108 protein-coding genes, 2 tRNA genes and 9 pseudogenes (2 of these 119 only partly in view) are annotated in these 111126 nt (G+C 69.9%); 48 read left to right on the forward strand and 71 right to left on the reverse strand.

The window, feature by feature from the left end; genetic code table 11:
- Both ACFPIH_RS03955 and ACFPIH_RS03960 read left to right on the forward strand, forming a co-directional pair.
- Positions 1–219, forward strand: the 3' portion of a protein-coding gene (locus ACFPIH_RS03955; protein ID WP_381168196.1) for an ABC transporter ATP-binding protein. Its footprint begins 591 nt before the window's first position; only the last 219 of its 810 coding nucleotides appear in the window; its start codon lies beyond the left edge, outside the window; it ends in the stop codon at positions 217–219.
- Positions 213–2654, forward strand: a complete 2442-nt coding sequence (locus ACFPIH_RS03960) for an FtsX-like permease family protein (protein ID WP_381168198.1) — start codon at positions 213–215, stop codon at positions 2652–2654. Before ACFPIH_RS03955 ends, ACFPIH_RS03960 begins: the two co-directional genes overlap by 7 nt.
- Before the next feature lie 40 nt (positions 2655–2694).
- Here the strand turns inward: ACFPIH_RS03960 and ACFPIH_RS03965 are convergent.
- The 7 genes from ACFPIH_RS03965 to galU form a co-directional block, all read right to left on the reverse strand.
- Positions 2695–2768 (reverse strand) — tRNA-Ala (locus ACFPIH_RS03965).
- A gap of 81 nt (positions 2769–2849) precedes the next feature.
- Positions 2850–4088 carry a divisome protein SepX/GlpR gene (gene sepX / locus ACFPIH_RS03970; RefSeq protein ID WP_381168200.1) on the reverse strand — a complete coding sequence of 413 codons (1239 nt, stop codon included), beginning with the start codon at positions 4086–4088 and terminating at the stop codon, positions 2850–2852.
- A gap of 130 nt (positions 4089–4218) precedes the next feature.
- The gene (locus tag ACFPIH_RS03975) at positions 4219–4890 is read right to left on the reverse strand and encodes a GNAT family N-acetyltransferase (protein WP_381168492.1); all 672 of its coding nucleotides are present in this window, start codon (positions 4888–4890) and stop codon (positions 4219–4221) included.
- Positions 4887–5486: a MogA/MoaB family molybdenum cofactor biosynthesis protein gene (locus tag ACFPIH_RS03980; protein ID WP_381168202.1), complete on the reverse strand. Its 600-nt coding sequence runs from the start codon at positions 5484–5486 to the stop codon at positions 4887–4889. The genes ACFPIH_RS03975 and ACFPIH_RS03980 overlap by 4 nt, the downstream gene beginning before the upstream one ends.
- The gene (moaC, locus tag ACFPIH_RS03985; RefSeq protein WP_381168204.1) at positions 5483–5962 is read right to left on the reverse strand and encodes a cyclic pyranopterin monophosphate synthase MoaC; all 480 of its coding nucleotides are present in this window, start codon (positions 5960–5962) and stop codon (positions 5483–5485) included. Before moaC ends, ACFPIH_RS03980 begins: the two co-directional genes overlap by 4 nt.
- Positions 5963–6024: 62 nt before the next feature.
- On the reverse strand, positions 6025–7350 hold the full coding sequence (gene glp / locus ACFPIH_RS03990) for a molybdotransferase-like divisome protein Glp (protein WP_381168206.1): 1326 nt from the start codon (positions 7348–7350) through the stop codon (positions 6025–6027).
- Positions 7347–8258 (reverse strand): UTP--glucose-1-phosphate uridylyltransferase GalU, encoded by a 912-nt coding sequence (gene galU / locus ACFPIH_RS03995; RefSeq protein ID WP_381168208.1) that lies wholly within the window; start codon positions 8256–8258, stop codon positions 7347–7349. Before galU ends, glp begins: the two co-directional genes overlap by 4 nt.
- 126 nt (positions 8259–8384) lie before the next feature.
- Between galU and ACFPIH_RS04000 the strand changes: the two genes are divergently transcribed.
- Entirely contained in the window at positions 8385–8960 is a 576-nt protein-coding gene (locus ACFPIH_RS04000) for a 5-formyltetrahydrofolate cyclo-ligase (protein WP_381168210.1), read from the forward strand.
- 65 nt (positions 8961–9025) lie between these two features.
- Here the strand turns inward: ACFPIH_RS04000 and ACFPIH_RS04005 are convergent, their stop codons facing one another.
- Complete coding sequence (locus tag ACFPIH_RS04005; protein WP_381168212.1) at positions 9026–11824, reverse strand: penicillin acylase family protein; 2799 nt, start codon at positions 11822–11824, stop codon at positions 9026–9028.
- 199 nt (positions 11825–12023) lie between these two features.
- Here ACFPIH_RS04005 and ACFPIH_RS04010 point away from each other — a divergent pair, with 199 nt between their 5' ends.
- From ACFPIH_RS04010 to mscL, 6 genes are all read left to right on the forward strand, one after another.
- Entirely contained in the window at positions 12024–13589 is a 1566-nt protein-coding gene (locus tag ACFPIH_RS04010; protein ID WP_381168214.1) for a potassium/proton antiporter, read from the forward strand.
- Between the two features lie 233 nt (positions 13590–13822).
- Positions 13823–15085: an MFS transporter gene (locus ACFPIH_RS04015; protein ID WP_381168216.1), complete on the forward strand. Its 1263-nt coding sequence runs from the start codon at positions 13823–13825 to the stop codon at positions 15083–15085.
- A gap of 67 nt (positions 15086–15152) precedes the next feature.
- Positions 15153–15500, forward strand: coding sequence for an FmdB family zinc ribbon protein (locus tag ACFPIH_RS04020; protein WP_381168218.1), 348 nt, complete (start codon positions 15153–15155; stop codon positions 15498–15500).
- A 70-nt stretch (positions 15501–15570) separates the two neighbouring features.
- On the forward strand, positions 15571–16416 hold the full coding sequence (locus ACFPIH_RS04025; protein ID WP_381168219.1) for an S-methyl-5'-thioadenosine phosphorylase: 846 nt from the start codon (positions 15571–15573) through the stop codon (positions 16414–16416).
- Positions 16417–16603: 187 nt separating this feature from the next.
- Positions 16604–17122, forward strand: coding sequence for an RcpC/CpaB family pilus assembly protein (locus tag ACFPIH_RS04030; RefSeq protein WP_381168221.1), 519 nt, complete (start codon positions 16604–16606; stop codon positions 17120–17122).
- A 114-nt stretch (positions 17123–17236) separates the two neighbouring features.
- Positions 17237–17707, forward strand: a complete 471-nt coding sequence (gene mscL / locus ACFPIH_RS04035) for a large conductance mechanosensitive channel protein MscL (protein ID WP_381168223.1) — start codon at positions 17237–17239, stop codon at positions 17705–17707.
- A 49-nt stretch (positions 17708–17756) separates the two neighbouring features.
- Here mscL and ACFPIH_RS04040 read toward each other — a convergent pair whose 3' ends face one another.
- Together ACFPIH_RS04040 and ACFPIH_RS04045 are read right to left on the reverse strand one after the other, a co-directional pair.
- The gene (locus ACFPIH_RS04040) at positions 17757–17939 is read right to left on the reverse strand and encodes a hypothetical protein (RefSeq protein ID WP_381168225.1); all 183 of its coding nucleotides are present in this window, start codon (positions 17937–17939) and stop codon (positions 17757–17759) included.
- A gap of 4 nt (positions 17940–17943) precedes the next feature.
- Entirely contained in the window at positions 17944–18534 is a 591-nt protein-coding gene (locus tag ACFPIH_RS04045; protein ID WP_381168227.1) for a GNAT family N-acetyltransferase, read from the reverse strand.
- A gap of 55 nt (positions 18535–18589) precedes the next feature.
- On the opposite strand from ACFPIH_RS04045, the gene ACFPIH_RS04050 reads away from it, so the two are divergent.
- The 4 genes from ACFPIH_RS04050 to ACFPIH_RS04065 all read left to right on the forward strand — a co-directional run bounded on the left by ACFPIH_RS04050 (position 18590) and on the right by ACFPIH_RS04065 (position 23229).
- Complete coding sequence (locus ACFPIH_RS04050; protein ID WP_381168229.1) at positions 18590–19783, forward strand: low temperature requirement protein A; 1194 nt, start codon at positions 18590–18592, stop codon at positions 19781–19783.
- Positions 19784–19833: 50 nt separating this feature from the next.
- Positions 19834–20922 (forward strand): P1 family peptidase, encoded by a 1089-nt coding sequence (locus ACFPIH_RS04055; RefSeq protein ID WP_381168495.1) that lies wholly within the window; start codon positions 19834–19836, stop codon positions 20920–20922.
- Positions 20923–21080: 158 nt separating this feature from the next.
- The gene (locus tag ACFPIH_RS04060) at positions 21081–22304 is read left to right on the forward strand and encodes a L,D-transpeptidase (protein WP_381168231.1); all 1224 of its coding nucleotides are present in this window, start codon (positions 21081–21083) and stop codon (positions 22302–22304) included.
- Between the two features lie 178 nt (positions 22305–22482).
- Positions 22483–23229, forward strand: a complete 747-nt coding sequence (locus ACFPIH_RS04065; RefSeq protein WP_381168233.1) for a DUF6227 family protein — start codon at positions 22483–22485, stop codon at positions 23227–23229.
- A 75-nt stretch (positions 23230–23304) separates the two neighbouring features.
- On the opposite strand, the gene ACFPIH_RS04070 is transcribed toward ACFPIH_RS04065, so the two are convergent.
- From ACFPIH_RS04070 to ACFPIH_RS04095, 6 genes are all read right to left on the reverse strand, one after another.
- The gene (locus ACFPIH_RS04070; RefSeq protein ID WP_381168235.1) at positions 23305–23541 is read right to left on the reverse strand and encodes a hypothetical protein; all 237 of its coding nucleotides are present in this window, start codon (positions 23539–23541) and stop codon (positions 23305–23307) included.
- Between the two features lie 133 nt (positions 23542–23674).
- Positions 23675–25729, reverse strand: coding sequence for a PTS fructose transporter subunit IIABC (locus tag ACFPIH_RS04075; RefSeq protein WP_381168237.1), 2055 nt, complete (start codon positions 25727–25729; stop codon positions 23675–23677).
- Positions 25726–25851 (reverse strand): hypothetical protein, encoded by a 126-nt coding sequence (locus ACFPIH_RS04080; protein WP_381168239.1) that lies wholly within the window; start codon positions 25849–25851, stop codon positions 25726–25728. Before ACFPIH_RS04080 ends, ACFPIH_RS04075 begins: the two co-directional genes overlap by 4 nt.
- Complete coding sequence (gene pfkB, locus ACFPIH_RS04085; RefSeq protein ID WP_381168497.1) at positions 25848–26798, reverse strand: 1-phosphofructokinase; 951 nt, start codon at positions 26796–26798, stop codon at positions 25848–25850. Before pfkB ends, ACFPIH_RS04080 begins: the two co-directional genes overlap by 4 nt.
- A gap of 101 nt (positions 26799–26899) precedes the next feature.
- A complete protein-coding gene (locus ACFPIH_RS04090) occupies positions 26900–27661 on the reverse strand; it encodes a DeoR/GlpR family DNA-binding transcription regulator (RefSeq protein WP_381168240.1) in 762 nt (253 codons plus the stop codon).
- A gap of 155 nt (positions 27662–27816) precedes the next feature.
- The gene (locus ACFPIH_RS04095) at positions 27817–29340 is read right to left on the reverse strand and encodes an MFS transporter (protein WP_381168242.1); all 1524 of its coding nucleotides are present in this window, start codon (positions 29338–29340) and stop codon (positions 27817–27819) included.
- A gap of 62 nt (positions 29341–29402) precedes the next feature.
- On the opposite strand from ACFPIH_RS04095, the gene ACFPIH_RS04100 reads away from it, so the two are divergent.
- Complete coding sequence (locus ACFPIH_RS04100; RefSeq protein ID WP_381168244.1) at positions 29403–30374, forward strand: helix-turn-helix transcriptional regulator; 972 nt, start codon at positions 29403–29405, stop codon at positions 30372–30374.
- 228 nt (positions 30375–30602) lie between these two features.
- On the opposite strand, the gene ACFPIH_RS04105 is transcribed toward ACFPIH_RS04100, so the two are convergent.
- On the reverse strand, positions 30603–31190 hold the full coding sequence (locus ACFPIH_RS04105) for a TetR family transcriptional regulator (RefSeq protein ID WP_381168499.1): 588 nt from the start codon (positions 31188–31190) through the stop codon (positions 30603–30605).
- A 529-nt stretch (positions 31191–31719) separates the two neighbouring features.
- Positions 31720–32718, reverse strand: coding sequence for a sigma-70 family RNA polymerase sigma factor (locus ACFPIH_RS04110; protein WP_381168246.1), 999 nt, complete (start codon positions 32716–32718; stop codon positions 31720–31722).
- Between the two features lie 214 nt (positions 32719–32932).
- On the opposite strand from ACFPIH_RS04110, the gene ACFPIH_RS04115 reads away from it, so the two are divergent.
- On the forward strand, positions 32933–33451 hold the full coding sequence (locus ACFPIH_RS04115; protein WP_381168501.1) for a GNAT family N-acetyltransferase: 519 nt from the start codon (positions 32933–32935) through the stop codon (positions 33449–33451).
- Between the two features lie 94 nt (positions 33452–33545).
- Here the strand turns inward: ACFPIH_RS04115 and ACFPIH_RS04120 are convergent, their stop codons facing one another.
- Positions 33546–34349 carry a dioxygenase family protein gene (locus tag ACFPIH_RS04120; RefSeq protein WP_381168248.1) on the reverse strand — a complete coding sequence of 268 codons (804 nt, stop codon included), beginning with the start codon at positions 34347–34349 and terminating at the stop codon, positions 33546–33548.
- 120 nt (positions 34350–34469) lie between these two features.
- On the opposite strand from ACFPIH_RS04120, the gene ACFPIH_RS04125 reads away from it, so the two are divergent.
- Positions 34470–34964, forward strand: coding sequence for a MarR family winged helix-turn-helix transcriptional regulator (locus ACFPIH_RS04125; RefSeq protein ID WP_381168250.1), 495 nt, complete (start codon positions 34470–34472; stop codon positions 34962–34964).
- Between the two features lie 19 nt (positions 34965–34983).
- On the opposite strand, the gene ACFPIH_RS04130 is transcribed toward ACFPIH_RS04125, so the two are convergent.
- Both ACFPIH_RS04130 and ACFPIH_RS04135 read right to left on the reverse strand, forming a co-directional pair.
- Positions 34984–36501, reverse strand: a complete 1518-nt coding sequence (locus tag ACFPIH_RS04130; RefSeq protein ID WP_381168252.1) for an MFS transporter — start codon at positions 36499–36501, stop codon at positions 34984–34986.
- An 85-nt stretch (positions 36502–36586) separates the two neighbouring features.
- Positions 36587–37237 (reverse strand): TetR/AcrR family transcriptional regulator, encoded by a 651-nt coding sequence (locus ACFPIH_RS04135; RefSeq protein WP_381168254.1) that lies wholly within the window; start codon positions 37235–37237, stop codon positions 36587–36589.
- Positions 37238–37530: 293 nt separating this feature from the next.
- Between ACFPIH_RS04135 and ACFPIH_RS04140 the strand changes: the two genes are divergently transcribed.
- Together ACFPIH_RS04140 and ACFPIH_RS04145 are read left to right on the forward strand one after the other, a co-directional pair.
- On the forward strand, positions 37531–38856 hold the full coding sequence (locus tag ACFPIH_RS04140) for a M6 family metalloprotease domain-containing protein (protein ID WP_381168256.1): 1326 nt from the start codon (positions 37531–37533) through the stop codon (positions 38854–38856).
- A gap of 60 nt (positions 38857–38916) precedes the next feature.
- Entirely contained in the window at positions 38917–40497 is a 1581-nt protein-coding gene (locus ACFPIH_RS04145; RefSeq protein WP_381168258.1) for an IclR family transcriptional regulator domain-containing protein, read from the forward strand.
- Positions 40498–40537: 40 nt separating this feature from the next.
- On the opposite strand, the gene ACFPIH_RS04150 is transcribed toward ACFPIH_RS04145, so the two are convergent.
- Both ACFPIH_RS04150 and ACFPIH_RS04155 read right to left on the reverse strand, forming a co-directional pair.
- Complete coding sequence (locus tag ACFPIH_RS04150; RefSeq protein WP_381168260.1) at positions 40538–43936, reverse strand: S8 family serine peptidase; 3399 nt, start codon at positions 43934–43936, stop codon at positions 40538–40540.
- 49 nt (positions 43937–43985) lie between these two features.
- The gene (locus ACFPIH_RS04155; RefSeq protein WP_381168262.1) at positions 43986–44972 is read right to left on the reverse strand and encodes a DUF3152 domain-containing protein; all 987 of its coding nucleotides are present in this window, start codon (positions 44970–44972) and stop codon (positions 43986–43988) included.
- A gap of 86 nt (positions 44973–45058) precedes the next feature.
- Between ACFPIH_RS04155 and ACFPIH_RS04160 the strand changes: the two genes are divergently transcribed.
- From ACFPIH_RS04160 to ACFPIH_RS04170, 3 genes are all read left to right on the forward strand, one after another.
- Positions 45059–45751: a response regulator gene (locus tag ACFPIH_RS04160; protein WP_381168264.1), complete on the forward strand. Its 693-nt coding sequence runs from the start codon at positions 45059–45061 to the stop codon at positions 45749–45751.
- A gap of 497 nt (positions 45752–46248) precedes the next feature.
- Positions 46249–47799, forward strand: a complete 1551-nt coding sequence (locus ACFPIH_RS04165) for a sensor histidine kinase (RefSeq protein ID WP_381168503.1) — start codon at positions 46249–46251, stop codon at positions 47797–47799.
- Positions 47796–48434 carry a hypothetical protein gene (locus ACFPIH_RS04170; protein ID WP_381168266.1) on the forward strand — a complete coding sequence of 213 codons (639 nt, stop codon included), beginning with the start codon at positions 47796–47798 and terminating at the stop codon, positions 48432–48434. The genes ACFPIH_RS04165 and ACFPIH_RS04170 overlap by 4 nt, the downstream gene beginning before the upstream one ends.
- A gap of 15 nt (positions 48435–48449) precedes the next feature.
- Here the strand turns inward: ACFPIH_RS04170 and bla are convergent, their stop codons facing one another.
- The 4 genes from bla to ACFPIH_RS04190 form a co-directional block, all read right to left on the reverse strand.
- On the reverse strand, positions 48450–49406 hold the full coding sequence (bla, locus tag ACFPIH_RS04175) for a class A beta-lactamase (RefSeq protein ID WP_381168268.1): 957 nt from the start codon (positions 49404–49406) through the stop codon (positions 48450–48452).
- 146 nt (positions 49407–49552) lie between these two features.
- On the reverse strand, positions 49553–50767 hold the full coding sequence (locus ACFPIH_RS04180; RefSeq protein WP_381168270.1) for a CU044_5270 family protein: 1215 nt from the start codon (positions 50765–50767) through the stop codon (positions 49553–49555).
- The gene (locus ACFPIH_RS04185) at positions 50764–51405 is read right to left on the reverse strand and encodes an RNA polymerase sigma factor (protein ID WP_381168272.1); all 642 of its coding nucleotides are present in this window, start codon (positions 51403–51405) and stop codon (positions 50764–50766) included. Before ACFPIH_RS04185 ends, ACFPIH_RS04180 begins: the two co-directional genes overlap by 4 nt.
- A gap of 147 nt (positions 51406–51552) precedes the next feature.
- Positions 51553–52170, reverse strand: a complete 618-nt coding sequence (locus ACFPIH_RS04190) for a TetR/AcrR family transcriptional regulator (protein WP_381168274.1) — start codon at positions 52168–52170, stop codon at positions 51553–51555.
- A 148-nt stretch (positions 52171–52318) separates the two neighbouring features.
- On the opposite strand from ACFPIH_RS04190, the gene ACFPIH_RS04195 reads away from it, so the two are divergent.
- Entirely contained in the window at positions 52319–53245 is a 927-nt protein-coding gene (locus tag ACFPIH_RS04195; protein ID WP_381168505.1) for an NAD(P)-dependent oxidoreductase, read from the forward strand.
- Positions 53246–53316: 71 nt separating this feature from the next.
- The gene (locus ACFPIH_RS04200; protein WP_381168276.1) at positions 53317–53799 is read left to right on the forward strand and encodes a hypothetical protein; all 483 of its coding nucleotides are present in this window, start codon (positions 53317–53319) and stop codon (positions 53797–53799) included.
- A gap of 28 nt (positions 53800–53827) precedes the next feature.
- Here the strand turns inward: ACFPIH_RS04200 and ACFPIH_RS04205 are convergent, their stop codons facing one another.
- The 3 genes and pseudogenes from ACFPIH_RS04205 to ACFPIH_RS04215 form a co-directional block, all read right to left on the reverse strand.
- Positions 53828–54976: a N(5)-(carboxyethyl)ornithine synthase gene (locus ACFPIH_RS04205; RefSeq protein ID WP_381168278.1), complete on the reverse strand. Its 1149-nt coding sequence runs from the start codon at positions 54974–54976 to the stop codon at positions 53828–53830.
- Positions 54977–55202: 226 nt separating this feature from the next.
- Complete coding sequence (locus ACFPIH_RS04210) at positions 55203–55424, reverse strand: hypothetical protein (protein ID WP_381168280.1); 222 nt, start codon at positions 55422–55424, stop codon at positions 55203–55205.
- A gap of 73 nt (positions 55425–55497) precedes the next feature.
- Positions 55498–55926: pseudogene (locus ACFPIH_RS04215) on the reverse strand (SDR family NAD(P)-dependent oxidoreductase); the annotation flags it as partial.
- A 94-nt stretch (positions 55927–56020) separates the two neighbouring features.
- On the opposite strand from ACFPIH_RS04215, the gene ACFPIH_RS04220 reads away from it, so the two are divergent.
- Positions 56021–56096: transfer RNA gene (locus tag ACFPIH_RS04220), tRNA-Arg, on the forward strand.
- Between the two features lie 68 nt (positions 56097–56164).
- Here ACFPIH_RS04220 and ACFPIH_RS04225 read toward each other — a convergent pair.
- The 12 genes and pseudogenes from ACFPIH_RS04225 to ACFPIH_RS04280 all read right to left on the reverse strand — a co-directional run bounded on the left by ACFPIH_RS04225 (position 56165) and on the right by ACFPIH_RS04280 (position 63488).
- A complete protein-coding gene (locus tag ACFPIH_RS04225) occupies positions 56165–57325 on the reverse strand; it encodes a site-specific integrase (protein ID WP_381168282.1) in 1161 nt (386 codons plus the stop codon).
- A complete protein-coding gene (locus tag ACFPIH_RS04230) occupies positions 57325–57513 on the reverse strand; it encodes a helix-turn-helix domain-containing protein (RefSeq protein ID WP_351739109.1) in 189 nt (62 codons plus the stop codon). The genes ACFPIH_RS04225 and ACFPIH_RS04230 overlap by 1 nt, the downstream gene beginning before the upstream one ends.
- Before the next feature lie 7 nt (positions 57514–57520).
- Positions 57521–58927 (reverse strand): annotated as a pseudogene (gene repSA, locus ACFPIH_RS04235) (replication initiator protein RepSA); the annotation flags it as partial.
- 91 nt (positions 58928–59018) lie between these two features.
- Complete coding sequence (locus ACFPIH_RS04240) at positions 59019–59336, reverse strand: SpdD-like protein (protein ID WP_381168285.1); 318 nt, start codon at positions 59334–59336, stop codon at positions 59019–59021.
- 11 nt (positions 59337–59347) lie between these two features.
- Positions 59348–59503 (reverse strand): hypothetical protein, encoded by a 156-nt coding sequence (locus tag ACFPIH_RS04245; protein ID WP_189264482.1) that lies wholly within the window; start codon positions 59501–59503, stop codon positions 59348–59350.
- An 11-nt stretch (positions 59504–59514) separates the two neighbouring features.
- Positions 59515–59706 (reverse strand): mobile element transfer protein, encoded by a 192-nt coding sequence (locus ACFPIH_RS04250; RefSeq protein ID WP_350820184.1) that lies wholly within the window; start codon positions 59704–59706, stop codon positions 59515–59517.
- Between the two features lie 6 nt (positions 59707–59712).
- Positions 59713–59898: a hypothetical protein gene (locus ACFPIH_RS04255; protein WP_381168288.1), complete on the reverse strand. Its 186-nt coding sequence runs from the start codon at positions 59896–59898 to the stop codon at positions 59713–59715.
- Between the two features lie 18 nt (positions 59899–59916).
- Positions 59917–60573 carry a DUF2637 domain-containing protein gene (locus ACFPIH_RS04260; RefSeq protein WP_381168290.1) on the reverse strand — a complete coding sequence of 219 codons (657 nt, stop codon included), beginning with the start codon at positions 60571–60573 and terminating at the stop codon, positions 59917–59919.
- Complete coding sequence (locus tag ACFPIH_RS04265) at positions 60573–60773, reverse strand: hypothetical protein (protein WP_381168292.1); 201 nt, start codon at positions 60771–60773, stop codon at positions 60573–60575. Before ACFPIH_RS04265 ends, ACFPIH_RS04260 begins: the two co-directional genes overlap by 1 nt.
- A gap of 83 nt (positions 60774–60856) precedes the next feature.
- Complete coding sequence (locus ACFPIH_RS04270; RefSeq protein WP_381168294.1) at positions 60857–62212, reverse strand: FtsK/SpoIIIE domain-containing protein; 1356 nt, start codon at positions 62210–62212, stop codon at positions 60857–60859.
- A gap of 1 nt (position 62213) precedes the next feature.
- Positions 62214–62570 carry an SCO3933 family regulatory protein gene (locus tag ACFPIH_RS04275; protein ID WP_381168296.1) on the reverse strand — a complete coding sequence of 119 codons (357 nt, stop codon included), beginning with the start codon at positions 62568–62570 and terminating at the stop codon, positions 62214–62216.
- 138 nt (positions 62571–62708) lie between these two features.
- Positions 62709–63488, reverse strand: a complete 780-nt coding sequence (locus tag ACFPIH_RS04280; RefSeq protein ID WP_381168298.1) for a GntR family transcriptional regulator — start codon at positions 63486–63488, stop codon at positions 62709–62711.
- 18 nt (positions 63489–63506) lie between these two features.
- Between ACFPIH_RS04280 and ACFPIH_RS04285 the strand changes: the two genes are divergently transcribed.
- The 4 genes from ACFPIH_RS04285 (at position 63507) to ACFPIH_RS04300 (ending at position 68557) form a co-directional block, all read left to right on the forward strand.
- On the forward strand, positions 63507–63971 hold the full coding sequence (locus ACFPIH_RS04285; RefSeq protein ID WP_381168300.1) for an NUDIX hydrolase: 465 nt from the start codon (positions 63507–63509) through the stop codon (positions 63969–63971).
- A gap of 330 nt (positions 63972–64301) precedes the next feature.
- Positions 64302–64724 carry a hypothetical protein gene (locus ACFPIH_RS04290; RefSeq protein WP_381168302.1) on the forward strand — a complete coding sequence of 141 codons (423 nt, stop codon included), beginning with the start codon at positions 64302–64304 and terminating at the stop codon, positions 64722–64724.
- 775 nt (positions 64725–65499) lie between these two features.
- Entirely contained in the window at positions 65500–67359 is a 1860-nt protein-coding gene (locus ACFPIH_RS04295) for a tetratricopeptide repeat protein (RefSeq protein WP_381168304.1), read from the forward strand.
- A 712-nt stretch (positions 67360–68071) separates the two neighbouring features.
- Positions 68072–68557 carry a DUF4265 domain-containing protein gene (locus ACFPIH_RS04300; RefSeq protein ID WP_381168306.1) on the forward strand — a complete coding sequence of 162 codons (486 nt, stop codon included), beginning with the start codon at positions 68072–68074 and terminating at the stop codon, positions 68555–68557.
- A 204-nt stretch (positions 68558–68761) separates the two neighbouring features.
- On the opposite strand, the gene ACFPIH_RS04305 is transcribed toward ACFPIH_RS04300, so the two are convergent.
- The 6 genes from ACFPIH_RS04305 to ACFPIH_RS04330 form a co-directional block, all read right to left on the reverse strand.
- Entirely contained in the window at positions 68762–69367 is a 606-nt protein-coding gene (locus ACFPIH_RS04305; RefSeq protein WP_381168308.1) for a hypothetical protein, read from the reverse strand.
- A 438-nt stretch (positions 69368–69805) separates the two neighbouring features.
- Positions 69806–70108, reverse strand: coding sequence for a hypothetical protein (locus ACFPIH_RS04310; protein WP_381168310.1), 303 nt, complete (start codon positions 70106–70108; stop codon positions 69806–69808).
- Positions 70105–70848: a GntR family transcriptional regulator gene (locus ACFPIH_RS04315; protein ID WP_381168312.1), complete on the reverse strand. Its 744-nt coding sequence runs from the start codon at positions 70846–70848 to the stop codon at positions 70105–70107. The genes ACFPIH_RS04310 and ACFPIH_RS04315 overlap by 4 nt, the downstream gene beginning before the upstream one ends.
- The gene (locus tag ACFPIH_RS04320; RefSeq protein WP_381168314.1) at positions 70845–71069 is read right to left on the reverse strand and encodes a hypothetical protein; all 225 of its coding nucleotides are present in this window, start codon (positions 71067–71069) and stop codon (positions 70845–70847) included. Before ACFPIH_RS04320 ends, ACFPIH_RS04315 begins: the two co-directional genes overlap by 4 nt.
- A 184-nt stretch (positions 71070–71253) precedes the next feature.
- Positions 71254–71562: a hypothetical protein gene (locus ACFPIH_RS04325; RefSeq protein WP_381168316.1), complete on the reverse strand. Its 309-nt coding sequence runs from the start codon at positions 71560–71562 to the stop codon at positions 71254–71256.
- 12 nt (positions 71563–71574) lie between these two features.
- Positions 71575–71853 (reverse strand): hypothetical protein, encoded by a 279-nt coding sequence (locus tag ACFPIH_RS04330; RefSeq protein WP_381168318.1) that lies wholly within the window; start codon positions 71851–71853, stop codon positions 71575–71577.
- A 78-nt stretch (positions 71854–71931) separates the two neighbouring features.
- Here ACFPIH_RS04330 and ACFPIH_RS04335 point away from each other — a divergent pair, with 78 nt between their 5' ends.
- Complete coding sequence (locus ACFPIH_RS04335; protein ID WP_381168321.1) at positions 71932–72687, forward strand: GntR family transcriptional regulator; 756 nt, start codon at positions 71932–71934, stop codon at positions 72685–72687.
- 1158 nt (positions 72688–73845) lie between these two features.
- Entirely contained in the window at positions 73846–74700 is an 855-nt protein-coding gene (locus ACFPIH_RS04340) for a zinc-binding alcohol dehydrogenase family protein (RefSeq protein ID WP_381168323.1), read from the forward strand.
- 10 nt (positions 74701–74710) lie between these two features.
- Here the strand turns inward: ACFPIH_RS04340 and ACFPIH_RS04345 are convergent, their stop codons facing one another.
- Both ACFPIH_RS04345 and ACFPIH_RS04350 read right to left on the reverse strand, forming a co-directional pair.
- Entirely contained in the window at positions 74711–76519 is a 1809-nt protein-coding gene (locus ACFPIH_RS04345; protein ID WP_381168325.1) for a sensor histidine kinase, read from the reverse strand.
- A complete protein-coding gene (locus ACFPIH_RS04350) occupies positions 76509–77246 on the reverse strand; it encodes a response regulator transcription factor (protein ID WP_381168327.1) in 738 nt (245 codons plus the stop codon). The genes ACFPIH_RS04345 and ACFPIH_RS04350 overlap by 11 nt, the downstream gene beginning before the upstream one ends.
- Before the next feature lie 341 nt (positions 77247–77587).
- On the opposite strand from ACFPIH_RS04350, the gene ACFPIH_RS04355 reads away from it, so the two are divergent.
- The 4 genes from ACFPIH_RS04355 to ACFPIH_RS04370 are packed head-to-tail and all read left to right on the forward strand — an operon-like array spanning position 77588 to position 81270.
- Positions 77588–78121 carry a hypothetical protein gene (locus tag ACFPIH_RS04355; protein ID WP_381168329.1) on the forward strand — a complete coding sequence of 178 codons (534 nt, stop codon included), beginning with the start codon at positions 77588–77590 and terminating at the stop codon, positions 78119–78121.
- On the forward strand, positions 78108–79364 hold the full coding sequence (locus ACFPIH_RS04360) for an efflux RND transporter periplasmic adaptor subunit (protein ID WP_381168331.1): 1257 nt from the start codon (positions 78108–78110) through the stop codon (positions 79362–79364). Before ACFPIH_RS04355 ends, ACFPIH_RS04360 begins: the two co-directional genes overlap by 14 nt.
- Positions 79361–80053 (forward strand): ABC transporter ATP-binding protein, encoded by a 693-nt coding sequence (locus tag ACFPIH_RS04365; protein WP_262059327.1) that lies wholly within the window; start codon positions 79361–79363, stop codon positions 80051–80053. The genes ACFPIH_RS04360 and ACFPIH_RS04365 overlap by 4 nt, the downstream gene beginning before the upstream one ends.
- Positions 80050–81270, forward strand: coding sequence for an ABC transporter permease (locus ACFPIH_RS04370; protein ID WP_381168334.1), 1221 nt, complete (start codon positions 80050–80052; stop codon positions 81268–81270). Before ACFPIH_RS04365 ends, ACFPIH_RS04370 begins: the two co-directional genes overlap by 4 nt.
- Before the next feature lie 75 nt (positions 81271–81345).
- Here the strand turns inward: ACFPIH_RS04370 and ACFPIH_RS04375 are convergent, their stop codons facing one another.
- Entirely contained in the window at positions 81346–81933 is a 588-nt protein-coding gene (locus tag ACFPIH_RS04375) for a hypothetical protein (protein ID WP_381168336.1), read from the reverse strand.
- Positions 81934–82058: 125 nt separating this feature from the next.
- On the opposite strand from ACFPIH_RS04375, the gene ACFPIH_RS04380 reads away from it, so the two are divergent.
- A complete protein-coding gene (locus tag ACFPIH_RS04380) occupies positions 82059–82571 on the forward strand; it encodes a DUF1003 domain-containing protein (protein ID WP_381168338.1) in 513 nt (170 codons plus the stop codon).
- A 431-nt stretch (positions 82572–83002) separates the two neighbouring features.
- Here the strand turns inward: ACFPIH_RS04380 and ACFPIH_RS04385 are convergent, their stop codons facing one another.
- From ACFPIH_RS04385 to ACFPIH_RS04415, 7 genes and pseudogenes are all read right to left on the reverse strand, one after another.
- Entirely contained in the window at positions 83003–83236 is a 234-nt protein-coding gene (locus tag ACFPIH_RS04385; protein ID WP_381168340.1) for a hypothetical protein, read from the reverse strand.
- Positions 83233–83421, reverse strand: coding sequence for a hypothetical protein (locus ACFPIH_RS04390; RefSeq protein ID WP_381168342.1), 189 nt, complete (start codon positions 83419–83421; stop codon positions 83233–83235). The genes ACFPIH_RS04385 and ACFPIH_RS04390 overlap by 4 nt, the downstream gene beginning before the upstream one ends.
- The gene (locus ACFPIH_RS04395; RefSeq protein WP_381168344.1) at positions 83418–83588 is read right to left on the reverse strand and encodes a hypothetical protein; all 171 of its coding nucleotides are present in this window, start codon (positions 83586–83588) and stop codon (positions 83418–83420) included. Before ACFPIH_RS04395 ends, ACFPIH_RS04390 begins: the two co-directional genes overlap by 4 nt.
- Positions 83585–83956 (reverse strand): hypothetical protein, encoded by a 372-nt coding sequence (locus tag ACFPIH_RS04400; RefSeq protein WP_381168346.1) that lies wholly within the window; start codon positions 83954–83956, stop codon positions 83585–83587. The genes ACFPIH_RS04395 and ACFPIH_RS04400 overlap by 4 nt, the downstream gene beginning before the upstream one ends.
- 11 nt (positions 83957–83967) lie before the next feature.
- A complete protein-coding gene (locus ACFPIH_RS04405; protein ID WP_381168348.1) occupies positions 83968–84312 on the reverse strand; it encodes a hypothetical protein in 345 nt (114 codons plus the stop codon).
- Complete coding sequence (locus ACFPIH_RS04410; protein WP_381168350.1) at positions 84312–84434, reverse strand: hypothetical protein; 123 nt, start codon at positions 84432–84434, stop codon at positions 84312–84314. Before ACFPIH_RS04410 ends, ACFPIH_RS04405 begins: the two co-directional genes overlap by 1 nt.
- 47 nt (positions 84435–84481) lie before the next feature.
- A pseudogene (locus tag ACFPIH_RS04415) lies at positions 84482–84955 on the reverse strand (hypothetical protein); the annotation flags it as partial.
- A gap of 277 nt (positions 84956–85232) precedes the next feature.
- Here ACFPIH_RS04415 and ACFPIH_RS04420 point away from each other — a divergent pair.
- From ACFPIH_RS04420 to ACFPIH_RS04430, 3 genes are all read left to right on the forward strand, one after another.
- Entirely contained in the window at positions 85233–86039 is an 807-nt protein-coding gene (locus tag ACFPIH_RS04420; RefSeq protein WP_381168352.1) for an SDR family oxidoreductase, read from the forward strand.
- A gap of 27 nt (positions 86040–86066) precedes the next feature.
- Positions 86067–86960, forward strand: coding sequence for a helix-turn-helix transcriptional regulator (locus ACFPIH_RS04425; protein WP_381168353.1), 894 nt, complete (start codon positions 86067–86069; stop codon positions 86958–86960).
- Between the two features lie 187 nt (positions 86961–87147).
- The gene (locus tag ACFPIH_RS04430) at positions 87148–87912 is read left to right on the forward strand and encodes a transposase (RefSeq protein WP_417801365.1); all 765 of its coding nucleotides are present in this window, start codon (positions 87148–87150) and stop codon (positions 87910–87912) included.
- Positions 87913–88117: 205 nt separating this feature from the next.
- On the opposite strand, the gene ACFPIH_RS04435 is transcribed toward ACFPIH_RS04430, so the two are convergent.
- Both ACFPIH_RS04435 and ACFPIH_RS04440 read right to left on the reverse strand, forming a co-directional pair.
- Complete coding sequence (locus tag ACFPIH_RS04435) at positions 88118–89680, reverse strand: hypothetical protein (RefSeq protein WP_381168357.1); 1563 nt, start codon at positions 89678–89680, stop codon at positions 88118–88120.
- 86 nt (positions 89681–89766) lie between these two features.
- Entirely contained in the window at positions 89767–90234 is a 468-nt protein-coding gene (locus ACFPIH_RS04440; RefSeq protein ID WP_381168359.1) for a hypothetical protein, read from the reverse strand.
- A gap of 170 nt (positions 90235–90404) precedes the next feature.
- On the opposite strand from ACFPIH_RS04440, the gene ACFPIH_RS04445 reads away from it, so the two are divergent.
- A complete protein-coding gene (locus ACFPIH_RS04445; RefSeq protein ID WP_381168361.1) occupies positions 90405–93575 on the forward strand; it encodes an AfsR/SARP family transcriptional regulator in 3171 nt (1056 codons plus the stop codon).
- A 10-nt stretch (positions 93576–93585) separates the two neighbouring features.
- Here ACFPIH_RS04445 and ACFPIH_RS04450 read toward each other — a convergent pair.
- Both ACFPIH_RS04450 and ACFPIH_RS04455 read right to left on the reverse strand, forming a co-directional pair.
- A pseudogene (locus tag ACFPIH_RS04450) lies at positions 93586–93795 on the reverse strand (aldehyde dehydrogenase family protein); the annotation flags it as partial.
- A gap of 61 nt (positions 93796–93856) precedes the next feature.
- A pseudogene (locus ACFPIH_RS04455) lies at positions 93857–94183 on the reverse strand (molybdopterin dinucleotide binding domain-containing protein); the annotation flags it as partial.
- A gap of 2 nt (positions 94184–94185) precedes the next feature.
- Between ACFPIH_RS04455 and ACFPIH_RS04460 the strand changes: the two are divergent.
- Positions 94186–94356, forward strand: a pseudogene (locus tag ACFPIH_RS04460) (NAD-dependent formate dehydrogenase); the annotation flags it as partial.
- 849 nt (positions 94357–95205) lie between these two features.
- On the opposite strand, the gene ACFPIH_RS04465 reads toward ACFPIH_RS04460, so the two are convergent.
- On the reverse strand, positions 95206–97023 hold the full coding sequence (locus ACFPIH_RS04465) for an ATP-binding protein (RefSeq protein WP_381168363.1): 1818 nt from the start codon (positions 97021–97023) through the stop codon (positions 95206–95208).
- Positions 96978–98570, reverse strand: coding sequence for an AfsR/SARP family transcriptional regulator (locus ACFPIH_RS04470; protein WP_381168365.1), 1593 nt, complete (start codon positions 98568–98570; stop codon positions 96978–96980). Before ACFPIH_RS04470 ends, ACFPIH_RS04465 begins: the two co-directional genes overlap by 46 nt.
- Before the next feature lie 168 nt (positions 98571–98738).
- Here ACFPIH_RS04470 and ACFPIH_RS04475 point away from each other — a divergent pair, with 168 nt between their 5' ends.
- Positions 98739–99500 (forward strand): SDR family oxidoreductase, encoded by a 762-nt coding sequence (locus tag ACFPIH_RS04475; protein ID WP_381168367.1) that lies wholly within the window; start codon positions 98739–98741, stop codon positions 99498–99500.
- Positions 99501–99650: 150 nt separating this feature from the next.
- Positions 99651–99889 (forward strand): annotated as a pseudogene (locus ACFPIH_RS04480) (nitroreductase/quinone reductase family protein); the annotation flags it as partial.
- A gap of 45 nt (positions 99890–99934) precedes the next feature.
- On the opposite strand, the pseudogene ACFPIH_RS56490 reads toward ACFPIH_RS04480, so the two are convergent.
- Positions 99935–100063 (reverse strand): annotated as a pseudogene (locus tag ACFPIH_RS56490) (tyrosine-type recombinase/integrase); the annotation flags it as partial.
- A gap of 97 nt (positions 100064–100160) precedes the next feature.
- On the opposite strand from ACFPIH_RS56490, the gene ACFPIH_RS04485 reads away from it, so the two are divergent.
- Positions 100161–100445: a hypothetical protein gene (locus tag ACFPIH_RS04485; RefSeq protein WP_381168369.1), complete on the forward strand. Its 285-nt coding sequence runs from the start codon at positions 100161–100163 to the stop codon at positions 100443–100445.
- 168 nt (positions 100446–100613) lie between these two features.
- On the opposite strand, the gene ACFPIH_RS04490 is transcribed toward ACFPIH_RS04485, so the two are convergent.
- Complete coding sequence (locus ACFPIH_RS04490; protein WP_381168371.1) at positions 100614–101951, reverse strand: hypothetical protein; 1338 nt, start codon at positions 101949–101951, stop codon at positions 100614–100616.
- A 383-nt stretch (positions 101952–102334) separates the two neighbouring features.
- Between ACFPIH_RS04490 and ACFPIH_RS04495 the strand changes: the two genes are divergently transcribed.
- Both ACFPIH_RS04495 and ACFPIH_RS04500 read left to right on the forward strand, forming a co-directional pair.
- On the forward strand, positions 102335–103645 hold the full coding sequence (locus ACFPIH_RS04495; RefSeq protein WP_381168373.1) for a diacylglycerol/lipid kinase family protein: 1311 nt from the start codon (positions 102335–102337) through the stop codon (positions 103643–103645).
- 356 nt (positions 103646–104001) lie between these two features.
- Positions 104002–105612, forward strand: coding sequence for an MFS transporter (locus ACFPIH_RS04500; protein WP_381168375.1), 1611 nt, complete (start codon positions 104002–104004; stop codon positions 105610–105612).
- 231 nt (positions 105613–105843) lie between these two features.
- On the opposite strand, the gene ACFPIH_RS04505 is transcribed toward ACFPIH_RS04500, so the two are convergent.
- Both ACFPIH_RS04505 and ACFPIH_RS04510 read right to left on the reverse strand, forming a co-directional pair.
- Positions 105844–106905, reverse strand: a complete 1062-nt coding sequence (locus ACFPIH_RS04505; RefSeq protein ID WP_381168377.1) for a Clp protease N-terminal domain-containing protein — start codon at positions 106903–106905, stop codon at positions 105844–105846.
- A gap of 281 nt (positions 106906–107186) precedes the next feature.
- On the reverse strand, positions 107187–107495 hold the full coding sequence (locus ACFPIH_RS04510) for a hypothetical protein (RefSeq protein WP_381168379.1): 309 nt from the start codon (positions 107493–107495) through the stop codon (positions 107187–107189).
- A gap of 200 nt (positions 107496–107695) precedes the next feature.
- Here ACFPIH_RS04510 and ACFPIH_RS04515 point away from each other — a divergent pair.
- A pseudogene (locus tag ACFPIH_RS04515) lies at positions 107696–108163 on the forward strand (TetR/AcrR family transcriptional regulator); the annotation flags it as partial.
- Between the two features lie 13 nt (positions 108164–108176).
- Here the strand turns inward: ACFPIH_RS04515 and ACFPIH_RS04520 are convergent.
- From ACFPIH_RS04520 to ACFPIH_RS04530, 3 genes are all read right to left on the reverse strand, one after another.
- Complete coding sequence (locus ACFPIH_RS04520) at positions 108177–108392, reverse strand: hypothetical protein (RefSeq protein WP_381168381.1); 216 nt, start codon at positions 108390–108392, stop codon at positions 108177–108179.
- A gap of 338 nt (positions 108393–108730) precedes the next feature.
- Entirely contained in the window at positions 108731–109483 is a 753-nt protein-coding gene (locus ACFPIH_RS04525; protein WP_381168383.1) for a DUF2637 domain-containing protein, read from the reverse strand.
- Positions 109484–109498: 15 nt separating this feature from the next.
- The gene (locus ACFPIH_RS04530) at positions 109499–109684 is read right to left on the reverse strand and encodes a hypothetical protein (RefSeq protein ID WP_381168385.1); all 186 of its coding nucleotides are present in this window, start codon (positions 109682–109684) and stop codon (positions 109499–109501) included.
- Between the two features lie 683 nt (positions 109685–110367).
- Between ACFPIH_RS04530 and ACFPIH_RS04535 the strand changes: the two genes are divergently transcribed.
- On the forward strand, positions 110368–110835 hold the full coding sequence (locus ACFPIH_RS04535; RefSeq protein ID WP_381168387.1) for a GntR family transcriptional regulator: 468 nt from the start codon (positions 110368–110370) through the stop codon (positions 110833–110835).
- Positions 110832–111126, forward strand: partial view of an ABC transporter ATP-binding protein gene (locus ACFPIH_RS04540; protein ID WP_381168388.1) — the start only. Its footprint extends 617 nt past the window's final position; only the first 295 of its 912 coding nucleotides appear in the window; the start codon lies at positions 110832–110834; the stop codon falls past the right edge of the window. The genes ACFPIH_RS04535 and ACFPIH_RS04540 overlap by 4 nt, the downstream gene beginning before the upstream one ends.

Here is a 111126-nt window from a genome sequence, read left to right on the forward strand (position 1 = left end):
GTCATGGTCACCCACGACCCGCTGGCCGCGTCGTACGCGGACCGCGTGGTCTTCCTGGTCGACGGCCGGGTACACGGCGAGCTGACGGGGGCGGGGACGGACCCGGAGCGCATCGCGGCGACGATGGCCGGTCTGGAGACGAAGGTCGCGCCTCTGGGGGCTCAGGAGGCTCTGGGGGCTCTGGGGGCTCGGGAGGCTCTGGGGGCGAGCCCGTGCTGAGCGTCGCACTGCGCACGCTGCGCGCCCGCTGGACCGCCTTCGTGGGCAGTTTCGTCGCCCTCGCCCTCGGGGTCGGACTGCTCACGGTGATGGGCCAGGCCCTGGCCGCCGCCCAGGAGGCCCCCGTACGCGCCCCGGAACGTTTCGCGGCGGCGCCGGTGGTGGTGCGGGGGCAGGACACCCTGCGGGTGGCGACGGCGACGGGCGAGCGCACGGCGAGGCTCCCGCAACCCCTCGCGATCCCGTCCGCCACCATGGCCGCGCTCCGCGCCCTCGGCCCGGTCACGGAGGACCGGTCCTTCCCCGTCCCGTTGCCGGACGGCGGCCCGGAAGCCCTCGTCGGGCACCCCTGGTCGACGGCGCGCTTCGCCCCGTACGAACTGAGCACCGGCCGCGCGCCCCGGACGGCCGACGAGGTCGTGACCACGGGCACCTGGGCGACGGTGGGCGACCGCCTCCACACGACGGACGGCACGGTACGGGTCACGGGAACGGCACACACGCGTGGCGACGGCGTACACGCGCGTGGCGACGGCGTACACGCGCGTGGCGACGGCGTACACGCGCGTGGCTTCGAGAACGCGATGTTCTTCACCGACGCGCAGGCCGCCCGGCTGGCCCCGGACGGCACGCGGCAGCTGGTGGTGGCGGCCGACCCGGCGGCGGTCCGCTCGGCCGTTGGCTCGCACGCGCGCGTGCTCACGGGCGACGCCCGCCGCTTCGCGGACGCCGACCCCGACCGGGACGCCGAGGCACTCACCGCCCTGAACGCCCTGTTCGGCACGGCGGGCGGAGTGACGGCCTTCGTATCGGTGTTCGTCGTCGCCTCCACGTTCGCCTTCGCGGTCGACCGGCGCCGCCGCGAGTTCGCGCTGCTGCGCACCACGGGTGCCACTCCCGGCCAGCTCCGCCGGTCGGTCCTGGCGGAGGCCCTGCTGGTCGGCACGCTCGCCTCGGCGGCCGGCTGCGCGCTGGGCTCGTACGGCGCCCCGTGGCTGACCCGGCTGGTGGTGGACGGCGGCCTCGCGCCGGCCTGGTACGCGATCGGCGGCCACACCTGGCCCTACCACCTCGCCTTCTGGACGGGCCTGTCGGTCGCCCTGTGCGGTGCGGCAGCCGCGAGCCGCCGGGCCGGGCGGATCGCGCCGGCGCAGGCCCTGCGCGAGGCGTCCGTCGAGGGGCGCGCACTGACACCCGGGCGCCTGCTGTGCGGTACCGCGCTGCTCGGCACGGCGTGCGCGACCCTGGCGTACGCCCTCCTGACCGACCCCGGCGAACTGCTGCACCGCAAGACGTACATCAGCCGCCCGATGCTGCTCATCACGGCGGTGGCCCTGCTCGCCCCGGCCCTGGTACGCCCGCTGCTGCCCCGGCTGCCGGGCGTGATCGGCCTCCTGGTCCGGGAGCACGCGGTCACCGGGGGCCGCCGTACCGCGGCCGTGGCCGCGCCCGTCCTGGTCACGGTGGCCCTCGCCGGCTCCCTGCTGGGCGCGACGGCCACGCTCGACGAGGCCCGCGCGGCGGAGGTGCGCCAACAGACGACGGCGGACTTCATGGTGACGGCGGCCGGCGGTACGACACTGTCGCCGACGGCGCTGGAGAGCCTGAGGCGCGTTCCCGGCGCCTCCATCGGCGCGACCACCGCCGTCTACACCCTGGAGGACGGGGTCGCGCTGGTGAAGTCGGAGGCGCGGGCGGTCGATCCGGCGCGCTGGGCGCGGACCGTCAGCCTGCCGGTGACGTCCGGCCGGGTCACGGACCTCGACGACGACTCGATCATCGTGACCGAGGAGTGGGCGCGGCACCGGGTGGGTCAGCGGGTGCGGGTCTGGCTGGCCGACGGCACGGCCCGAACCCTGCGCATCGCCGCGGTACTGGCCACCGGCACCGGAGACAACGGCGTCTACGTCAGCACGGCCAACTCGGGCGGCGCGGGCGTGAACCGGGTCGACGTACGAACCCGCGCGGACGCCGATCCGGCAGCGGTCGCGACGGAACTGCGGGCGGCGTCCGGCGTGCGGGTGCTGACCAAGTCGCAGTGGGTGCGGGCGTCCAGTCCGCAGAGCAACCGCACAACCCGCCTCGGCGTTCTCCTCGTCCTGGGCATCGCACTCGTCTACACGGGCATCTCCCTGGCCAACACCCTCCTCATGGCATCCGCCGACCGCCGCCGGGACGCGACAGTCCTGCGGCTGGCCGGGGCGTCACGGGGTCAGATCCTGCGGTTCACCATCGCGGAGGCCCTGGCCGTCGTAGGAGTGGGCGCCCTGCTGGGCACACTGGTCACGGCGGCCAACCTCGCCGGAATGTGGGGCGCGTTGCACCTGCTCTCCGCCCCGGCGACGATCGTCGTCCCCTGGCAGGCACTTGCCTGGACGACAGCGGCCTGCGCGGCGACAGCGGTGACGGCGACCATCGCCCCCCGAACACGATAGAGCCCCCGCCGACTTCCGCCGACGGAGGCTCTATGCTGCGTGGACCTGTGGGGATTTGAACCCCAGACCCCCTCGATGCGAACGAGGTGCGCTACCAGACTGCGCCACAGGCCCTTGCAACGAGTGAAACTCTAGCACCCCCGTCGGCGTGCTTGGAAATCCGTTCCCCGAGGCCGGGCGGGGGCTCGGGGCGGGTCACTCGTTGGCGGCACGGGGGCGTTCGCCGTCCTCGTACTGGTCGAACAGCGGGGTGCGGAGGCGTTCGCGAGAGCGGCGGGCGGAGGCCGCGCGGCGGGCGTCGCTGCGTTCGTCGCCCTCGGGACGGTCCTCGCCGTGGTCCGCTTGGTCCGCCTCCCCGGCGTCGCGGTCCTCCGTCGCCTCCTGGTCCGGCGTGACCGTGCTGGAGCGGGCAGAGCTCCAGGCGTCCGGCGCCTCCAGGTCCACGTCGGAGGTCGCGCGCGGCGCCACGGGTGCGGTCACGTACGTCGGCAGCGGGACCGGGACGGGGTCCCAGCTCTCGCCGTGGCCGGGGCGGCGCTGGCGCTCCCGCTGCTGGTCGATCCACTCGGCGTGGTCGGTCTGCTCGACGAGCGCCCTGCGGTCCGCGGCGAGGGCGAGCAGTCCGGGGTCGGTCTCCGGCTCGGGCCGCTCGTGCGGCTCCTCTGCGCCGGCGTCCGGGCCGGGGTCGGTGGTCGCGGCGGCGGACGCCGGTGCCCGGCGGCGGGGCTGGCGTTCCCGCAGCCGCTGGGCGGCGGCCTCGGCGCGTCTGCGGTCCATCTGGTAGGCGAAGCGCCGTCGCTCCTGGGAGCGCAGGTAGGCGATGTAGCCGCTGAGCAGGACGGCGGGCACGCCGGGTGCCCAGAGGAACGTGAGTCCGCCGACGGCCGCGACGACCGCGCCGAGGGTGAACGCGAGGAACAGCATCACGGTCGTTCGGCGACGGCGCGCGAGCGCCTTCGAGCGCTTGGCGCGCGCGGCGGCGGCCTGCGCGGCGGGCGTGCGCTGGGCTGCCGGAACACGCTGGCGGGCCGGTGCCGCGCCTCCCTCACGCGCGGGCGTCGGGCCGGCTGCCTGGTCGGGCGCGGGTTTGGCCGGCGGCTGTTCCCGCTGTTCCCGCTGTTCCCGTGCGGGTCGGGTCGGCTGGGCCGGCTGCCGGTGTGTCGGGGGCATGGCGAAGGCCCGGACGTCCACCGAGTCGGTGGCGGCGTCCGGGACGTCGGCGCCCTGCTCCCCCTCCTCGGTGGAGCGCGCCCGCAGGTCCTTGGCGTACCGGCGCTCCATGCCCGCCCGTCCGGACAGGAGCCGGATGGCGGTGCTGAAGCGTTCCGTCGGACGGGCCTCGTTCAGCTCGTCCTGCCTACGGAGCCACATTGGCACCAAGTAGGCGGCCCAGGCCCCGACAATGACTGCGTAGATGAGGCCGCTGCTGCTCACGCCTCACACGGTAGAGGGGTTTGCGTGAGGCCATCCGCCAATTGGGCCGGTGTGTCGCACGATCTGGCTGATATTTCGAGCTTTTTGTGTGACCGATGCAATCAGCATCCGATCATTATCGAACACGTATTCAATTACCGGGCCCGCTGTGATTCCCATGTGTGTTCTGTGAGTGATTCGCCGAGTCGCTCTCACGGCGGGTTCGGCGCCAGCGGCTCAGCAGGCCCTCCGGCACTTCCTCCGACGTCAGCGCGAAGACGAGATGGTCGCGCCAGGCTCCGTCGATGTGGAGATAGCGCGGTCTGAGCCCTTCCTCACGGAATCCGAGTTTTTCCACGACCCGGCGGCTGGGCCCGTTCTCGGGGCGAATGCAGACCTCGATGCGGTGCAGTCCGACGGTGCGGAAACAGTGGTCCACGACCAGCGCGACGGCCGTGGGCATCACGCCCCGGCCGGCCACCGACTGGTCCACCCAGTAGCCGACGTGTCCGGAGCACATCGATCCCCAGGTGATTCCGGCGACCGTCAACTGCCCGACGAGCCGCCCCTGGTATTCGATGACGAACGGCAGCATCCGGCCAGCGTGGGCCTCGGAGCGCAGGTGCCGGACCATCTGGCGATAGGTCGGCCGGTGCGCGATCGGCCCGCTCGGCGCGGGCGGCGGAATGGTCGCCTCCCAGGGGCGCAGCCAGTCCCGGTTGCGCCGGTTGACCTCGCGCCAGGCCCGCTGGTCACGCAGCTTTATGGGCCGCAGGACGACATCGCCCTCCGCGAGTTCGACCGGCCAGGCTGGGCTGTTCAGCTGGCACCCCCGTGGCTCGGTCTGACGTGGCTCTGTCTGACATGGCTGGGGCCGGGGTGGCTCGGTCCGCGGTGGCTCGGTGCGGGGTGGCTCGGTGCGGGGTGGCTCGGTGCGCGGTGGTCGCCGCCACGGAGCTGATCGACGGCGTGGACCAGCAGGGGCTCCAGGACGGCCAGGCCGTCCTTCACACCGCCGGTGGAACCGGGCAGATTAACGATGAGCGTGCGGCCCGCGACCCCGGCCAGGCCCCGGGAGAGCGCCGCCGTGGGCACCTTCTCGCGGCCGAAGGCCCGGATCGCCTCCGGAATGCCGGGGACCTCGTGGTCGATCACCGCGCGGGTCGCCTCGGGGGTGCGGTCGGTGGGCGAGATGCCGGTGCCGCCGGTGGTGACGATCACGTCGTACCCGGCCTCGGCACCCGCCCGCAGCGCGGCCTCCACCGGGTCGCCGTCGGGCACCACCCGCGGGCCGTCGACCGTGAAGCCGAAGCCTTTCAGGCCCTCGGCGATCAGCGGGCCGCCCTTGTCCTCATAGACCCCGGCGGCGGCCCGGTTGGACGCGGTCACCACCAGCGCGCGATACGGTCCCTCGCTCATGCCCGGCTCCAGTCGCCCGACTTGCCGCCCGTCTTCTCCTCGACCCGTACGTCCGTGATGACCGCTCCCTTGTCGACCGCCTTCACCATGTCGATCACGGTGAGCGCGGCGACGGAGACCGCGGTGAGCGCCTCCATCTCGACGCCCGTGCGGTCCGTCGTCTTCACGGTGGCCGTGATCTCCACGGCGTCGTCCGCGACCGACAGGTCCAGTTTCACACCGGACACCGACAAGGGGTGGCACAGCGGGATCAGGTCCGGGGTGCGTTTGGCGCCCATGATGCCCGCGATCCGCGCGGTGGCCAGGGCGTCGCCCTTGGGGACGCCCTCGCCGCGCAGCAGCTCGATCACGCGCGGTGAGACAAGGACGCGACCGCTGGCGCGGGCGGTGCGCGCCGTGACGTCCTTGCCGGACACGTCGACCATGCGGGCGGCGCCCGAGTCGTCGATGTGCGTCAGTCGGTCGTGCGTACTCATGCTCTGTCGGCGCTCCCGGTCGGGCCTGTTGTGCGCGACACGGTACCCCCAACCAGGGGCGGTCAGCCGAGCAGGACCACCTCGACATCGGCGCCCGGTTCGACCGACTCCACGTCCTCGGGTACGACGATCAGCGCGTCGGCGTGCGCGAGGGCCGCCACCAGGTGGGAACCCGCGCCGCCGACGGGGCGGACGGTGCCGTCGGCGTGGGTGGCGCGCAGGAACTGTCTGCGCCCCTTCGGCGAGGTCAGCGCCTTGTCCGCGGTCAGCCGCGCGCGCGTGGTGGGCCGGTGGACGTCCGGCAGTCCCATAAGGGTGCGGATCGCGGGGCGGACGAACAGCTCGAAGGAGACGTACGACGACACCGGGTTGCCGGGCAGCGCCAGCAGGGGGATGTGGTCGGGGCCGATGGAGCCGAAGCCCTGTGGTTTGCCGGGCTGCATGGCGAGCCTGCGGAACTCGATGCCACTGCCCGCCTCGTCCTCGTCGCCCACGGACGACAGCGCCTCCTTGACGACGTCGTACGCCCCCACGCTCACTCCGCCGGTGGTGACCAGCAGGTCGGCGCGGACCAGTTGGTCCTCGATGGTGGCGCGGAGGGTGTCGACGTCGTCGGCGACCGCGCCCACCCGGTAGGCGATGGCGCCGGCGTCACGCGCGGCGGCGGTCAGGGCGAAGCTGTTGGAGTCGTAGATCTGGCCGTCGCCGAGTTGTTCCCCGGGCTGGACGAGTTCGCTGCCGGTGGACAGGACGACCACGCGCGGGCGGGGGCGTACGCGTACCGTGCCGCGGCCGATCGCGGCGAGCAGGGCGATCTGCGGCGGTCCGACGACGGTTCCGGCTTCGAGGGCGCGGTCCCCGGCCTTCACGTCGCTGCCCATCGCGCGTACGTGCGCGCGTGCCTCGGCAGGACGGTACACACGCACGTGCCCGCCGGCCTGTTCGGGGGCGAGGCCGCGGGCCCGCATCCCGTCGACGGGACCCTCGCCGAGGCCGCCGTCGGTCCACTCCACGGGTACGACGGTCTCGGCGCCGGACGGCAGGGGGGCGCCGGTCATGATCCGGGCGGCCTGCCCGGGGCCCACGAAGAGCAGGTCGGCGGCCTGGCCCGCCGCGATGTCCCCGACGACCTCCAGGGCCGCCGGGAACTCCTCGCTCGCACCCGCGACATCCGCGACCCGTACCGCGTACCCGTCCATGGAGCTGTTGTCGAACGGCGGCAGGGAGACCGTCACCGTGACGTCCTCGACCAGGACACAGCCCTGGGCGTCGGGCAGTTGCAGCTCGATGGGGTCCAGGGGGCGGACGGTGGCGAGGATGTCCTCCAGGTGTTCGTCCACCGACCAGAGGTGGTCCCGGTCGGTGGGGCGCGGCGCGGCGGTGCTCAAAGTGCCTGCATCTCCTCGGTGACGTAACTGCGAAGCCAGGTCCGGAAGTCCGGGCCCAGGTCTTCACGTTCGCACGCGAGTCTGACAATGGCACGCAGATAGTCGCTGCGGTCGCCGGTGTCGTAGCGGCGGCCCTTGAAGACGACGCCGTGCACCGGGCCGCCGACCTTCTCGTCCATGGCGAGCTGCTGGAGGGCGTCGGTGAGCTGGATCTCGCCGCCGCGGCCCGGCTCGGTGGCGCGCAGGATGTCGAACACGCTCGGGTCGAGGACGTAGCGGCCGATGATCGCGTAGTTCGACGGGGCGTCCGCCGGGTCCGGCTTCTCCACCAGGCCGTTCACCTTCACCACATCACTGTCGGTGGTGATCTCCACGGCCGCGCAGCCGTAGAGGTGGATCTGCTCGGGGGCGACCTCCATGAGCGCGACGACGCTGCCGCCGTACTGCTCCTGCACCTGGATCATCCGCTGCAGCAGCGGGTCGCGGGGGTCGATGAGGTCGTCGCCGAGGAGGACGGCGAACGGCTCGTGCCCGACGTGCGGGGCCGCGCACAGGACTGCGTGACCGAGGCCCTTGGGGTCGCCCTGGCGCACGTAGTGCATGGTGGCGAGGTCGCTGGACTCCTGGACCTTGGCGAGGCGCCCGGCGTCGCCCTTCTTCTGGAGGGCCGACTCGAGTTCGTAGTTGCGGTCGAAGTGGTCCTCCAGGGGGCGCTTGTTGCGTCCGGTGACCATGAGGACGTCGTCGAGACCGGCGGAGGCGGCCTCCTCGACCACGTACTGGATCGCGGGCTTGTCCACGACCGGCAGCATCTCCTTGGGAGTGGCCTTGGTCGCCGGGAGGAACCGGGTACCGAGGCCTGCTGCGGGGATGACAGCCTTGCTGATCCTGGGGTGCGACTGAGTCATGGCGGCAACCTTATCCGGTGACTTTGAGAGGAATCTGTAGCTCCGGTTAATAGGTGCTCATATGAACGGATTGGGGCGTTACAGGTGCACCACGCAAGCAACCAGGCACCCGAGCCTGACAAGCGAATGTTGCGACGAGAGTTCCTCACCGTGAGAAACAGGTTGACGGCGGGTGACGTACGGGCGGCCGGGGCCGCGCTGGCCGAGCGGGCTCTGGAGCTGCCCGAGTTGGCGCAAGCTCGCACGGTCGCCGCGTATGTCTCCGTCGGTACCGAGCCGGGCACGCTCGCGCTGCTGGACGCACTGCGCGCGCGGGGCGTACGCGTCCTGCTCCCCGCGCTGCTGCCGGACAACGACCTGGACTGGGGTGCGTACGCCGGCGAAGGCTCCCTGGCCGAGGTCCGGCACGGCGGGCGCATGGCGCTCCTCGAGCCCTCCGGGGAGCGGCTCGGGCCGGACGCGGTGACCGGCGCCGACGTGGTGCTGCTGCCGGGGCTCGCGGTCGACGCGCGCGGTATGCGGCTGGGGCGCGGCGGGGGGTCGTACGACCGCGTGCTGGCCCGTCTGGAGCGCGCCGGGGCGCGCCCGTCGCTGGTGGTGCTCCTGTACGACACCGAGGTCGTCGAGCGGGTGCCCGTGGAGGCGCACGACCGGCCGGTGCGGGCGGTGGTGACGCCGTCGGGGGTGCGGCGGTTCACATGAGAGTGGCCCTCCACGCGCGCGTGGAGGGCCACTCTCATTCACTCGCTACTCGGTTGCTCAGTCGTTCAGGAGGGCTTGAGTACCAGGGTGTCCGTGGTGCTCTTGCCGACCGCCTTGGATGAGAAGGACCAGTCGAGCAGTTCGCCGGCGGCCCACTTGTCGGTCTGGTCGGTGTAGTGGGCGCTGAAGGCGTGTCCGGAGGCGCCGGTGAGGTTGATCCACTTCGACTTGTCGAGGTCGTCGAGGTTGACCACCATGCGCATCGAGGGCACCCATACGACGCCGTAGCCGCCGGCCGCGTTCCAGCCGGTCGCGTCGACCGCCGCCTCGCCGCCGCCGAGCCGCCACGGGCCACGGTTGAGGACGTACTTCAGGAAGCCGGGGCCGGAGGTGCCCAGGGTCTGGTTCTTGAGGAACAGGCGGTGCAGCCGGCCCCAGCTCCAGGTGTCGATGTCCTTGCCGAGCTTCGCGGTCAGCTCCCAGCGGGCGTCGATCATGGCCCGCTTGAACAGGTCGTCACGGTTGTGGTCGGCGCCGGGACGGGTACCCGAGGCGGGCGTGGTCCACCAGGCGCTGTCCGTCTTGTCCATCAGGTTGCGCACGACCTGGAACCAGCGGTCGCCGCCGTCCGGCTGCGCCTGGTCGGCCTCGCGCTGGCCGCACTCGCGGACCTTCTGCGTGTCGTCGACCGGGTTGGTGCTGTTGACCGGGTCGACCCACAGACACTGGCTCTCGACGCGCAGCTCCTTGGGCAGCTTGTTGCCGAAGGCGAGCTTGAGGATGTTGCGCCAGACCGCGTTGAAGTAGGCGGCGGCGGCCGAGTCGGCGTCCTGGGTGTAGTCCCAGCCCTGGAGCAAGTCCTGCGCCTCGCGGACGTCCGGGTCGTCCAGGTTGATCTTCAGGAGGTCGGGCACCAGCTCCTGGGCGATGTCGCTGCTGTTGTCCGTCTGCATCTGGCGCATGTCGTCGGTGGAGATCTTGCCGCCACCCTTGATCTTCTGCTTGATCAGCTCGGTGATCCGCTGGCTGCGGGTGCCGTAGCCCCAGTCCGTGGTGAGCGTGTAGGGGTACTTGTCCGGGTCGATCACGGCCTGGTTGGCGGTGACGATGTAGCCGCGCTCCGGGTTGAACTCGTAGGGCAGCTCGTCGAAGTCGATGGTGCCGGTCCACTTGTACTTCGAGTTCCAGCCGGGCACCGGGACGGAGCCGTTGTCGCCCTTCGCGCGCGTGGGGATCGTTCCGGGCAGCTGGTAGCCGATGTTCCCGTCGGTGTCCGCGTAGACCAGGTTCTGCGAGGGCACGTCGAAGGACTTGGCCGCGTCGCGGAAGTCGTCCCAGTCCTTCGCCTTGTTCATGGCGAAGACGGCGTCCATGCTGTTGCCGGGCTCCAGGGCGGTCCACTTCAGGGCGATGCCGTAGCCGTCGCCGCGGTCGGGCGCGGACTGGTCGACGGTGGCCTTCTGGCCGACCTTCACCAGTTCCTTGTCACGGTCGGACAGCAGGGGCATGCCGTCCTCGGTCTGCCGGACGACGATCTTCTTCGAGGAGCCACCGGCGACCTTGATGGTCTCCTCGCGGGTGGTGAAGGGCCGCACCTTGCCGTCGTACTCGTAGCCGTCGCCGGAGAGCTTCTCCAGGTAGAGGTCGGTGACGTCGGCGCCGGAGTTGGTCATGCCCCAGGCGATGTCCTGGTTGTGGCCGATTATCACGCCGGGCATGCCCGCGAAGGTGTAGCCGGAGACGTCGTACTGGCACTTGCTGGAGACCGTGCGGCAGTGCAGGCCCATCTGGTACCAGACGGAGGGCAGCGAGGCCGACAGGTGGGGGTCGTTGGCCAGCAGAGGCTTGCCGGTGATCGTGTACTTGCCGGAGACGACCCAGGAGTTGGAGCCGATGCCGTTGCCGTTCACCCCGACGGCCGTGGGGAGGTCGTCCAGGGCGTTGTAGAGGCCCTCCAGCTGGCTCTGCAGGCCCACGGTGTCCCCGGAGGTCCCCGAGTTCCCGGAGGTCCCGGACGTGCCCGTGGAGTCGCCGGTGGACGTACCGGACCCGTCGGACGAGTCGTCGCTCGCCTGGAACGTCTTGGTGAGCTCGTCGTACTCGCCCTGCTGGACGATCGTGTTGGACTCGTCGCCGACCTTGTACGGGTAGTCCGGGTACAGGTCCTCGATCTGCTGCGCGCCGAGGCGGCTGGTCATCAGGGCGCGGTCGATCTCGTCCTGCATGTTGCCGCGCAGGTCCCAGGCCATCGCCTTCAGCCAGGAGACCGAGTCGACCGGGGTCCACTCGGCGGGCTTGTAGTCGTTGGTGAAGCCGAGCGCCGCGTACTCGAGGGAGATGTCCTTGCCGTCCTTGCCCTTCAGGTAGGCGTTGACCCCCTTGGCGTACGCCTGCAGGTACTTCTTCGTGGAGTCCGACAGCTCGTCGTCGTACTCCTGCTTGGCGACGCGGTCCCAGCCCATCGTGCGCAGGAACTCGTCGTTGTCGACCTGGTCCTTGCCGAACATCTCCGACAGGCGCCCGGAGGTCATGTGCCGGCGGACGTCCATCTCGTAGAACCGGTCCTGCGCCTGGACGTAGCCCTGCGCCATGAACAGGTCCTCGTCGGAGTCGGCGTAGATCTGCGGGATGCCGTACCCGTCCCGCTTCACGTCCACCGGCCCGGACAGGCCGTCGAGGGTGATGGAACCCTTGGTCTGCGGGAAGGAGGCGCGGACGGTACTGATGGACCAGTAGGCGCCGAAAGCGATGCCGCCGATGACGGCCAGCACCAGTACGAGCACGATCAGACGGGCTTTGCGCCCCTTCTTCCGGCCGGACTTGCCGGGCTTGTCACCCGTTGTGGCGGTGGTATTGGGGGGCATCGCTGTCCTAGCTGTCCTAACGCGAGCGGCAGGGCCGGCTGTCCTTTTGAATGAGCGCTGAAGCAACCATAGGCGCAGGGCCTCACGGCCCTTGACGCGGAGTCGGGTACCAGCACGGAAGGATGTTCGATCTTGCCTTGCCGAGTGTCAAGAAATCGTCAAGAGTTAGGTAAGGTAATGAAGTAGTTGGGTCGGAGGCTTGCAGCGTCCTGTCCCATGTACATGTGCGCCCGCGCGCGAGACGTGCGCGCAAGGAAGGAAACCGCCACTGACTGTCCACGACCTCAACCAGCTCCTGCTCGCCTGCTCGCTCGTCCTGCTCGTCGCCGTCGCGGCAGTCCGGATCTCCTCGCGCAGCGGGCTCCCCAGCCTGCTCGTGTACCTGGGCATCGGCGTCCTCATGGGCACGGACGGCATCGGTCACATCCACTTCGACAACGCCGAGCTGACCCAGGTCATCGGCTACGCGGCCCTGGTCGTGATCCTCGCCGAGGGCGGCCTCGGCACGAAGTGGAAGGAGGTCAGGCCGGCACTCCCGGCCGCCACCGCACTGGCGCTCGTCGGGACCGCGGTCAGCGTCGGGGTCACCGCGGCGGGTGCGCACTACCTGACGGGGCTGGAGTGGCGGCAGGCGCTGATCATCGGCGCGGTGGTGTCCTCGACGGACGCGGCGGCAGTGTTCTCGGTCCTGCGCCGGATCCCCCTCCCCACGCGCGTGACGGGCACCCTGGAGGCCGAGTCCGGCTTCAACGACGCCCCGGTGGTCATCCTGGTGGTCGCCTTCTCCACGGCGGGCCCCGTCGAGCACTGGTACCTGCTGCTGGGCGACATAGCGCTGGAGCTGGCCATCGGCGCGGCCATCGGGCTCGCGGTGGGCTGGCTGGGCGCCTGGGGCCTCAGGCACGTCGCGCTGCCCGCCTCCGGCCTCTACCCGATCGCCGTCATGGCGATCGCGGTCACCGCGTACGCGGCGGGCGCACTGGCGCACGGCAGCGGCTTCCTGGGCGTCTACCTCGCCTCGATGGTCATGGGCAACGCGAAGCTGCCGCACTGGCCCGCCACGCGCGGGTTCGCCGACGGACTCGGCTGGATCGCCCAGATCGGCATGTTCGTCCTGCTCGGCCTCCTGGTCACCCCGCACGAACTGGGCGACGACGTGGTGCCCGCACTGGTCATCGGCCTGGTGCTGACCATGGTGGCGCGTCCGCTGAGCGTGCTGCTGTGCCTGACGCCGTTCCGGGTGCCGTGGCCGGAGCAGGCGCTGATGTCCTGGGCGGGGCTGCGCGGGGCCGTCCCCATCATCCTGGCGACGATCCCCATGGTGAGCGGCGTGGCGGGCAGCCGCCACATCTTCAACATCGTCTTCGTCCTGGTCGTCGTCTACACGCTCGTCCAGGGGCCGACGCTGCCCTGGCTGGCCCGCAAGCTGCGCCTCGGCGAGGACTCCGAGGCGGCCGACCTCGGCGTCGAGTCGGCGCCACTGGAGCGGCTGCGCGGGCATCTGCTGTCCGTCGCGATCCCCAAGGGGTCGAAGATGCACGGCGTCGAGGTGAACGAGCTGCGGCTGCCGGCCGGGGCCGCCGTCACCCTCGTCGTACGCGACGGAAAATCGTTTGTTCCGCTGCCGACGACGGTGCTGCGGCACGGCGACGAACTCCTGGTAGTCGCCACCGACCCGGTGCGCGACGCGGCCGAGCGGCGGCTGCGCGCGGTCGGCCACGGCGGCAAGCTGGCCGACTGGCTGGGCACCGGCGAACCACGTTAAGGGCACGTTTCGGGGTGCTCACTCTCACAGGCCGGGGCCACGCCACCCCCTGTACGATGGACGCTCACCTTGATCGAACCAACTCTGTCTGACGCAGAGCTGGCGCGACCGTATGGCGGCCGGGCTTCCCGCAATGGGCGCCGGTATCTACCGCAGCGCGCAAGAGGACAGCTCTCGGCGCCCCTCGCCCGCACAGTGGGGTCGCGCTACCAGGCGGCAGAAAGGCACGGGCCGTGGCATCCACGGTCTCCATCGGAAACGGATACGGGCAACTGCTGCGCACACGCGGCGCATGGACGTACCTGCTCCCCGGCTTCGCGGCACGCCAGCCGTTCGCGATGCTCACCATCTCCATCGTGCTGCTCGTGCAGCACACCACCGGCTCCTACGGCGCGGCGGGCGCCGTGGCGGCCGTGACCGGCGTCTCCATGGCGCTGTTCGCGCCCTGGAGCGGACGCCTCGCCGACCGCCACGGACAGCGCGCGGTACTGATCCCCGGCGTGCTCGGGCACACGGCGTCCGGCCTCACCCTCACCGCGCTCGCACTCGCCCACGCGCCCCTGTGGGCGCTGTTCGCGGCGGCCGTGCCCACCGGCGCGTCGGTGCCGCACATCGGCCCCATGGTCCGCGCCCGCTGGGGTGTGACCCTCAAGGGTTCGCCCCTGCTGACCACCGCCGCGGCCTTCGAGTCGGTCACGGACGAACTCACCTTCGTCGTCGGCCCGCTCCTCGCGACCGCCCTGTGCACCACCGTGAACCCGGCCGCCGGCCTGGTCACGGAGGCCTCCCTGACCCTGCTCGGCGGTCTGCTGTTCGCCGCCCGCAAGAGCACCCAGCCCCCGGTCGCCGCCGCCGGACACGCGCGCGTGGAGCACGCCTCGGCACTGCGCGTCCCCGGTGTGCGGGTGCTGATCGTGGCCTTCCTGGGCATCGGGTCGGTCTTCGGCGGCATGCAGGTCTCGCTGGCCGCGTTCACCGAGTCCCTCGGCGAGCCCGGCCTGAACGGCGTGCTGTACGGCACCTTCGCCGCGGGCAACATGCTCTCCGGCCTGGTCTGCGGCGCACTCGCCTGGCGTACGGCCCCGCAGCAGCGTCTGGTCGTAGGCTACGGCGCACTCGCGCTGACGGCGTCCGGCCTGTGGGCCGCGCACTCCGTGCTCGTACTGGCGGGCCTCGGCCTCCTGGTCGGCATGTGCATCGCGCCCGCGCTGATCACCGGCTACACACTGGTCGAGAGCCTGGTGCCGGCCGGGGCGCGCACCGAGGCGTTCACCTGGCTCACCGGCGCGGTGGCGCTCGGCCAGGCGGCAGCGGTCACAGCCGCCGGTCAGCTGGAGGACCACCTCTGGGGCGGGTCCGGGTTCCTGGTGCCGATGGGCGGCACACTGCTGGCCCTGGCGACCCTGCTGGCGCTGCGTTCACGGCTGGCCGTACGGCCCCGGAGCCGTACGGTCGCGCGTGGCGTCGGTCACCGCGTGCCGGTGGCAGTGGACTGATCCGAAGGAATACGTCACTATGGACCGTCGTTAGCACTCATCGAGTGAGAGTGCCAGGAGGAAGACAGTGCCGACGTACCAGTACCAGTGCACCGAGTGCGGCGAGGGCCTCGAGGCGGTGCAGAAGTTCACCGACGACGCCCTAACCGAGTGCCCCAGCTGCGGTGGCCGCCTCAAGAAGGTGTTCTCCGCGGTCGGCATCGTCTTCAAGGGCTCGGGTTTCTACCGCAACGACAGCCGCGGCTCCTCGTCGAGCAGCGCGCCGGCGTCGTCGTCGAAGTCGTCCGGCTCGGACTCCTCGTCGTCCTCGTCCTCGACGTCGTCTTCTTCATCCTCTTCGAGTTCGTCCTCTTCCTCCTCCTCGGACTCGAAGTCGCCGAGCGCCGGTTCCTCTGCGGGCAGCTCCGCCGCGTAAGGCTTCCTCCCGGGACCCTGCCGTCATCCCCGACGGCAGGGTCCTCGGCGTTGCGGTTAGTGTGCGGGGCATGGCGAACGCAGAGATCAACGCGGAGATCGGCGTCATCGGCGGCTCGGGCTTCTACTCGTTCCTCGACGACGTGACCGAGATCCAGGTGGACACCCCGTACGGAGCGCCCAGCGACTCCCTCTTCCTCGGCGAGATCGCCGGCCGACGGGTCGCCTTCCTGCCCCGGCACGGACGTGGGCACCATCTGCCGCCGCACCGGATCAACTACCGGGCCAACCTGTGGGCGTTGCGGTCGGTGGGCGTGCGCCAGGTCCTCGGCCCGTGCGCCGTGGGCGGTCTGCGCGCCGAGTACGGGCCCGGCACGCTGCTCGTGCCCGACCAGCTGGTGGACCGTACGAAGTCGCGGGTGGCGACGTACTTCGACGGGCTGCCGCTGCCCGACGGCACCGTGCCCAACGTGGTCCATGTGTCCCTGGCGGATCCCTACTGCCCCACGGGGCGGGCGGCCGCGCTGAAGGCGGCGCGCGGGCGGGACTGGGAGCCGGTGGACGGCGGGACGCTGGTGGTGGTCGAGGGGCCGCGGTTCTCCACCCGTGCGGAGTCGTTGTGGCACCAGGCGCAGGGCTGGTCGGTGGTGGGTATGACCGGCCATCCGGAGGCTGCGCTCGCCCGTGAACTCGAGCTCTGCTACACGTCGTTGACCCTGGTCACCGACCTGGACGCGGGCGCCGAGACCGGTGAGGGTGTCTCCCACGAGGAGGTGCTGACGGTTTTCGCGGCGAATGTCGACCGGATGCGGGGCGTTCTGTTCGACGCGGTGGCGGGGCTGCCGTCGACGCAGGAGCGGGACTGCCTGTGCACGAAGGCGCTGGGTGGACTGAATCCGGGGTTCCAACTTCCGTAGCCCACCGATCGGGTGAGGGAGTTTTCCACAAGCTGTGAGTTGTCCACCGGCTCCGGCGGACGGCGGCGAGAAGGCTCATCGTGGATCGATCGCGGCTTCGCAGGCCGGTCCCTCGTCGCAGGTGGTGATCCCGTTGTCCCTACGTCCTCCCCCTTCTCTCCCGCTCCCGGTGCCTCCGCCGTGCGAGGTGCCGCAGTTCGCGCCCGTGCGGGTCCACAGCGGGTGGTACGCACTGCATCGGCTCGTACGGAACCGGCGGCGGGCCCTGGCTCTGGGCCTCGCCGTCACCGCCGCCGCGCTCGTGGCGGCGGGACCGGGGCACGACGGTCCGGCGCACGGACATCCCGGCGGAAGCCCACACGCCCGCGCGCAGCACTCGTCGAGCGACCCCGTCCGCCGACGTCCCACCGCCGGGGCGATGGTCTCGGCCCCCGTGCGGATCGCCGACGCGGAGACGGTACGGCTCCTGCGGCCGGGCGACCGGGTCGACGTCATCGCCGCCGACATCGCCGCCGAGCCCCCGCCGGGCGGGGAAGCACAGGTGGTCGCCCGCGGGGCGCGGGTGACGAAGGTGCCGGAGCCACTGGAGCCGGCGGTCGGCGGGGGTGACGGCGGCGCGCTGGTCGTGCTGTCGGTGCCGCGTGCCACCGCGGCGCGCCTGGCTGGTGCGAGCACGACGGCTCGACTGGCGGTGACGCTGTGGTGAAGAAGTTGTCAAGTCCCTCGTTGGAGCTACCGAATGGGACACACCGGGCTCGTGTTGACGTAGGTTGCGGAGCTGTTCGTTCCACACCCTGTGCGCAAGAGGAGAGTCCCCGAGGTGAGCGAGAAGAAGGATCCGGGCGTCTGGCAGGGCTTCAAGGCCTTCCTGATGCGCGGCAACGTCGTGGATCTGGCGGTCGCGGTGGTCATCGGCGCCGCGTTCACGAACATCGTGAACTCGGTGGTGAAGGGCATCATCAACCCGCTGGTCGGCACGATCGGCACCAAGAACCTCGACAGCTACAGCTCCTGTATCAAGGGCCCTTGCACTGGTACCGGCGACAGCGCGACGGGCGTCCGGATCCTGTGGGGTTCGGTCCTCGGCGCGACGCTCACCTTCGTGATCACCGCGGCGGTGGTCTACTTCCTGATGGTCCTGCCCATGGCGAAGTACCTGGCCCGGTTGGAGGCCCGCCGGAAGGCGAAGGAGGGCGCGCAGGAGGTCATGGAGGTGAGCGAGCTGGAGGTGCTCAAGGAGATCCGCGACGCGCTGGTCGCGCAGCGGGGCTCGGGCCACAGCGAGCGGTAGCCACCCTGGGCGGGGCCCTTCGGGGCCTTCACAGGTGGTGCGGCGGGCTTCAGAGGTGGTGGGGCGGCTTCTCGTCCAGGAAGCGCCTGAGGTCGGCCGCGGAGTCGCCGGACGCGCCCGGACGCTCGCCCCACCCGCGGTCCGTGTCGTCCGAGGACTGCTGGTCGAGCGGATCGTCGAAGATCAGCGCGGCCTTGGGCGCACTCGGCTCGGGGGCGGCGGGGGTACTCATGTTTCTAGGGTACGGCCGTGTCCCCGCGGCTGCGGGGTACGGCCGTGTCGCCGCCACGCGCCGGGGCCTCGCCGCCGCTCCCGTTCGGCCCCCGCTCCACCGGGCGTTCCATGCAGACCAACCCGTCGCGCCTGTCCCATGCCGTGGTGACGGTGAAGCCGAACCGCTTGTACAGGGCGATGGCGCCGGTGCGCCACCGCCACACCGAGAGCCGAACCGTGTCGACGTCCATCTCCGCGGCGTGGTCGAGCGCGGTGCCGAGCAGGGCGGAGGCGACTCCACGGCCCCGGGACACCGGAGTCGTCCACAGTCTCTTGACCTCTGTCCGGACGTCGAGGGGCGAGGTCAGCACCAGACAGCCCACGGCCGTGTCCCCGTCCAGCGCCATCAGCACCACGTCGTCGGCGAACACGGCCCACGGATCCTCGATCTCCGCACGGTAGCGACGCGGCAGATCTGCGACGCCAGGGACCGGTTGTCCCTTCTCCTCCTCCGTCTGGAGGTGGTACGCGGCCAGCAGCCCCGACAGCCCGGTCTCGGCGACACCGTCCCGCCCCGGCCACCGGGCGATCACGATGTCCCGCCGATCGGTCATGCCGAAAGGATCGCACGGCAGGATTTTCCGGCCGCCATCTGTTGTGCTGAGGTCCATGACGTCCAGCCACGACTCCATCGAACCGCTGCGCAGGCTGACCGCGCGGGGACGCGGGGAGGCCCATCGGGTCGCCTCGCCGCTCGAGCTCTTCTTCGACCTGTGCTTCGTCGTCGCCATCGCCCAGGCGGGCGTCCAACTGGTGCACGCGGTGGCGGAGTCGCACGCCGGGGAGGGGGTCCTCAACTACACGATGGTGTTCTTCGCCATCTGGTGGGCCTGGATGAACTTCACCTGGTTCGCCTCGGCGTACGACAACGACGACGTGCTGTACCGGATCGTCACCCTGGTGCAGGTGGCCGGGGTCCTGGTCCTGGCGGCGGGCGTCTCGCGGGCGTTCGAGGACCACGACTACGTGGCCGTCTGGTTGGGCTACGTGATCATGAGGTGCGCGCTGAGCTCGCAGTGGCTGCGAGTCGCGTCGTCGGCCGAGGGCGCGGAGCGGACGATGGCGCTGCGGTACGTCGGCGGGGTGCTGCTGTGCCAGGTCGGCTGGCTGGGGCTGCTGCTCCTGCCGGAGAGCGGCAGGCCGTGGCTGTTCCTGGCGGTGGCGCTGCTGGAGATGAGCGTGCCGCTCTTCGCCGAGAGGGACCATCCCACGTCGTGGCATCCGCACCACATCGCGGAGCGCTACGGCCTGTTCACGATCATCGTCCTGGGCGAGACGATCGCTGCGGCGACGATCGCCGTGAAGTCCGGCATCGACGAGTTCGACGCGCTGGACGAGCTGTTGCCGATCGCCGTGGGCGGGCTGCTGATCGTGTTCGCCGCCTGGTGGATCTACTTCGTGGTGCCGATCCACAGCCGTCTGCGCTCCAGCCGGCAGGCCTTCCTGTGGGGCTACGGCCACTACGTCGTCTTCGCCTCGGCCGCGGCGATCGGTGCGGGCCTGGAGGTGGCGGTGGAGCAGGCGGTCGGCGAAGCGCACCTGTCGACGCTCGCGGCGTCGGCCGCGGTGACGCTGCCGACCGCGCTGTATCTGCTGGCGGTCTGGGCGCTGCACGCGCGCCACTTCAAGGTGGGCCTGGCCCAGCAGTTGGTGCTGCCGGTCACCGCGCTGCTGGTGATCTGCTGCACCTTCATGGGCGACTGGTCGGTGTTCACGGCCGGCCTGGTGACGGCGCTGTCGGTGGTGACGGGGGTGACGCTGACGGCGCGCACGGCAGCGCGGGCACCAGGCGCGGCCGTCTGACGTCACGGCGGGGCGGCGAGAGCCGGGCGAGACTGGCTCCCATGACTTCCATGACTCCCAAGAATCCTCCGGATCCCGGGACTCCCGAAGCTCCCGGGACTCCCGAGGCTCCCCGGACAGTTGACGCTCTGACGGATGTCGCCGGTGTGCGGGTGGGGCATGCCACGCGGATCGGCGGTGGCTGGCTCACCGGTACCACGGTTGTGCTCGCCCCGGAGGGCGGCGCCGTCGCGGCCGTGGATGTGCGTGGTGGTGGGCCCGGCACCAAGGAGACCGACGCGTTGGACCCGCGCAACCTGGTGCAGCGGGTCGAGGCGATCGTGCTGACCGGGGGCAGCGCCTACGGGCTGGACGCGGCGTCCGGGGTGATGGCCTGGCTGGAGGAGCGGGGGCGCGGGGTACCTGTGGGCCCCGACCCGGCGCACGTCGTGCCGGTGGTGCCCGCCGCCTGCGTCTTCGACCTGGGCCGGGGCGGCGAGTTCGGGGCCCGACCGGACGCGGCCACCGGCCGGGCGGCGGTCGAGGCGGCTGCGGCGAGTGAGCCCGGTTCGCCGGTGCCGCAGGGGTGTGTGGGCGCCGGGACGGGCGCGGTCGTGGGGGCGATGAAGGGCGGTGTCGGCAGCGCGAGCGTCCTGCTCGACTCGGGGATCACGGTGGCCGCGCTGGTGGTGGCCAACGCGGTGGGGTCGGTGGTGGATCCACAGACGGGGGTGCTCTACGGGGAGCTGTTCCAGGGGCGCGTGGAGTATCCGGAGGAGCGGGTGCACGAGGCCGCGCGCCTACGGCTCGCCGAGAGCGCGGCGAAGAGCGCGCCTCCCCCGCTGAACACGACGCTCGTGGTGGTCGCCACCGACGCGGAGTTGTCGAAGGCGCAGGCGCAGAAGCTGGCCGGCACGGCACACGACGGCATCGCGCGCGCCGTTCGCCCGGTGCACCTCCTCCATGACGGCGACACGGTGTTCACCCTGGCCACCGGTGCCCGCCCGCTCACCCCCGACCATCCGCTCGCCCTCAACGACCTCCTGGCGGCGGGCGCGGACGTGGTGACCCGCGCGATCACCCGGGCGGTGCGCGCGGCCACGCCGGTGGACGGGGAGGGGGGTACGTGGCCGTCGTACACGGAGTTGTACGGGAGTTGATGTGACGAGCTGGGCTCCGGGTCGATTGTCTTGGTTCTGTCACGCGATGGTGTTCATTGGGCCAGGCAGGGAACCTCGGCGGGCGCCCGCTCCCTCCTTCTCCACGTACTCCATGTACTGGAGCAGACCTCGCACATCACTCGAAGCTGGAGCAGCCCGTGACAACGCCGGACACGACAGTGCGTCGCACCCTGGGAGCCTGTGCCGTCCTGGTGGTCGGCGCCCTGACCCTGACCGCCTGCGGTGGCAGCGCCAACGCCAAGGTCGACGACGGCAAGAGCGGCAAGCAGGCCGCCGCCAAGACGTCCACCGCGAAGATCGTCATCTCGGCGAAGGACGGCTCGACCAGCGCGTCGATCAACACGACCGGCGTGAAGGTGAGCGACGGCCGGCTCACCGAGGTGAAGATGACGGTGGCGGGCAGCGGCCAGGCCGTGACAGGCACGCTGGCGGCCGACGGCAGCAGTTGGAAGCCGAAGGAGCAGCTGGAGCGCGGGACGAAGTACCAGATATCGGCTACCGCGAAGGATTCGAGCGGCAAGACCGCAGCCGCCAACTCCATCTTCACCACGGTCACTTCGGCCAACAGCTTCATCGGGACGTACACGCCGGACAACGGCACGACGGTCGGTGTGGGAATGCCGGTGTCGTTCACGTTCGACAAGGTGATCAGCGACCAGAAGGCCGTGCAGTCGCACATCACGGTCACCTCCAGCAGCGGGCAACAGGTGGTGGGGCACTGGTTCGGGGCGCAGCGGCTCGACTTCCGGCCCGAGGAGTACTGGAAGGCCGGCTCCAAGGTCACGATGAAGATCGACCTGGACGGCGTTCAGGGCACGAACGGTGTCTACGGCGTGCAGAAAAAGACGGTCACCTTCACCGTCGGGCGCTCGCAGGTCTCCACGGTCGACGTCAACACCGAGATGATGACCGTGGTGCGGGACGGGAAGGTCCTGCGGAAGGTGCCGATCTCCTCGGGCAGCCCGCAGCACACCACCTACAACGGCCAGATGGTGATCTCCGAGAAGTTCACGCAGACCCGTATGAACAGCCAGACGGTCGGGCTGGGCGGGGAGTACGACATCCCGGACGTGCCGCACGCGATGCGCCTGACATCGTCCGGAACCTTCATCCACGGGAACTACTGGTACAGCAGGAGCAATCCGCCGTTCGGCCGGGAGGGCACCAGTCACGGTTGCGTAGGACTCCCGGACGTCCAGGGCGCGCAGGGCGACACACCCGCCAAGTGGTTCTACGACAGCTCGCTGATCGGCGATGTCGTGATCGTCAAGAACTCCCCCGACAAGACCGTGGCCCCGGACAACGGGCTCAACGGGTGGAACATGTCCTGGGCGGAGTGGACCGCCGGGAGCGCCGGCTGAGCATGGGCAACCGGTCTCCGACCGGCGGTTTCTGACAGGTCCTCGGGCCGCGCGGGAACATTTCGCGCGGCCCGGCCGTTTTCCCGACGTCCGTTTTCTCGGTTCCCGGACATGATGTCCGACCGAGGGGCTACGGTATGCACCCACAAGGTGACATGCAGCAACGCCGGGAGAAACCTTGAGCGTTCCGTACGAGACAGCAGCGTACGAACCAGCCGAGTCGCCCGAGTCTCCGGAGGAGCACCTCGCGCGGCTCCTCGGCCGTGCCCTGAACTCCTTCGAACTGCCCGACGAGGCCCTGCGCCGGCTCGAGTGCGCACTGGCCCACGACAGCTCGTTGCACTCCGCGCACCACAGTGCGGGCCTGCACCGCGAGACGTACCGGCACACCTGGCTGCTGGCCGACGGCTGCGCCCTCACCCTGTGGGAGCTCGTGCACAACACCACCCCGGGCGGCGAGCCGCAGCACGAGGTGTACGTGGACGAGGAGGAGCTGCGCACCGCCACCGCGCGGCTGCCCCTGCCGGCGGACGGCACGGACTTCGAGCTGCCGGTGCTGGTGCCCTTAGCACCGGTCGCCGTCCCCCCGCACGTGTATGTGCCGGACGACTCGGCGGACCATGCCCGCCGGCTGCTGCGTCGCGCCGAGAACACCGACCGGCCCGGCACGGACACCGCCGAACTGCTGACGAAGGCGTTCGCGCACCAGATCACCCAGGCCTTCGGGCGCCCCTGCCGCGCCGGGCGCATCGGTCTGGGCTTCTCGCTCTACGAACACGCGTTCCTGCTGCGGGACGGCCGGGAGATCTCCCTGTGGGAGGTCGAGCACACGGCGACGCCGGACGGGCGCCACATGTGCGAGGTGTACCCGTCGGAGTCGGACGCCCGCGAGGCGATGGAGCGGCGGGCGACGCAGGTCTTCTGAGACGTGTCGCCGGGGCCTTTCTCAGCGCCCGCGGTTCTCAGCGCCCGACGGCCACGGCCTCGGCGCGCGAGGCTTTCAGTGCCCGCGGTCGAGGCGTCGTACGAGGCGGGCGAAGGTGTCCATCTCCGCCGGGGTGAGTTCGACGGTCTCCAGATGCCAGCCGGGCTGGCGCCGGTCCGGGACGGCGGGCGGGGCGTCGGCAGCCGAGCGGTAGCGGCGCAGCAGGCGGGTCATGGCGGCCAGCCAGACGACCGACGCCACAGCGAGAAAGGTCAGGCCCGCCAGCTGGGGAATCGTGAAGAGCTCGGGCATGCGGTCCAGTAGACACCACGGTCCGGGACCGAGGCCCCGGACCGTGACGTATCTCGCAACGAGCGCAACCGGTACAACCGGCACAGCCAGTACAACCAGCGCAACTCGCGCTACCCGTACAACCACCGCGTCTCTACGCGGCCACCGGCTGCTTCTTCTCCGTCGTGGCCGTGGCCGTCCCCTTCGCCGGTTCGGCGGCGGGGGCGCCCGGGGCCGGCTTGCGCAGGCCCTTGAGTACGACGACCAGGGCAGTGGTGACGCCGACGCCCGCGGCGATGGCGATCAGGTAGAGGAAGGGGTTGCCGATCAGCGGGACCACGAAGATGCCGCCGTGCGGGGCGCGCAGGGTCGCGCCGAAGGCCATCGACAGGGCGCCGGTGACCGCGCCGCCGACCATCGAGGAGGGGATCACGCGCAGCGGGTCGGCCGCGGCGAAGGGAATGGCGCCCTCGGAGATGAAGGAGGCGCCCAGGACCCAGGCGGCCTTGCCGTTCTCGCGCTCGGTCGGGGTGAAGAGCTTGCCGCGCACGGTGGTCGCCAGGGCCATCGCCAGCGGCGGGACCATGCCGGCCGCCATCACCGCGGCCATGATCTTCATCGCGGAGTCGCTGGGGCTCGCGACCGCGATGCCCGCCGTGGCGAAGGTGTACGCGACCTTGTTGACCGGGCCGCCGAGGTCGAAGCACATCATCAGGCCGAGCAGGGCGCCGAGCAGGATGGCGTTGGAGCCGGTGAGGCCGTTCAGCCAGTCGGTCATGCCCTTCTGGGCGGAGGCGATGGGTTTGCCGATGACGACGAACATCAGGAATCCGACGACCGCCGAGGAGATCAGCGGGATCACCACCACCGGCATGATGCCGCGCACCGCCGCCGGGATCTTGACCTTCTGGATCGACAGCACCACACCACCGGCGATCAGACCGGCGGCCAGGCCGCCGAGGAAGCCCGCGTTGATGGTGAGGGAGATCGAGCCGCCGACGAAGCCGGGGACGAGTCCGGGTCGGTCGGCCATGCCGTACGCGATGTAGCCGGCCAGCACCGGGACCAGGAAGGCGAAGGCGACGCCGCCGATCTGGAAGAGCAGCGCGGCCCAGCTGTCGCCCTGGGTCCACACGAAGTGGTCCATGACCGACGGCGCCTTGTTGATCTTGTAGCCGCCGATCGCGAAGCCGAGGGCGATGAGGAGACCGCCCGCGGCGACGAACGGGACCATGTAACTGACGCCGGACATCAGCCACTTGCGGAGCTTGGTGCCGTAGCCCTCGGTGGAGTCGCCGGCCCGGTCGACCGGTGTGGGCGCCGATCCGGAGGTGACCTCTCCGCGCTCCGCCCTGCCCCGCACCTCGGAGATCAGCTCGGCGGGGCGGTTGATGCCGGCCTTCACGCCGACGTCGACCGTCGGCTTGCCGGCGAAGCGGTCCTTGTCGCGTACGGGGACGTCGTGGGCGAAGATCACGCCGTCCGCGGCGGCGATGACGGCCGGGTCGAGCCGGGTGAAGCCGGCCGAGCCCTGCGTCTCGACGACGAGTTCTACGCCCGCGTCACGGCCGGCGTTCTCCAGGGACTCGGCGGCCATGTAGGTGTGGGCGATGCCGGTGGGGCAGGAGGTGACGGCGACGATCCGGAAGGGCGCCGGGTCGTCCTCCTGGGGAGCGGGGGCCGTGGCGGTGTCGGCGGAGGCCGCCGCCGACACCGCCACGGAGTCTTCGGAGTGTTCGGGGTCTTCGGAGGAACCCTCGGCGGGGGATCCGTCGCCGCGGATCAGGGCCGCCGCTGCCGCCGGGTCGCCCGCCGCCCGCAGCGCGTCCGTGAACTCGGTGTTCATCAGCTGGCGGGCCAGCGCGGAGAGGATCGTCAGATGGGCGTCGTCGGCGCCGGCCGGGGCGGCGATGAGGAAGATCAGGTCGGCGGGCCCGTCCGGCGCGCCGAAGTCGATGCCGGCGGTGCTGCGTCCGAAGGCGAGGGTCGGCTCGGTGACGTGCTCGCTGCGGCAGTGCGGAATGCCGATGCCGCCGTCGAGGCCGGTCGGCATCTGCGCCTCACGGGCGGCCACGTCGGCGAGGAAGCCCTCCAGGTCGGTCACCCGGCCCAGCGCCACCATGCGTTCGGCGAGGGACCGCGCCGCGGCTTCCTTGGTATCGGCGGACAGGTCGAGATCGACCAGATCCGCGGTGATCATGTCGCTCATCGCGGGCTCCTTCGCACGCGTATCGCCCGGGGTGCGGGGTGGGCGAGGGTGAGGATGTGGACGGAAGTGGGGGAGGTGGGGTGGGCGGAGGCGAGGGCGCCGAGTAACAGCAGGGGGGTCATGACAACACCGGCTCCTTCAGTTCGCGGTCCACCGGCACCTCCGCCGTGACCGTCACCGCCGCCGGGTCGAGGTCTCCCGGGGTCGGCATCACGCTGCCGGGCAGTTGCACGGCCGCCGCGCCGTGGGCGACGGCCGAGGCCAGCGCCGCGGGCCCGCTGCCGCCGGCGATCAGGAAGCCGGCGAGGGAGGAGTCGCCCGCGCCGACATTGCTGCGTACGGCGTCGACGCGTGCGCTCGCGAACCAGACGCCGGCGTCCTCCACCAGGAGCTGCCCGTCGGCGCCTAGGCTCGCGAGGACGGCGCGCGCGCCCATCGCACGCAGTTCCTCGGCGGCCTTCACGGCGTCGCCCACCGTCGCCAGGGGGCGTCCGACGGCTTCCGCGAGTTCCTCGGCGTTCGGCTTGACCACGTCGGGACGCTCGCGCAGGGCTTCGAGCAGGGCGCGACCGGAGGTGTCGAGAGCGATGCGCGCTCCCCCGGCGTGCGCCCGCGCGACCACCTCGGCGTACCAGGACGGCGCGAGCCCCCTGGGCAGGCTGCCGCAGCAGGCGATCCAGTCGGCGTCGCGGGACTGCTCGCGCACGGTCTCCAGGAGCAGCTCCTGTTCGGCCGCGGAGAGCTCCGGCCCGGGCGCGTTGATCTTCGTGAGGACGCCGTCGGACTCGGCGAGCGCGATGTTCGAGCGGGTGGCGCCGGCGACCGGCACCGGCGCGACCTCGATGCCCTGTGCGTCGAGCAGGTCGGCGACGAGCGCGCCCGGGGCGCCGCCCAGGGGCAGGACGGCGACCGTACGGCGGCCGGCGGCGGCGACTGCGCGCGAGACGTTGACGCCCTTGCCGCCCGGGTCCATGCGCTCGCCGGTGGCGCGGATGACCTCGCCCCGGTCGAGCGACGGCACCTCGTAGGTGCGGTCCAGGGAGGGATTGGGGGTGACGGTGAGGATCACGCCCGCGGTGCTCACAGCCGCGTCGCTCACGCCCGCGGTGCTCACAGCCGCGCCGCTCACACCCGCGGTGCTCACACCCGCGTGGCTCATGTCGGTGCCGCTCATGCTCGTACCACTTCCGTGCCGCCGCGCTCGATGGCGGCGGCGTCCTCGGGGCTCAGCCCGCTGTCGGTGATCAGCAGGTCCACGTCGCTCAGGTCGCCGAAGCGGGCGAAATGCTCCTGGCCGTGCTTCGAGGAGTCGGCGAGGAGCACCACCCGGCGCGCGGCGGTGACGGCGGCCCGTTTGACGGCGGCCTCGGCGAGGTCGGGGGTGGTCAGCCCGTGCTCGGCGGAGAAGCCGTTGGCGGCGACGAACAGGACGTCGGCGCGGATCTCGCCGTACGCGCGCAGCGCCCAGGCGTCCACGGCGGCGCGCGTGCGGTGTCGCACGCGCCCCCCGATCAGATGGAGTTGCATGCCCGGGTGGTCCGCGAGGCGGGCGGCGATGGGCAGGCTGTGGGTGACGACGGTGAGCTCGGCCTCCAGCGGGAGGGCGGCGGCGAGGCGGGCGACGGTCGTACCGGCGTCGAGGATCATCGTGCCCTCGGACGGCAGTTCCGTGAGGGCCGCCTTGGCGATGCGGTCCTTCTCGTCGGTGGAGGTTTCCTCGCGTTCGGCGAGGTCCGGTTCGAAGTCGAGGCGTCCGGCCGGTATGGCACCGCCGTGGACCCGGCGGACGAGGCCGGCGCGGTCGAGGGCCTTCAGGTCACGGCGGATGGTCTCCGCCGTGACCTGGAACTCCTCGGCCAGCGAGAGGACGTCCACCCGGCCGGCGTCACGGGCGAGCCGCAGGATCTCCTGCTGCCGCTCCGGTGCGTACATGTCCGTTCGCCTCCGACTCATGCCCGAACTTGTGGTTTCGGTGGGAGGCTACGCCCGTATTTCCGGAAAGTAAACAGGTTCGGACGTCATTCGGGCATGAACGGACTTGCACGCCTTCACGCTCCTTCACGCCCCTTCAACTCCTTCACACTCCTTCAGGAGACGAGTTGCGGCTCGCGCTCCGCCTCCACCGCCATCCCTGCCGGCTGCGACGACGGCCGCTTCGGCAGGGCGAACATCAGCAGGAAGATCGCCGCCATCACCGCGGCCACCCAGCCCAGCGCGTACTGGAAGGCGTGCACGAAGGCGGGGCCCACCTCGGTCGGAGTGAGCCGGTCGGCGATCTGCCCGAAGAAGACGACGGACACCAGGCCGAGCCCGAGCGCGTTCCCCATCTGCTGCACGGTGTTGACCAGCCCGGACGCCGAACCGGCGTGCTCGCGGGGCACCTCCGACAGCACCGCGTCCGTCAGCGGCGCCACGATCAGCCCCATGCCGATACCCATCACGACCAGCGGCAGCGTCATCTGCCAGGAGGTGATGCCGAGTCCGTAGCGGTCCGACTCCCAGAGGTAGAGCAGCACGCCGGCGGCCATGGCCAGCGCGCCCGCCTGGAGCACCCTGCGGCCGAAGCGCGGGACCAGTTTCTGCACGGACAGCCCGGCGGCCGTGGAGACCGCGAGGGAGAAGGGAACTCCGGTCAGCCCGGCCCGCAGCGGGCTCCAGCCCAGGCCGGTCTGCAGGTACAGCGTCCACACCAGGAAGAAGATGCCGAGGCCGAGCCCGAACACGGTCTGGATGAGGATCCCCGCGGCGAAGCTCCGCACCCGGAAGAGGGAGAGCTCGATCAGCGGTGAGCCGTCCCGCGCGCCCTTGCGCCGTTCGTACGCGACGAGCGCCCCGAAGACCGCGACCGCGCTCGTCATCGACATGTACCCCCACAGCGGCCAGCCCAGCTCACGGCCCCGGGTCAGTGGGTAGAGCAGCATCAGCAGGCCCAGCGTGACGAGTGCCACGCCCACGAGGTCCAGTTTGAGGGCCTTCGGTGCCCTGGACTCCGTGATGAAGCGGCTGCCGAGGATCAGGCCGGCGATGCCGACGGGCAGGTTGATGAGGAAGATCGGCCGCCATTCGAGGCCGAACAGGTTCCACTCGGTCAGCAGCGCGCCGAGCAGCGGGCCGGACACCGCGCCCAGCCCCACGACCGCGCCGAACAGACCGAACACCTTGCCGCGTTCGTGCGCCGGGAAGGTGGCGTGCACGATCGCCAGCACCTGGGGCACCATCAGCGCCGCCATGGCGCCCTGGAGGAGGCGGGAGGCGACGAGCATCTCCGGGTTCGCCGCGAAGCCGCACAACGCGGAGGCCAGGGTGAAGCCGGCGATGCCCAGCAGGAACAGCCGCTTGCGGCCGTGGATGTCGCCGAGCCTGCCGCCGGTGATCAGGCCCGCGGCGAAGGCGAGCGCGTAACCGGCCGTTATCCACTGGATCTGACCGACGGAGGCGCCCGCGTCCCGCTCGATGGACGGGATCGCGATGTTGACGATCGTGACGTCGACGAGGTCCATGAAAGCCGCGGTCATCACGATCGCGAGGGCGAACCAGCGGCGGCGGTCCGACACGGATGAGGTAGGTGGGGCGGGTGGGGTGTGCACATCGGTGGAGTCAGTGGAGTTCATGGCTCGAAGTTATGTCTCCATTAGGTCAGGTCATGTCCTAGTGGTGCGGCATGCTCGAACGCATGACGACGGACACCCCGGCACGGCTGCTCCAGCTCCTCTCCCTTCTGCAGACGCCCCGCGAATGGCCCGGCGGCGAGCTCGCCGACCGGCTCGGGGTGTCGCGCCGTACCGTGCGGCGGGACATCGACCGGCTGCGTGAGCTGGGCTATCCCGTGCAGGCGAGCAAGGGTTCGGACGGCGGCTACCGGCTCGTCGCGGGCAAGGCGATGCCGCCGCTCGTGCTGGACGACGAGGAGGCGGTGGCGATCGCGGTCGGTCTGCGGGCGGGCGCCGGGCACGCGGTGGAGGGGGTGGACGAGGCGTCGGTGCGGGCGCTGGCCAAGCTGGAGCAGGTGCTGCCGACCCGGCTGCGCCACCGAGTCGCCACGCTCCAGGCCGCGACCACGCCGCTGACCAGCGGGGACGGCGCGAGCATCGCCCCCGAGACGCTGACCGTCATGGCGTCCGCGGTGGCCGGGCAGGAGCGGCTGCGGTTCGCCTACCGCGCGAAGGACGGCACGGAGTCGCGCCGGCTGACCGAGCCGTACCGGCTGGTCTCGACGGGACGGCGCTGGTACCTCGTCGCCTACGACCTCGACCGAGCGGACTGGCGGACGTTCCGGGTCGACCGGGTACGGGAGCCCTTCGCGACCGGTGCGCGGTTCGCGCTGCGGGAACTGCCGACGGGGAGCGCCGCGGAGTACCTCCGGCGGTCGCTCTGGCGAAGCCCGGACACGCCCGAGTACGAGTACGACGTCACGTTCGCCGCACCCGCGCAGTCCGTGTCGGCCCGCCTCTCGCCCTGGCTGGGCCGCCCGGAGGAGGAGGCCGACGACAGTTGCCGCCTGCGCGGCACGACCACCGACCCGGTGGAGTGGGTGGCGGTACGCCTGGCGATGGCGGGTTACGAGTTCTCCGTCCACGCGCCGGAGGAACTGGTGGACTCCGTAAGGGAGTTGGGCGGGCGGATGGGGAGAGCGGCGGGCGGCTGAGGCAACCGACAGGGAGGGCGCCCGCCGACCGCTTCGGAGCCCCTGGTGTCAGCCCCCGCCGTCGGGGGCGGCCCCGCAGCATCACGGCCCGCCAACTGGCCGCCTCCGGCAGTCCCACGGCACCGCGGCTCACCGACCGGCCGTCCCCCGCAGCCCCGCCGCATCAAGCGACCGCTCTCCGCCCAGAACCACGCCACTCCACGCCACGCCACGCCACTCCAAGCCGAGTCACCCCTCCTCCAGCCAGGTGAAGGTCCGTAGTGCGCGGAGGTTGTGCAGGGCCAGTTCTGCGGGGCCCTCCGGGCCGGTGGCGGGGGCGTGGGTGGTGGCCCAGCTTTCCACGGCCACGCGGACCGCCGCGCCGGCGACGGCCGCGGTGAAGCGTTCGTGGGGGGTCGGGGCGGAGGTCGCTCCGGGGGAAAGGCGTGCTCTCAGGATCTCCGCCAGCGTGCCCTCGGACTCGTGGCACACCTCTGCCCAGACCTTCCCCAGGGCCGGGCTCGTCGCCGCCAGTCGGATCAGGGTGCGGACCCATTCCCAGGACGCCGCCGACACTCCGCGGCCGGGGACGAGGGTGTGCCGTACGGCATGGGCCAGGGCCTCGGGTACGGGGAGTTCGGGTGGGGCGGCGCGGACCGCCTCGGCCCAGCGCTGGGCGCCCGCCGCGTAGAGCGGGGCGACCGCCTCCTCCTTGGTGGCGAAGTAGCGGTAGAAGGTGCGGGGAGCGATGCCCGCGGCCTGGGCGATGTCCTCGGCGCGGGTGGCCTTCAGGCCGCGCGCCACGAAGAGGCCGGCCGCCGCCCTGGCGATCTCCATCCGGGTCGCCGCCTTGCGTCGCTCGGTCAGGGAGGCCGGGGCGGGGGTGGAGCTGGTCACGGCTGCAGGCTATGCCCATGTGGCACAATCTGCCATCCGGGCGGGCCACCCCGTGGTTCAGGTACGGGGTGCCCCGCCCACCCGGCAGACGGCAGACGCCACCCGACACGCAGCAGACGGCGGACGCCACCCGACAGGCAGCAGACCGCACGCGCCGCAGACGGCAGAAAAGCGAGCCGGGCTCCAGCGCCTGGGGGGAGAGGCGCCGAAGCCCGGCTCGGGGAAAGTCCCGGCGCCGGGGGGATGTCTGCGTCGGGACGTGGTCCTGGTGGTGTGCTGCGCGGCAAGCTGGTGCGGGCGGGGGCTTCAGGGTCCGGTTCGTCCGAACTCCCGTGCCCTGAAGTCTTGTTCCCCCGGTCCCGGCGGTTGAAGCGATGTCGTACTGCCGTCTTTGCGCCACGTTCCCGCACCCGGCGCACGCCCGGCGGAATGCGGCCGGACACACATCCGGGAGGGGTCCGGACAGGCCCTACGCCGCCGCCTCGAAGCCCGTGTCCCGCGCGAGCTTCTTCAGCTCCAGCAGGGCGTGCTTCTCGATCTGGCGGATGCGCTCACGGGTCAGCCCGTGCTCCTTGCCGACCTCGGTCAGGGTGCGCTCGCGGCCGTCGTCGATGCCGTAGCGCATCTTGATGATGGAGGCCGTGCGCGGGTCGAGGCGGTCGATGAGGCCGTCGAGTTCCTCGCTGCGCAGCAGGGTGAGGACCGACTGCTCGGGGGAGACCGCGGAGGTGTCCTCCAGCAGGTCGCCGAACTGGGTCTCGCCCTCGTCGTCCACCGGCATGTTCAGCGAGACCGGGTCGCGGGCCCAGTCCAGCACGTCGGTGACGCGCTCCGGGGTGGAGGCGAGCTCGGCGGCGATCTCGGCGGGCTCCGGGTCCCGGCCGTGCTCCCGGTTGAACTCGCGCTGGACGCGGCGGATCCGGCCGAGCTCCTCCACGAGGTGGACGGGCAGGCGGATGGTGCGCGACTGGTCGGCGATGGACCGGGTGATGGCCTGGCGGATCCACCAGGTGGCGTATGTGGAGAACTTGAAGCCCTTGCGGTAGTCGAACTTCTCCACCGCGCGCACCAGGCCCGCGTTGCCCTCCTGGATCAGGTCGAGCAGGGGCAGACCGCTGCGGGGGTAGCGGCGGGCGACCGCGACCACCAGGCGGAGGTTGGAACGGATGAAGACGTCCTTGGCGCGCTCGCTCTCGGCCACCAGCGCCTCCAGCTCTTCCCGGCTGGCTTCGGCCCTGGCCTCCTCGAACCCGTCGAGGACCTGTCGCGCGAACACACCCGCCTCGATGATCTGGGACAGCTCGACCTCCTTGGCGGCGTCGAGCAGGGGTGTGCGCGCGATCTCGTCGAGATACATGCCGACCAGATCGCGGTCGGCGATCTCGCCGCCATGAGTGCGAACACTGCGGGCCGCGTCTGCCGTCTCGCCGGTGGCGGACTTACGACGGGCGACGGCACGGGTTGCCATGCGTGCTCCCTTGCGATGGTGGGGTCAGCGGGTGATTCCTGGACACCCGGCACTCGCTCAGCCGGCCCCTGGACTGTTTTCGGGACTCTGCTCGGGTGCCCTGCATCCGATGGAAACAACGACTGGAATCAGGACAGAATTCCCAACCCGCACCCCGATTTTTCTGATCATGCAGTACCCTGTCCGGCCACTGTCCGGCCACACGGGAGAAGCGATGCTGTCGGAACGCACGGAGGTGCAGGTCAGGGCGGGAGTCGAGGCGGACCTCGAAGCCCTCACCGATCTCTACAACCACTACGTACGTGAGACGCCCATCACATTCGATACCGCGGTCTTCACTCCTCAGGAGCGCCGCCCGTGGCTGCTCTCCCACCTGGAAGACGGCCCGCACCTGCTGAAGGTTGCCGTGGACGTGGACTCACAGGAAATTCTTGGATATGCCACATCCAGCCCTTACAGAGCGAAGGCGGCCTACTCGACCTCGGTGGAGGTGACGGTCTACGTCGCTGCGCGCGCCGGCCGCCGCGGCGTCGGCACGCTGCTCTACGAGGCGCTCTTCGCGGCGCTGGCGGGCGAGGACCTGCACCGCGCGTACGCGGGCATCGCGCAGCCGAACGAAGCGTCCACGCGGCTGCATGAACGCTTCGGGTTCCGTTACGTCGGCACGTATCGCGAGGTGGGCCGCAAGTTCGGCCGCTACTGGGACGTGGCCTGGTACGAGAAGGCCCTCTGAGCCGCCGGACACCTCAGACCGGACACCTCAGACCGGGCGCCTCAGCCGGACGCTTCAGACCAGGCGCCTCAGCCGGACGCCTCAACCGGACGCGTCAGCCGAACTGGACCGAGCGCTTCGCCAGGCCCAGCCAGAAGCCGTCGATCACCGACCTCTGGGCATCCAGTTCGCCGGACACCTCGGCGGCGCCCATGGTCACGAAGAGCGGGGCGAAGTGCTCGGTGCGCGGGTGGGCGTAGCGGCCGGCGGGGGCCTTGTGGAGGAAGTCCAGCAGGGAGTCCCAGTCGCGGGCCTCCATGGCGCGCCGGCCCCAGTCGTCGAACTCCACCGACCAGCTGGGCACCCCTCCCTGTCGCAGGGCCGCGAGGTTGTGGGTGAAGAAGCCGGAGCCGACGATCAGGACGCCCTCGTCGCGCAGGGGGGCGAGTTTGCGGCCGATCTCCATGAGCTTCACCGGGTCGAGGGTCGGCATGGAGATCTGGAGGACGGGAACGTCGGCCGCCGGGAACATCTCTACCAGGGGGACGTACGCGCCGTGGTCGAGACCGCGGTCGGGGATGTCCTGGACGGGGATCCCGGGGGCGCGCAGGAGCTTGCGCACGCTGGCTGCGAGTTCCGGTGCGCCGGGTGCGTCGTACGTCACCCGGTAGTAGTGCTCGGGGAAGCCCCAGAAGTCGTAGACGAGGGGGACCGGATCGACGGCGCCGAGGGCGAGGGGGGCTTCCTCCCAGTGGGCGGAGACCATGAGGATCGCTTTGGGGCGGGGCAGTTCGGCGGACCAGGCGGCGAGTTCGCCGGGCCAGACCGGGTCGTCCGCGAGCGGCGGGGCGCCATGACTGAGGTACAGGGCGGGCATGCGTTCCTGCGGGACGGCGCGCTCCTGAGCGGCGGCGGACATGACGGCGACTCCCTCCGGTGAGCGATCATCTGCTTTTGCTTGAAACATAAAACGTCAAGATCTCACAGCATATTCCCTAATGATTTAAATTTCAAGGAGCCGGGCTTTACAGTGGAGTACATGACGAAGGCAGAACCCCGGTGGCTCACCGACGAGGAGCAGCGCGTCTGGCGCTCCTACATCCACGCGAGCATGCTCCTCGAGGACCACATGGACCGCCAGCTCCAGCGGGATGCGGGGATGCCCCACATCTACTACGGCCTCCTGGTCAAGCTCGCCGACGCCCCGCGCCGCCGGCTGCGGATGACCGAGCTGGCGATGCTCGCGAAGATCACCCGCTCCCGGCTCTCCCACGCCATCACCCGTCTGGAGAAGAGCGGCTGGGTGCGGCGCGAGGACTGCGACTCCGACAAGCGGGGCCAGTTCGCGGTCCTCACCGACGAGGGGCTGGAAGTCCTCGGGCGTGCGGCCCCGGGCCATGTCACCGCCGTACGCAACGCGGTGTTCGACCGGCTCTCCCCCGAACAGCAGAAGTCCCTCGGCGAGATCATGCAGATCATCGCCGAGGGACTCCAGCCGAACGAAGCGGGTGCCGATCTTCCCTGGCTGCGCTAGACCGCCAGGGCTACGCGCGTCAGTGGGCGACCACCGGGATCGGGACGTCCTCGCCGTCGCGCTCGCCGGAGCCCGTCACCGTGCCGCCCATGTCGGGCTTGCCGGCGTTGATCAGGGTCAGGGCGATCGCGGCGGCGGCGACCAGGATGCCGACGGCGAACCAGATCGCGCTGGTGTAGCCGTGCACCATGCCCTCCAGCTGCACCAGCTGCTGCTGGGACTTGGAGGCGGCGCCGCCCATGTGGTCGGTGATGTACGACGTGGTCGCGGACGCGGCGATCGTGTTCAGCAGGGCGGTGCCGATCGCGCCGCCCACCTGCTGCGAGGTGTTGACCATCGCGGAGGCGACACCGGCGTCACGCGGCTCGATGCCGTACGTGGCCAGGGACATGGCCGGCATGAACGCCGAACCCATGCCCAGACCGAGCAGCAGCATCCCGGGCAGCAGCACGGCCGCGTACGAGGAGCCGATCTCCAGACGGGTCAGGAACAGCATGCCGAGCGCGGCGACCAGGAAGCCCGGGCCCATCAGCAGACGCGGGGGTACCCGGGTCATCAGCCGGGTGCCGATCTGGGTGGAACCGGTGATCATGCCCGCGATCATCGGCAGGAACGCGAAGCCGGTCTTGACCGGGGTGTAGCCCTTCACGACCTGGAGGTAGTAGGTCAGGAAGAGGAACAGACCGAACATCGCGATGATCGCGAGGCCGAGCGAGAGGTAGACACCGCCGCGGTTGCGCTCGGTGATCACGCGCAGGGGCAGCAGCGGGGCCTTGACCTTGGCCTCGACGATCACGAAGGCGAGCAGCAGAACGCCGGACGCGGCGAACATGCCGATGGTCAGGGAGTCGCTCCAGCCCTCGGACTCGGCGCGGGTGAAGCCGTAGACCAGGGAGACCAGGCCGAGGGTGGACAGGATGACACCCGGGATGTCGAGGGAGGAGCGGTTGCGCCCGCCCTCGGGCTCACGGATGACGAAGTACGCGCCGGCCGCGGCGACGATCGCGAACGGGATGTTCACGAAGAACGTCCAGCGCCAGTCCAGGTACTCGGTGAGGAAACCGCCGAGGATCAGACCGACGGCACCGCCACCGCCCGCGATGGCGCCGTAGATGCCGAACGCCTTGGCGCGCTCCTTGGCGTCCGTGAACATCACGGCGAGCAGGGAGAGCGCGGCGGGCGCGAGGAGCGCACCGAACGCGCCCTGGAGCGCGCGGGCGCCGAACATCATCGCCTCGTTGGTGGCCGCGCCGCCGAGCGCGGAGGCCGCGGCGAAGCCGCCGAGACCGGTGACGAAGGCGCGCTTGCGGCCCCACAGGTCGGCGATCCGGCCGCCGAAGAGGAGCAGTCCGCCGAAGGCGAGGGCGTAGGCCGTGACGACCCACTGCCGGTTGCCGTCGGAGATGCCCAGGTCCGTCTGGGCGGAGGGCAGCGCGATGTTCACGATGGTCGCGTCGAGGACGACCATCAGCTGCGCTATGGCGATGAAGGCCAGCGCTTTCCAGCGGTTGGCGTCCGGTGCTGTCTGAGAAGACATGGGTGTACCCACTTCGGGACTTCGTAACGGAAAAAAGGCGTATTGAGTACAGGTGCTGACTGCTGAGGTACCGCGGTCCAATCGCTCAGGCCTGGCGCAGGTCCTCCATCGTCATGGGTGCTCCCGGCAGCGTGGAGCGGGCCGGGGCGCGCAGTCCGTCAAGGAACAGCTGGAGGTGGCGGTGGACGAAGCGGTCGATGGACGCGCAGTCGGTGCCGGCCGGGGGCCGGCTGAGCTGCGCCACCGCGATCATCAGGTCGCCCACGCCGACGTCCGTCCGGAGCTGTCCGGCGGCCTTGGCGCGGTCCATGACCTCCTCGATGATCCGCTCCATGCGTTCGCGGGCGGTCTCCAGGTCGGGGTGGTGCTGGTCGAAGGCGTTCGCCATCATCGGGCACAGCGCGCTGAACCGCTCGTCGGCGGACACGTGCGCGAAGTGCTCCAGTGCCGCGAACGCGTCGCCGGTCTCGGCGAGGGCGGTCTGGCCGGCCTGGACGATGCGGTCCAGGACCGAGCAGACGACCTCGCGGACCAGCGCCTCGCGGTCGGGGAAGTTGCGGTACACCGTGGCGTTGCCGACGCCGGCCCGGCGGGCGATGTCGTCGAGCGGCACCTCGGCGCCGTACAGGACGAACAGCTCGCGGGCGGCGCACACGATCCGCTCCCGGTTGCGCAGGGCGTCGGCCCGGGGCCGGGGCGCCTTGGGCGTCACAGGGGTCGCGGTCGCGGTCTGCACGGCGTCTCCTCGTCTTGTGGAGGTCTGGCACGAAGGCTTGTGGATGTTTGATTGCGATCCGGGGAAGCAGTCCCCGTTTCACTCGGACACATGGCTAAACGGGGAAGGGGTCCCCGGTTATTTCCCGGATCCGAAAGTTTCTCGATGTGACCTGGGCCACAGCCTTCACGCGCGCGTACCGCCCGGTAATCCCCGATCGGTCGCGTCCAGCGCGCGCCCGTGTGCGCCCCGTCGGAGGGTGATCGCAAGGGTGCAGCCGGTGACCGGCGGCTGCCTGGAGCGAGAGGCCCCGCATGCAGCCGCAGCCCGAGCGCACCGACCCGGCCCGCGCGGGCGAGCCGCTCCGCCGCAGGATACGCCCGCGCCGCATCGCCGCCCTCGCGTCCGTGACCGCGCTGACCCTCGCGGTCAGCACCTCGGCCGGCTCCGGACGCCTCCTCCCGGCCGCGGGCCCCACCAAGGCGGGCGCGGGTCCGATCGCACTGCCCCGCGTCTCCGCCCTCGCACCCTGCATGATCAGCGGCGGTACGGCCGTCCAGATGTCCGAGGGGCTCCCGACCTCCACCGGCTACGCGCGCTCCACCGGCACCGTCCACGCCCTCACCCTGATGGTCGACTTCTCGGACGCGCCGGGCCGGGGCAGCGCGCTGGAGCGCTACCGCGAGTTCTTCCCGCAGACCGGGGAATGGTTCCGTACGGCGTCCTACGGCCGGCTCGACTACCGCGCGCAGACCCCGGTCCGGCACTGGCTGCGCATGCCGAAGCCGTTCCGGGCGTACGGCATAGAGCGCGGGGCGCCCTTCGACCCCGGCTACCGCGGGCTCGTCCAGGACATCGTGGCCGCCGCCGACCCGACGGTGGACTTCCGCGCGTACGACCTGCTGAACGTGCTGGTGACACCGAACGCGGGCCCCTCGGCGCTGGACACGGTCCTGTCCGTCACCTTCGCCGGGAACACGGAGGCGCCGGTCGCCGACGGGGCGGTCGTGGCCAACGCGTCCTTCGTCTACTCCCGCCAGGACGACGGATCCGGCTCCTACGGCCGCACCGGCTACCGCGTGCTGCCCCACGAGAACGGCCATGTCTTCGGCCTGCCCGATCTCTACACCCAGGAGGGCGGGGGCGCGGTCGGCCACTGGGACATCATGAGCGAGGACTGGGGGGCCAACAACGACCTGCTCGGCTGGCACAAGTGGAAGCTGGGCTGGCTGGACGCCTCCCAGATCGCCTGCGCGGCGGCGCGCGGGACGACGGAGTACCCGCTCACCCCGCTGTGGCGGACGGGCGGCCCGAAGCTGGTCTTCGTCCCCCTGAACGGCCGCAGCGGGTACGCGGTCGAGCTACGCGCGCGTGGCGGCAACGACGAGACGGTGTGCCGGCCGGGGGTGCTCGTCTACCGGGTCGACGCGGCCGTGGACACGGGGATGGGCCCGGTGACGGTGCACGACTCCCGCCGGGACAGCGGCGGCTGCACCCGCAGCCCCAACGTCCACGCGGAGCTCTCCGACGCGCCCTTCGCCCCCGGCGAGACCTTCCAGGACCCCAAGCGGGGCATCCGCGTCCAGGTGACGGGCGCGGACCTGAACGGCGACTACCGGGTGCGGGTCACCCGCGGGTGATCGACAGCCGGCGGTCCCCGACTACGGTGGGGCTGCCCAGACCGCCGTACCGGAGAGCCGATGCCCGCGCAGACTTCCACGACGCCCGCCCCCCAGGAGGCCGTCGTCCCGCTGATGCGCGGCGTGGCCGTGCTGCGGCAGCTGACCGAGGCCGGCGGAACGCTGCGGCTGAGCGAGCTGGAACGGGCCACCGGCCTCGCCCGGTCGACCGTGGACCGGGTCACCGCGACCCTCGCGCGGATGGGATACGTCCGCCTGGAGGGCAGCCGGGACGCGACCCTGACCCCCCGGGTGATGGAACTGGGCAACGCCCAGCTGGCCGCCCTGCGTCTCCCGGACCTGCTGGGCCCCCGGGCCGACGCGCTCGCCGACGAACTCGACGAGTCGGTGTCCCTGGCCGTCGCCGACCGGGACGGCATCCGCTTCATCCACCAGGCGACCCGCCGCCGCACGATGTCCCTCAGCTTCCGCATCGGCGATCTGCTGCCCGCCGAACGCACCGCGCCGGGCCCCCTGTTCGCCACCGAGTGGACGGACGCGGACTGGACGCGCTGGCGCGAGCGCCGCGCGGCCGACCCGCAGGACCGCGCCTTCACGGCCGTACCGCCCGCCCCGCACACCACCGGCGACGCCTATGACGCGGAGTTCGTACGACGGTCCGAGCGGGCGGCGGCGGACGGCTGGGCGCTGGACGACCAGCTGATCGAGCCCGGTCTGGTCGCGGTGTCCGTGCCGGTACGGCGTGCGGGGGCGCGGCGGCGCATCGCGTGCGTGGCGAACGTGGTGAGCCACACCAGCAGACACTCGGCCGCCGATCTCGCCGCCACCCTGCTGCCCCGTCTGCGGACGGCCGTGGCGGCGATGGAGACGGAGCTGCGGCACGCGCCCCCGCCCGAACCGGGGCCGCCGCCCGCGGGGCTCGCCCTCTGGACGGGCGCGTCGAAGCAGGAGCTGGGCCGCGGGTTCGTCGAATCCCTGGCGCGCGGACTGACCGTCCTCACGGCGTTCGGGGCGGGCCGGTCCGAGCTGACCCTGACGGAGGTGGCGCGGGCGACCGGACTGGCCCGGGCGACGGCCCGCCGCGCCCTGATCACCTACGAACACCTGGGCCTGGTCGCACCCGGCGCGCTCCCCCGCACCTTCGCCCTCACCCCCCAGGTGCTCTCCCTCGGCTTCCCGCCCCTCTCCCGTACGACCCTCCCCCGCATCGCCGACCCGCACCTCGCGGAACTGGCGGACCGGATCCACGAGTCGGCGTCCCTCGCGGTGCTCACCGAGGACGGCGACGAGGTCCAGTACACGGCCGGGGTGTCCGTGCACCGGGTGATGAGCGTGGACGTGCGGGTGGGCACCCGGCTCCCGGCGCGTCCCACCGCGGCGGGACGGGTCCTCCTTGACCCGACCGGGGGACAGTTCTCCCTGGTGGACGAGGAGTTGGAGCAGGGCCTGCGGTCGATCGCGGTACCGGTGAGGGACCGGACCGGCCGGGTGGTCGCCGCGGCGGCCGTCTCGGCGCACACGGCCCGCCGGACGGCCGAGGAGTGCGTGCGGGACATCCTGCCGGAACTGCTCAGGTCGGCCTCGGAGATCGAGGCCGACCTGAGTACGGCGGGCCGCTACGCGCGCGTGCCCCTCATGTAGGACGTGTGAGACGTGTGAGACGTGTGAGACGTGTGAGACGTCAGGAGGTGGTCAGGTACGCCCGCTCGATCGTCTGGACCAGGGTGTTCCCGTCGCGGTCGGTCAGTTCGGCGCGCAGGGAGACCGAGCCCGGCTGTGCCGGGTGGTTCAGCGTCAGATGCTTGCCGCCGACGGCCTTGACCGGCTTCCAGGTGGCGCCTTCGTCGTACGACACCTTGAAGGCGAGCTTGGCGGTCTTCTGCCCGGCCGCCGCGCCCTTGACGGTGAACGGCACCTCGAAGCGCTTGCCCGCCTTCGCCGTGGAGGCGAGGGTCAGGTCCGGGGAGAAGGTGACCGTCGACAGCGGCAGCGCGGCGAAGTCGGCATCGGGCGTACTGGGAGTCGTGCTGGAGCGGAAGGTCCACTCCGCCTGGACGCGGGTGCTGACCGCGTACACGGCGGGGTCACGAGAGCTGTCCACGCTCAGCTTGTACTCGGCGTCCCCGGCGGGGACGGTGTACTCGGTGAGGCCCAGGGTCGGCGGGGTCTCGTAGTTGTCGGTGATCTCCTGGCCGTCCGCGGTGAGCGTGGTCTTCACCGAGGTGACGTCGGACTCGCCCCAGTGCCCGGCGCCGTCGCCGAACAGCGGCACATAGGCCCTGACGGTGTTCCCGAGCCGGGCGACACCCGGGAAGCCCTGGCTCGGTCCGAGCTCGTCGGGACCGTTCAGGACCGGGCCGAACACGCCGACGTTGAACCGCTCGTGGTAGGTCTGGCCGGCCTTCCAGGTCCGCGGCATCCGCATCAGGAAGTTCTCGAAGACCGAGTCATGGCCCTCGCCCGAGACCGACCACATACGGCCCGACCACTTCACGCCGTTGTCGAGGATGTACTCGGTGGTCCGCATCGGCAGGTCGCCGCGCATGTCGGTGTAGCTGGGCACCAGGCGGTCGTCGGGCCCGTGGGGAGAGACCTCGACCTGGACCCGCCTGCCCTCGACCGGCTCGCCCGCCTCGAAGTCGACCTCGGCCAGCTGCTTCCGCTCGACCTCGGCGGTGAAGCCGTCGATGTCGCCGTCACGGTTCCAGGCCAGGTGGTAGTTGACCGGCCGGCCCTCCTCGTCCTGGCGGCTCCAGGTGCCGGAGTACAGGGAGTACAGCCCGGCGACGGGCTCCTCACCGCCGAGCTGCCCGACCCTCGTGCCCTGGAAGGTCGGCAGCAGGTACTGGAGGAAGCCGTCCCTCTGGCCCTCGCCCCGGCTGAAGCCCATCGCGACCGTCGCGTCGGAGGCCTGGGCCGCCGGGTCCGGCACGGTGATGTCCACCGGCTTCGCCTGCCGGGCGTCGACGGTGACGGTCATGTCCTTGTCCAGCGTCAGCTTGGGCTGGACCAGCACGGCGTGCTTGTCGGACTCGGTGCTCGGGTGGATCACACCGCTGAGGATGTAGTCGCTCTTCGGAAGCCGGACCGTCAGCTCGCCGTCCTGCTCGTCGGCGTAAACGGCGTAGAACTCGCCGACGAAGCTCGCGACGGAGGTGACGGCGTCGCCGGTCGGCGCGCCGTTCTCGTCGAGGTGCTTCAGCGTCAGGCTGTACGACTCCACCTCGCGCTCCACACCGACAGCGGTCCGCACCTGGACCTTGCCGTCGGCGGAGACGGCGGACACCGAACCGCCGAAGCTGCCGTCGGCGGTGCCCGCGCGGGTGTCGGCCGTGACCTCGGCACTCGCCTCGCCGCCCGCCGGGACGGTGATCCGCTGTGGGGAGACGGTGAACATGCCCTCGGCGGCGGGCTTGCCGTCCACCGTGTAGGCGTCGACGGAGAGGTCCAGGGTGACCGGCTCCGTACCGAGGTTCTTGTAGGTGAGCTGCTTGGTGACCGGCTTGTCGTCGGCGTGCGGCCACTGCTGCTCGCCGAAGCCGATCGACTGCTGCTCGGTGACGACGCTCTGGTCCAGCGCCCGGACCAGGTCGGTGCGGCCGGTGCCCTGCTGGAAGGAGCTGTACGTCCCCGGCTTCGTGGAGGCGGTGAGGACCTCCTTGATGCGCTCGCCGGTCCAGTCGGGGTGCTGCTGGGCGAGGATGGCGGCGGCGCCCGCGACATGCGGGGTCGCCATGGACGTACCGTCCAGGGTGAGGTAGCCGGGGATGTCGGAGGGGAACCCCTCCTCCAGCACGCTGCCGGCCGCCGCGGCGGCCGTGATGGCGGCGCCGGGCGCGGTCAGGTCGGGCTTGACCCCGCCGTCCCCGACGCGCGGGCCGCGGCTGGAGAAGTCGGCGAGCTGGTCGGACTTGTCGACCGCGCCGACGGTGAGCGCGGCTTCGGCGCTGCCGGGCGAGCCGACGGTCCCCTCCCCGAACTCGCCCTCGTTGCCGGCCGCGACGACGAACAGCGTGTCGGACTCGGCGGAGAGCCGGTTGACCGCCTCCTCCATCGGGTCGATACCGGGCGTGTCCGTGCCGCCGAGGCTGAGGTTGGCGACATCGGCGCCCTGCGCCACCGCCCACTCCATGCCCGCGATGATCCCGGAGTCGTAGCCGTAGCCGTCGTCGCCGAGGATCTTGCCGTTCAGGATCTTCGCGCCCGGGGCGACACCCTTGTACTTGCCGCCGGACTTGGCACCCGACCCGGCGGTGATCGACGCCACGTGCGTGCCGTGGCCGAACTTGTCGCCGGTGCTCCCGGAGTCGGAGAAGTCCTGCGCCTCGACCACCCTGTCGGCGAGATCGGGGTGAGAGGTGTCGACGCCGGTGTCCAGCACGGCGACCTTGGTGCCGGTGCCGTCGTAGCCGGCAGCCCAGGCGGTCGGCGCGCCGATCTGCGGGACGCTCTGGTCGAGGCTCGCCTTGCGCCTGCCGTCCAGCCAGACCTTCTCCACCGCCGCGGAGTCGGTGAACCCGGTGCCGTCGTCGTCGGTGACGGCGTCCCAGAAGTCGGTGGCGCGCTTCTTCGCAGGGCGCATCGACTTGCCGTTGACGACGGGCAGCGTACGGCCCATCCGGGCGCCGGCCCCGGTGAACGGGGTCATCGAGGGCGCCTTCTTGCCCTTGAACGTGACGATCAGCGGTACGTCGGTACGGCGGGCGTCGTCGTAGCCGTCCGCCACCAGCTGGGTCACGTCGAACAGCCGGACGTCCAGCTTGCCCTGCGCGATGAGCAACTCCGCGTCGGCGGGCACCACTTGGGTGTGGTCGCCGACGCTCCGGATCGAGAACGTGCCCCGCTCCCGGCCCTTGGCCCGCTCGACGCCGGCGACCTTTCCGGCGCCGTCCAGCAGGACGCGGTCGCCGGTTACCAGCGTCACCGTCTTCACCGCGGCGGTCGTGGAACCGTCGGCGCCGGGGGCGGTCGCCGCTCCGGAGGCCATCGCTCCGCCGGCCGGGAGGCCCGCCAGCACGAGGGCCGAGGACGCGACTCCGGCCGCGACGAGGGCATACCGGTGTCTCGCACTTAACTTCATCTGAACTCCTGATGGTTCGGAACAGGGTGTGGGAAATCGGAACCCGGGGTCAGGGGACGGACGGGCCGGTGATGAGCCGGCCCTCGGCGTCGTAGGGCCAGACATTGGGGGCGCAGCCGAGCATGCCCTTGATCTGCTGCATCATCGCGGGGGCCGGTTTGCCCTCACCGGGGCAGGTGACATGGCCGTGGCCGAGGAAGTGACCCACCTCGTGGTTGACGATCAGGGCCCGGTAGGCCTCGACGTCCTTGGCGTAGACGGGAGTTGCCAGCAGCCAGCGTTTGAGGTTGACCATGACGTTCTGCGCCACGCTGCAGTTGACGCTGCCGCCGGTGTCGAGGCCGTACTCGCCGCAGATCTTGTCCACGGTTCCCGGGGTGGCGACCTTGACCACGAAGTCGGTGGGGCCGGAGGAGACCCGCTCGAAGCCCGACTTCCCGTCGGCCGTCCAGCCGCGGGGGTCGGCCAGGATGCGCTCGACCTCCTCGGCGGTCTCCCCGACGGACAGTTGGAGCCCGGTCTCCACCTCGACGCGGTAGCGCAGGGTCGTTCCCTTCCCCGCCTTCTCGCTCACGCCGGGCGCGACGACGAACGTTCCCGGCCCCGAGAGGGGGATGTCGGACTCGTCGAGCTGCCCTTCTCGCTCTTCGCCCGAGCCGTTGCCGTCCTTCCCCTCCTTCTCGTCCCTCTCGCCCTTCTCGTCCGTCAACTCCTCCTTCTCCTCCGGGAGTTCGGGCTTCGACGTGACGCTCGGGCTCGACTCCGTTGGCTCGACGGCGCGTTGGGATGAGGACGGGGTGGGCTCGGCATCCGCGCCGCCCGCCTCGGTCGCGGCCGCCGTCGGGGAACGGTGCTCGGCGGACGGCAGCCACGCCACCACCCCGCAGCCGGCGGCGGCCAGGACGGCGAGCGTGACCAGCCCACCTCTCAGCCGGACCTTCCGGGTCCTCCGGCTCCGCTCGTCGGCGTGCCCGGAGCCCTTCCGACGGCTGTTGCGGCTGCGGGAGTTGGTGGGCTTTTCCTGGTGCGCGGTCACGTTGATTCACAGTGTGATCACAATGTGATCGGAACTGGCTCACGAGATAACGAACGAATAACGCCAGTCCTGTGGATACTTTGTGCATGCCACGTGTGCTGTTGATCGAAGACGACCGTGCCGTCCGTGAGGGCGTCGCCCTGGCCCTGCGCCGCCAGGGCCACGACATAGCCGCCACCGCGACCGGCGAGGAGGGGCTGGACCGGTTGCGGTCCTTCCGGCCGGACATCGTGGTCCTCGACCTGATGCTGCCCGGCCTGCCGGGGCTCGAGGTGTGCCGCGCCATCCGGAACGTCGACCAGACGCTGCCGATCATCATGGCGACTGCGCGGGGTGATGAGGTGGACATCGTTGTCGGCTTGGAGGCGGGCGCGGACGACTACGTCGTCAAGCCCGTGCTCGCCCGGGTGCTCGACGCCCGCATCCGCGCCGTCCTGCGGCGGGCGGGCGGGGCGCCCCCCGGTGCGGGGCTGCCGAAGATCGACACCTACGGTGAACTGGCCGTCGACCGGGCCGGTCTGACCGTCACGCTGAAGGGCGCGCCGGTCGCCCTGGCCCCGTCCGAGATGCGGCTCCTGCTGACCCTCTCCGCCTCGCCGGGGCAGGTGTTCAGCCGGCAGCAACTGCTCGAGGCGGTCTGGGAGCACGACTACCATGGCGACGCCCGTCTGGTGGACGCGTGTGTCGCACGGCTGCGCACGAAGATGGACGAGCCGCCCCGGGCGCCTCGCTACATCCTCACGGTACGCGGCTTCGGCTACCGCTTCGCGGCCCAGTGAGCGGGCGACGGCGGGGCAACCCGGTGAACGAACACCGGCTGGACGCCGGGGACTTGGGGAGGGGAGGGCGGCTGAACAGTGGCAGCCCGATGAGAGAGGCCCAGCCAGGCCCTCACAGGGTCGAGGAGGAGGGGCGGCGTGGCGGCGGCCTCCCGGCGGAGGAGGGGCGGCTCGGTGGTCGCCTCCCGGCGGAGGAAGGGCGGCGGGGCCGTCGTAGGGCTGCCGAGGGGGCGCGGCTCGGCGTTCGCGGGCCGGCCGAGGGGGCACGGTTCGGCGTCGGTGGGCCGGCCGAGGGGGCACGGTTCGGCGTCGGTGGGCCGGCCGAGGGGGCACGGTTCGGCGTCGGTGGGCCGACCGAGGGGGCACGGCCCGGCGTCGGTGGGCCGGTGCAGGAGGCGCGTGCGGGGCGGCGGCGGGTGGGCAAGGTGAAGCGGTCGGGCGGGCGTGGGGTGGTGAAGGGGCGGCTGTTGGGGGTTGGTGGGCTGCGGGCCCGGCTGGTGGTCGCCTTCGGGCTGGTGGCCGTCGCCGCCGCCACCACGACCGGTGCGCTGACCTTCCGGGAGGCCCGCACCGGTGTGCTCCAGCAGAGCCAGGACTCCGTCATACGACAGCTGCGGACGCAGGTCAGCCAGCGCGCGCCCGAACTCGACTTCCCCCCCGACCAGTCGGCGTTGCAGGAGTTCGCCAAGGACGTGGCGGCCACCGAGGCGCCGGGCAGCTGGCGCGTGCTGGTCACGTACAGGGAGCTGACCGCCGTCTCCACCCCCGGCGACCGCTTCAAGGAGGTGACCCCCGCCGTCCGCACGGCCGTCGGCTCCAGCCGGGCCACCGTGTTCCAACGGGTGCGCGACGGGGACCGTACGTCACTGGTCGTCGGCATGTCGGTCATCTTCACCGCCGCGGACGGAATCGGCACGGCTTCCGGGGTCCGGGTGTTCCTGGTCGTCCCGCAGACCACGGAACAGGCCTACGTCGACGCCCTGGTGACCGCCGTGGAGCGGGCCATGGTGCCGGCGCTGGTGCTCGCCGTGGTGCTGGCCCTGTTCGCCGCGCGGGGCGTGCTGCTGCCGGTGCGGGCGCTGCGGCACGCCACCCGCAGCATCGCCGAGGGCCGGCTGGACACCCGGCTCGCGGTCAACGGCTCCGACGAACTCGCCGATCTGTCACACACGTTCAACGAGACGGCCGCCGCGCTGGAGTCGTCGGTGGCGGAGCTGCGCGAGATGGAGGCCAGGGCCCGCCGTTTCGCCGCGGACGTCTCGCACGAACTGCGCACCCCGCTGGCCGCGATGTCGGCGGTGACGGACGTACTGGACGAGGACGCCGCCGGGCTGGATCCGGACACCGCCACGGCGGTACGGCTGATCAGCGAGGAGACGGTCAAACTGGCCACCCTCGTGGACGACTTGATGGAGATCTCCCGTTTCGACGCGGGCGCGGTGGTGCTGCACCTGGACGAGATCGACCTCGCCGAGTCGGTCCGCCGCACGCTCGCCTCGCGGGGCTGGTCGGACACCGTGGAGACGTATCTGCCGCCGCCCGACACGCTGCGCGGCCGGGTCGACCCGCGCCGTCTCGACGTGGTCGTCGCCAACCTGGTCGGCAACGCGCTGCGGCACGGGGCACGTCCGGTGCGGGTACGCCTGGACGTGACCGGTGCTCCGGCCGCTCCGGCTTCTTCCCCCGCCGGCCGCGAGGCGGTCATCGAGGTGTGGGACAGCGGCCCCGGCATCCCCGAAGGCGTACTGCCGCATGTCTTCGAGCGGTTCTACAAGTCGGACTCCGCCCGGACCCGCTCCGAGGGCAGCGGGCTGGGCCTTTCGATCACCGCCGAGAACGTACGGCTGCACGGCGGCACCGTCGGCGCGGCGAACCACCCGGCGGGCGGCGCCGTCTTCACCGTGCGGATCCCGCTCCGGCGGGACGATCTGCCCCAGGAGCCCCAGGAGCCCCAGGAGCCCGAGTCCCAGGGATCCCAGGGATCCCAAGAGTCCCAGAGGTCCCAGAGGTCCCAGAGGTCCCAGAGGTCCCAGGAGAACTGGTCATGAGGAACAACATGAGGAACAACCACCGCATCGCGTTGCTCGCGGTGCCGGCGCTCCTCGCGCTCACCTCGTGCGGGATCCCCGCGACCGGGGTGGTGGAGGCCGGGAGTCCCGCGAGCGGGATCAGGCCCGTCACGCCGCTCTACTTCGTGCGGAGCGACGCGCTCGTCGCCGTACCGCGCATCACCACCAGCCCCGGAGACCCCGAGGTGGCTCTGAACCTGCTGCTGCTCGGCCCGACCTCCGCGGAGGCGCTCGGCATCTCCACGAACCTGCCTGTCCAGCAGGCCGCCGAGCCGGCCCGGCCCCCGACCGCTGAGGCCGGCCGCGCCTCCGAAGCCGTCCGGCAACCGGATGAGGACCAGGAGGCGACTGTGGACCCCACGGACGGCACGGACAGCACCTCGGAGGTGGCCTCGCGGCTGTTGTTGGACGTGTCGGTGAAGAAGGACACGGTGACCATCGTCATGGCGTACCCGGTGGAGGAACTGCCCGACCTCGCGGCCGGCCAGCTGATCTGCACGGCCGCCGGCGCGCACCGCGTCGGCACACCGTCGGCCGACGTGGTGACGGTCGAGCTGACCGACCACGAGCGCGGACAGAAGCGCGGGACCGACAAGGACTGCCCCCGACTGTGACGGCCGCGGGGCTGTTCAGGTGAGCCGGGCCGCCACCAGCTCGGCGGCCCGGGCGACCAGCGGGTTGTCCGTGGGCCCCGCGGGGTCGTACTTGGTGGACAGCACGGCCAGGACGAGAGGCGGTCGCCGCGGCGGCCAGACGACGCCCACGTCGTTGGCGACGCCGTACGCCGACCCGCCCCCGGTCTTGTCCGCGAGGACCCAGTCGGCGGGCAGGCCGGCGCGGAAGCGCGCGATGTTGGTGGTGTTGGCGACGAGCCAGCCGGTCAGCCGTTCCCGGTCCGCGTCGGCCAGTGCGCCGCCGAGGAGGAGCCGGCCGTAGGTCCGTCCGATGGCGCGGGGGCTGGTGATGTCGGTCTCCCGCCAGGGTTCCGCCGAGTTCAGGTCGGGTTCCCACCGGTCGAGCCGGGTCAGCCCGTCACCGAGCGAGCGGCAGAACCGGGTGACCGCGGTCGGTCCGCCCAGCTCGCGCAGGAGGAGGTTCGCCGCGCCGTTGTCGCTGTGGGAGACGGCCGCCGCGCACAACTCCTCGACGGTCAGGCCGCCTGCGATGTTCTCGTCCGTGCCCGTGACCGGGATGTAGCCCGCCGCGGTGACGTACTCCCTGGTGTAGTGGATCCGCCGGGCGAGGTACTCGCCGTCGCGGTCGAGGTCCCTCAGTACGGCCCCGGCGGCGAGGCTCTTGAACACGGAGCAGAGGGGGAACCGCTCGTCCGCGCGGTATGTCACGCTCCGGCCCGTGGCCGTGTCGTACGCGAAGACGCCGAGCCGTGCGGAGTGCTCCCGCTCCAGGTCGCTCAACTGCCCTGAGAGTTCAGTCCCGGCGGAGGAGGAGGCGGAGGAGGCGGAGGCGGAGGCGGAGGCGGAGGCGGAGGCGGCCTGCGCCGAGGCGGCCGGTGTGGCGGCGGCGAGGGCGGCTCCGGCACCGAGGACGGTGAGTAATGTGCGGCGGCGAGGGTTGGTCTGGTTCATTGCGCTCATTGCGTTTATTACGTTTATTGCGTTCATTGCGCTCGTTCGTCCTTCGTCGGTCGCGTCTTGATCGGTCTTCCGACTTCCAATGATCAGGACGCGACCGACGAAGGATCAGTTTCGACTCGCCGTCGGGCTGCCTCGGTCTAGCGCTGGGCGTTCGCCGGCACCGTGATCTGCTGCTCGCCCCAGCTCATCCCGGTCGTGGCCTGGTAGTTCACGGTCGTGCCGGCCTTGAGCCCCGCTTCCTCGGCCCGCGCCGAGGGCTCGACGAGGATGTCCTGCTCGCAGAGCATCTCGCCGGTGGACGGGTCCACGACCAGCCGCTGCTCCACACTGCCCAGCAAGGTCCGCACCGTGCCGGGCGCCACGACGGCGACACCCTCGCGCCCCAGCGGGTCGGTGGCCCGGGCCAGCACCCGGACACCGGGCAGATCCGCCATCACCCGGTACGCAGCCGCTCGGACGGCGGGCTTCACGGGCATGGTGACGAGGTCGGCGGCCCGGCGCAGCATCCAGGCGGTCTGCCCGGAAGCGGTCTCGGCACCGCTGTCCTCGGCGTACAGGGCCTTGAGGTACGCACTCAACTCGTCGCTCTTCGAGGGAAGTTCGCGCAGATCGTCGTAGGAGACATTGCGCGGGCCGAGGGAGTAGATCTTTTCGTCGCTGTTCGTCTCCATGACCAGCGGCCGCCCCTGGGACCCGATGACGATCTCCAGCGTGCCCTTCCCGGCCCCTTCACCGCCCGGCGCCTGGAGCGAGGCGGGCGAGCCCGCGGCCTGCCAGCGGGCCTTGTCGGCGGCGGTACGGGGCGCGGTGGCACCGTCGATACCGGTCACCATCAGGCTCTGCGTCCCCGGCCGTACGCCCACCGACCACTCCGCCTTCGAGGTGGTGTTCACGGCGAAGAGCGCACCCTCCTTCCCGACGACGTCCACGCTGTCCGAACGCGTGGCGGTCTGCCAGTACGTTCCCTCCGCGGGCGAGGTCTCCGCCTTCTTCGCCGCGGCGAGCAGTTCGAGCCGGCCGCCCGGTACTGCGGGGTCGCCGGAGGACGCCTGCGAACGCGTCCCCGCGCCCCCGGACGGCGTCTGCGAGTCGGCGCTGCTCACGACGACGACGGTGGCCGCGACGGCGGTCAGCGCCACGGCCGCCCCGAGCGGACGCACCATCCCTGCCCAGAACGGCCGCACCACCCGGAGCCGGCCCTGCCCCTCGGTTCCCCCCGCCAGAATGCGGGCCAGATCCGTACGCTGCCGCGGGGCGTCCGCCAGCAGGGCGGGGTCCAACGCCTCGGGCCGCGCGTCGGCGAGCAGCTTCATGACGTCGGGGCGTCCGGCCCGCTCCTGGATCTTCTTCACGCGATGGCTCCTCTGTGGTCTGTGCGGTCGGTGCGGTCCGTGCGGTTCAGGGTGGGTGGGGATGACGCGGACGTCGGCTGCCGCCCGGGAGCGGTCCGCCGTATGGGCACCACCTCGGGTACGACCGTCGTCGCCGTGTCCAGGTCCACCGCCCCCAGGGCCTTCTCCAGCCGGCGGCGGGCCCGGTGCAGCCGGACGGTCACCGTCGCGGTGGTGCACCCGAGCACCCGTGCGGCCTGCTTGGCGCTCAGCCCGTGCCAGGCGATGAGCGTCAGCAGTTCCCGGTCGGCGTCGGACAGGCCCGCCAGGGCCTTCAGCGCGGCGTCCCGGTCGGTCACGTCGGCCGCGACATCGCCGTCCCCGCTCCGGGCACCGCTGCTGACGAGCCGTGCCTCCTCGGCGGCGAGGGCGTACTGGTAGCTGTCCCGGCGGCGCAGCTCGCGCACCAGGTTGCGGGCCACGCCCAGCAGCCAGGGCAACGCGGGCTGCGGAATGTCCCGCACCCGCCGCCAGGCGACGGTGAACGTCTCGCTGGTGATGTCCTCCCCTGTCTGCCGTCCCACGAGACTCGTGGTGTAGGCGAGGACGCGCGGATAGCACTCCTCATAGATGTCCCTGAAACGTTGGGCCTGCGTCACGCGCGTCCCCTCATATCGGCTGTCTCACCAAGCAATGCGCGCAGCGGCCCACTTCTTACAGCCCGCCCAAAAAAATCCGCGCGCCGAGGCGTCGGGCGAGAAGCGTCGGGCGAGAGCGTCGGGCGAGAGGAGGGTGAAGACGTCGTGTCAGTCACGCCGGTTCGCGGCGGCGTCGAGGAGAGGGCCGAGTTCCCGGGACACGGTCGTCAGGGGCCGTACGTCCCGCTCGGCGCGGGCGAGGAGGATCGCCCCCTCCAGGGCGCTGATCATGAGCGTGGCGAGCGCGCCGGCCCGCTCCTCCGGCACACCCATGTCCACCAGGGCCCGGGCGACCGGCCCGGTCCAGGTGGCGAACGCGGCGGCCACGGCCTCCCGTGTGGACGCGGTGGACTGCGCGCAGTCCACCGTGGCGGCGGCCACGGGGCAGCCGCCTGCGAAGCCGCCGGCCTCGTACTCGTCGGTCCACTGGCGCACCATCTCGGCGAACAGCCCACCGGGCGTCGGCTCGGGCAGCGCGGTCAGGAAGCGGGCGACCCGGTCGCCCGCGTACCGGCCGGCCCAGCCGACGGCCTCGTTGACGAGCTGCTCCTTGCCACCGGGGAAGTAGTGCTGGAGCGACCCGCGCGGCGCTCCGGCGTGGACGGCGACCTCACGCATACCCGTGGCGGCGACCCCGTCGCGCCGGATGAGCTGGGCCGCACTGAAGACCATCCGCTCGCGCGGCCCCCGTACCGTCGCCTTCCCGGACGTCTCCGCCGCCGTCATCCCCGACCTCCACCACGGTTCCAGCCTGCCCTGCCCTGCCTTGACCTGCCCTGACCGGAGTCCACCCTATGACCACCGTCATAAAGTGGACTACTATGACCGCCGTCATAGCCAGTGGCGGCGGATACAGCTGATACGGCGGTGCATCGTGGCGTACGTGGGTTTCGTCGGCCTGGGGGTCATGGGGCAGCCCATGGCGCTCAACCTCGCCCGCGCGGGGACGCCGCTCGTCGTCTGGAACCGCACCCCGGCCCGGTGCGATCCGCTGCGCGCCGCCGGTGCCGAGGTCGCCGCCGGTCCCGCCGAGGTCTTCGAGCGGGCGGGGACCGTGCTCCTCATGCTGGCCGACGAGACCGCCGTCGACGCGGTCCTGGCGCGCGGCACCCCGGACTTCGCCGCACGCGTCGCCGGACACACCGTCGTCCACATGGGCACGACGTCGCCGGAGTACTCGAGGGGCCTTCAGGACGCCGTGAGGGCGGCGGGCGGGAGGTATGCCGAGGCTCCGGTATCCGGATCCCGGGTCCCCGCGGAACAGGGTGAGCTGGTGGCGATGCTCGCGGGGGACGACGACGCCGTGGCCGCCGTACGACCCCTGCTCGCGCCCATGTGCCGCGAGACGTTCGGGTGCGGCCCGGTCCCGGACGCGCTGCTGATGAAGTTCGCGGTGAACCTGTTCCTGATCACGATGGTCACCGGGCTGACCGAGGCGTTCCACTTCGCCGACCGGCACGGACTCGACCAGCGGCTGCTCCGGGACGTCCTGGACGCGGGCCCGATGGCCAGCGCCGTCTCCCGGGTGAAGGCACCGAAGCTGCTCGCCCGCGACTTCGCCGTCCAGGCGGCCGCCGCGGACGTCCTGAAGAACAACCGGCTGATCGCGGAGGCCGCCCGCAAGGCCTCCCTGGCCTCCCCGCTCCTGGACCTCTGCCACACCCTCTTCGGCGAGACCGTCGAACAGGGCCACGGCGGTGAGGACATGGTGGCCGTCCTGCACGCGCTGGAGGCCCGGACCGGCCCTGCACAACCTGTGGAGCCCATGGAGCCTGTGGAGCCTGTGCGGCATTGGTCCTAGTGCTTTGTTCCGAGGCGCGCTGCGTCGCGAGACCGATTCCCGGCCCGTCCGCCGCGAATAGCGTGAGCCGCATGAGCGATGGAGCGCAGAAGCCCCCCGGGCCCGGCTGCCGCGCCGTGGACGTCGTCCGCGGCTACGCGGACCGAGACGCCATCGCGGTGCGGGACGCTCTGACCGGCCTGGACGCGGTCGCGTGGCAGGAGATGTACGCCGTCCTGAACGGCCTGCTGCACTCCACCGTCAGCATCATCGAGGTGACGGGCACGCGGTGGACGACCGGCCAGCTGGTCGAGCACGCCGACGAGGTCGCCACCGCCGCCCCTCCCCACTACGAGTTCGCCGTCGCCGAGGCGGCGCGGGCGTGGGCCGGCGGGGACCGGTCGGCGCTGAGCGCGCTGCCGGGCCGGGATCCCCTGGGGGCTGTGCATGTGACGGCCGCGTTCGTCGCCGCTCTGGGGCTGGTGCTGTGGGGCAGGACCAGATTCCTGGGCGTCCTCACGGCATACGACGAAACGGTCGCCGCGATCGTGGACGGCCGGCCCTCCGGTCTCTGACCCACACACACGCGCGCGCGTTGCGTGCTCAGGGCGTCAGCTGCTGGTGGGGATAGGCGGCCGAGCGGTGCTGGAAGGAGAGGATCTTCGGGTTCTGGACGACACCGTCGCGGATCTCGATGGCCTTTCTGACCGTGACGTCGCGGTCCCATGCCGCCGGGCCGCTCATGACCTTGCGCAGATAGGGAAGGAGCGCCTCGCTGATTTCCCAGGTGGCGGAGTTCCACAGGTGGGACGGGCTGTGGTCCACCGCGTAGTAGTGGCAGCCCGGCCCCACCGTGTACATGGGCTCGCCGAAGGTGGTCGGACGGGCCCATGCGAAGCCCATGCCCTCGTCGCAGGCGACGTCGATGAAGAAGGTTCCCGGCCGGAACAGGGCGAGTTCGTCATAGGTGACGAAGGTGAGCGGCGCGTCGGTGTCCTGCAGGACGCAGTTGACGATGATGTCGAACCCGGCCAGATACTCCGCCAGCGGCATGGAACCGGCCGCGGTGACTGCCCGCAGGCGCGACGGATCGTCCTCCTGCTCCTCGAAGTGGGCCATCACGACCGAGGGCATCGGTGAGGCCACCGCCGCGGCGGCGCGCTGGGTGAGCACCGTGACGTCGGTGACCCCCATGGCGCCCAGGCCCGTGACCGCTCCGCGCGCCGTGGCACCGAAGCTGATGACCACCGCGCGCATGCGGCGCCCGTAGCTGCCGGTCAGCCCGCCGAGCTGGAGGGCGTGCAGCACCGAGCAGTAGCCGGCGAGCTCGTTGTTCTTGTGGAACACATGGACGCTGAAGGCGCCCGTGGAGGTCCAGTGGTTCATGGCCTCCCAGGCGATCAGGGTCAGCCGTCGGTCGATGCCGATCTGCGTCATCTTCTCGTCCTGCACGCAGTGCGGCCATCCCCACAGCACCTGGCCCTCGCGCAGCTCGGCGATGTCGTCGTGCATCGGTTTGGGCAGCAGCAGGACGTCGCACTCGGCGATGAGCTGCTCTCGGGAGCGCAGGCCGGCCACGAGTGGTCGCAGCGCGTCGTCGGCGATGCCGAACCGTTGGCCGTAGCCCTGTTCGAGGAAGATCCTCTCGCGTACGTCCGGCGCGACCCGGTCGAGGTGGCGGGGGTGCAGCGGAAGACGGAACTCGTTCTCCTTGCGGGAGGAGGCGAGTACTCCGAGACTCATCAGGCTCATGTGGGGCGGCTCATTTCCGACCGGGCACGAGGTGCTCCGGCATTGCCGTTCCCCGAGGGCGACGCCGAAACGGATGACGGCGTGCGAGGTGCGCTCGGTAACCGCCACGGTACTCCCGTCCCGGCCACGGGGACGCGCCCCTCTGTGGCCCCGGACGGGCGATGACGTCCGTGCACTCGACGATCTCGGACGGAGGTCGACGACGAGTTCCTTGGCATCGGGCTGCTCACGCAGGAGGCCGAGGGTCTCGGTGAGGAAGTCGTCCATGCCGGCCCAGCAGGGTGGTGCACACACCCAGCGGCGCCACCTCGATCACCTGGACGCCGGCGTCGGCGCCCGCGAGCTGCACGCGCGGGCTCTCGGAGAAGGAGTACAGGGCGGCCTTGGTCGCGTTGCAGGTCGGGGCGACCGGCAGCGGCACGAACGCCAGCGCGGAGGTGACGTTCATGACGACCGCGTCGTCCTTGCCCACCAGCAGCGGCAGGCAGGACGGCGTACGTCATCCGGATCGTGCCGAGCAGGTTGACCGTGACGTGATCCTCGGCGACAGGGAGCGAGGCCGGGTCGAGAAGGTCCCCCCGCAGCATGATGCCGGCGTTGTTGACCAGGACGTTCAGCTCCGGGTGGGCGGACACCACCGCTTCCCGGGCCCGGGCGATCGACACGGGGCCCGTGACGTCGAGGACTAGCGCCTCGATGCCCGGGTGCTCGGGTGCTCGGGTGCTCGGGTCCTCGGCCGTGATCTCGTCGAGAAGCTCCTCGCGCCGCCCGGCGACGACCACCTTGTTACCGGCCTCGCGCAGACGCAGAGCGAGACCGAGCCGATGCCCGAGGTGCCGCCGGTGATCAGGACGGTATTGCCGGTCATCTTCATGACAGCAGGTCACAGGCGCGCCTGCGGGCCATCCCACTCCCCCGCCCCCATACAGACGACCTTCACCGGCACACATCCGCTACGCTGTCCCTGGTCGATCGTTGGTACGTCGCGCTGTCTGCCCAAGCAACACTGTGGAGGGCTAGACACCACTACTGACCAGCGGGCTTGCCTTCGTAGCTCAGGGGATAGAGCACCGCTCTCCTAAAGCGGGTGTCGCAGGTTCGAATCCTGCCGGGGGCACCAGGCAAAAGGCCCCGGACTGATCATGGTCCGGGGCCTTTGACATCTACTTTTGACATCAACGGGGGCGGTCACTCACGGCCGGGGCGCCTCTTCCTGTTCCTCAGCAGCCGGTCCATGTGGCTCATGGCTTCGCGCTGGGTGTCCTGCACGACGTGCGTGTAGACGTCCATGGTGATGCTGATCTGGGAGTGCCCGAGGATCTCCATCACAACGCGGGGCGCGGCCCCTGCCGCCGTGAGGAGGGTGGCGGTGCCGTGGCGTGCATCGTGGAGCCGGATGACGCGGAGGCCGGCGGACTGGGCGACGCGGGTGAAGGAGCGGTAGAGGTTGCGCGGCTCGACGGGGCGGCCGGTGCGGGTGGCGAAGACGTAGTCCGAGCCCTTCCACTTCTCCCCAGCCTTGGCGCGAGCATCCGTCTGCCTCATGCGGTGCCAGCGCAGGGGTGCGATGCAGAGGGCGGGGAGCGGTACGGCCCGGCGACGGCGGCTCTTGGGGTCGTCGTCGTACAGGACGCCACGGCGGCGCTGGACCTGGTGGCGGACGTAGAGGACCCGGTTGTCCAGGTCGAGGTCCGACCACCGGAGACCGACGATCTCTCCCCGGCGGAGGCCCATGGCGATGGCGAGGACGAAGGCCGCATAGAGCGGGTCCTTCCGGGACGCCGCGAGGAAATCAAGGGTCTCGTCCAGAGTCCACGGATGCAGCTCGGGCGTATCCGTGCGGGGCGGCTCGACGAGCTTGGCGACGTTGCGCGTGATCAGTTCCTCCCGGCAGGCCGAGGTCAGCGCCGAGCGCAGAACCCGGTGCGATTCCTTGGCGGTTGCGGCGGTCGTCTCCTTCTCCAGGCGGACGAGGAACCGGCGGACGTCGGCGACGCCAAGGGATTCGAGCCGCTTGGTACCGAGGAGCGGCACCAGGTAGAGCCGGACGTGCGACTCGTACTTGTCGAAGGTGCTGAGCTTCCGCCGGGGCTTGATGACGTTGTCCAGCCAGTACGGCAGCCACTCGGAAAGCTTGGCCGACTTGGTGGGCACGGGAACGCCCTGGTCCACCTTGTCCAGCAGCTCACGGCGCTTGGCGTCGCACTCGGCCCAGGTCTTGCCGTAGGCGAACTTGCGGGCCCGGGTGCCGTCCGGCTGGAGCACGTAGACGGCGCACTGATAGCGGCCGTCCTTGCGCTTGGTGATGGTGCCGGCGCCGTTCGGGTTGCGCTTGCGCTGAGTGGCCATCAGGCTGCCTCCTCCAACTGACCGAGGACGAAGTCCCGGACGGCGTCAACAGGGATCCGACGGGCGCCGTCGATCTTGATCGAGACGAGGCGGTGCGACCGGATCAGGTCGTAAACCTTGGAGCGTCCGAGCTTGAGCCGGGCCATGACCTCGGGCACGGTCAGAAGTTCGGCGGTGGCGGTGGTCATGCTGCGGGCCCCTCCTCGGTGAGCTTTCGCGCAAGGCGTCGCGGGCGGTCTCGCGGTTGGTCTGGAGGTCGCGGGCGATGGTCGCGGCGAGGGCGGCTTCCCCCGGGGTGTGGCCGTGGCCGGCGTACTGCCAGTCGGTCAGGACGAGGACGGTGTCCGGCTCGCGGTCGTCGAGGCCGAGGACGGAAGCCTCTTGTGCGGCGCGGTAGTCGGCGCGTTCCTGGCGGAGGGCGCCGAGGGTGGTGGAGTAGGTGCGCGACTTGGACGAGAAGTGCCCGCGGAAGCCGAGCATGTGCGCCCAGGCCCACAGGCGCCGGTCCGGGTAGAGGGCGTCCAGGTCGCGGCATGCGGTGATGAGGCGCCGGGTGTGCTCGGGAACCTGGTGGCGGTCGAGTTCGGAGAGTTCGCCGATGCGGCGGTCCAGGGTGCCGGTGTTCTCAGCGGCTTTGGTGGCGTACTTGGCCACGTACGAGGCAACGGCCTGTTCGGTGATGTCGGAGCCGTCGCCGAAGGCCTTGACCGGGCGGACGTCGAGCTGTCGGCCCCATCGGAACGTCCGGGCGGGTTGGTCGTCGGCAGCCGGGACCGAGACGGACGTGTACGAGTGCGCGGCGGCGGCACGTATCGCGTCCGTGAGCAGGTCGACCGTGGCCCAGGCGGGCGGCGGTGTGCCGGGTCCGTCGGGGCCGTCGAGGCGTACGACGGCGTGGAAGTGCAGGGCGCCGCGCTTCTGGAACTCGGCGACCTTGCCGTACGAGACGCGGAGGTGGTCGGCGAGTTCGCGGCGGGGCAGGCCGGCGCGGGCGGCGAGTTCGCGGCGGAGGCGGGTGGTGAAGCGCTGCCAGAGCTGTCCGGCGTGGTTGTTGAAGAGAACGGCGCCCGCGTAGTCGTAGGTGTCCGGGTCGAGGGCTCTGCCCAGTTCGGGGGCGTCGGGGGTGTGTGGGGTGCCGCAGCGGCAGGTTCCGTGGTCAGGGCGGTTGTGGACCGGGCCGAAGGAGGGTGCGGTGAGGGTGGCGAAGACGCGCGGGTGGTCGCGGACAGCCGCGGGGATGTCTCGGCGGTCGTCTCCGGCGAGGCCGGCGCGGATCAGGTGGTAGGTGTCGCCCGCGTAGGTCCAGGCGCAGGAGGGACAGCGGGATGCGCGGCGGTTGCCGCAGGCGAGGCGCAGGCGTCCGCCCGGTTCGTTGGCTGTGGAGTAGTGGTGCAGGGTCTCGCCGGTTGTCTTGTCCTTGGTGAGGGTCCAGCCGGTGAGGTGGATCGGGTCGGAGCAGCCGCCGGTGCGGCGGATCTGGTCTTCCCAGCGGGTGTAGTCGGAGGCCGAGGCCACGCGGAGGATGTCCCGGAGGGTGGTCGGGTCGAGCGGTGGGGCGGGCGGGTGCGTCTTCTGTGTCGCGGGTGAGGCCCGGTGGGCCATGCTGGGGGTTCCTTCCGGCTGTGAGATCGATCGGTGGGGACGGCTCCCGGGCGGCGGATGCTTGGCGGTATCGAGGCCGCCCGGGGGCCGGTCAGCGGCGTTTGGCGTCGGAGGCAAGCAGGGAGCGCAGGACGACGGCGCAGACGGCGACCGAGGCGCCGGTGATGGCGACCGCCAGGAGCAGCGAGACCAGGACGGCGCCGAGGACCAGGACGACGGCCGTGCCGGCGCCGACGAGGGCGAGGGCGGTGCCGGGGGTGAGCTGGACGACCGGGCGGGACGGGGCCGGGGCGACGGGCGTCGGTGGCGGGACCGGGGTGCCCGGGGTGGCGTTGGTCGGCTCGATGACGACGGGCGGGAAGACGAGCCCGGTCGGCGTGGGCATGGTGGGGATCTTGGGGCGGAGCATGGCGGGTCTCCCTACTTGATGGCGGTGTCGATGACGGGGGCGAGCAGGGTGTCGGCGATGAGGTAGCCACCGAGGAGCAGCACCAGGACCAGCCAGAGCGGCGGGCGGATGAGCTTGCAGCCGAGGTAGCCGACGACGGCGAGGGCGAACCAGAGCGGGACCTGCATGGCGGTGTCTCCTAGCGGACGCGGCAGCGGTGGGTGCGGGCGGCGAGCTGGGCGGCGGTCTGGCTGGAGTAGTCGGCGGACCAGCCGCAGCGGTCGGCGGTGCAGACGGCGGCGTGCACGGTCCGGCCATTGCGGTCGCGGTGGGTGCCGATCTGCACGGGGCCGATCCGCATCAGGGAGTGGAAGTTGTCGCGGGCAGGCATCCCTGATCAGTCCCTTTGGGCGGTGGGGTTGGAATACTGGGCACGGATGCTCTGGGCGGCGTCCGGGTCGTCGACGCGTCGTGCGGCTTCCTCAGCGAGCAGGTGAGCGAGGAAGGGGCGTTCAGCAGCAGCCATGTCCCGCGCCGCGTCGAGGTAGTCGGCCACGGTCAAGCCGGCCGGGTCGGAGGTCATCTCTGTTCTCCCTTGCAGTCAGGCGAGGTGGGCGGCGATGGCGTCGGCGAGGTGGGGCGGGACGCCGAGCCGGGAGCGCAGGGTTTCGGGGTCGATCGGGGAGCCGGTACGGGCGCGGTATTCGTCGGCGACCTTGCGGGCGTGGTCGACCAGGACGGCAGGGACCGGCGGGGCGGCGGTCGAGGCGGGAGCAGGGGACGGGACCGGGACCGCGTCAGGCTCGGGCACGGCTGCTTCCGGTAGCCGGGGATCGGCGTCCGGTGTGTCCGGGACGGGTGTCGGCGGAACCGGCTCCGACTTCGGCTCCGCAGCCGACGAGTGAGCGAGGAGCGTTCCGCCGAGGAAGGCGAGTGCAGGCCATCCGGCGATGCCGAGGCGGAGCAGGCCAGGCGGGTCGGTCAGGTCGAGGAACCCGGCGGTGGCGACGTTAGCGCCGAGCGAGGCGAACAGGGCGATGAGGAACCAGCACCAGGCCAACCGGGACGGCCCCTCACTGCGTAGGCGCCGCCAGGCCGCGACCAAGAGCAGGTCGACACTGACCGGGTAGGCCCACGCCTTCCAGCCGTTCTGTCCGGCAGCCGCGGCCAGGTCGTGCAGGTGGGCGAAGGACAGGGCACCGGCGATCACGGCCTGAATCAGCACCGCGTCGACATGGAGACCGTGACGGGCGGCCATCAGACGTCGTCCGGGTAGGCAGGGCCGTCGGGGTCGTAGCCGTCCGGGAAGGTGCCGGGCGGCGGCTCGGGCAGCGAGACGGCGAGGGACGTGCTGACGGCTTCCACGAAGTCGAGGTCGGCGCCGTTCATGTCGGCGTACAGGGCGAGTTGGCCGAGCAGGAGCACGGTCCGGGCGAAGTCCTCGCAGTCCGGGCACATGGCGGTTCTCCCTTCATGAGGCATGGCGGGGGTAGGGACTTGGCGCGAAGGCGGTCACGCCGACCGTGGGAATGCGGCAGAGATCAGGCGGTGGCCGAGGTGACCTTGACCAGCGGCACGGGCGCGACGTCGGAGCCGAGGAGGGCGGGCCGGAAGGGGGCCAGCTCAGGCAGGTCCGGGGTCCGGTCTGCGTGCCGGTTGCAGATGTTCACGGCCTGGCGGAGCGAGGTGTGCGGGGCACGGATGCGGTGCCAGCCTCCGGAGGAGTCACCCGCGATGGCGAGCCCGCGCATCTCCGCCGGGATTTGGATGGCGGCGAGGACGGCGTCCGGAGAGATGTCGCCGAAGGCCATGTTGGCGGAGGATTCGTCGTTGACGCGGTGGGCGGTACGGCCGGTGAGCTGGGCGCGGAGCATGGTGATGCCCTTGCCGAGTTCGGAGCCGAAGCGCTGCCCGCAGATTTCGAGGTAGATGCCGGCCGCGCGGCCGAGCTGGGCGAGGCGGGCCAGGGCGGTGACGATGCGGTCCCGCCGCTTCTCCTCCTCCTTGCTTGCGTACAGGGCGAGTTCGGCGACCTCGTCGACCAGGACGACGACCGGAGTCGGTCGCAGGTCGTCGGGTAGGTCCCAGATGTCGGCGGCGATCTCCGCGTCCGGCACGTCGGAGGTGATCCGCTGCTGGGCACGGATGAGCTGATAGACGTCTCCCATCCGCGCCACAAGCGCGTCGAGCAGTTCGGCGGCGGTCTCGGGATTGTCGGCCAGCGCGGAAAACCGGCGGGCCAGCGGGAACAGCTCGACTCCCTGCTTGCAGTCGATACCGACGAGAGCAACGTCCATCGGGGCGAGTCCGGCGACCAGGTTGCGTTGGTAGACGGACTTACCGGACTCCGTGGCGCCGAGGGTGAGGGCGTGGGGTATCGCCCGGTAGTCGCGGTAGTGCACCGAGCCGTCCTGCCGCAGGGCAACCGGCACCCGCATCGGCCGCGAGTCGGTCTCGGCAGGCATCTGCACCCGCTTGAGCACGTCGTAGCCGGTCATCCGCACCTCGACGACGCCGGACCGCAGCTCACGCGAGGTCACGCCGTACATCGAGAACGAGTGCCGGAGCCGGTCCGAGGCGGCGGCGATGTCGAAGGCGTCCTGTCCGGGGCGGAGCTTGAGCCGTAGGACAAGACCGGTGCGGGTCGGCCGCAGCCGCAGGATACGCGGCGGACGCGGCTCCGGCATCGGCCGGTTGGCGGCACGGGCCAGGGCGAGCCGCCATCGGGCCGGCGGGACGGTCAGCCCGCACGCGTCCATGACGGAGCCGTACCGGATCAGGACCCGCACCACGGCCAGCGTGACCCCGAAGGTCAACCAGTACCAGGCGGGGCGCCGCCACCGCAGGAGACCCACGGCGGCGACGACCAGCACCAGAGCGACCGTGAAACCGGTCATGTCAGGCCGCCTTGGACCCTGTGGCGGCGTTGGCGAGCGAGGTCACCGCGACCGCGCGGAACGCGATGCCGTGCCGCCTCTGGCCGTTGAAGTCGTTCTCCCACGGGCGGGCGATCAGGCCCGTGAGCGCGACCGGCGTGCCCATGGCCAGCTCACCGGAGATGCCCGGCTCCGGGACGGTGATGGACAGGATCTCCACCTCCTCGTTCGCCGCGAACATCACGTCGACCGTCATCAGCTTTGCCCCGCTCTCCGAATCGGTGGCGATCTCACCGGTACGGCGGTCCTTGACCTTGACCTGCGGGGACTTGGCGACCATGACGACCGCGCCGGAGGTGTCGACGGGAATCTGACGCACTGAGACCACTCCTCTATAGATGATGAACTCCGTCACTCATATACATGAGTGACATGAAGAAGAGTGCCTCACTCCTGTACATGAGTCAACCCGCCGCGGAAAAGAACTCGCGACGGGCTGTGAGGAGTTGAGTGGGTGTCAGTCGTCCGCAGGGATCCGGTACTCGAAAACGAACTGGTCAGCGGCCATGAGCGTGTCGCACACCTCCACCACGAGACCCGCAGCCGTACGGGCCTCCCGGATCAGGTGGACTACCGGCGCACCTGGGCTCAGCGCCAGCTCCGAGGCCTCCGCCTTCGAGGCCGACCGCGCTTGCAGTGTCTCGACGAACTCCGAGAACTCATGCCCATGGTCTTCGAGTCGGGCGTAGATGCCACCGCCGCCGGGGTTCTCGGCGAACAGCTCCGGGATGTCTTTTACGACGTCCCAAGGAAGGTAGGACGTGGCGGTCTCGACCGGGGTGCCGTTACGGAAGTACAGGCGCCGGCGAGCCAGCACCTGCGTACCGGCGGGGACACCCAGCCGTTGGGCAGCATCCTCGGGAGCCTCCATCGGCCCGATGTAGAGGACGCTCACTTTGGCCGTGGCCCCGGACTGCGCGGACTCCGCGAGATAGGCCGCTTGCCCACCTTGCCGGAGCGAGCGCCGGAAGCGATCGGAGGAGCGGTGCCGCACCGGAGGCCGGTTCTTCACGATCGACCCCTTGCCGTGCCGGGTCTCCACCAATCCGCTCGCCCGCACCTCGACCATGGCCTTACGGATCGTCCCGCCGGACACGCCGTAGCGGTCCACCAGCTCAGATTCACTCGGCACCATGTCACCGGGCTTGAGGACCCCCGCCCGGATCTGCTGCACGAGCTCTTCCGCGATCTGCACATACCGAGGCCCGGAACCGACCCCTCCCGCCGCAGTTCCCATAGTCCTTCTCTGCCTCCTATGCTCCTCTATATGAGTCAACCACAGGAAGCGAGCACCTCTCCCCTGCACTCCGTGTCCGTAGCCGGAGTAGTGGTGCGCGAGGACGGCCGCCTCCTGGCAATCCGCCGAGCCGACAACGGCACCTGGGAACTCCCCGGCGGCATCCTCGAACTCAACGAGACCCCAGAGGCCGGCGTCGCCCGCGAGGTCCTGGAGGAGACAGGCATCCACGTCGAGATCGACGAACTCACCGGCGTCTACAAGAACATGACCCGAGGCATCGTCGCCCTGGTCTTCCGCTGCAAGCCCTCCGGCGGCACCGAACGCACCTCCAGCGAATCCACCGCCGTCTCCTGGCTCACCCCCGACGAGGTCAGCCACCGCATGTCCGAAGCTTTCGCCATCAGACTCCTGGACGCCCTGGACGGCAACGGCCCCCACGTCCGCAGCCACGACGGCAAGCACCTCATCCCAGCGGGATAAGACCTTCTCTCCATCATCAAGGCGGCTCGCTCCGCTCCCCGCGCGCGGCCCGGCCCCCGGCCGGGCCTGCGCTCCTGCCTCCGTCCCGCTCCAGCCCGACCGGTGTCCGTGCCGCACTCAGGAGGGTCAGCGGTCTGATGCCAACGAGAGGAACCACCTTTCCAATCCACTCCTGTCAACTGATGCAACCTGATCATGTCCGCCCCCGGACCGAGCAGGGCCCCCACCTGGCCCCGCTCCGCCGAGTCGTCCCACAGTCCCTCGGATCCGGTGGTGCACCACGTCAACTGCTGATACACCTGTAGACACGAAAATCACCCAGGGAGACGCATGAGCGAGCTCGAGATCCTGCAGATGGCGACACCTGCCGCGCAAGCACTCCTATCGTGCATGGTTTCCGATGCGTGGCAAGCTACGAAGGGGAAGTTCGCAAGACTCCTAGGCCGCGATAGTGAAGGAGACGTCCAGATCATTGAAGGTGATCTGGAAGAATCTCGCAGGGAAATCCTCGAAGGGACCTCTGACACTTCTCGGGTAACGGCAGAAGTGTGGAAAGCGCGATTCCGTCAAGCTCTTCTGGCCAACCCAGAAATGGCCAACGACCTGCGTAACCTTTTGGGCGAGCTAGGCGAAGACGCAGGCACAAGCAGCCAAAGAGTGACCCAGAACGCCGTAGCCAAGGATAACGCCGTGGTATTCCAACAATCTTCCGGTGTCCAAAATTACTACGGCTCGGCAAGCAGCAATGAGTGAAGGTCCTTTTTCTTCGAGAACCGCTCATCTGACCGGTAAAGTCACGCATGCGCATGATCACGCAACGACTTTCCAGCAAGAGCACGGCGTACAGATCTACCTCGGCGCAAATAGCGATGGCAACCTAGGCGCCGCGATTACTAGCGCACGCCTAGCTAGCCTGCATTTTTGGCCGCTTGTTAGCGAAAATACTGACCCCGTTAAATGGGGTGTCCATCCCGCGCCGAACCGGGAAGACAGTAGGTATGTCGAGTACGTTGGGCGCGATGTTGATCAGGATATTCTCCAAGCGATCCGGCCCGGTTGCTTCCTACTGTTGGTAGGCGACTCTACCGCTGGGAAATCTAGGACTGCCTTTGAAGCGGCACAGCGTCTGCTCGGCGATTACCGAGTCTTCATGCCTTTTGATGGAAGTGAAACCGGCATCGCATCTGAATTACTGAGACATAGCACCCAACTACTCCTGTGGCTCGATGATCTAGACGTCTTCTTGGCGCCACCAGCTGTCTCCGTTCGGACAATCGACGAAATCACAGAGAATAACGGGATAGTACTAGCCACTATTAGGGCTGAACGTTATAACGAGCTGTCAATCCGTGAAGATCGCTCCGCCTTTAGTACCGAACGTTTGCTCGTTCGAAATGCTCGCCAGATCATGAGTCGAGCCAGTAAATTCTTTCTTGATCGCCGATGGTCCGCAGAAGAAATTAGTCGAGCCCAAACCAGCTCCGACCCCAGAATGACAGATGCATTAAGTCACGCCGATGAATATGGGGTGGCAGAATACCTCGCAGCTGGACCACAACTCTACGAAGAGTGGAGAAATGCATGGGCTCCAGGCGGGCACCCGCGCGCCGCCGCCTTGGTGGCTTCAGCTATCGACTTCAAACGAGCAGGAATAAGCAAACCTGTAGGAGTCGGAGAACTCCTCAAAGTTCACGAATATTATCTGCAACAGAATGGCGGGATGCGACTCCGTCCAGAATCCTTTGAGCAGGCAATTTCCTGGGCTACAGATCCTCTGCACGCCACTACTAGCCTCCTTGTTCCGTACGAGGCAGGTACCTATAAAGCGTTCGACTATCTAGTTGACAAGGTGGCGAACTCAGAGACCCTTCAAGAGATTCCCGACATCATCTGGGATGAGGTTCTCTCGGGAGGGTGGGATTTCGACTTTCACACAGTCGGCGAGTATGCCGCAAAGACTGGCAGAACAGATCTTGCAGAGAGAGCGTATCGCATCGCAGAAGATTCAGATGCAGAAGGCAAGGGAGCGTTTCGCCTCGGATACGTATTTGCCGCAGCTGGGAACTACGACCAAGCTGAAGCATGGTATGAGAGATCGGCTAATAGCGGGAATGTTCGTGCTCTTGTAAACCTCGGCTACGTTTACATGCAGAAGAATGACAGTGCACAGGCTGAGAGGTACTTGGGGCTTGCGGCCCAAAGGGGCGAGGAAAAGGCAGCCTTTGGCCTCGCCATCGTTCTCCTGCATCAGAACCGTATCGACGAGGCAGATTCTTGGTGTCTAATCGCTGAAGAAAAAGGGCTAAAGTCGGCAAAGGTACTGCGCGCTGACATCTGCATGGCCAAGGGAGAGATCGATCAGGCCGAGAAGATCTACCGAGAAAATGTGACGATTCTGCCTGGCAAGGCAGCTGCTGGCCTAGGTCTCATACACCTTCGCAGAAGAGAATATACGCAGGCGATTCCACAATTTCAGATAGCCGTTCGCGAAAATGATCACAACGCGTTGCTCAGCATAGCTTACTGTCATTCTGGGCTGCGGGATCACGAAAAGGCTCAGGAGTCATCGAAGAAGTACATCGCAGAACATCCTGATCATGCGGCCGGCTACTTTAACCTCGCGTTCTACCTCTCGCGCGCCAATGCTGTGAACGAGGCGGAAAATGCCTACAGGAAAGCAATCGAGCTCGGAGATTATCGATCTATTACCAACCTGGCGAATCTACTTTCCAACGCAGAGCGGTACGACGAGGCGGAAGATCTTTACCTCTCTGCAATTGAGAAGCAAGACGGTAAGGCGCGGAGCGGCCTCGCCCATTTGTACAGAATGACGGGACGCTTCTCGGCAGCAATTCGAATGCTTCGTGAGCTGGTTCGCGAAGGGCATCGGCCAGCCTACAAGGAAATGGGCCGCGTGCAGGAGGATCTAGGGCGAACGAACCTGGCAATTCTGTGGCTCCAAAAGGCCGTCGACCTGGGCGACAAAAGCGCTGGGGTCAGACTTGGATACATTTACGAACGAAGGGGTGAACCGAAGAAAGCCACACCTTACTACCGGATAGCAGCAGAAGATGGTGACGGTCACGCATATCTTCACCTTGGCATGATTTTCGAGCACCGCGGCAACGTCGAGAAGGCTAAGGACTTGTATCAGGAAGCCTTCACTCACGACGAGTTCGAGGCTGCATCAAGGCTTGGACGCCTGTACTGGCTGGAAGGCAATTTGAGCCAGAGCGAGGAATGGTGCAGGAAGGGAGTCGAAAAGGGAGACGAGGACGCTAAAGAATACCTTTCGTTTCTGCTAAAGTATGCGCCAGGGAATCGCAGCGAAGGCCAGCGGCTCGATCGGGGATCGCAGGTTCCCAAGCTGAGGGCTCTGGATCAGTGATCGCGGTCCGGCCGCCGCAGCTTGCTCTGGTCGACGCCACACCCCGACAGCGTGGCTGAGGCCGGTGGGGGTGCAGCGAGGCACACGCGCGCCTGATCGGTTGACACACCCGCCGTCGTGGCTGGCTTTCGTCGGCTTCGGCACAGACGAACCGCGCATCGGACCGCATGGCAGATGTCAGCCCACCTGGCCCGGCTCGAACGGGCTGGCCCCCTCCACAACGGGCCGGTGCTGGGGTCTACAGCGCGCCGACCGACGCAGGCAGAATGATCGTAGGACAGCCGTCAGCGCTCCCGCACCGGTGCTTCCCGCATCGCAAGGGCAGCGAGGGTGAGTGTGTAACTGCGTGACAACGCCGACGAACAACAGCGGACGACCGCGAACGTCAGCGGACGGTCAGCGCAGGTGAGAGGCACACCAGCCCAAGGCAGCGCCCCCACCCAAGTTGCTTCGGGACGAAGAAGTCATTACCCAAGGGCGTCGCCCACCAAGCCTCCGCCGTCGCGGCTTGCTCTGACGAGCGTCACCGAGCAGCGTGGCTGAGGTCGGTGGGGGTGCAGCGAGGCATACGCGCGCCTGGTTGGTCGGCGCACCCGCCGTCGTGGCTGACTGTCGTCGGCTGAGGCGCAGACGAACCCGTGTCCACCTCTGAGCAGACGTCTCCGGGCACCCACCCGCGGCCGGTGCGGCAGGACTGTGCATCCTGGGCACCATGACGAACCCCGAAGGCCCATACGTGAAGGTGCACTTCCGGCTTGAGATCGAGGACGACTGGCCACCGGCGTCGGTCGAGAGTCTGTGGGCCGTCGACCAGGGCGATGGCACCGCACGGCTCGACAACAGCCCCTGGTTCGTTCGGGGCATTGCCTGCGGGGACATCGTGGCCACCGAGATCGACGAGGAGGGCGTGCGGTGGGCCGGCGAGGTGGTTCGGCGATCCGAGAAGTGCACCATCCGCCTGATCGTGTTCCGTGACGGCGGTTCGGGAGCCGCACGGCAGAGCGTGATCGACGCGTTCAAGGAACTCGGCGTCGACGGCGAGGGCATAGAGCGGTTCGGCATGGTCGCCCTGGACGTTCCACCCAGCGCCGATCTCGCCAAGGTGCAACGGCTGCTCAACCACGGTGTTGCCGAGGAGTGGTGGGACATGGAAGTGGGGTGCATCACCGCGCAGTGGCAGGCCACGTCCGCCGGCTGACACCGTCCAGGAGACCCACGGCTGGACCGTCCCTGGGCCGCCCATCAGCTTGTGGCCACGCTCGAAGCCGAAGGAAGCTCATGGCAACAGACTTAGCCCCGTGGACCATGTCGGACTGGGACACGCTGCGGCTTCCGAAGGCATCGTTGACCAGCAGAAATACGCGGGGGCCAAGGGGCGGGCTTCCGGAGCGGTGTGCGTTGCCTATGCGTCAGCCTCGATGGATGACAGGGGGATGCGCAGGACGCGGTGCAGTCGGGCGGAGGTCTCAATGTCGAGCCCCAGGCTCGCGTGACGCAAGGATGCGCTGTGCCGGCTGATGAGGGCCAGGTCATGAAGCTGACGGTGCAGCTCGGCGGTGAGGACCTCGTCAGGGTCGTCGGCGTAGCTGTCCCCCGTGTTCAAGCGCTCGTCCACAGCCTCTACGGCACGACTGCTCACCACCGAGGTCAGATCACCCGTGCCGAACAAATAGGCCACCGCGGCGTAGAGCACCGCGGCCGCCGCCGGCTCGTCGGCGTCACCGGGACCATCCTGCCCATCGTTGTGGCAGTACTCGCTCAGGAGGTACTCACCCACCCCGTGCTTGATCTCTCCGAACGCCATTGAATTACCCAACGCCGCTTCCCACAGAGCATTGAGCAACGGTCGAAGTCCGAGGGCGTACTCCGCCTGCTCATCAGCCGGCAGAGCCTCCTGGGCCCGCATCAGCCGCTCCGCCACCCCGACGGCGAACACAACGCGCTCATCCGGGGACGCATCAGCCAGCCGGCTTACCAACTCGGCTTCCAAATCCTGCCAGGTCGCCATCCGTGCCCACCTCAGTCATGACGCTGATCACCTGACGCCGACCCTAGCCGCACCATCGCCACGAGCGCCGCGGCAGAGCAGCGATGAACAGCACCGATATCGACCCTCCATCACCGTCTACACCCGTCAGCATTGCCCCGACCCGCCAAGCAGGCCCCGGCAACCATCCAACCCGGGAGTCAGCCGCCGCCCTCGGAGAGAGCCACTCTCTGAGGCAGCGGTGCGGCGATGAGCGCCAGCGCGCCGCCGTGGACGACCTGGCAGCGATGTTGGAGCAATGCGCCGGGACCCCGGGCAGCTACTTGTGGTTCCAGGGCGATTGGCAGCCCGTGGTGCCTCTCCCCGCCGTCATGAGCGGCATAGCACGACGGGGAGGAAGCCCGGGTTGGTGCCCGGATTCCCTCCCCGTGTGGAATGCGCCGCCTTGCGGCTCTGCCTTCAGGAGCTGTGCTGTTCGCTCACCGCCAGGAGGTGACCGCGGCTGGTGGCGACGCGGAGGACATCCCGCAGGGCTCCGGTCAGTTCCTGCGCCAACCGTTGCACCTCCTCCGGGTCCGTGTCCTGGTCGTTGAGGGTTTCGGAGGCCTGTTCCAGCAGTTCAGCCGCCGTGCCGAGTTGGGCCGCTTCAATGTTGTCCGCCAGGCGGGACATGTAGCCGGCCCGGTCGTCGGTGCTCAGGTAGCAGGGCTTGCCCTCAGGGCCCGACCACGGCAGAAGTCGCATCTCGTTTCGTGCCGTCATCCTTGCGTCTGCCTCTCATCGATCATGTGGTGGCTGGTGAAGACCGCGTCCACGCGATCCCCCGGGAAGACCAAGAGCGCGGCTTCGACGACCCGACCAGCGGAGTCGGTCGCGATGCGTGTGATCGCCAGGACCGCCCCAGCGGAGCCGATCCGGAGCGAGGACGCTTCGTCCGGTGTCGGTGGGCGAGCGCATACCGTCTCCTGGACGGCAGCCGGCAGTGGACCGGTGACCGCGAATCTCGTGACCGCCTCTCGGCACGAGGACGCGTCATCGAGCACACCGGCCGGTGCCAGGTCACGCGGGACGTAGATGCGGGCCAGCCCGTGCGGTGACTCCCCTTCGAGGCTGACGCAGGAGAACTCGGCGAGGGGGCTACCCGTCGGCACCTTCAGCAGAGTCGTCAGATGCCCGTGAGCCCGAACAGTGGCGGTGCGAACGGTGACGCTCAGGGCTGGCTCAGCTGCGGTCCACGGGTCCAGCGTCCCCCAGCCGCCGACGTAAAGGATCTTGCGGAGGGGGCGCCGGACGAAGTTGCCCTTGCCGTGGATCTTCTCGACGAGACCTTCCCCCTGGAGCACCGCGAGAGCACCCCGCAGCGTCGCCGTGCTGACCTTGTACCGGTCGGCCAGGCCGGCTTCAGAGGGGAGGCGTTCGCCGGGCTGGATTCGGCCGGTCATGATCTGGGACCGGAGGTCGTCGGCGATGTCGTGCCGGCGAGTAGGCACGGACGCGGTCACCGCCTTCTCAGCATTCGCACGGCAACGAGCCGGGTCCGCATGTGTATGGTCAGCAGCTCTCCCGACTCAAAGAGGATCTGCTTGGCGCCTTGCGGGAGTTGGAAGAGGTCACTCACCCGGCAGGCTTGGCCGCCGACCTGGATGATGTCGCCGCGTTGCACGGTGTTCGAGGTGACCTCAATGTTGGAGACCAGCGCGCCGCCGGGAGTCCGGTCGCTCACCGCTGCACCTCCGTAAGCGCAGAGTGGCACGGGCAGCTGCACGCCTCGTAGATCACCGGCAGGTCGACCGGCGCCGAGGCCGGAGAGGACTCCGAGCAGGCAAGGTGCGTACCGATGGAGCAGGCGGTAGACCGGTAGGGGACGACCGAGGTGTCCGTGATGTGCGGCTGTTGACGAGGAGGCATCAGCTCACTCCCGCGAGGGTCGACCAGGCCGCGGCCGACGGATGGGGAGCTACGACCACGGAACGCGTCCGCACGCGGGTCTCCCAGGCCAGCACGTATGGGCGGACGAGTGCGTTGTCCTCACCCGTGAGCGAGTGTTCGTGGTCCGCACTGGCGGAAGCGTGCCCCAGGACGACGGCCGACGCGTCAGCAGGCGCAAGAAGGGAAGCGGCCGACGGCGGAACGGGGGTCAAGGGGCGGCGGTGCCTGCCCTTGGGGGCGTGCCGCGCCCTGGTGAGTGAGACGGCACGGCGGATACGGTTGAGCACGCTGTTCAGCTCCTATCGCTGATGGCCCGGTCCCCCGACATCGCCCGTCGTGGGGACCGCTTTGCGTACGACCGCCCAGAGGGTGCGGCCGTTCAGGCTGGTGGCGAGGAGGCCGAAACGGTCGGCCACGGCCACCACGTCCAGGACCTCCCGCCATGACTCGGCGGAGAGCACTTCCGGTACCTCCGCTTCCACCGACGTGTGCCGGGGGTGTTCCTCCACTCGCGTGAGCAGCCCGAGGGCGGACAGCCGGGCGGCGATGGCCGCCGCGCTAACTCCCGAAGCGGGCACAGGGCAGCCTCCGTCACCAGCGATCACTTTGAGTGAAGCTAGTTAACTAGATTAGAGCTAGTGGACTAGATTTTCCATATGCCTGAGCAGCCGCCCTATCTCCGCATCGCCGACGAACTCCGGCGGCGGATCGTGGAGCACGTCTGGGAGCCGGGAGACCGCCTGCCCTCCCGCGCCCAGATCGGCCAGGAGTGCGGCGTGGGCGAGAACGTGGTCCGCCGGGCACAGGAGTTGCTGATCTCCCAGGGCGTGTTGGAGGGCCGGGCCGGTTCGGGCACATACGTCGCCGAGCCCCGGCAGCGGGTGCGGGTCGTCCGGTCGTCGGCACGGGAACAGCCCAGCGGTTCGCCGTTCCGGGCGGACATGAAGGCACTCGGCAGGCAGGGCGATTGGGAGAGCCGGACGGACGCCAAAGTGCCGGCTCCGGCGGAGATCGCGGCGCGGCTCGGAATCGCCGAAGGCGACCTGTGCGTCCGGACGACGTACGAGTTCCTGGCGGACGGCAGACCGGTGCAACTGTCGACGAGTTGGGAGCCGTACGACCTCACCGCCGGCACACTCGTCGTCCTCCCCGAGGGAGGCCCGCACGCGGGAGCCGGCGTGGTGAACCGGATGGCCGCGATCGGCATCACCGTCAGCCACGCCGTCGAGCAGCCGGAGCCGAGGCAAGCAACCGCCGAGGAGGCCTCGCTACTCGGCATCCAGAAGGCTGCACTCGTCACGCACATCCGGCGGACGTACTACAGCAACGAAGGGCAGCCCGTGGAGACGGCGGACATCTTGGTGCCCGCCGCCCACTGCGAGATCGTCTATGAGATCCCGATCAACCGCTAAGCGGACCCGGCGAAGTCATCTGCTTAGGGACGGCTGCTACGACTGCTACGGCTACCGCCCCAGGGCTCCATCTGGGTCGTCCAGGGCGGATCGTGCCTGCTCGCGGAAGTGGCTCAGGCTCGGCCAACGGGCAGGCCTGAGCGATGGTATGTCGCCCCGCCTGGCTGACTCCAGTCCTTGCCTCACGAGGGTGCTGCGCAGGATGAACCCGTAATCCCGTGTTACTGACTTGGCTTCCGCGGCCACGATGTCAGGCCCCGCTAGAGCCACAGCGCTCTCAGCCTTCGAGAGCGCCGACATGAGTCGGCGTGCCTCGGCGGCCCGCTCCGGCAGGTCTGCCGGTGCAGAGTCCCCTGCCGACGTGAGGGCGGATATCGCTGGAGCAAGTTCCTCTGCTGCGTTTACGAACCGGGCGTAGGCGTCAGCGCGCGTCTGCCGCCGCCAGTGCTCGTGCTGTGAGCGGCGCTGGGAGTTACCCGTGTTCTTGGCCGCACGTACGACCCCGAAGGCGCCAAGTCCCGCCCCAACTACAGCCGCAGCAGCGGCAATTGATGCCGTTCCCCCTAGATCCATTGGCCCATTATGCCAATCACTGACGCAGCATCAGGGGCGGACCTCATGGGGTCCGCTCAGACGCTCCTCACGTGGCGACTTCTGACATCCACGGCTGACATCAACGAGGCCGGACAGCGACACACAGCAGCGCCCCCGCGCGACCGCCGGACCAGCCGACGACGGCCCCAGGGCGGGAGTAGATCGAACTCCTAAAGCGGGTGTCGCAGGTTCGAATCCTGCCGGGGGCACTGCGTCTGACCATGCCTGACCATGCCTGACCAGGCATGATGCGCCAGATAGGCCCCTCGGAAGTGATCTCCGAGGGGCCTTTTGGGCTGGCATGGGAACGAATGGGAACGCGCCGCCAAGCAGCGTCCTGTAGGGGAACCTGGATGAATCCCCTGGTTTCGTCCTCCCCTCTCGCACGGCCGCCGCTGGCACGTCCCCGCCCACATCGGCGCCCTCGAGCACGACAAGGGCTCGGAGTATTCGCATGGACATCCACGCCGCCGTGGTCAGCTCGTTCGACAACCCGCCCGCTACGAACCGTTCGACCTGCCGGCCCCGTCCGGCGAGGACCAGGCGCTCGTCGACGTCCTCGCGGTGGGCCTGCACCCCCGGGTGCGTACCGGCGCGTCGGGCAGCCACTACACCAGCACCGGGAAGCTGCCGATGGTCCCCGGGATCGACGGGGTCGGCCGGCGCGAGGACGGCCGGACGGTGTACTTCGTCGCCGATGACGAACTCGTCGGCCCGATGGCCACCCGAACCGTCATCGACAGCCGTCGCAGCGTCGTGCTGCCCGACGGCGTGGACGTGGTGAGGATCGCCGCGGCGATGAACCCGGCCATGTCCGCCTGGGTGGCGCTGCGCCGCCGCGTCCCGATCGAGGCAGGGCAGTCCGTACTGATCCTCGGCGCGACCGGGAACGCAGGGCAGATGGCCATCCAGGTCGCCAAGCGGCTCGGCGCGGGGCGGGTTGTCGGCGCGGGCCGTGACCGGGCCCGGCCGGCGACCCTGCCGGGGATCGGCGCCGACGCGACCGTCGCGCTCACCGACGACGCCGAGGCCACCGCGGCGGCGCCGGCCGAGACGGCCACCGAGGTCGACCTGGTCGTGGACCACCTCTGGGGCAGGCCCGCCGGTGACGCGATCATGGCGCTGCTGCGGGCCCGCGCCGACCGCAGCCGCGCGCTGAACTGGATCCAGATCGGCTCCATGCCCGGCCCGACCATCGAACTGCCCTCCGTGGCACTGCGTTCGGCGAACTTCCGGTTGCAGGGCAACGGCCAGGGCGCCGTGTCCACCAGGGCGTATCTGGCCGAACTGCCGTCCCTCATCGAGGAGATCGACGGTGGCGGCATCGCGGTCACCGCCAGGACGATGCCCCTGGCCGACGTCGGGACCGCGTGGACCGAGCCCGAGGTACCGGGCGTACGCACCGTACTGACGCCCTGAACCGCCGTGGTCAGTCGGGCAGTTGGAGAGTGAAGACCGTCTCGGTTCCGGGCGAGCTGGTGACGCTGAGGCTGCCGCCGTGGGCCTCGGTGAACCGGCGGGCGATGGAGAGGCCGAGGCCGCTGCCGCCGGTGTGCCGGTTGCGGGACTTCTCGGCGCGCCAGAACCGGTCGAAGACATGCGGCAGGTCCTCCGGGCCGATGCCGGAACCGGTGTCGCTGACCTGGATCAGGACGGTGTTCCCGGTCCGGCGGGACCGCACGGTGACACTGCCGCCGGGGGGAGTGTGGCGTACGGCGTTGGACACCAGGTTGCCGACGGCCTGGCGCAGCCGCATGGGGTCCGCGTACAGCTCGGTGTCACCGTCGGTGCGGACGTCCAGGGTGATGCGCGCGCTCTGGGCCTGGCCGCCGTGGGCGGTGGCGACGTGGTGCAGGAGGTCGCCCGCGTCCAGGAGCTCACGGTGCAGCTGGAGCGTGCCTGCCTCGGCCGCCGCCAGGTCCCGGAGGTCGTCGATGAGGTGCTGGAGCAGCAGGGTCTCCTCCAGCAGCACCGAGGTCACGTCGTCGTCCGGGGTGAGCACACCGTCCTGGGTGGCTTCCAGCCAGCTGCGGATGGTGCTGAGCGGTGTCCGCAGTTCGTGGGCGATGTCGCTGACCATGGCCTTGCGCTGCGCTTCGGTGCGTTCCCGGTGCGCGGAGAGGTCGTTGAAGGCGGCGGTGAGGCGGCCGATCTCGTCGCCGGTGGTCACCGGGACGCGGAGCTGCGGGCGGCCCGGGTTCCGTACGGCGCTGGTGAGCGCGCGCAGCGGTCTGACCAGGCGGACGCCGATCACCACGGTCACGGTCATGGTGAGCACGAGGACGAGGGCGACGACCCCGATGATGCGGATGGTGTTGGCCTGCGACAGGTCGAAGCCCGGAACCGCCGATCCGGCCGGTTCACTGACGAACAGCTGTGCCGCCGGGGCGACGTAGGCGGCGAGCTGTTCCCGGCGGCTGGAGTTGACACAGTTCTGCTCGGCCGGGGTGTCGGCGTCGCCCGGCTTGGGGGAGAGCGTGAGGTCGAGTACCACGGCGGGCCGGCCCTGATGTGCCAGACAGGTCCTGATCAGCTTGTTGAGGCTGTCGAGAGCCTTCAGCTCGCCCGGTGTCGCAAGTGCGAGCTGGAGCGCGGATTCGCACTTGACTAGGGCGTAGGCCTCCTTTGCGTCGTCGTCGGTCTCGATGCTGGGGTGACCGCTGAGCGAGACGGAGACCTTGGCGGGGAAGCCGAGCTTGCGGATACAGTCCCTGAGCGTGTTCGCGCTCCTGAGGAGATCCTGGCGCTGTACGGCCGAAAGCCGGAACGGGCCGAGGACACGGGGGTCGATACGGTCGGCGCCGGCGTCGGGGAACAGCGCGGGGTCGACCTGGAGCGGGTCGATGACCGCGAACGCATGGTCGGGCAGCGGCGATGTGCCGGGCGCGGAGTCCGCGATCGTCCGGCGGCCGCGGTCCTGGGCGGTGAGGGTGATACGCCGGTTGGTCCGGTCGGCGAGCTGGCTGATCGTCCGTGTGACTCCGTCCCAACTCGGGTGGACGGCGGCGTAGTCGGTGAGCGTCTTGTAGATGTCCGTGTCGTCGGAGAGGACCTGCCCCTGCTCCTGGCGGATCGCGCTGGTGGTGGTCCGTACCGCAAGCCAGGCGGTGGCGGTGATCGCGCAGAGGGCGACGAGAAGCGAGGAAGCCAGCAGCCTGACCAGCAGACTCCTGCGCAGCGGCACCCTGGTCTCGGGGGTCTCGGGGGTCTCGGCGTGCACCGCGGGCTCAGTGCGCACGGTGGCCCTCGGGGCCGTCAGCCATCTTGTAGCCGACCCCGAAGACGGTCAGCAGGAGGACCGGCTGCTTCGGGTCGGCTTCGAGCTTCTTGCGCAGGTTCAGGATGTGCACGTCGATGGTGCGCTCGGTGATGAAGCGGTCGGACCCGCGGGTCCGGGTCAGCAACTGCCGCCGGGTGAAGACCCGTTCGGGCTCGGCCGCCATGACCGCCAGGACCTCGAACTCCCCGGGGGTGCATTCCACCTGCCGCCCGCCGAGGTGGACGGTGTGCCGGACCGGATCCACCGAGAGGGCGCCGGCCCGCAGGACCGGGTCGGTCGTCCGGCGGTCGTCCGGGACGTCGGCGCCGCCGCCGGTACGCCGGCTGCGCCTCAGCAGGGTGCGGATACGGGCCATCAGCTCACGGGGGCTGTAGGGCTTGGTCATGTAGTCGTCGGCGCCGAGGTCGAGGCCGAGCAGCAGGTCCTCCTCGGTGGCGCGGGCGGTCAGCATCAGCACCGGGAGGCCGGACGACTCCCCCCGCAGAATGCGGCAGACGTCCAGGCCGTCGACCACCGGCATCATCACGTCGAGGACGAGCAGATCGGGCGGTCGGCGGCGGGCCTCGTCGATCGCGGCACGTCCGTCGTGCACCACAAGGGCGGTGTGGCCCTCGCGTTCCAGATAGCGCCGGATCACCGTGGCCTGTCTGACGTCGTCCTCGGCCACCAGGACATGTGCGCACATGCTGCCGACCATAGGGCGGGGCGCTGCGATTCAGACAGGTTTTTGTTGGTGGCCTGACAGGATCCTCATATCGCTCGGCCATGGTGGCCGCCATGCCGAACATCAATGACCGGCCAGGCCTTGGTGCTGTGGCCGCAGACGTGTCCCGGGTCCGTCCGGTGGCCGGTTCGTCCTCAACCGCCGCCGGACGGCCCCTGTGCCTTGTCCTCAATCGCCGGACGGGCTGATTGCAGCCCGTCCGGCGATTGAGGACACAGCGCGGCCGAAGGCTGCGCAACCCGGCGAACCAATGCGGCCACAGCACCAGGTCCCGATCCGTCGCGTTGGCCGCCCTCGGGGTGGTGGCGATTTCCGCGCTCACCGCGTGCGGTGGCGGATCCTCCGGTGCGGGCAAGGCCGGTGACACCGACGTGGCCTCGATCTCCAGCCCGGCCGCGAGCGCCGGATCGGCCGGGCCGAGCGCCGACCCCGACTCCGGCCGCCCCCAACTGCGCCTGGACGGCAGCGAGGAGGAACACCGGAAGCTCAACAACGCCTGGGTGTCCTGCCTTCAGGACCACGGAGTGAAGACGTACACGAAAGGCTCGGCGGGCGCCGAATGGATCTTCCCGGGCGTGAACGTTTCGGACTTTCCCGCATCGGCGAAGGTCTGCGCCTTGAAGCAACCACTTCAGCCTGTGGAGACGGACCCGAAGAAGAACCCGCATTATGCGGATGACTTCCGCGAATGGATCAGGTGCATGAACTCCAAGGGGCTCAAGGTTGTCGGGCTGCCCGACAACGCGGGCTGGAACTACGCCTCCAACAACCAGCCGGCCAATTCGGATGAAATCGAGAGCAGTTGCCGGCTGGAGGCATTCAGTGCGAAGAAGTGAGCACGCTCAGGCCGACGAACCGCCCGGCAGCGCGGCGCCGGGGAAAGCGCGGAAACGGGTCGTCATCGCGGTGGCCGCACTGCTCACGGCAGGCGTGGTGGGGGTCGGCCTGGCCGGGGTGAGGAGTGGTGGGAAGCCGTCGGGCGCCGCGGCGAGCGGTGCGCCCCGGGTGAGCACCGTCGCGGTGGTCAGGACCGACCTGTCCAGCACCCTTTCGCTGAGCGGAACCCTGGGCTACGGCAGGACCGTATCGGTGAAGGGCGGCAAGGACGGCCTGGTCACCCAGCTGCCGGCGGTGGGGGCCAAGGTGTCCAGGGGCAGGTCCCTGTACCGGCTGGACGATCGTCCGGTGCCGGTGTTCTACGGGACCACACCGCTGTTCCGCCCCCTGGACACCAGGGGTCTCATGGGCAGGGACGTCAAGGTGGTCGCGGACAACCTCAGGGCGCTCGGCTACGACATCGGCGCCCAGCCGGCGTCGGGCAGTTGGGTCGCGCAGCGGCCGGAGCCGACCGGCGCCGCGAGCGCCTCGCCGTCCTCGCCGTCCGCGTCGCCCTCGCAGTCCGCGTCGCCCTCGCCGTCCCCGTCACCGTCCTACGTCCGGGTCAAGCCCGGCGAGGGGGTGCTCACCGCCTCCCTGATCGCGGCGGTCGGGCGGTGGCAGACCCAGGTCGGTATGCCCTCCACCGGAGTCCTCGGCGCCGGCGACGTGGCGGTGCTGCCGGGCGAGGTACGGGTCGGTGCCGTACAGGCGCAGCCCGGCGACCCGGCCACCGGAACGCTGATGTCGGTCACCGGTACCGCCAAGTCGGTGTCGGTGTCGCTGGACGCGACCGACGTCGACTCGATCGAGCAGGGTGACAAGGCGACCGTGACGCTGCCCGACAACTCCGAGGCCCATGGCGCCGTCTCTGCCATCAGCACGGATGCCCAGGCCTCCGACCAGGCAGGCGGTGACTCCGGCGGCACACCGCAGCTGGTGGTGACCGTCTCGCTGGACAGCACGGCGGCGCTGCGCCGCCTCAACTCCGCACCCGTACAAGTGCAGTTCACCGGGCAGACCAAGAAGGGCGTACTGGCCGTGCCGGTCGGCGCGCTGCTCGCGCTGAGCGGCGGCGGTTACGCGCTCCAGCTCCCCGGCGGCCGTCTGCTGGCCGTCGAGACGGGGATGTTCGCCAAGGGACTGGTGGAAGTGAGCGGCACCGGCATCACCGCGGGCACCAAGGTGGAAACGGCCTCATGACCGACCGCACACGTCCGGTACTCACCGTCCGCAACGCGAGCATGGCGTATCCCGGCGGGGTCAACGCGCTGGACGATGTCTCGCTGGCCATCGGGACCGGTGAACTGCTGGCCATCGTCGGACCTTCCGGGTCCGGCAAGTCCACTCTGCTGAACATCATGGGCACCCTGGACCGGCCGACGAGCGGCACCGTGGAGATCGGCGGCCGGGACGTTTCCTCGCTCTCCGACCGGCGGTTGTCCGCGCTGCGTGGCCGCTGGCTCGGCTTCGTCTTCCAGCAGTTCCATCTCACCGAGGGGCTGACCGCAGCCGAGAACGTCGCCACCGGTCTGCTCTACGCGGGTGTGCCGCGCGGCCGGCGCCGTCCGCTGGCGCTGGAGGCGCTGGCCCGGGTCGGCCTGGGCCACCGGGCCGGACACCTCTCGCACCAGCTCTCCGGCGGTGAACGCCAGCGCGTCGCCATCGCCCGGGCTCTGGTCAACAACCCCGCGCTGGTGCTCGCCGACGAGCCCACCGGCGCGCTGGACACCGCCAACGGACGGGCCGTCCTTGAACTGCTGACCGAGCTGAACGACGAGGGCACCACCATCGCGATCATCACCCACGACCGGGACATCGCCGAGCGGCTGCCCCGCCGGGTGGAGATCCTCGACGGGCGCCTCGTCGCCGACACGTATGAGGGGTCATGAACACCAACGTCACCGAGGCGAACAGCAGGCCGGTACGGCTGGCCCCGCTGGATCTTCTGGGGCTGGGTCTGCTCGGCATCCGTACCCGGAAGATGCGGGCCGCGCTGTCGGCCCTTGGCATCTCGATCGGCATCGCCACCATGATCGTCGTCACCGGGATCCCGGCCTCCAGCCAGAAGGCGCTGCTGAACGAGCTCTCGGCGATGGGCACCAACATGCTCCAGGCGCAGCCGGTCCCCAATCCGAACTCACCGGTGCTACTCCCGCCGGAATCGGTGGACATGGTCCGCCGTATCGGTCCGGTCACCATGGCCAGTGCCGTCGCCAACACCCATGCCACCGTGCACCGTTCGGACCATGTCGACCCCGACGACTACGCCGGACTCACCATCCTGGCCAGCGAGGTCAACCTGCTCCCGGCCATCAACGCCGAGGTGCGGTCGGGCCGCTTCCTCAACGCCGCCACCGAGAGGTTCCCCACCGCGGTGCTCGGTTCGGTCGCCGCCACCCGGCTCGGCTTCGCGAAGCTGAACGACCGGGGACCCGCCCCGCAGATCTACATCAACGACCGCTGGTTCACGGTCATCGGCATCCTTGCCCGGACCCCGCTCTCCCCCGACATCGACCGCTCGGTACTCGTCGGATGGGACGCCGCCCGCGCCCAGTTGAAGTTCGACGGACACCCCACGGTGATCTACATCAAGGCCAGGGAATCCGCCATGGAGGCGGTCCGGGGCGTGCTGCCCGCCACGGTCTACCCGGAACTGCCCGGCATGGTCCAGATCAGCCGCCCGTCCGACGCGCTGGCCGCGAAGCGCGCCACCCAGACCACCTTCTCCGCCCTCTTCCTGGGACTCGCCGGAGTCGCGCTGCTGGTCGGCGGTATCGGAGTGGCCAACACCATGGTCATCTCGGTCCTCGAACGCCGCCGTGAGATCGGCCTGCGCCGCGCGCTGGGCGCCAACCGGGGCCAGATCCGCGGCCAGTTCCTCACCGAGTCCGTCGTACTGTCCGCGCTCGGCGGCGTGGCCGGTACGGTCCTCGGCATCCTGGCCACCGTCGGCTACGCCACCTACCAGCACTGGCCGCCGGTCGTCCCGCTCACCTCGGTGGCGGAAGGGTTCGGCGGCGCCGTACTCGTCGGCATGATCGCCGGTGTCTACCCGTCCATCAGGGCCGCCCGCCTCACCCCCACCGAGGCCCTCGCGTCAGCATGAACGACATGGACGACATGGACGACATGGACGAAGGGCGTTGGGCCGTTGGACGGCCCAACGCCCATGCGTACACGCCTACTTCTGGAAGGCCTTCACCTGGCAGGCGGTTTCGTTCTCCTCGAAGTGCGGAGGATTCGGCTGGCTCTGGTCGAAGGAGAAGTCGGAGCCGCCGGGGGCCATGGTGGCCCTGATGCCGTGGGCGTTCAGGCACTTCACCATGACCCGCAGGTCGTCGGAGTAGTCCGGATTCTGGGCCGGGTCCAGCTCCGGCGGCGTAATCGGCTGCTTCGACGCGCAGGCCTTCGTTCCGGCCTTCTCGGCCGGAGTGGTCGGCGCCCCCTTCAGCGGCCCGCCCTTCGCCCTCAGGCAGGCGTACCAGCTGTCCCACATCCGGTTGGTCTCCTCGGTGGAGCTGTCCAGCCGGATGACGGGGCGGCCGGCGTCGGGGTCCGTTGTCCGCGTCGGTGTCCCAACTGCCTTGCTCGGGCTCGCGATCGAGGCGACATCGCTGTCGTCGGCACTGCTTCTGTCACTCCCGCTGCCCGAGCCGCCGCCACCGCACGCGGTGAGGACGACAAGGCCCGTTGCGCCGATGGCGGTGAACAGGGCTGCCCGCGCGGAGCGGCCGGGAACCGGCCAGCTGCGATGAGAGGGGTTCGTCATGGCGGCCACTGTGGCCGAACGATATGAGCATCCTGTCAGGTTGCTGACAAGGGCTTGTCTGAAACCGGCCGGGCAGCCGGCCCCGGGCCTCCGGGGCCGGTGGCACCGTCCGGCACTATGAGCGCATGAGCCCGGATTCCGATTCCGATGGAAGCCCCTCCCGCGCGCGCAGGACCGCCCGCGTCGCGCACGAGGGGGATGTCTTCGCGCGGATGCGCACCACGCAGGACCGGGTCGCGGACGCGATCACCGCGTTCGCCGGGACCATGCTCTTCGTCTACATCCATGCCGCGTGGTTCGCCGTCTGGATCGCGCTCAACGAGGGCCTTCTGGGCTCGGTAGGGGTCTTCGACCCGTATCCGTTCGGGCTGCTCACCATGATCGTCAGCCTGGAGGCGATCTTCCTGTCGACCTTTGTGATGGTGAGTCAGAACCGGCAGGCCGCGCGGGAGAACGTGAGGGCCGACCTGGACTTCGAGACGAACCTGCGCTCGGAGGTCTGGGCGGTGCACATCGGCAAGGCGCTCGGCCTCGACCCGGAGGAGATCGAGCGGCGGGTCCAGGAGATCTCCGCGCAGAGCCGCGCAGGCCTGGACGGCGGCTCGGACGCGTCCCCGGTCGACCCCCGCTCGCTGTAGCCGCCGCGGTACCGGCCGATTCGGCCCGTCCGGCGCTTGAGGACAACACTGGCGCGCCGCCACGTGAGTGTGCGGCATGAGGGTGAGTCCGCGGGTCGGGGCGGGTTGCGGGGAACCGTGGTCGCGCTTCACCTGCCAGGCGACGCCGGCCACCAGCTCGGCGACCTGCGTACTGAAGTCGTAGGCGTCGTGCGTCTCCCAGTTGGCCGCGCCGGGAGCTGCACGGACGTGGTCCACCGCGGCCTTCAAAGCGGGGTTCATGTCGAACATGAGGTAGGCGCCGCACTTACGGCAGGTCACATCCTTGATGTGCGACTCGTACACGGGATCGGACGTGAACACGGTCAGCCCGCATGCGGTGCGGTGCCCCGAGAAGGTCACGTGCCCCTCTCCGGGCGTGCTCAGAACCTGTGCGGCCATGAAGTCAGCCATCAGAAGCCCCTCGTGCTCATGAACTCGTCCAAGTCTTCGCCGTAGTGCTCCAAGACCGCTTCCTCCGACGTCGTTTGCATGCCGGACGTGAGGGCCGAGATCGTGGTGTTCACCATGAGCGACAGCGGCTCTTCCCACTCGTCGTCACACGGGATGTCGTCGATGATCAACTGGAGCGCCGCATTGGCGGCCTCGGTGACCTGGTCCTCGGTGTAGGTCTTGACCTCGTTCACTTTCCGTCCTCCAGAATCTCCAGGACTGAAGCGTCCTCGGTCTCCAAGCTGCGGGGGTTGCACGTCTCGCAGTAGCGGACGTGGGTGTTGCACATCCGGACCGTTCCGGCCGGTGTGGTGAACAGGGTGTGGAGCTGGGGACAGTTGGCGGCCTTGAGCGCCATCCCGTTGTGCCAGGTATTCACGCCGACCACGCCCGAGCGTCGTCCGGATTGATCCAACCCTTGCGGCCGGCCGAGTCCTTCACCTCGATGAGCCCGTGTGCGGTGTAGCGGACGACTCTCAGTCGCTCACGCCCCAGCGCACTCCCGTCGTAGATGATCTGCCTGGCCTTGAACCTGTTGTCGCTCACTTGCCAGACTCCTTGATCCGGGTCGTGCGCACGGTCCCGTTCGGCATGCGTCGCTCCACGTCAATGGGCGCTGGCCCGTCGAGGAATCCGCGCAGCAGCGAGGACGTGTGGGCGTGGTATCCGATGCCTTCGTAGGAGTAGGCGCCCCAGGAGCGGACGCGCGTCACGGGGTCGTACGCACCTTCCTCAGCCGCCCACGTGCTGTTCGCTGGGATGGTGATCCGGCCGTACTCAGCCGAGCGTCTCAGGCCCTCGCGGTACTGCTCCTCCGCTCGGTTCGGATCTCGCCCGTCGTACTCCGTGACGAAGCTCTCGGGCTTCAGAAACGCTTCCGGAGGAAGCGCGGTGAGTTCGAAATAGGGGCGCACGCTGTATCTCCTCAGGGGCGAACGTCGACTACGCCGAACTTCTCGACGGCGTAGGCTTCCATAACGGTGAAAATGAGTCGCAGTTCCGTGTCCCCGAAGTCGATCACGTCGATTTCTTCCCACGTAGACGGTGTGCCGCCCTGCGAGTTGTCCCAGTTGTTGAACCAGTAGGTTCCCGCGTCGGTCATCCGAGAGACGCGGATGACTGACCGCTCACGCCCGTACCATTGGAGCTGGTACTGTTCGCCGCCCCCCTTTCGCTCCCAGATATGAAGTGAGTTGTAGCCGTAATTCCCGCCACGGATAGCGAGCGGGTAGGCGTAAGGCGCACTTTCCACCTTCTTCTTACGCGGCATCACACCGCCTCTCCCACGGGGTAGGTGTTCTGGATGATGAGTTCCCACGCCTCGTTCAACTCGGCCGTGGTGTCGTACTTGCTCAACCAGACATTTCCCTGAGAGTCCTCGGTGAGGATCACGGCTTCGAGCTGATACAGGCCGAACCAGGCGGCACCGCTGACGCTGTCACCGGCTGGTCCGCGCCGGGCAGCAGCGGGGTGTGACGGGCCAGTTCGTGCAGGAACCGGCGGGCCACGGCGTGCAGTTGCCTCACATGCCCGTGGGTGAAGGAGCGCAGGAACGACCCCAGCGTGGACGGGGCCCGCACTCCGGAGAACAGGCGGCCCATCGCGCCGTGCCGCAGCCGGTCCATGTCGTCGATGCTGTCGGCGCCCACGGCCATGCCGCCCACCAGCGACATCGGTTTCGCCGCAGGGAAGGCGCCGGTGCCGTCCTTCGAGTCGGGCAGCCGGACGTGCTCCCTGACCAGCGCGGGCAGACCGCACCGCTCGGCCAGCCACACCACCGGCTCCAGCCCGCCGTACGCGATCAGGTTCGGATCATCGAACGCGGATGAGACCGCCGCCGCGGCACGGGAAGATTGCCTCTCGGAAGTGCCTTGTCGATCGTGCCTGATGTGGTCCTGGAAAAACCCCGTCATCGCAGGTCGCAAGGCACTTCTTCGTTTCTGGGTGAACCATCCACGGGCATCAAGCCGGGGTGATCCGGACTCGGCGCACCAGGGAAGGGGGGTTTGACAGTACCTGTATCACCAGGGTCTCCCCGACGTTCCAAACGCCTGTCAACCTGGTCGAGGCGAAAGCGCCGACAACACTCCATGGAAACGCACTGCAGCTTTACCATCATCATTCAATTCAGCTGCCCCGAATGCGTGACCGTGTCGGCGCATTCTTTTACGACAGAAGGGACGGAGACCAATGGCGGACAACCAGTTCACCACTCACACAGAACTTTTCGATCTGAGGGGAAAGTACGCCCTTGTCACTGGCGGCACCAGAGGCATTGGGATGATGATTGCGCGCGGCCTTCTCCAGGCGGGCGCCCGCGTCGTCATCAGCTCACGCAACGCAGACACGTGCGCGGAGGCACAGCGTCTACTGTCCGAATTCGGCGACGTGCGAGCAATCCCCGCCGACCTGTCCAGGCACGACGAGTGTCAGCGCCTCGCTGATCTTGTCCAGGCCGACTCGGAACGCCTGGACATCCTTGTCAACAACGCGGGAGCGATGTGGCGCGAGCCGCTGGAGACGTTCCCGGACGAGGCCTGGGATGCAGTGCTCGACCTCAACCTCAAGTCGCCGTTCTGGCTGGTGCAGGCACTGCTCCCGGCACTTCGTAAGGCGGGCACCGCCGATGATCCCGCACGGATCATCAACATCGGCAGCATCGCCGCCATCCACGTCGCCCCGTCGCCCAACTACTCGTACGCCAGCAGCAAAGCGGCACTCCATCAGCTCACCAGGGTGCTTGCCAGGGAGCTGGGCCCACAGCACATCACGGTGAACGCGGTAGCACCGGGAGTGTTCCCGTCGCAGATGATGGCGACCACTCTCGATGCCATCGGCGACACGATCGCGGCGGCGGCCCCTCTGCGCCGGGTCGGCCGCGACGACGACATGGCGGGTGCCGCCGTGTTTCTCGCCAGCCGGGCCGGGTCCTACCTCACGGGCGCCATCATCCCGGTGGACGGCGGTACCGCAACGACCGCAACAAATATGCATTAGATTGCGGGACGGGCTTACGGTGAGGAGATGACCACGATGGATCTACGCACCGAGATCCGGGAGTTTCTCAGCTCGCGTCGCGCCCGCATCGCACCCGAGCAGGCGGGCCTGCCCGCTTACGGCGGCAACCGCCGGGTCAAAGGTCTGCGCCGCGAGGAGGTCGCGCTCCTGGCGGGGGTATCGGTCGACTACTACGTGCGCATGGAGCGCGGCAGCCTCGCCGGTACCTCCGACGGCGTGCTCGACGCGTTGGCCTCTGCCATGCAGCTCGACGAAGCCGAGCGCGACCACCTGTTCCACCTCGCGCGCCAATCGAGGGCGCCCCGCAGCCCACGCCGGCGCAGGCCTGCCGTGACGGTGCGCTCGACGCTGCAGCAGGTGCTCGACGCGATCTCCGATGCGCCGGCCTGGATCGGTAACGGTCGTTATGACGTGCTCGCCATGAATCAACTCGCTCGCGCGCTGTATTCACCGGTGCTGGCCGACCCGCGACGGCCCGCGAACACAGCGCGGTTCGTCTATCTAAACCCTGAGGCGGCCAGAGATTTCTTTGTCGACTACGACCAGGTTGCCGGTGGCGTGGCCGCGAAGCTGCGTATGGAAGCCGGCCGCAATCCGCACGACGAGGAACTGATCGCCCTGGTCGGCGAACTGTCAACGTGCAGTGAGCTGTTTCGGCAGCGGTGGGCATCTCAGGACGTGCGGCTGCACCGGTCCGGCCGCAAGCGTATGCACCATCCGATCGTGGGCCAGCTCGACTTGGACGTCGAATCCCTGGAACTGCCCGCCGAACCCGGCCTGCACCTCAACATCTACACCGCACCCGCGGGCACACCGACCGCTGACAATTTGGCGCTCCTGGCGTCGTGGGCGGCCACCCAACAGACGCTGGCGACCGAGCTCGAAGCACACAACGGATAGTCCAACCCCTTCAGCCGTACCAGGGTCCGTCTCCCCGACCGGCGCGGGCAGACCGCACCGCTCGGCCAGCCGCACCACCGGCTCCAGCCCGCCGTACGCGATCAGGTTCGGATCATCGAACGCGGATGAGACCGCCGCCGCGGCACGGGAAGATTGCCTCTCGGAAGTGCCTTGTCGATCGTGCCTGATGTGGTCCTGGAAAAACCCCGTCATCGCAGGTCGCAAGGCACTTCTTCGTTTCTGGGTGAACCATCCACCGACATCAAGCCGGTGGATCCGGGCTCAGTCTGAGCTGATACGGCTCCTTGAGTCACTACGTTCGGCCGACGGAATCGAGCTCATCCGCGCCGTCGCCCAGCGAATGGTGCAGGAGCTGATCGAGGCCGAGGCGACCGCACATGTCGGCGCGGAGTGGAACGAGCACACGCCGACGCGGACCAACGTCCGCAACGGGCACCGCGAGAAGGTGTTGACCACGCTGGCCGACGATCTGGACCTGGAGATCCCCAAGGTCCGCACCGGCAGCTTCTTTCCCTCACTGCTGGAGCGACGGCGCCGCATCGACCAGGCGTTCGACGACCAGTGGTGGCTCCAGCGCTTCACCCCGCGCAAGCCGCGCAGCAAGTGGTCCAAGGCTAACCGGGACAAGGTGGCCGCCCTGATCGAGCAGGGCCGGATGCATCCTGCGGGGCAGGCCGAGATCGACCGCGCCAAGGCAGACGGCCGCTGGGAGGCGGCCTACGACGGCGCGAAGAACGCCACGGTGCCGGACGACCTCGCGGCGGTCCTGACCGCCGACCCGGCCGCGGCGGAGTTCTTCGGGACACTGGACCTGCAGAACCGCTACGCGATCCTGTACCGGGTCCAGGACGCCAAGAAGCCCGAGACCCGGGCACGCCGGATCGAAAAGTACGTAGCGATGCTGGCGAAGGGCGAGAAGCTGTACCCGTAGTCGCGGAGAGCACTCGCGGCCGCGTAGTCCTGAGCTCCCGGCGCCCACGGCCCCGGCAGCAGCCACCGGGTGCTGTCGCCGAGCATGACGAAACTCAGCGGGCCCTTCCTGTGCGTCGTCGAGGTAGGGCCAGCCGCCCACGGAGTTCCGTGTCGGCTGGTCCAGCGGCTCCGTCCCCACCTCGATCCCCGCGATCGGTGCGACTTCACCGTGAAGCGGGCTCGACGACCGTCACCTGGTCGACCGTCGCCTCCAAGGAACACGCCGACTCCGCCTTCAGGGGGCGATACAGCTCCTGGAAGCCTTCGCAGCCTCGCAGCGATGACGACCACTCGCTCAACCCGGCCGCCAGGCGCTCCCGTTCGGCCTGGGTGCCGGCCGCCGACAACCCCGCGGCCACTTCTTTGATCATCAGGCTGTCCGGTTCGTCGAAGGCGGCTTCGATGTCAGCCGTCTGCTGGGCGAGCGCCTTACGGAGTGCCGCGCCATTGGCAAGGTGGTCGCTCATGCCCAGGAGCGTCCAGGCCAGATAGCGGTCCTCGGCGGTCCGGACAGGGAACTCCTCCGCCCGGATCCGGGGTGCGTCCCGGCCGAGTTCGTGGAGCTGCCTGACCACCTGGTCGGCGATGACCACGTTGTCCCGGTCCACTCCCCCTTCCAGCCAACTCACCGCGAGATCCGCCGCTTCGTCCTCCAGAGCCTCGTCGGCCGAGCCGGCGTATCTCAGGATGATCGCGCACATGAGGAGACCGGCAACGCTGTGATGGGCGCGCGCCTGCGGAATCTGGTCGCGCACGGCAGCGACGGTGCGGGGGCCGGAGATCTGGCGGAAGGAGCCGACACGCTCGGCCAGAACCGCTGCGTAGTAGGTGTTCTCCAGTGTGCCCAGTCGGACGACGTGCTGTTTCAGCAGACCCGTTCCGGCGTCGACGCGTCCCCGTAGGGCTGCTGCCAGCGGAGCAAGGTCATCGCGCGCGCCGCCCGCCTTCACCCAGCTCTCGGCCAGGAAGAAGGCTTCGAACTCCGATCCGGCGACCTCCATGGTGAGGTGCGGCTTCAGCCAGTCGAGAACCTGTTTCTTCAGGCTGTCCTGCTCCGGTCGGCCGCGCAGTTCCATGACGCACAGGGCGCCGTACACGTTCGTCACCGTCTCGGCCGAGAAGGCAGGACCGGGGATCCCCTCCTCCGACTCCGTGCGCGTCCATGTCCTGGTGTCCAGTCCGAGATAGGAGGCGGCCTGCAGGGCACGGCACAGTGAGTACGGGCTCCGTGCGACGGCGACGGCGGAGGTCAGGTCCTTGGACAGAGCCCGGTGTTCGGCGCGCGGCACGGTCATCGACTTGGCGCGCATCACGTCGGTGACGGCCGCGATCACCGCGATGCGTTCCGCGGCGTTGTCGCTCGGCTTGTATGCGTCCAGGATTCCCTCGGCCCATGTCCCGGGAATGTCCGTGCCCGTGGCGCGTTCCACCTGCACCGCGTACCAGCGGGACCAAATGGGATCGCCCTTGCTCAACCCCTTGAGGTCGCGGGCGAGTTCAGAGGCGTCGCCGAGCTCGGGCGGCTGGTTTGTCGCCGCCGCGATGACCGGAAGTCCGTAGGCGCCGGCGTACCAGGACGGACCGCCGTCGGACGACAGGCCCGGCCGCGTGAACAGTTGGTTGTCGCCGACCAGCGTCCCCAGTTCCGTCAGGAGCCGGTCGCCGGGCTGCGGGGCCTTTGCCCGAGCCCCGACGACCGTGGCGATGATCACCAGGGGAAGCACCACGGCCACGACCAACCCGAACCAAAGCGTCTTCTGCGACGGGGGCCGTCGCCGACGGCCCCCGTCCAAGGCAGCATCCCTCATGGAGATCAGGTCGACGCTGTGACGATCTTCGTCTGGCCGTTGTAGAAGGCACTGGCCGTCGTGCTGCCAGTCACCCCCAGCGTCCGCCAGTTGGTGCACAGCCGGCCGCTCAGATAGGAGCCGCGGGAACCGTTGTTGTTGGTCCAGCTGCCCGACACCGGGTCACCGCTCTGGCCGAACGCGGTCACGGAGGGCGCGACCCCCCAGGGGTCGAACTTGGTCACGTTCTTCACCCAGTCGTGCCCGGCCACGGGAGCGTGGCTGCCCGAGACGACCGCGGACGAGGAGAAGTCCGCGCATCCGCCCGAGGCCCACGTCGCGATCCAGATGTTGGCGGTCAGCTTGGCTCCGTTGCTGAACGACGAGCTGGCGCTGCCGCTCGCCGCCGACGCCGGGCTCACGCCCGCCAGAGCGAGAGCCGCCGCGGCAGGTATGGCCATCACGGAGGTGAGAAGAGTCTTTCGTCCTGTCACTGGAGTCCTCCTCGGGACGTAGTTCCTTGCTCTGAAGCGTGGTTGGGGCACCTTGCTCCGGCCTTACGCGAACCTTGCGCCGCTCGATGCCCCAGTGGTTTCGTGGGGGTCTGCGCGTATAGCGACCCGACCATTTACAAGCGGTGGCTGCACGCGGTCGGGGGGATGGAATGGTTGAGTTCCGCGTACTTGGGCCTGTCCAATTGACGGCGGAGGGGCGTCCGCTGCAGCTTGGCCCCGCCAAGCGGCAGACGGTCCTGGCCGTGCTCGCGTTGGACGTCGGACGCTCGGTGTCGGTGGACGCGCTGGTGGATCGCGTGTGGGACGAGGAGCCTCCCGCCGAAGCGCGCAACGCCCTCTACGCCCACATCACCCGGATACGGCAGACCCTGGCCGCCGCCCGCGACGGCTCGGGCAGCGATCGCCCCCGGATCGACCGGGGCGTCGGCGGGTACACGCTGGTGGCCGAACCGGACGCCGTGGACCTGCGCCGCTTCGAGCGGCTGGTCGAGGAAGCACGCGATGTCGAGGGTGAGCTACGGGCGGAGAGACTGCGCGAGGCGCTCGATCTCTGGCAGGGGACGCCGCTCGCCGGACTTAAGGGCGCCTGGGCGGCAGGTGCCCGCGAGAGCCTCGAACGCCGCCGTCTGAACGCCCTGGTGCTGTGGGCGGCGTCCGAAAGACGCCTGGGACGGCAGAGCGCTGTCATCGAGAGCCTCTACGACACGGCAGACCGCTTTCCCCTCGCCGAGTCGGTCGTGGGCGAGTTGATGCGCGCCCTGCACCAAGACGGCCGTACCGGGGAGGCGTTGGACTGCTACGCCCGGCTACGCCGACACCTGGTCAACGAGTTGGGCACCGAACCCTGCTCGGAACTGCGCCTCCTGCACCAGACCGCCCTCACCGGGAAGGTGCCTCCCGCGGCACCGGCGGAACCCCAGCCCCTCGCCGTACCGAATGTGTCGAGGCCGGCGCAGCTTCCCGCAAGTCCTCCCGGGTTCGTCGGCCGGCACGCCTCCCTGGACTGGCTCGACGAACTGCTCCAAAGACCCGGGGAGGACGACAGCGCCGCCACGGCGCCGATCGGAGTCGTCTGCGGGGCCGCCGGGGTGGGCAAGACGGCACTGGCCGTTCGCTGGGCCCACAGCAGGCGCGGGCACTTCGCGGAGGGACAGCTCTACGTCAACCTGGGCGGCTACGCGCCCACTCCGCCGCTGCAGCCGCTCGACGTGCTGATCCGGTTCCTCCGCGCCCTCGGGGTGCCGAACGAACAGGTGCCGACGGAGCATGAGGAAGCGGCGGCGCTGTACCGTTCGCTGCTGGCCGGAAGGCGTCTGCTGGTCCTGCTCGACAACGCCCGGGATCCCGAGCAGGTCCGTCCGCTGCTGCCGGCGACACCGGGCTGCCTCGTGCTGATCACCAGCCGTAGCCAGATGGCCGGGCTCGTCGCCCGTGAGGGTGCCCGGCGGCGCACTCTCGACGTGCTGACCGCCCCGGAGTCCCGGGAGCTGTTGGTCGAACTGCTCGGCAAGGAGCGCGTGACGGCCGATTCCGACGCCGGGGCGCAGCTGGCGGACCTGTGCGGCCGGCTTCCGCTGGCGCTGCGGATCGCAGCCGCGAACCTGGCGGATCGCCCGTATCAGAGCCTGCCGGACTACACCGCCATGCTGGCCGGCAGCGACCGGCTGACCGCGCTGGAGGTCGAGGGCGACGAACAGACGGCCGTACGAGCCGTCTTCGAGCAGTCGTACGCCGCTCTGGAGCCCGAGGCCCGCCGGTTCTTCCGTCTCATCGGCCTGGCTCCGGTGCCCGATCTGACCGTCGAGAGCACCGCGGCCCTGACGGGGACCGTTGTGGCCGAAGCCGCTCGACTGCTGCGCCGGTTGAGAGGCGCCCACCTGGTCGAGGAGCGGGCGTGGGGCAGGTTCGCCCTCCACGACCTGGTGCATCTCTACGCGATCGAGTGCGCGGAGAAGGAGGACAGCGCGGACGACCGGGCGCTGGGTGTCGTACGGCTGCTCGACCTGTACCTGGACGCCGCGGACGCCGCGGCAGGATTCGCGTACCCGGACAAGCTCCGTCTCCCGAGCCAGGCGGACAGTCGTACCACGGCGTTCCAGTCGCGGTTCACGGACCGGGAAGGCGCGCTGACGTGGCTGGACACGGAACGGCCCAATCTGGTGCGGGTGGTGCTCCATGCCGCTGAGCAAGGGCCCCGCTGGATCGCCTGGCGGCTTGCGGACACCTTGCGCGGATACTTCTGGCTCAGGATGCACACGGCGGAGTGGCTCACGGTGGCCGGCGCGGGCCTCTCGTCCGCGGAGGCCGAAGGCGACCTGCACGGGCAGGCCGCGGCGTTGCTCAGTTCGGGAGACGTCCATCGCTGCCTGAGCCGTTACCGCGTGGCGATCGACCACTACCTTCGGGCCCAGGCCACGAGCGAGGAGGCGGGATGGCTGGACGGCCAGGCCGCCGCCATCGGCAATCTCGGCAACACCTTCGAACGCGCCGGACGCCTACGAGAGGCTGCTGACACCCACCTGCGAGCCCTTGCGCTGGACCGGCAGTCAGGGCGTATCGCCGGACAGGCGGCTTCCCTGGCCAACCTCGGCAGCGTGTATCTGAGCGCCGGGCGGATCCGGGAGGCGGCAGAGACCCTGCCTCAGGCCTTGGAGCTGGACCGGGAAGTGGGCGCGCCCGGGAACGAGGCGATGGACCTGACCACCCTGGGCAGCGTCTGCCACGCGCTGGGCAACCACGAGGAGGCCCGGACTCATCTCGACCGCGCCATGGAGCTGCACCAGCAGTCCGGCGAGCGGGACTATTCGGGGGAGACCATACGATGCCTCGCCGCACTGGACTGCGACGCCGGCCGCCCCGTCGAAGCGCGCGAGGGGGCCCGGACCGCACTTGCCCAGGCACGTGAGAGCGGCAATCGGCGGATCGAGGCCGACACGCTGAACACCCTGGCTGACATCCACCGCAGCCAGGGACGTCGGCGCGACGCCGTGGACGACTACCGCAAGGCTCTGGACATCGCTCGCGCCACGGAGGAACGCCATCCCGAGGCGGCCGCTCTGATCGGACTGGCCACGGTGCACACCGCGATGGGCAGTCCGGAAGCGGCCGCGGACTTTGCGCGGCAGGCTCTCGTCGCGTCGCGCAACGCGGGATACCGGCTGAGCGAAGGACGAGCCCTCACGGCCCTGGCCGCAGCTTTGACCGGCGCCCCGGAGACCGCCCGGGAACAGGCCGAGCGAGCTTTGGCCATTCATCGAGAGACGGGATATCTCGCAGGTCAACAGGAAACGACGGCCCTTCTGGCGCGGCTGCCCGGATGACAGGCGTGCCTCACCCCGCCCGCACGATCGCCTGCACCTCGCTGTAGGCGTGCAGCGCGTACGAGCCGACGTCCCGGCCCACCCCGCCCGCTTGAAGCCGCCGAACGGGGCTGCGGCCCACCGTGTTCACACCGACGCCGCCGGCCCGGAGGCGTCGGGCCACCCGGAAGGCGCGGGACACGTCCGCCGACCAGACGTAGTCGATCAAACCGCGTCCTGACCTCGGCTGATTCGAGGCCAAACAGAGGGCGATTGCCTCTGACTGGCTCCGAGCAGCTCGGGTCGCCCTCGACGACGCCGAGCTTGTCGGCGTTCTCGGGGTGGATCTCCACGAACGGGCCGGGGTTGAGCTTGGCGACCTTGCCGGTGTTGGTCAGGGTGTGCCACTGGTGCTGGAGGCGGCCGGTGTTGAGGACGAACGGGTAGTCGTCGTCGGGGAGTTCGGAGGCGGGCAGATACGGTCGGCCGAAGAACTGCGCTCGTCCGCTTGCGGTCGGGAAGGCAAGGTGGGGGCGGGTGCCGTTCTCGCGCTCCAGCAGGGTCTGGCTGACGCCGTCGTTGAGGTAGCGGATCGGGTTGCGGTCCGGGCCGTCGGCGGCCGGTGCCGGCGACCCCGCACATCTCCGGCTCCTCCCTCTCCGCCCAGGCCCGCTACGCCGCGGGCACCCGCGAGATCCTGGAGAACTGGCTGGCCGGACGTCCGATCCGCGACGAGTACCTGATCGTCGACGGCGGCCGTCTGGCCGGAACCGGCGCGCACTCCTACTCGGTCAGCAAGTGAGCCGCGGAGGGCGCTGTCCCGCTCACCTCCAGCACACGCCGAAGACGTCCGTACGCCTGGGACCGCGTGCCGAGTCGAACCCGTTGCCAGCGACCCGGCCAACCAACGAACGGGCCGACGGCCCCGGCCTCGTGCGCACGCCCTGCCTCTTGACTGCCTTGTACGTGCAGGTCGACGACCGTTGAAGACCCCATGCTGGCGCACCTGCTGACCGCCGATGGGTTCACCGGCTGGGCCCGCACCAGGCCGAGATCGCCACGGAGCGGGAGCTCCTCGCCCGCCGTCCGCGCGAATGGACCCAGCCTCGACAAAGCCGTACAGACGGCCGAGGGCCTGGATCCCTGGTAGGGGCGGGGCCTTTGGCGCCCCCAAGAGGTCTGCGGTGCTCACCTCTTCGGTGAACCCAGCTGGCCTCAGCCGACTCCCCCGGCCCTCGTTCCCACAGCCTCGTGGAGCCCCCATGGGAACGTCATGGGAACGGAAGGTCATGTAAAGACAGGGAACGAGCGGACGGTAACGGAAGACCGCACGCCACTGAGCAGCAGAAACAGTAAATCTACGGAAAGGCCGTCACAGACAGGTGAGCCACTAGTGCCTCTCCTAAAGCGAGTGTCGCAGGTTCGAATCCTGCCGGGGCCCAACGTAATTACGCCGCTGACCTGGGGTTTTCTTCCCAGGGAGGCGCTCTGTTCGGCCTCGGACTCCTCGTGCGGGGCCGTTTGTGCGAGCGGTGTGTGACATCGACGGCAAAAGCGAGCCTTCGCTGAAGCCGGTGCGTCGGTCTTCGGCGGAGCCGCGGGCGGGGTGGAAATAGGGCTGGGCCTTCGTCGTCTGCTGGCTCCCGCAGCGTCACGGTGCCGCGTCCCGCGCGAACTCGGTGGTGAAGCCGGGATCGCCCAGGGCCGTACGGACGGCGGCCGTGATGCGGTCGACGTCGCCGCGTTCGGCCGGCGGCAGGGGTGCCCGCACGGAGGTGCGGGAGCGGGCGGCGGTGCCGAGGAGCCGGGCGGCGACTTCGGAGCGGCCGGCCAGGTGGTGTGCGCCTGCCAGGCCCTCCAGGGCGAGGGCGACGGCTCGTGGGTCCCCGGTGGTGCGGGCAGCCGTCAGGCCCTCGGCGTGGAGGTTCAAGGCGGCATCGTGGTCACCGCGGAGCTCGGCGATGAAGCCGAGTTCGGCGAGGATGAGAGCTGCACCGTTCGCGGCCTCGAAACGGCGGTTCCACTCCAGCCAGGTACGCAGGTAGGACTCGGCCTCTTCGAAGCGTCCCTGACGCCGGGCACCGAGAGCGAGGCCGACCTCGGCAAACTCCTGGGCGCGGTGGTCGGCGTGCCGGACAGCGAGCCGTCGGCCGTTGTGGTGGAGCCGCTCGGCTCGCGCGTGGTCGCCGTCGAGGAGGGCGATCCGGCCCAGTTCGGACCAGCGGACGGATGCCTCGGTCCACAGGCCCAGCTCCTCGGCGATGCGCAGACCGTTCTGATGCTCGGCCCCCGCGGACCGGTAGTCCCCCTTGATCTCCGCCAGCCTGCCCAGCACTCCGATGGCCTGCAACTGACCCCATTGGTCGCCGAGTTCACGGAAGAGGGCAAGGCTCTCCTCGGCATCGGACCGGGAAGCCGCCAGATCACCGCGTACGCAGCGCTGCACACCCCGTACGCTCAGAGCCGCCGCGATGCCCCAGCGGTCGCCCCGCGACCGGACTTCGGCCAGACTCCGGCGCACAAGTTCCTCACCGACCTCCATCGCGTCGAACATCGTCGCGGCATAGGCGAGGAACCAACCTGGGCCACCCCGGCCGATGTCACCGACGTCAGCCATGTCCTCGTACAGGCGCAGCGGCACGCGACCCACCCGCCCGGGACCCAGTGGGTCGCCCGACAGCAGGGTCATTCCCGCGTGCCACGCGGCCACATGGGCGCGGTCGCCACCGGATGTTCCGCTCTCCTGTCCCGCCGTAGCCGTCTCCGGGATGGCCAGCGCCGTGGCCATGGAGCGCTTGGCCTCCGTGAGTCGGCCTCGCAGGAACCAGTACCAGGCCATGGCCCGCACAAGGCGCCGGGCGAGCGGGGCTTCGCCCGTGGCGGCGGCGGTGTCGAGTGCACTGCGTATGTTGACCGCCTCGGCGTCGAGACACCGCAGCCAACGCTGCTGGTCACCGCCGCGCAGGTGACTCCCGGCCCGCTCGGCGAGCTCGGTGTAGTAGCGGACGTGTGCACGGCGCAGCTGGTCGTACTCGGTCGCGGGTCCGCTCCCGTACTCGGCCGGTACGGATTCGTGCGGCGGGTGCGCCCTCGTCACCCGCAGCTGTTCCAGGCAGTACGCGGCCACCGACTCCAGCAACCGATAGCGCGGATGCGGTCCTTCGAAGGCGCCAAGGCTCTGCGTGCCGTCGGTGACGACGACCAGCGACCGGTCCACCAGACGGGCCAGCAGGTCGACGACGTCGCCGGGCTTCACACCGCCCCCGGAGCAGAGCGCCTCGGCGGCGTCCAGAGTGCAGCCGTCGGAGTGGATGGCCAGGCGGAGCAGCACCGCACGCTCGGCGGCGGTCAGCAGCTCCCAGCTCCAGTCGATCACCGCTCGCAGGGTCTGCTGCCGCGCCGGGGCGTCCCGCCGCCCGCTCGTCAGGAGCCCGAACCGGTCGTCGAGCCGCTCGACGAGTGCGGCCACACCCAGGACGCGGAGCCGGGTGGCCGCCAGCTCACGGCGAGCGGAATGCCGTCCATACGGCGGCAGATGGTGGCTACCGCCTCGGCGTTGCCCTCGGAGAGGGTGAAGCCGGGCGACGCGGCGACGGCCCGCGCCACGAAGAGCCGGACCGCGCTCGACCGCATCACGTCCACGAGCGGGGCCCCCGGCGTCGGTACGTCCAACGGCGGGACCATCCAGAGATGTTCGCCCGAAATACCCAGCGGCTCGCGGCTGGTGGCCAGAACGCGTACCTCTGGCGCGGCCTGCAGCAACAACCCCGCCAGGGCCGCCACGGCCTCGATCACGTGCTCGCAGTTGTCCAGAACGAGCAGGAGCCGCCGGCCCCGCAACGCATCGGCCAACCGGTCCGCCAGGGGGTGCGGGCCGCCTGCCACCGACGGCGGCAGTGAGCCGGGACGGGCGTCGTCCCGGATGCCGAGCGCCACGGCCGCCACCTCCGCCAGTGCGTCCACCGCGGCGCCCGACGCCCCGGCCGAACGTGCCATGCCGGAGAGTTCCACCAGCCGCACCCCGTCCGGGAACAGCGCCGCGGCCTCCCCATGGTCAGCCGGTTCCGCCTCCCCGCCCGCGACCTCCAGCGCAAGGCGGGTCTTCCCGACCCCACCCGGCCCGGTCAGCGTCACAAGCCGCTCCTCCGCAAGCAACGCCCGTACCTCGGCCACGGACCGCGACCGCCCGATCAGGCCGGTGACCGGGACGGGCAGCTTCGCAGCAGGTGGATTCGGGCGGAGAGCCTCCGCCTGCGCGCCGTGGAGGATCACTGAGGCCTGGCCGGCCCGACTGAGGATCTCCCGCTGAAGCGCGGCCAGTTCGGGGCCCGGATCCAGGCCCAACTCCTCGGCGAGCAGGTGGCGCACCTCCTGGTAGACCTCAAGTGCCTCGCCGGGTCTGCCGCTGCCGTACAGGGCGCGCATGTGAGACACGCGCAGCCGTTCGCGCAAGGGGTGACGTTCGGTCAGTTCCCTGAGGTCGCCGGCCAACGGGCCGAACTCGCCGAGCTGGAGCCGGGCCTCGGCCTGCTCCTCCCGGACAAGGAGCCGTTGTTCTTCGAGCCGTGCCGCCGCCGCCCGGGCGAACGGTTCGTCCGCGAATCCGGCGAAGGCGGGCCCCCGCCACTGGGCGAGGGCCTCGGCGAACCCGGCGGCCCGCTCACGGGGGTCGGCGGCACTACGGGCCCGGTCGGTCAGCGTGCGGAAGCGCTCCGCGTCCACCGCGTCGCCGGGCAACCGCAGTTGGTACCCCGGCGGGCGATGCACCACCATGCCGTCTCCTCCGGCCGCCATCAGGGCCTTGCGCAGCCGGGACACCAGGGTCTGCAGCGCTGCGGCCGCGCGGGCGGGCGGCGTCTCGCCCCAGAGGTCCTCGACCAGCCGATCCACCGAGACGACCTGTCCGGGCGTCACCAGCAGGCCGGCCAGCAGGACGCGCACCTTCGCCTCGGGCACCGCCGCGAGTTCGCCGTCCGCTGTCCACACGGCCAGTGGTCCCAGTACCCCGAAGCGCATCGGTTCAGCGTACGTGCAGCACACGGACCGAAAGCGAGTGCCTGGCAACGGACCGAAAGCGGATCGCGGGCGGACCCGAAAGAGGATCGCGGGCGAACCGAAAGCGCCCTCCCGCACAGTCGTTCTCGCAACCTCGACCGGCCGCACCATCACCAACAGGGAGTCGTCATGAACAGGTTCACGGGCAAGAAGGCCGTCGTCACCGGTGGGACGCACGGCATGGGTCTTGCGATCGTCAAGGCACTGCTCGCCGAAGGGGCGGAGGTCGTCCTGACGGGCCGCAGCGAGAAGACCCTCGAAGAGGCGCGGTCGGAGCTCAAGGGCGAGGCGGCACACGTCGTACGTTCCGACGCCGCCAGCATGGCGGACATCGTCGCCCTCGCCGACCTCGCCCAGGAGAGGCTCGGCCGTGTCGACCACCTCTTCGTCAACCACGGCATCGCGGAGTTCGCCGAGCTGGCGGAGGTCACCGAGGCGTCCTGGGACCGGCACTTCGCCGTCAACACCAAGGGCTCATTCTTCACCGTCCAGGCGCTGGCACCGCTGATCGAGGACGGCGGATCGATCGTCTTCACCACGGTCGCCAACGACGTCGTCTTCCCCGGACTGAGCGCGTACTCCGCATCGAAGGAGGCCACGCGCGCCGTCGCCCACGTACTGGCGGCCGAGTTGCTGCCCCGGAGGATCCGGGTGAACTCGGTCGCTCCCGGGTTCATCAAGACGCCGACGATGGGAGTCGCCGGCCTGACGGAGGAGCAGCGCAGGGAGTTCGAGCGGCAGGGTGACGAGACCACGCCTCTCCAGCGCAGCGGCACGGTCGAGGAGGTCGCCGCGGCCTCGCTCTTCCTTGCGGCCGACGCGACCTTCACCACCAATGTCGAGTTCGCAGTCGACGGAGGCCTCGCCCAGGGCCTCGTTGCCGCTCACTGAGTCGCCCGGTCCTGACCTGGAGGTTCCTTTGCCCCTGGAGAGTCCTATGCAGCGCAGGACGCGGTAATCGAGAGCCCCGGCCCCTCGGTGGCAGAGCACGTACGTCGCTGTGTCGCAACCGACGGCGCCAGCGGCTACCGGGAAGGCGGGATGACCCATCTCGTCCTCACCCATCCGGGCCGGAAGACCGGCAGGCACTACCGGACCGGCCTCTTCTACGGGGAGGACGCCGGCCGCTGCATCCTCGTCGCCTCAGGCTCGGCCGTCACCCACACGCACCCCCAGTGGTACCTCACCTGGCGGCCTGTCCGGAGGTGCGGGTCCGGATCCTCGCCGACCGGTTCGACACCCGCGCCCGCACTGCCGAGGGTGCGGGGCGGGAGCGACTGCGGCGGCTGATGACCAGGTTGGCTCCCGTCTGCTGCACGTACGAGGCCAAGAGTCGGCGGACGGATGTCCTTCAGGTCGGCCCCGGCCGCATGGGCCGGCGTTGCGGCACCGTGGCGCAGGTCGTGGAGCCGGACCGGCGGGAGACCGGTCTCCTCGTACGTATCTGCAACCTGTCTCCAGGTGGTACAGCCGACGGCTTGGACCACCTGGCCGGCGCCCAGGGTTCCTGGTCGGGATGCGAGGTCGTTCCCCCCGGTGGATGGTGGAGTCATGAACCAGCACCACCACCAGTCCCATCGGACGATCGCGATCGACACCCGGCTCGTCACGACCGGTGCCGTGCTCACCGCGGCCGGTGCCGCGGTGGCATGCGTCGGCATGGCCATCGGGGCCTTCGCCGTGTTCACGGCGGGTCGGCGCATGATCCGCGACATGGACGTGCCCCCGACCCAGCAGGCGGCCGTGAAGTGGCAGCAGGCCAAGGAGGCGTCCCGAGCGGGCGTGCGGGCGTGGCAGTCCGCGTCCGACGTGCAGAACGGGTCGCTCGCCCGCTAGGTCGGGCGAAGCCGCTCCACCGGCACCGGACCCAGGGCCCGGTGCCGGTGGAGCGATGCCTGCATTCCGGGACCACGCGGGTTCTCCGTAGGCCGATGCGGGGCCGGGATCACAACGGTAACCGGGCTCGGCGCGTCCGCCCGGGTGGTGATGCTGGTGGCGAACCGTTCACTCGCCGCCCTCCGGCCGCTGTGCCACCCGCTCGGCGGCGGTGGTGGCGCGGCCGGTGGCGGCGAGGAGGGCGAGCAGTGCGAGTACGGCCAGCAGGATGATGACCAACAGCAGGATGGTCAGGGCCGTGGGGTGGTTCCAGAGCGCGAAGACCAGGGCCACGATCAGCAGGGCGGCCAGGGCGATCCACCGGCGGTGGGCCTGGGTCCAGGTGCCCACCCGGCCGGTGCGGACCTGGTGGGCGTAGGCCCACTGTGCCGCGGAGCCCGCAGCGCGCTCGGACGTGCCCCGGATGGCGCGTGGCAGCCGTCCGGGACCGATCAGGTAGGCGCCCAGCGCGATGACCAGACCAAGCACGATCGCCGTGCGCAGGCTGACCCTCAGGAAGTGCAGCAGGGTGTCGAAGACGGCCGCCGCGGCGGCCTCCGACTGGACCTGGGGCGGGAGGTGGTCCAGGTAGTAACGGCGGGCGACGACCAGGACGATGGCCACGACCAGGCAGGCGAAGGCCGCCCCGAGAGCCGTACGGGCCAGGGCCCGGCGCCGCCGGTGGGCCAGCAGCACGCCGCACGCGCCGATCACCACGACGATCACGGGAAGCCAGTTCCCGATCACGTCCAGCAGGTGGGCGCCCTTGCGGATCTTCTCCAACTGGTCGGACTGGAAGAGCACCATCTGCTTGTCGACCTCGGGGATCTTGGCGGCCGGGGACACCCCGGCGTCCACGAGCGCCTGTTTGACCTGGTCGACGGCTTCGCCGACGTCGAGGGTGACCGTCCCGCCGTCCACGCCCACGGCGCCACGGCCCTCGCCGGTGAGCGCGTGCACGACCGCGGCGTGGGCGTCCCGGTTGGCGTTCGTCCAGATCCGCTCGAAGCGGTCGCTCTGTACGAAGCGGGTGGCCACCTTCTCGACCGTGTCGTTGACCGCGGAGTCGATTTGCGGGCCCAGCCCCTTCAGGGACTGCGCGGCGCGGGGTGGCAGGCCCTGCGACTGCAGCCAGGCGGCGATGTCCGAGGCGGCCTGGGTGCCGTCCACCCGTACATCGGCGGCGTGGGTGATGCGTTTGACCGCCGCGTCCTCGATCGCCGGATCCGAGGCCAGCGGCGAGACCGTTTCCACGTACCGGTCGGTGTCCAGTGCGATGTCGTGCACCCACACGGTGAGCAGCGCGACCGGCACCAGGATGCAGGTGAGCACGATGAGTACCGCCGAGGCGGTGTTCCGCGTGATCCGTGCGGCCGCCGAGCCGTGCTTGGACCCGCTCCCCGCCGCGTCACCCGCGCCCGCTTCTGGGGCGGCCTCGGGCTTGGACGGCTCGGGCGAGCTGGTCATGGGTGCTCCAGGACTCCTGGGGGATCGGTCTGCCTCTATTTCCGCCGCTTTACGGCGAGATGGCCCGCCAGGTGGGCCGTACGGGCGAGACACGGTCAACCGCCCTGGAGTGGTGGCGCCGGCCCGCAGTCGACATGAAGGCTCGGCGGCGATGGAATCCCCGCCGTGTTGGCGTGTCGATCGATTCGAGCGGGGGATCGCCGCTGTGCGTCGTACCGCGGCGGCGGCGAACATGCGGCGCACACCGCCGGGTGGTGCAATGGGCGGTGGTGGCGGTGCCGGCGGGGGCCCTTGGGTGCCGTGGCTGTGGACGGTTGGGATCGCCTCTGGACGCGGTGCCGCGTACCGTCGCGGCGGCCGTGCCCCGGCCGGCAGGAGGTTCCATGCACAGGGACTCCGGGGCGCGTGGTCGCCTCGTACGGCGTTGGTCCGCACGGCTTGCCCTCGTGGCCGGGCTCGCTGCGGTGGTGATCCTGCTGGTGTTCGCCGGGATCAGGAGCATCGCGCTCCTGGGCGCGGGGCTGGCCGGGCTGGCCGTGTCGGCGGCGAGCCTGTGGTGGGCACTGACCCTGCGTGGAATCGGCAGACTGCTCGCCTTCACCCTGGCCGCCGTCGCCCCGCTCGCGGTGCTGGCGCTCTACGCGTGGGCGGAGCTGCTGTGGGTCGTACTGGTCTCCCTTGCCCTGTGGGCCCTCGGGGTCTTTGCCGGCGGAGCGGCACTCAGCGGGGACGGCGCGCCGGCCGGGCCCCCGGAGACGCGGACCGCTCCTCCCACGCGCCCCTTCCTCATCATGAATCCACGATCAGGCGGTGGAAAGGTGGGGAGGTTCCACCTCAAGGAGAAGGCCGAGGCGCTCGACGCCGACGTCCTCCTGCTGGACACGGCTCATCAGCAGGACGTGGTCGCGCTCGCCGACAAGGCGGTCGAAGACGGCGCCGATCTTCTCGGAGTCGCGGGCGGTGACGGCACCCAGGCCCTGGTCGCCGCAGTCGCCGCCAGGCACGGCATTCCCTTCATGGTGATCTCGGCCGGAACCCGCAACCACTTCGCCCTCGACCTCGGCCTGGACCGGGAGGACCCGTCGACCTGCCTGGACGCGCTCACCGACGGCGTCGAAGTCCGCGTCGACCTCGGCTTCATCGGTGAGCGAGCCTTCGTCAACAACGCGTCCTTCGGCACCTACGCAGCCGTGGTGCAGAGTCCCGCCTACCGCGACGACAAGGTCCGCACCATCCTCCAGACACTTCCCGACCTCCTGACCCACCGACGCGGTCCCCGGCTGGCCGTCCGCGCCGCGGACACGACCGTCGACGGACCCCAGGCGGTGCTCGTCAGCAACAACCCCTACCGGATGGGCGACCTCGCCGGCCTCGGACGCCGTGAGGTCCTGGACTCAGGTGCCCTCGGTGTCCTGGGCGTCAACGTCGACAGCGCCGCGCAGGCAGCCGAGTTGCTCGCGGGGAAGCACGCGCCCGGCCTCACCACCCTGACCGCCCAGGAGGTCGTCATCGACGCGGACGAACCTACGATCGAGGCCGGGGTCGACGGTGAGGCACTGACCCTGCCGACGCCCGTACGATGCACGATCCACCCCCGGGCCCTGCGCGTACGGGTACCGCGCCACCGCCCCGGCGTGCCCCGGACCAGGGCCCCCATGGACTGGCGGCGGCTACGGAAGCTGGCCCTGAGCTGACAGGCCGTCCCGAGTGCATGAACCCCAGGCGGCCTGTCCCCGGTCGGAGGCGGCTCGGATGCGGGATCATCGGCGAGACTCCAGCATCCGGCCGTAGCGGATGGGTACGAACTCCCGCAGCCGGGCGGCCGACTCCGCCTCGATGATGTCCAACGGGTCCGGTCGACGATTCGCCTGCGGCTGGTTCTCCGGGTGAGCAGCGTGCCGCGAATCCGCCCGCGTGGCCCGACCCACGGCTGTGCCTCCGAGGGGATCCCTCCCGCGCGAAATCGCTCCACCAACCTCGCGTCCGCCAATCAGTTGATCTCTGTGGCGGGTCACGGATCCATCCTCCGGGCAACTGGGACGATCCGCCCATGGCATCCAGGGCGGGAACTGCTGAGAGTTCGGCAACGGCGCGAATCGTCCTGCTGACACTCGCGACCGGTCAGTTCCTGATGGCGCTCGACAGCTCGGTCATGAACGTCTCGATCGCGACGGTGGCCGAAGACGTGGGCACGACCGTGACGGGAATCCAAGGCGCCATCACGGCCTACACCCTCGTGATGGCGATGTTCATGATCCCCGGCGGCAAGGTCGGCGCGCTGATCGGCCGCAAACGCGCGTTCACGATCGGCTGCCTCATCTACGGCTGCGGCTCCCTCACCACGGCGCTCGCACCGAACCTGCCCGTGCTGCTGCTCGGCTGGTCGTTCCTCGAAGGGATCGGAGCGTCACTCATCCTGCCCGCGATCGTGGCGCTCGTGGCCGGCAACTTCGCCACCGAACGCCGTCCCGCCGCCTACGGACTCGTCGCGGCCGCAGGGGCCGTGGCGATCGCGGTCGGGCCGCTCATCGGGGGTGTCGCGACGACGTACTTCTCCTGGCGATGGGTCTTCGCCGGCGAGGTCCTGCTCGTGCTCGGCATCCTGGTGCTCGCCCGCCGCATCGCCGACGCGCCGAGCGGCGAACGCCCGCGTATCGATCTCGTCGGCGCGGTGCTCTCCGCCGCGGGGCTCGGGATCTTCGTCTACGGCGTGCTCCGCTCGGACGAATGGGGCTGGTTCCAGCCGAAGCCCGACGCGCCCTCCTGGCTCGGGGTCTCGCTGGTCGTGTGGCTGATGCTGGCAGGTCTGCTCCTGATCTGGCTCTTCCTCCGCTGGGAGGCCCGCCTGGTGAAGCGGCACAGGGAACCGCTCATCGACCCGGCCATGCTGCACAACAAGCAGCTCACCGGCGGACTCACGATGTTCTTCTTCCAGTACCTCGTTCAGATGGGCGTCTTCTTCGTCGTACCGCTCTACCTGTCGGTCGCCCTGGGCCTGTCCGCACTCAAGACCGGCGCCCACATCCTGCCGCTCTCCGTGACACTGCTGGCGGCCGCGATCCTGATCCCCCGCTTCTTCCCCGACGTCTCGCCGCGGCGGGTGGTACGGCTGGGGATCCTCGCGATGCTCGCGGGCGCGGTGGCCCTGATGGCCGCGCTCGACGCGGACGCCGGCGCGGAAATCGTCACCATCCCCCTTCTGTTGATCGGGCTCGGCATGGGCGCGCTGGCGTCCCAGCTCGGGTCGGTCACCGTGTCCGCGGTGCCTGAAGCACAGAGCTCGGAAGTCGGCGGCGTCCAGAACGCCGCCACCAACCTCGGCGCCTCGATCGGCACGGCACTCGCCGGGTCGATCATGATCGCCGCGCTCACGTCTTCGTTCCTGACCAGCGTGGAGCAGAATCCGGCGGTCCCGGCCGAGGTCAAGAGCCAGGCGGCCGTCGAACTCGAAAGCGGCGTTCCCTTCCTGTCGGACGCCCAGCTCAAGACCGCCCTCGACGAAGCGGGCACGAGCACGGAGGTGACCGAGGGCGTGCTCGACGCGAACGCCGCCGCCAGGCTCGACGGCCTGCGCGCCGCACTCGCCATCCTCGCCCTCACCGCCCTCCTCGCGATGTTCTTCACCTCCCGGATCCCGAAGACCCAGCCCGGCTCGACGTAGCCGTAGCCGTAGCCGTAGCCGTAGCCACAGACGACGCGTCTGAGTCCCGGGGCACATCCCGGCTCCCGGCCATCGGGGCCGCTGACATCGGGGGGTTCACGCCTCAGTACCGCGCCCGGACAGCGTGCGGCACGCAGGGTCCATGAGCAGTACGCCGCAGCCCGGTTCTGCCTCAACGCCTGATCGCCTGGGTGGCAGGCGTGCTGGTGAAGCCCGGGACCGGATGCCCTGTCAGTCGCCGGGAGTGGCGGTGGCGGTCAGTGCGTGGATCAGTTGCCGGGCGCGGGTCTCCTCGCTCAGGAGGATCTCGACCAGGGGGCCGGTGCCCGGATCGGCCATCGATTCGCTGCCGGAGTCGGCCGGCCTCACCGCGCTCGGGCCTGCGGCCTCGTCGAGGTACTGCGCGACGGGCCGGGGGTCGGCCGTCAGACGGACGCGATCGCCGGTCAGGGCGCTGTGGACCGAGGTGTAGTCGATGCCCAGGCGGGCCAGTCGCTCACCGCCCGTGTACCGGGTGTCGGGAGCGGGAGCGCTCTCCCCCGCCAGATGCGGGTACTGGAGTGCGACCTCGTGGGTGGCCAGAACCGCCAGCAGGACATGCTCGGTGCCCACCGCGCTGTTCCCGAGGCGATGTGCCTGCTCGTAGGTCTCCATTCCGACCCACCAGGCGGGCTTCGACGCCAGGTTGGTTCCGACGTTCTTGACCAGCCACCGCTTCCAGAAGGGCATGTGACGGTAGTGGTCACGGCCGAGAAGAACGTCGCGGGTGGCGTGCAACAGGGGGGTGAGGCCGTCCTCCCGGCCCCCGCTGCCGCCGCCGTCGAGGCGGACGCGTACGGCTTGCGGTGAGATACCGCAGGCTTGCAGCAGCTCCACCGCGCGGTTGTCCTCCTCCAATAGCGCCCGCAGCAGATGAACGGCGCCGAGCTTCGCCGCGCCTTCCCGTTGTGCCTGCTCCATCGCCGAGGTCAGCGCCCTGGCCGCGGCGCCCGTGAAGCGGTCGCGCCGGTCTCCGTCTTCGCCCAGCACGTCCTGCGCGGCAACGCTTCCCTCGACGTCGTCGGCACCGCTCCACGCGCCGTCCCGGCCCATCCTGTCCCGCAACACCGCCAACAGCGCGTTCCTGGTCGCCCCTTCATCCGTGAGTGCTTCGCGCGCGGGCCCCTTGGCCGCGGTGATGCCGGCCAGCAGATGCTCGGTACCGATGGCTGCCCCGTCGGTCGCCAACTTCGCGCCGCGGGCGGCCCCCAGGACTCCCACGGTGTTCCAGTCGGGCTCCTTGATCGCTTCCATGCTTCCTTTCCTCTTCTTGCTGGTCCTGGTGTGCAGCCTCCCCACCCGGGGCGGAGACCGCATCGCCCCAGAGGCGGACATCCAACTGCCTCTCTGGGTGCACTTGGTCCTACTGAGGCCGTGCTACCTGGGACAACGCCGTTCTGGAACCGCGGACCATCGCAGCGGGTGGGAGGCACACCAACTCAGGGCCCGGCCCCCGCCCAAGTTGCTGCGGGACGAGGAAGTCCACGCCCCATCCGGCCACCACGGTCGTCAGGCGTGTGTCCTGCCTGAACCGTTCAGGAGCAATTGCAGGACCAGGCGTAGGCGATGAACACGGCGGCCACGGCAAACGTTGTGGCCGCCGCGCCGGCCAGCCGTCCGCGCCACCCTGGCTTGGCAGGACGAAGCAGCTCCCAGCCGCCATAGCCGAGGAAGACCAGCAAGGCACCGCCTACGCCCCCGGTGACGAGCGGGCTGCGCTCCCATCCCCAGACAAACCCCAGAGCCAGACCCCCCACGACAAGGCAGGCGACCACCGTCAGCACTGCCTCTCCGGCCATCTCCTCCAGGAGTTCTCTCAGGAACGAGCCGGCGCCGCGGATCACGCGCAAGACACGACGCCGAGCTGCAGGAACAGCCACACGCCCCCCAGAGCCCTCTCGAATGATCGGACCCTACGAAATCGCGATGCGTCGGGGAAGAGCGATCAAAGCCATCTGTTCAGGAGCGGAGTACCGCAACCACACCGTCCAAGCACGAGGGCCGACGACCACGAGCGCCCGGCAGCGATCTCTCGAGCCGTCGAGCCACCCCCAGCATGTACGCGGCCTTCGGCAACAAGGAGGAGCTGTTCCGCAAGGCCCTGGAGCGCTACACCGATGGCCCGAGCGCATACCTGCCCCGGGCCCTGGAGGAGCCGACCGCCCTCGCCGTCGCCACCGCGATCCTGGCCGGCACCGTTCGAACCACCACCCGCCCGGCCCATCCCCACGGATGCCTGGGAGTCCAGAGCGCCCTGACCGTCAGCGACGCCGGGCGGGACGTCCGTGACCTTCTCGTCGTCTGGCGCAACGACGGCTACTCCCGCGTCCGCGAGCGGTTCCAGCGAGCCGTCGACGACGGTGACCTGCCTCCGGAGGCCGATCCGGGGCTACTGGCCCGCTACGTCACCACGTTCGCCCATGGCATCGCCGTGCGAGCCGCGAGCGGTCTTGGCCGCGATGAACTCCAGGAGATGGCCGACGCCGCCCTGCGCAGCTGGCCACTGTCCTGAGACAAGGCCGCGGTCACCCGGCTCTGCGCCGGGTGCCACGACATCGGGAACGACGGCTGACGGTCGGCACCCCCGAGACGTCAGGACATCCGTCGTACGCCGTGCAGCCACCGGGCACGCCGTAGGTGAGGCGGGTGCTGCGGGGGACGTCGTTCATCGCGATGGTCGGCACGTCCCCGATCAGCGGCCCGTAGAACACCGGCGTGCCGTGCGTGCGCAGTACCTTCACTACCCCAGTGACATTCGCAGTTGTGCTCATCCGGACGTGCGGTCATGCCGTGGAAGGTGACGGAGAGATTCATCAGCGGCGCCGGACAGCAGCATGCCTGGGCGGGCCGGCACAGCCCTTCGGTGGCAGGCGGTGCGCCTGCCCGAAGGGTGGAGCGGCTGCCACCAGCATGCTGCTGATCGAGCCCGAATCGGCGGCGGCTGTGGTGGGGTTGCTGCTGGATTCCGTTCCGGGCCCACCCCCAGGTTCAGAACTGTGGAGAAGGCCCAGGTCGGAGGCCCGGGCCTTTTTGTTGTGCTCTGGGTTTCAGAGGGCACTGCGGGCTTGTGGTTGTGGCGCTACTGGCGGTGACGGGGCGACCCCTGCCGCGGTGGCAGAGTCAAGGTGATTTGTCGGACGAGTTGCTGGAAGCATGCCAGGGACGCGAGGGCGGGCAGGGCGGCTCCGGCGATACCGGTGAAGGTCCTCTCGGCCTGAGCCACGCACAGCATGATCGCGACGGAGGAAAACAACAGAACGATGAACCAGGAGTGCAAAGCCCGGCGCTGATGCAACGCAGTTCGCAGGATGGAGAGAGAGGCCACCATCCAGGGGCCATACACGAGAAGAGGCCACTGAGGGATCATCCCGCTCTTCGTACCGGACGAGATGTTCTGCAGAGGCCCATAGGCCACCATGCCGCCGAAGACGCTGACCATCGCCACGATGACGGCAACGAACGCGACGATTACGAAGCTGCCGGTCTGTAACCACTTGAGTCGGAGTTTACGGACCCGCATCTTCCGATGCCCGGCGGAAGAGCGTCGGATGGGCGGAAGCTGAGCGGTGATCTGCGCCAGGTTCTCCATCGGGTCGGTGAGGCCGACGCCGGATGACGACTCGCTGCGAGGTGGCGGTACCGCGGACGCCTGCTCCGCCGCCGGAGCTGCCTCCTGCAGGAGATAGGCAAGTTCCTCGACCGGGTCCCAGACCGAGTCCGGGGGCAGCGCATCGACGGGACCACCGTGCCAGCCAGTACCCGACCCGTACGGGTATGCGTCGGAATACCATTCACCCCGCGCAAAGGAGGGATCCGCATAGTCGTGATTCATGAAAACCCGCCCCCTTCACGCGCGGTCCGCGTGGCAGCCGGACTTCTCCTGGTCGTTCCACCGCCGATTGAGTTCCTCCTGGGCCGCCTCCAGCAGCGCGAGGAACTCGCGGAGCAGTGACTCAGTGACCTGGAGCTCGACCCCCGCGCCCCCATGCAAGGCGCCACGCGGCTCAAGGGCCGAGCGCGTCACACCAGGCATGTAGGTGTATTTCCCTGCTTTCACATCACGGGTCGCAGGCATTTTATCGTTCCCCGTGCCGCGGTGAGGCAATCCATGGGACCTTGCTTTCGCCATATCCCGCTAACGCCGCCACCACTCCTCCAGATGCGCGGCAAATGAGTGACAGAGGCGCAGCGGAAACGTTGAGGAGAGCGTTTCTTCATTAATGTAATCCGCGTCTCGCTGCGCACGTTATGAGTCGAGCGGGTTGTCTTCTCAAATCCCCCTGAGTAGGAAATAGGATTCGCGGCCGGTATTGATCTTCAAAGCGTGCGCACACCTGCGGGCCGTCGCAGCAGGTGAGAGGGACGCCGGCTCCAGGTCGAGTGCCCGCCCACGTCGCTTCGGGCGAGAGGTCGTAGATCGCGCCGCTCAGTACGGCCGGGGGATCCCGTGCTCCCGCGATGCCTCCTCGTAGCGCGTCAGCCGAGCGTCGAGGCCCGTTAGGACCGGGCACACAGGACGAACAAGAGCGCGACCGGAGTCGGTCGACCGGTCCACGTGGCCTGCGGCGGCCGGGGCGATGGTCGGGGCGGCGCGCCGGCACGGCTCCTACGCGCCCTGCGCGACCTGCGCGCCTCCGGTGGGCGGTGGGGCTGTTTGACATCGGTGGCGCGTCGAACCATGCTTGTATTAATTCATTAATGGAAGTACGTTGAGGCATGGAAGGTGACGTGGTCGAGTACCGGATCGACCGAGGCAGCGGTGTACCGGCCTACGTGCAGATCATCGAGCAGACCGAACGGGCGCTCCGGATGGGCACGTTGCAGGTCGGGGACAAGTTGCCCACGGCCAGGGAGGTGGTGGCGGCGACCGCCATCAACCCCAACACCGTGCTGCGGGCCTACCGCGACATGGAGCAGGTCGGCCTGGTCGAACTACGCCGCGGACTGGGGACCTTCGTGACGCGGTCGCTCGCCCGGCCCAGCTCGGAGAACGACTCCCCGCTGCGGCGGGAAGTCACCGACTGGACGGCACGGGCGCGGGCGTCGGGGTGGGAACGGGCCGACATCCTCGCCCTGGTCACAGCCGCCCTGGATGTCTACGAAAACGAGCACGACACCCAAACCCCATCCCCATCCCCATCCCCATCCCCCGGGCGACCGGGAGCGGAACAGGAGGACGCATGACCGGGCCTGACGCGCCGGCCGCGCTGAGCGCCACGGGACTCGGATTCCGGTACCGGACGCGGGGCGGCTGGGCCCTGCGGGACTGTGAGTTCACCGTCCCCGGCGGCCGTATCACCGCCCTCGTAGGACGCAACGGCGCCGGCAAGAGCACCCTGCTGCACCTGGCCGGCGGCCTGCTGCGGGCCGATTCCGGGGAGCTGTGTGTGCTGGGCACCGCACCGGGCACGTCCGAGGCCCGCGCCCGGGTCGCCCTGCTTGCCCAGGACAAGCCGCTCTACCCCCGCTTCACCG

It is taken from the genome of Streptomyces vulcanius (assembly GCF_042653945.1).
GTDB classification, from domain to species: domain Bacteria; phylum Actinomycetota; class Actinomycetes; order Streptomycetales; family Streptomycetaceae; genus Streptomyces; species Streptomyces mangrovi.

Excerpts from the sequence above, each read along its gene's own strand:
- ACFPIH_RS03980 (WP_381168202.1), bottom strand. The coding sequence starts at position 5,486 with ATGAGCGAGGGACCGTATCGCGCGCTGGTGGTGACCGCGTCCAACCGG.
- moaC (WP_381168204.1), bottom strand. The coding sequence starts at position 5,962 with ATGAGTACGCACGACCGACTGACGCACATCGACGACTCGGGCGCCGCC.
- galU (WP_381168208.1), bottom strand. The coding sequence starts at position 8,258 with ATGACTCAGTCGCACCCCAGGATCAGCAAGGCTGTCATCCCCGCAGCA.
- ACFPIH_RS04000 (WP_381168210.1), top strand. The coding sequence starts at position 8,385 with ATGTTGCGACGAGAGTTCCTCACCGTGAGAAACAGGTTGACGGCGGGT.
- ACFPIH_RS04005 (WP_381168212.1), bottom strand. The coding sequence starts at position 11,824 with ATGCCCCCCAATACCACCGCCACAACGGGTGACAAGCCCGGCAAGTCC.
- ACFPIH_RS04025 (WP_381168219.1), top strand. The coding sequence starts at position 15,571 with ATGGCGAACGCAGAGATCAACGCGGAGATCGGCGTCATCGGCGGCTCG.
- ACFPIH_RS04040 (WP_381168225.1), bottom strand. The coding sequence starts at position 17,939 with ATGAGTACCCCCGCCGCCCCCGAGCCGAGTGCGCCCAAGGCCGCGCTG.
- ACFPIH_RS04045 (WP_381168227.1), bottom strand. The coding sequence starts at position 18,534 with ATGACCGATCGGCGGGACATCGTGATCGCCCGGTGGCCGGGGCGGGAC.
- ACFPIH_RS04050 (WP_381168229.1), top strand. The coding sequence starts at position 18,590 with ATGACGTCCAGCCACGACTCCATCGAACCGCTGCGCAGGCTGACCGCG.
- ACFPIH_RS04055 (WP_381168495.1), top strand. The coding sequence starts at position 19,834 with ATGACTCCCAAGAATCCTCCGGATCCCGGGACTCCCGAAGCTCCCGGG.
- ACFPIH_RS04070 (WP_381168235.1), bottom strand. The coding sequence starts at position 23,541 with ATGCCCGAGCTCTTCACGATTCCCCAGCTGGCGGGCCTGACCTTTCTC.
- ACFPIH_RS04075 (WP_381168237.1), bottom strand. The coding sequence starts at position 25,729 with ATGAGCGACATGATCACCGCGGATCTGGTCGATCTCGACCTGTCCGCC.
- ACFPIH_RS04080 (WP_381168239.1), bottom strand. The coding sequence starts at position 25,851 with ATGACCCCCCTGCTGTTACTCGGCGCCCTCGCCTCCGCCCACCCCACC.
- ACFPIH_RS04090 (WP_381168240.1), bottom strand. The coding sequence starts at position 27,661 with ATGTACGCACCGGAGCGGCAGCAGGAGATCCTGCGGCTCGCCCGTGAC.
- ACFPIH_RS04095 (WP_381168242.1), bottom strand. The coding sequence starts at position 29,340 with ATGAACTCCACTGACTCCACCGATGTGCACACCCCACCCGCCCCACCT.
- ACFPIH_RS04100 (WP_381168244.1), top strand. The coding sequence starts at position 29,403 with ATGACGACGGACACCCCGGCACGGCTGCTCCAGCTCCTCTCCCTTCTG.
- ACFPIH_RS04105 (WP_381168499.1), bottom strand. The coding sequence starts at position 31,190 with ATGGAGATCGCCAGGGCGGCGGCCGGCCTCTTCGTGGCGCGCGGCCTG.
- ACFPIH_RS04110 (WP_381168246.1), bottom strand. The coding sequence starts at position 32,718 with ATGGCAACCCGTGCCGTCGCCCGTCGTAAGTCCGCCACCGGCGAGACG.
- ACFPIH_RS04115 (WP_381168501.1), top strand. The coding sequence starts at position 32,933 with ATGCTGTCGGAACGCACGGAGGTGCAGGTCAGGGCGGGAGTCGAGGCG.
- ACFPIH_RS04120 (WP_381168248.1), bottom strand. The coding sequence starts at position 34,349 with ATGTCCGCCGCCGCTCAGGAGCGCGCCGTCCCGCAGGAACGCATGCCC.
- ACFPIH_RS04125 (WP_381168250.1), top strand. The coding sequence starts at position 34,470 with ATGACGAAGGCAGAACCCCGGTGGCTCACCGACGAGGAGCAGCGCGTC.
- ACFPIH_RS04130 (WP_381168252.1), bottom strand. The coding sequence starts at position 36,501 with ATGTCTTCTCAGACAGCACCGGACGCCAACCGCTGGAAAGCGCTGGCC.
- ACFPIH_RS04140 (WP_381168256.1), top strand. The coding sequence starts at position 37,531 with ATGCAGCCGCAGCCCGAGCGCACCGACCCGGCCCGCGCGGGCGAGCCG.
- ACFPIH_RS04145 (WP_381168258.1), top strand. The coding sequence starts at position 38,917 with ATGCCCGCGCAGACTTCCACGACGCCCGCCCCCCAGGAGGCCGTCGTC.
- ACFPIH_RS04150 (WP_381168260.1), bottom strand. The coding sequence starts at position 43,936 with ATGAAGTTAAGTGCGAGACACCGGTATGCCCTCGTCGCGGCCGGAGTC.
- ACFPIH_RS04160 (WP_381168264.1), top strand. The coding sequence starts at position 45,059 with ATGCCACGTGTGCTGTTGATCGAAGACGACCGTGCCGTCCGTGAGGGC.
- ACFPIH_RS04170 (WP_381168266.1), top strand. The coding sequence starts at position 47,796 with ATGAGGAACAACATGAGGAACAACCACCGCATCGCGTTGCTCGCGGTG.
- bla (WP_381168268.1), bottom strand. The coding sequence starts at position 49,406 with ATGAACCAGACCAACCCTCGCCGCCGCACATTACTCACCGTCCTCGGT.
- ACFPIH_RS04190 (WP_381168274.1), bottom strand. The coding sequence starts at position 52,170 with ATGACGGCGGCGGAGACGTCCGGGAAGGCGACGGTACGGGGGCCGCGC.
- ACFPIH_RS04200 (WP_381168276.1), top strand. The coding sequence starts at position 53,317 with ATGAGCGATGGAGCGCAGAAGCCCCCCGGGCCCGGCTGCCGCGCCGTG.
- ACFPIH_RS04205 (WP_381168278.1), bottom strand. The coding sequence starts at position 54,976 with ATGAGCCTGATGAGTCTCGGAGTACTCGCCTCCTCCCGCAAGGAGAAC.
- ACFPIH_RS04210 (WP_381168280.1), bottom strand. The coding sequence starts at position 55,424 with ATGAACGTCACCTCCGCGCTGGCGTTCGTGCCGCTGCCGGTCGCCCCG.
- ACFPIH_RS04225 (WP_381168282.1), bottom strand. The coding sequence starts at position 57,325 with ATGGCCACTCAGCGCAAGCGCAACCCGAACGGCGCCGGCACCATCACC.
- ACFPIH_RS04230 (WP_351739109.1), bottom strand. The coding sequence starts at position 57,513 with ATGACCACCGCCACCGCCGAACTTCTGACCGTGCCCGAGGTCATGGCC.
- ACFPIH_RS04240 (WP_381168285.1), bottom strand. The coding sequence starts at position 59,336 with ATGCTCCGCCCCAAGATCCCCACCATGCCCACGCCGACCGGGCTCGTC.
- ACFPIH_RS04245 (WP_189264482.1), bottom strand. The coding sequence starts at position 59,503 with ATGCAGGTCCCGCTCTGGTTCGCCCTCGCCGTCGTCGGCTACCTCGGC.
- ACFPIH_RS04250 (WP_350820184.1), bottom strand. The coding sequence starts at position 59,706 with ATGCCTGCCCGCGACAACTTCCACTCCCTGATGCGGATCGGCCCCGTG.
- ACFPIH_RS04255 (WP_381168288.1), bottom strand. The coding sequence starts at position 59,898 with ATGACCTCCGACCCGGCCGGCTTGACCGTGGCCGACTACCTCGACGCG.
- ACFPIH_RS04260 (WP_381168290.1), bottom strand. The coding sequence starts at position 60,573 with ATGGCCGCCCGTCACGGTCTCCATGTCGACGCGGTGCTGATTCAGGCC.
- ACFPIH_RS04265 (WP_381168292.1), bottom strand. The coding sequence starts at position 60,773 with ATGTGCCCGGACTGCGAGGACTTCGCCCGGACCGTGCTCCTGCTCGGC.
- ACFPIH_RS04270 (WP_381168294.1), bottom strand. The coding sequence starts at position 62,212 with ATGACCGGTTTCACGGTCGCTCTGGTGCTGGTCGTCGCCGCCGTGGGT.
- ACFPIH_RS04280 (WP_381168298.1), bottom strand. The coding sequence starts at position 63,488 with ATGGGAACTGCGGCGGGAGGGGTCGGTTCCGGGCCTCGGTATGTGCAG.
- ACFPIH_RS04285 (WP_381168300.1), top strand. The coding sequence starts at position 63,507 with ATGCTCCTCTATATGAGTCAACCACAGGAAGCGAGCACCTCTCCCCTG.
- ACFPIH_RS04290 (WP_381168302.1), top strand. The coding sequence starts at position 64,302 with ATGAGCGAGCTCGAGATCCTGCAGATGGCGACACCTGCCGCGCAAGCA.
- ACFPIH_RS04300 (WP_381168306.1), top strand. The coding sequence starts at position 68,072 with ATGACGAACCCCGAAGGCCCATACGTGAAGGTGCACTTCCGGCTTGAG.
- ACFPIH_RS04305 (WP_381168308.1), bottom strand. The coding sequence starts at position 69,367 with ATGGCGACCTGGCAGGATTTGGAAGCCGAGTTGGTAAGCCGGCTGGCT.
- ACFPIH_RS04310 (WP_381168310.1), bottom strand. The coding sequence starts at position 70,108 with ATGACGGCACGAAACGAGATGCGACTTCTGCCGTGGTCGGGCCCTGAG.
- ACFPIH_RS04335 (WP_381168321.1), top strand. The coding sequence starts at position 71,932 with ATGCCTGAGCAGCCGCCCTATCTCCGCATCGCCGACGAACTCCGGCGG.
- ACFPIH_RS04350 (WP_381168327.1), bottom strand. The coding sequence starts at position 77,246 with ATGTGCGCACATGTCCTGGTGGCCGAGGACGACGTCAGACAGGCCACG.
- ACFPIH_RS04365 (WP_262059327.1), top strand. The coding sequence starts at position 79,361 with ATGACCGACCGCACACGTCCGGTACTCACCGTCCGCAACGCGAGCATG.
- ACFPIH_RS04370 (WP_381168334.1), top strand. The coding sequence starts at position 80,050 with ATGAACACCAACGTCACCGAGGCGAACAGCAGGCCGGTACGGCTGGCC.
- ACFPIH_RS04375 (WP_381168336.1), bottom strand. The coding sequence starts at position 81,933 with ATGACGAACCCCTCTCATCGCAGCTGGCCGGTTCCCGGCCGCTCCGCG.
- ACFPIH_RS04380 (WP_381168338.1), top strand. The coding sequence starts at position 82,059 with ATGAGCCCGGATTCCGATTCCGATGGAAGCCCCTCCCGCGCGCGCAGG.
- ACFPIH_RS04405 (WP_381168348.1), bottom strand. The coding sequence starts at position 84,312 with ATGCCGCGTAAGAAGAAGGTGGAAAGTGCGCCTTACGCCTACCCGCTC.
- ACFPIH_RS04420 (WP_381168352.1), top strand. The coding sequence starts at position 85,233 with ATGGCGGACAACCAGTTCACCACTCACACAGAACTTTTCGATCTGAGG.
- ACFPIH_RS04425 (WP_381168353.1), top strand. The coding sequence starts at position 86,067 with ATGACCACGATGGATCTACGCACCGAGATCCGGGAGTTTCTCAGCTCG.
- ACFPIH_RS04430 (WP_417801365.1), top strand. The coding sequence starts at position 87,148 with ATGTGGTCCTGGAAAAACCCCGTCATCGCAGGTCGCAAGGCACTTCTT.
- ACFPIH_RS04445 (WP_381168361.1), top strand. The coding sequence starts at position 90,405 with ATGGTTGAGTTCCGCGTACTTGGGCCTGTCCAATTGACGGCGGAGGGG.
- ACFPIH_RS04470 (WP_381168365.1), bottom strand. The coding sequence starts at position 98,570 with ATGCGCTTCGGGGTACTGGGACCACTGGCCGTGTGGACAGCGGACGGC.
- ACFPIH_RS04475 (WP_381168367.1), top strand. The coding sequence starts at position 98,739 with ATGAACAGGTTCACGGGCAAGAAGGCCGTCGTCACCGGTGGGACGCAC.
- ACFPIH_RS04485 (WP_381168369.1), top strand. The coding sequence starts at position 100,161 with ATGAACCAGCACCACCACCAGTCCCATCGGACGATCGCGATCGACACC.
- ACFPIH_RS04490 (WP_381168371.1), bottom strand. The coding sequence starts at position 101,951 with ATGACCAGCTCGCCCGAGCCGTCCAAGCCCGAGGCCGCCCCAGAAGCG.
- ACFPIH_RS04495 (WP_381168373.1), top strand. The coding sequence starts at position 102,335 with ATGCACAGGGACTCCGGGGCGCGTGGTCGCCTCGTACGGCGTTGGTCC.
- ACFPIH_RS04500 (WP_381168375.1), top strand. The coding sequence starts at position 104,002 with ATGGCATCCAGGGCGGGAACTGCTGAGAGTTCGGCAACGGCGCGAATC.
- ACFPIH_RS04505 (WP_381168377.1), bottom strand. The coding sequence starts at position 106,905 with ATGGAAGCGATCAAGGAGCCCGACTGGAACACCGTGGGAGTCCTGGGG.
- ACFPIH_RS04525 (WP_381168383.1), bottom strand. The coding sequence starts at position 109,483 with ATGAATCACGACTATGCGGATCCCTCCTTTGCGCGGGGTGAATGGTAT.
- ACFPIH_RS04530 (WP_381168385.1), bottom strand. The coding sequence starts at position 109,684 with ATGCCTGGTGTGACGCGCTCGGCCCTTGAGCCGCGTGGCGCCTTGCAT.
- ACFPIH_RS04535 (WP_381168387.1), top strand. The coding sequence starts at position 110,368 with ATGGAAGGTGACGTGGTCGAGTACCGGATCGACCGAGGCAGCGGTGTA.